The organism is Streptomyces sp. NPDC048441 (assembly GCF_043200235.1).
Taxonomy (GTDB): Bacteria; Actinomycetota; Actinomycetes; order Streptomycetales; family Streptomycetaceae; genus Streptomyces.
In genome coordinates this window covers 407,985-518,779 of record NZ_JBICXM010000006.1, presented here as the reverse complement: position 1 = coordinate 518,779, position 110,795 = coordinate 407,985, and the positions used below count along the sequence as shown (strand labels likewise).

Sequence of the window (110,795 nt, the reverse complement as noted above, 5' to 3'; positions counted from 1 at the left end):
GGTTTCGGTGTATTCCGGCCGGTTTCCGGGGCGGGACAGGTCCCTGGGGGGCTTGTTTCGAACGTACGTCCTGGGCAAAATGTGCTGCCCGATCCTGACGATCCCGACGTATGGCCTGGTCTCGGCGTACGTCCCGGTCTGTACGTACGTGTGTGGCTGTCGTCACTTCCTGCATCAGGCGGTCATCACAGCGCAACATCGACCCGCTAGCGTGTGCCAGGAGAGAGAAATGACGGGGCGCGGCAGGACTTCGAGGGCTGGGGAAGGCAGGCGCTGATCTTGGGCAAGGTCGTGCTCGTGACCGGAGTGGCCCGACAACTGGGCGGGCGGTTCGTCCGACGCGCTTTGCGCGATCCCGAGGTCGACCGGGTGATTGCCGTGGACGCGGTTCCTCCCGAGCACCATCTGGGCGGCGCCGACTTCGTCAGGGCCGACATCCGGCAGCCCGCGATCGCCAAGGTGCTCGCCGAGTTCTCCGTCGACACGGTCGTGCACATGGACGTCACGGGCACCGCGCTCGCCGGCGGCAATCGCGGCTCGCTGAAGGAAACCAACGTCATCGGCACCATGCAGCTGCTCGGCGCCTGCCAGAAGTCGCCGACGGTCAAGCGGCTCGTGGTGAAGTCGAGCACCAATGTGTACGGCTCCGCGCCGCGCGACCCCGCGGTCTTCACCGAGACGACGCCGCCGAAGTCGCTGCCGAGCGGTGGCTTCGCCAAGGACACCGTCGAGGTCGAGGGGTACGTACGCGGATTCGCGCGCCGCCGCCCTGATGTGGCGGTGTGTGTGCTGAGGTTCGCCAACATCCTGGGCCCGGCCGCCGACTCGCCGCTCGCCGAGTACTTCTCGCTGCCGGTCCTGCCGACGGTCTTCGGCTACGACCCGCGCCTGCAGTTCGTGCACGAGGACGACGCGATCGAGGTCCTGCGCCTCGCCGCGCGCGACCCGGAGCGCGGGAGGCTCAACAGTGGCACGTTCAACATCGCGGGTGACGGCCTGCTGCTGCTCTCGCAGTGCTCGCGGCGCCTGGGGCGTCCGACGCTGCCGGTGTTCATGCCGGCGGTCACCTGGGTCGGCCAGGCGCTGCGGACGCTCGGCATGACGGACTTCTCGCCCGAGCAGATCAGGCTGCTCACCCATGGCCGGGTCGTGGCCACCCGGCAGATGCGCGAGACACTGGGCTTCAGGCCCAAGTACACGACCGCGGAGACCTTCGCGGATTTCGTACGCAGTCGGGGTCCGGGACTTCTGCCGCCGCAGGCTGTCGCGGGGGCCTTCGACCGGATCGCCACGCTGCCCTTCGTGGGCAACCAGAGCGCCAACTGAGGAGAGCGTCAACGATGGCGGACGCCAAGGTCATTCCGTTCGACGACGACCGGTCGCGCGGGGGTGTGCAGCGCCCGGCGCGGCGCAGGGGCGCGGCCCGGCGCCAAAACGATCCGGCAGCCGTGCGTGAGGTCACGGCCATGCCGGGCCAGCAGGACGGGGAGCGGCCGGGTGCGGAGCGGGCCGTTCCGGAGGCCTCGGGGGAGCCTGTGCCCGCGCCGGGGGCCGTTCCGGGGCCGCGGGGCGGTGGTGGTGGCCTGGAGCGGCGTGTCGCGGGCGGTCTTGCCTTCCTGCGGCGGCGGCTCACCGGGGACTACGAGGTCGATGACTTCGGGTACGACGAGGAGCTCACCGACCAGGTCCTGATGTCGCTGGTCCGGCCGCTGTACGAGAAGTACTTCCGCGTCGAGGTGAAGGGCATCGAGAACATCCCGTCGGACGGCGGGGCGCTGATCGTCGCCAACCACTCGGGGACGCTGCCGCTCGACGGCCTGATGATGCAGGTCGCCGTGCACGACAACCACCCCGAGGGGCGGCATCTGCGGCTGCTCGCGGCGGATCTCGTTTTCATGCTGCCCGTGGTCAACGAGCTTGCCCGCAAGGCGGGGCACACTCTCGCGTGCGCGGAGGATGCCGAGCGACTGCTCGAGCGGGGTGAGCTGGTCGGGGTGATGCCGGAGGGGTTCAAGGGCATCGGGAAGCCGTTCAGCGAGCGCTATAAATTGCAGCGGTTCGGGCGGGGCGGGTTCGTCTCCACCGCGCTGCGGACGGGGACGCCGATCGTTCCGTGCTCGATCGTGGGGGCGGAGGAGATCTATCCGATGATCGGGAACGCGAGGACGCTGGCGCGAGTCCTTGGTTTCCCCTACTTCCCGATCACGCCTACGTTCCCCTGGCTCGGGCCGCTGGGGGCGTTGCCCCTGCCGACGAAGTGGACGATTCAGTTCGGGGAGCCGATTCCTACGGACGGGTATCCGCCGGAGGCTGCCGAGGATCCGATGCTGATGTTCAATCTGACGGATCAGGTGCGGGAGCAGATTCAGCACACGTTGTACAAGCTGCTGGTGCAGCGGCGGTCCGTGTTCTTCTGACCGGTCGCTCATCGGAACACGTCGGAGGGCCGGATCCCATGGGATCCGGCCCTCCGACGTTCAGTGGTGCTACTTCATGTCCTCCTCGTCGATCCCCAGGCCAGGCAGCAAGCCCGGCAGGATCGGTGGCACCGTGACATCCGGCTTTGCCGTCGGGAAGTCCTTGTCGGGGTTGCCGTCCGAAGGGGTGGTGGGGGTCGTGTCGGACTTCGGGGGGTCCAGGAGGCCGCCCGTGTTGCCGCCCAGGAGGCCGTCGTTCTCGCTGTCGCCGTCCGGTGTGGACGGATGCGGCCTGCTGCCCTTGCTCGAGCCGTCCCGGGGGGAGCTCGTGGGGGACGAGGGGCGGTCCGGGACGGTGGAGCCCGTGGAGCCGCCCTGGCTCGGTCGGCCGGGGGTGTTGTTCGTGTCCGGGGTGCGGGGGAACAGGGAGCGGAGCGGGTCGACCTCCTGGTCCATCGCGTCGAAGACCGAGCTCACCTCCTGACCCACGTCGCCCAGCTGGACGGGCAGTCGGCTCTGCAGGTCGCTCCAGCTTCTGCGGTGCGACTCGGAGAAGGCGGACAGGGCCTGGATGGGGCCGAGCGAGCCGTCTCGTTCGTACGCCTCGTGCAGCAGGCGGTGGCCTTCCGTGGCGTCGTACCGCATACCGGAGAGCGCTCGCCTGACCTCGCCGAGGGATTCGTGGTCGAGGTCGCCGCTGCGGCCCCGCTCCATCAGGCGGCGGGCTTCGTTCAGACGGTTCGACGCGTGGTCGAGGTAGATCTGGCCACGGTCGTTGTCGCCGTCGGCCATACCGAGTTTGAGGTCCTCCATGCCGCGCTTCAGGCCGTACAGCGAATCGCCCGGCAGCGCGTCGGAGCTGGCCGCGGCCACTCCGCTGAACGCCCCCGCGGCGACGCCGACGGTGAGCCCGCCCGCGGCGATGCCTTTCGACAGCCGGGAGCGTGGCTTCAGCTTGTGCAGTCCCGTGGCCCGGTGGGCGCCCTTACGGGACCGCTGTTCGGGCACCGAAGTGCCGATGGTCCCGACGCCCGCGGCCGTGCCCTCGAGGAGCATGGCTTCCATGGCGGCTACGAGCTGGGCCCGATGGACCACTTTGACCTCGGGATCCAGCTCCGGTTTCGGCAGCTCGCCGAGGCCGGTCGCAAGGGCCAACATCCGGTCCGGGGCCGTCTGTTCGGACGGTCCGGAATCGGGCGTGACGGAATCTTCGGTCTGCTCGGCCGCCGGGTCCTGGTCGGAATGCTCCTCCAGGGCCTGGGCGAAGGCGTTCGCCCGCCGGTGTGCCGATACGTTCGCGATCACTGGCGGCACCTCCTCTCGTCATGACGGTCGACTCCCCAGGGGGTCCTGAGGGTTGCCCGACCTGACCAATCCCACACGATCGAGTGAGCGAATGGGATCTCCCCTTGCCCTTTAAGGGCTCGGGGAAGGTCAGAGAGCGACCACAGGGAGCCTGCATCCCGCACAACGAGCGTCGCGGCACTTGGGTTACGGACGGAGGATGATCGGACCGCCAAGAATCCGTGGCGGCCATCTGGCCGCCACGGATGGTGAGTTGAGCGCCACCCACGGCTACTGAGTGCTATCGGTCGGAAGCCCGGACGAGCCCGGACGCGGTGCTAGCGCACGTCGTCGGGCAGGAGTCGGGCAAGCGTACGGACCGCGCGGTACTGGAGGGTCTTGATCGCGCCCTCGTTCTTGCCCATCACCCGAGCGGTCTCGGCGACCGAGAGGCCTTGCAGGAAGCGCAGGGTCACGCACTCCTGCTGCTGGGGGTTGAGGCGGCGCACCGCGTCGAGCAGTGCGGCGTTGGAGAGGGACTCCAGGACGGAGTCCTCGGGGCTGCGCTCGACCTCATTGGCGTCGAGCATTTCGCCGGTGGTCACTTCGAGGCGGAAACGGCTCGATTTGAAGTGGTCGGCGACCAGGTTGCGGGCGATCGTGACCAGCCAGGCACCGAAGTCACGGCCCTGCCAGGTGAACGTACTGATGCGGCGCAGGGCGCGCAGAAAGGTCTCGCTCGTGAGGTCCTCGGCGGTGGCTTTGCCGCCGACGCGGTAATAGATGTAGCGGTAGACCGTGTCGCTGTACTGGTCGTAGAGACGGCCGAAGGCGTCGGACTCGCCGGCTTGCGCGCGTTCGACGAGGTCCATCATGCGGGCGCTGTCGCTGTCCGCGGCGGGACGGCGTGGGGTGGGGGTTGAGGTGGCGGCAGCGGCGGAACGAGTCCGTCTGCTGACCGCCGCGCCGCTGTCCGCCAGGGCGTACAGGGGCCCGGCGGGTGTGGGGACGGCAAATGCGGGGACGGCGGGGCCGGCGTACGCGGTGGGGACGAAGCCGCGCAAGCGGTCGGCGACCGTTGCGCGCAGCGTAGCCAGGCCCGAGGCGTCAACCCCGACGTGTGGGTACACGGGACTCCCAGAGGCAGAGCTTCCATCACGTTCAGTGCGGGACCGTTCACCCGTCGTAGCGACTGGTGAGGTCCGTTATGCGTCTGAGGAGAATAACGCTTCGTACAGGCGGCGCTACACCCAGTTGCTTAAATCACCGGTTACGTCGCTTCTGTTGCCGATCGGTGCACGTTCAAGCAGCAGAGAGTGACCGGTTGTTGATCGAAATGGTTCACATTCCGTCAATCCACGGGGCGTGTTGTGGCCGAGTGCTACCAACGTGACTGGCGAGAGCCTGAGCGGGGTAAGGCCGAGAGAATGGTCAGTGGCGGCGGCGGTGCAGGGCGATCGCCGCGGCCGTGCCGCCCGCGATCGCGCCGACGCCCGCGGCGGCCGGGATGCCGACCTTGGCGGCCTTGCGGCCCGTTCGGTAGTCCCGCAGGCGCCAGTCCCGCTCGCGCGCGTGCTTGCGCAGCTTGGCGTCGGGATTGATCGCGTACGGATGCCCGACGAGCGAGAGCATCGGGATGTCGTTGTGCGAATCGCTGTACGCGGCACAGCGGGCCAGGTCGAGGCCCTCGCCCGAGGCGAGCGCGCGGACGGCCTCGGCCTTCGCGGGGCCGTGCAGGGGTTCGCCGACGAGCTTTCCCGTATAGACGCCGTCCACGGACTCGGCGACCGTGCCGAGCGCGCCGGTCAGGCCCAGGCGGCGGGCGATGATCGTCGCCGTCTCCACCGGGGCGGCCGTGACCAGCCAGACCTTCTGGCCCGCGTCGAGGTGGGCCTGGGCCAGGGCGCGGGTGCCGGGCCAGATGCGCTCGGCCATGTACTCGTCGTAGATCTCCTCGCCGATGGACATCAGCTCGGCGACGCGATGGCCCTTGACGATGGACAGGGCGCTGTCGCGGGCGTCCTGCATGTGCTCGGGGTCCTCGACGCCCGCGAGCCTGAACCACGCCTGCTGCCAGGCGAATCGGGCCAGCTCCTGACGCTCGAAGAACTTCCGCTTGTAGAGGCCGCGGCCGAAGTGGAAGATCGCGGCGCCCTGCATCACGGTGTTGTCGAGGTCGAAGAAGGCGGCGGCCTTGTCGTCGCCGACGACGGGGAACTCGGGTTCTTGCTCCGGCTCCTCGGGCGCGGCCTCCGTCGCGAGGGCCGCGGCGGCCGCGGCGGCATCGAGTTCCTCCAACTCCTGGGAGGACTTGCGCGCTGCCTCAGCCGAGGCCTCGCCTGCCAACACGCTCCGCGCCGTGGCGGAGCGCCTACGGGGGGTGAGCCATCCGAGAGCGGCCATGTCGTGAGCATAGCTAGTTCGTTCGGTGGTTCCGGAGTCGGTGGGATTCGGTGCTGTGAACTCTTCGCGTCCGCGCCGTTAAACAGACGGGCCGCGCGGCGCGTCGGCGGGGTGAGAATGGGGTCATGAGCCCGATTTTTCGCCGTACGGAGAAGAAGAAGCCCCAGGACCGGACGGTCACCCTGATCGGCAAGCCCGGCTGCCATCTGTGCGATGACGCACAGCTGGTGATCGAGAAGGTCTGCGGCGAGCTTGGAGTCGTATGGGAGAAGAAGGACATCACGGAGGACGAAGAGCTCAACCGGGCCTACTGGGAACAGATTCCGGTGGTTCTGGTGGACGGTGAGCAGCACACCTTCTGGCGGGTGAACGAAGATCGACTTCGCCGGGAGCTCGCTCCGTAGTCCGAATCGAGACCGATCGAGACTGACTGAGTAGTCCAAGTGGCCCGAAAGGTCCCTTAGGATCGTGGGCGGTTTGGTCTCGGGGGCGATGATCGTGAGGAGAGTGTGCGGTTTTGCCCCCATCAATTGAGCAATGCCGCCGTCCGCACGCCGGTTCCCGGAGTGCGTGCCGGGCGCGCGTGACCCCGGTCACGTTGGCCGGGCAAATCGGACACCATCTTTGTGCACGCGTTCACAAAGACATAGCCTGCATTGGACGGGGCGGTCTGGGGACGTGTGACCGCCTGCAGCCCCGCTCTACCCGCAGGAGCACCGTGGCAACTGGCCGAACTCACCGACCGGCGACCCGCAGCCGAGGGATTCCCGAGGCCACCGTCGCCAGGCTTCCGCTGTACCTCCGTGCCCTCACCGCACTCTCCGAGCGCTCGGTACCCACGGTCTCCTCCGAGGAGCTCGCGGCCGCGGCGGGGGTCAACTCCGCGAAGCTGCGCAAGGACTTCTCCTACCTCGGTTCCTACGGGACGCGCGGTGTGGGCTACGACGTCGAGTACCTCGTCTACCAGATCTCCCGCGAGCTCGGTCTGACGCAGGACTGGCCCGTCGTGATCGTCGGTATCGGTAACCTCGGTGCGGCTCTTGCCAATTACGGCGGATTCGCCTCGCGCGGATTCCGCGTCGCCGCGCTCATCGACGCCGATCCGGCGATGGCCGGCACGCCCGTCGCGGGGATGCCGGTGCAGCACACGGACGACCTCGAGAAGATCATCAGTGACAACGGCGTCTCCATCGGCGTCATCTCCACCCCGGCGGGCGCCGCCCAGCAGGTCTGCGAGCGGCTCGTCGCCGCCGGTGTTACCTCGATCCTGAACTTCGCGCCCACCGTTCTCTCCGTGCCCGAAGGCGTCGACGTACGCAAGGTGGACCTCTCCATCGAGCTGCAGATCCTCGCCTTCCACGAGCAGCGCAAGGCAGGCGAGGAAGCGGCGGCCGAGAGCGCGCCCGCGCCCGCCGCCGCCAAGCAGCAGCGGAAGGGACCCGACGGGGAAGTCCCCGCCGTGATGCCGGCATGAGTCTCCTCGTCGTAGGCCTGAGCCACCGCAGCGCGCCGGTGAGCGTGCTCGAGCGGGCCGCGCTCGCCGCTGATACGCAGGCCAAGCTCCTCCAGGACGCGCTCGCCGCCGAGCCCGCGGCCGAGGCCGCCGTGCTCGCCACCTGCAACCGCATCGAGCTCTACGCCGACGTGGACAAGTTCCACGCGGGCGTCGCCGAGCTGTCCACGCTGCTCGCCCAGCACAGCGGTGTGGGCCTCGAGGAGCTCACCCCTTATCTGTACGTCCACTACGAGGACCGAGCCGTCCACCACCTGTTCTCGGTGGCCTGCGGTCTGGACTCGATGGTCGTCGGTGAGGGGCAGATCCTCGGGCAGATCAAGGACGCCCTCGCGCGCTCCCAGGAGCTGCACACCGCGGGGCGCCTCCTCAACGACCTCTTCCAGCAGGCCCTGCGGGTCGGCAAGCGCGCCCACTCGGAGACCGGCATCGACCGGGCCGGGCAGTCGCTCGTGACCTTCGGCCTCGAACAGCTCGCCGGACGCGAGCCGGTCGAGGCGTGGGCCAAGGGCAAGCGCGCCCTGGTCATCGGTGCGGGCTCTATGTCCTCGCTCGCCGCGGCGACGCTCGCGCGGGCCGGGGTCGCCGAGGTCGTCGTCGCCAACCGCACCCTTGACCGGGCGCACCGCCTCGCCGAGATCTTGTCGGAGGGCGGCACCGGCACCATCGCGCGCGCCGTGCCGATGGACCAGGTGATGGCCGAACTGACACGTGCAGATGTCGCGGTGTCCTGCACCGGCGCCACGGGTCTCGTCCTCACCGCTGAGGCTGTCGCGGCCGGGGTCGCGGACCGTGCGGGCGTGGCTGTCGCGGTGGGCGCACCGCGCGTACCGGCGGCAGGCCCTACGTCTGACTCCACTCCGTACGACACCGCCCCCGATACCGCCCCCGACACCGACGAGGCGTGCCCGCTCGGGCTCTCCGGCGACGGTGCGGCCGTGCCCCGCGGGGTCGGGTTCTCCGTCATGGGCGAGGACGCCGTCGCCGGGATGGACGCCGCCACCCTCGAACAGCACGCGGCCTGGGTGGACAACGCGCCCGCCGAGCGCCGTGACGACCCGCAGAACGAGGCCGACACGATCACCGCGCTCGCCGCGGCCGTGACCGCCACCGGCCGTGTGCCCGAGCGCCGTCGCCGCCCCTCGATGGTCGAGACCGGCAACGTCCTGCTCGCCCTGCTCGACCTGGCCATGCCCCGCGACATCGACGGCGCCGTGCACCGCATCGACGGCGTACGCCTCGTCGACATCGAGTCGCTCGCCGACGCCTCCGCCGACGCCCCGATGGCCGACGACGTCGAGCAGGTCCGCGCCATCGTCTCCGACGAGGTCGCCGCCTTCGGTGCCGCCCAGCGGGCCGCTCACATCACGCCGACCGTGGTCGCCCTGCGCACCATGGCCGCCGACGTCGTCGCCGGCGAGATCGCGCGGCTCGACGGACGGCTCCCCGGACTTGCCGAGAAGGAGCGCGCGGAGATCACCCAGACCGTCCGCCGCGTCGTCGACAAGCTCCTTCACGCGCCCACCGTGCGGGTGAAGGAGCTGGCGGGCGAGCCCGGCGGCGCCGGGTACGCGGACGCGCTCCGCACCCTCTTCGACCTCGACCCGCAGACGGTCGCCGCCGTCAGCAGGGCCGACAAGCTCAATGACTCCACCGATCAGAACGTTCAGCACACAGACCCGAATCGAGGCCGGGCATGACCGAGAGGGCACTCAGACTCGGGACACGGCGCAGCAAGCTGGCCATGGCCCAGTCCGGGCAAGTGGCCGACACCGTACGCCAGTTGACCGGCCGCCCCGTAGAGCTCGTGGAGATCACGACGTACGGCGATACGTCCCGTGAGCAGCTGGCGCAGATCGGCGGCACCGGCGTCTTCGTGACCGCCCTGCGCGACGCGCTGCTCAGCGGCGACGTCGACTTCGCCGTGCATTCGCTGAAGGACCTGCCGACCGCGCAGCCGGACGACCTGGTACTCGCCGCGGTGCCGCTGCGCGCGGACCCCCGTGACGTGCTCATCGCGCGCGACGGCCTGACCTTCACGGAGCTGCCGAGCGGTGCGCGCATCGGCACCGGGTCGCCCCGCCGCATGGCGCAGCTCAACGCCTACGCCCGCAACCACGGCATGGCGATAGAGGCCGTGCCGATCCGCGGGAACATCGACACCCGTATCGGATTCGTGCACAAGGGAGAGCTCGACGCAGTCGTGCTCGCCGCCGCCGGACTCCACCGCGTCGGCAGGATCGACGAGGTGACCGACTTCCTGTCGGCCGACACAGTTCTGCCCGCCCCCGGCCAGGGGGCACTGGCGATCGAATGTGCCGCGTCCAACGCGTCACTGATCGCCGCGCTCGCCGAGCTCGACGACCCGTACACCCGGGTCGCCGTGACCGCCGAGCGATCTCTGCTCGCCGCCCTGGAAGCCGGTTGCAGCGCACCTGTGGGTGCACTGGCCGACTTGCTGGCCGACGGGCAGATTGTCAAGGAGATGCGCCTGCGCGGCGTCGTCGGGGCAACCGACGGCTCGACGCTGGTGCAGCTGTCCACCACCGGTCCCGTGCCCGAGACGCATGACCAAGCCTTGGCGCTCGGCCGCGAACTCGCTGCCGAGATGCTTGCCAAGGGCGCGGCCGGTCTGATGGGGGAGCGAGCACTTTGAGCCCCACCTCGAACCTTGCCGGCCTTCCCGCACACGGGCACGTCACCTTTCTCGGTGCCGGACCCGGAGATCCGGGACTACTCACGCTGCGCGCCGTGGAGGCGCTGGCCCGAGCGGACGTACTGATCGCCGAGCCTGATGTGCTCGACGTCGTTCGCGCGCATGCCCGGGGAGGTGTGGACACACCTCACCCAAAGGCAGTTGACGACGCGTCAGCGATCGCCGAAGCGCCCTCTCTGCGGGCTGCGACCAATCTTGTCATGGAGGCAGCGAAGGGCGGCAGGCGGGTCGTGCGTGCCGTCACGGGCGATCCGGGCCTCGACGCGTACGCCGCCGAGGAGATGCTCGCCTGCGCCACCGAGGGCATTCCCTTCGAAGTCGTGCCCGGCATCGCGGCGGCGGTCGGTGTACCCGCCTACGCGGGTGTTCCGCTGCGGGACGCGCAGGGCACGGACGTACGTTTCATCGACGCGCGCACGGCATCCGACCGTTGCTGGAGCGAGGTGGGGGCGTCCGACGGGACCGTGGTCATCTCCACCGCTCTGGACTCGGTCGCCGCGGCCGCCGGTGAGCTGGTGTCGTCCGGGCGCAAGCCGGACACCCCGATGACGGTCACCGTCGCCGGTACGACCACGCGCCAGCGCACGTGGAACGCCACGCTCGGCACGATCGCGCAGGTACTCAAGCAGGCGAAGGTGCTGCCGTCGCCCGACGGCGGGCAGCCCGTCATAGCCGTCGTGGGCGAGCGCTCCGCCGCCGCCCAGCGCGACCAGCTTTCGTGGTTCGAGTCGAAGCCGCTCTTCGGGTGGCGGGTGCTCGTGCCGCGTACGAAGGAGCAGGCGGCTTCGCTCTCCGACCAGCTGCGGTCCTATGGGGCGGTGCCTCATGAGGTGCCGACCATCGCGGTCGAGCCGCCCCGCACGCCCCAGCAGATGGAGCGCGCGGTCAAGGGGCTCGTCACGGGTCGCTACGAGTGGATCGCCTTCACCAGCGTGAACGCCGTCAAGGCGGTGCGCGAGAAGTTCGAGGAGTACGGGCTCGACGCTCGGGCCTTCGCCGGGATCAAGGTCGCGGCCGTGGGCGAGCAGACCGCCGCCGCGCTCGTCGCCTTCGGCGTGAAGCCCGACCTGGTGCCCAGCGGTGAGCAGTCGGCCGCGGGTCTCCTCGATGACTGGCCTCCGTACGACCCCGTCTTCGACCCGATCGACCGGGTCTTCCTGCCGCGGGCCGACATCGCCACGGAGACGCTGGTCGCCGGGCTCATCGATCTCGGGTGGGAGGTCGACGACGTCACGGCCTACCGGACCGTGCGCGCGTCGCCGCCCCCGGCGGACACGCGTGAGGCGATCAAGGGCGGCGGCTTCGACGCCGTGCTCTTCACGTCGTCGAGCACCGTGCGGAACCTGGTCGGCATCGCGGGCAAGCCGCACAACGTGACCGTCATCGCCTGTATCGGACCCGCCACCGCGAAGACCGCGGAGGAGCACGGGCTCCGGGTGGACGTGATGGCTCCGGAGCCGTCCGTCCACAAGCTGGCCGAGGCGTTGGCCGAGTTCGGCCTCCGGCGGCGGGCTGCCGCGCTCGACGCGGGGGATCCTGTCACCCGGCCGAGCGAGCGGCGGCCCGGATCCCGTAGGCGGCGTACGGCGCCGTAGCCTTCGGCGGCGGGCGGGGATGCGGCGTACCGTTGATCACCGGCTTCGCCGAGTTCGTCCTCAATCGCCGGACGGGCTAATTATTTCCCCGGCCCCAGCTGAGATCCTCAGCCGGGGCCGGAGTCTTTTCGTGAGGGTGAGTGAGAACAGTGACCAAGTACGGATCCTTCCCCGGAGCACGCCCCCGTCGGCTGCGGACCACGCCCGCCATGCGGCGCATGGTCGCCGAGACGCGTCTGCACCCGGCCGATCTGATCCTCCCCGCGTTCGTGCGCGAGGGGATCAGTGCCCCGGTGGAGATCGGCGCCATGCCCGGCGTCGTCCAGCACACCCGCGACAGTCTGCGGAAGGCCGCCGTCGAGGCGGTGGAGGCCGGGGTCTCCGGGATCATGCTCTTCGGGGTGCCCGAGGAGGAGAAGAAGGACGCCGCGGGGACCGTGGGCACCGACCCGGACGGGATCCTCCAGGTCGCCCTGCGCGACGTGCGCGGCGAGGTCGGTGACGATCTCATCGTCATGTCCGACCTGTGTCTCGACGAGTTCACCGATCACGGGCACTGCGGTGTCCTCGACGGCGAGGGGCGCGTCGACAACGACGCCACCCTTGAGCGGTACGCCGAGATGGCGCAGGTCCAGGCCGACGCGGGCGCCCACGTCGTGGGGCCGAGCGGCATGATGGACGGTCAAGTGGGTGTCATCCGGGACGCGTTGGACCAGGTCGGGCACGAGGACGTCTCCATCCTCGCCTACGCCGTCAAGTATTCGTCCGCGTTCTTCGGCCCCTTCCGGGAGGCCGTCGGGTCGTCGCTGAAGGGCGACCGCAAGACGTACCAGCAGGACCCGGCCAACACCCGTGAATCCCTGCGGGAGTTGGCGCTGGACCTCGAAGAGGGCGCCGACATGGTGATGGTGAAGCCCGCCGGGCCCTACCTCGACATCCTCGCGAAGGTCGCGGAGTCGGTCGACGTGCCGGTCGCCGCGTACCAGATCAGTGGCGAGTACGCGATGATCGAGGCCGCCGCCGAGCGCGGCATGATCGACCGGGACCGCGCGATCATGGAGTCGCTCACGGGCATCAAGCGGGCCGGCGCCAACATGATCCTCACGTACTGGGCCACCGAGGTCGCCAAGCAGCTCTGAGGGCACCCTGAAGATGCTCTGAGGACATGGATCGGTTGACCTCAAGTTAGCTCGAGGTTGCAGGGTGGTGCGCATAGACGTTCTGTCGACGTTCTGAGGAGGACGTTATGCGCGCCATCGTTCTGCATGAGTTCGGGCCTGCCGGGAATCTGACGTACGAGACCTGGCCCGACCCCGTCGCGGGTCCCGGCCAGGTGCGGATCGCCGTACGGGCGGCGGGAGTTCACTTCGTCGAGACCGTCATGCGGCGGGGCGACGCGAGCGACATGGCGCCGCCGCTGCCCGAGTTGCCCTCCGTGTTCGGCGGGGAGGTCGCGGGGGTCGTCGACGCGGTCGGGCCCGGCGTGGACCCCGCGTGGATCGGGCGGCCCGTCGTGACCCCGCGCAGCGAGCCCGGCGGTTACGCCGAACTGGCCGTGGCCGAGCTCGCGAAGCTGCACGAGGTGCCTGACGGACTCGGGTTCGAGGCCGCCGTCACCATGGTGATGACCGGGGCGACGGCCATGGGGCTGTTGGACGTCGCTCGACTCACCGCTGATGACGTGGTGTTGGTGACCTCCGCCGCCGGTGGGATCGGGCGGCTCGTCGTGCAGTACGCGACCGGGCTCGGGGCGACCGTGATCGGTGCCGCCGGTGGGGACGGCAAGGTCGAGGACGTCTGGGCCCTCGGCGCCGATCTCGCCGTCGACTACAACAAGCCCGGCTGGACGGATCTCGTGCGGGAGCGCCTCGACGGGCGCCGCGTCACCGTCGTACTCGATGGAGTGGGCGGTGAAAAGTCGGCTGCCGCGTTCGAGTTGATCGGCGAGGGCGGGCGTTACGTGGTCATCGGGTGGTCTTCGCAGGAAGGGTTCGAGCCGGACGCCGGGCTCGTCGAGGAGCGGGGGATCACCGTCGCCAACGCCCTGTTGGAGCTGATCGGGCAGCCGGAGGACGGGCCCGGTCGTGAGCGGCGGGCCCTGGAGGCCGCTACCAAGGGGGAGTTGGTGCCGGCCGTGCAGACGTTTCCGCTGGCGGACGCGGCTCGGGCGCACGCGGCCATGGAGCGCCGTGAGACCACGGGGAAGGTTGTACTCGTACCCGAGAGGCCCTAGCTCCTGTGATCAAGTGGTCGACATCGCGCCGTCGTTCACGCCGTCGTTCGCGCTGTCGTGTGCGCTCCGCCCACCGGGTGGCCTCCGTGATTTCGTATCGAGCGCTGTGGGCGTTGTGCGACGATCCGGGGACCATCCGATGGTCGCTGGGGAAGGCGAAATCATGGCGGTCACGGCACAGCCATGGAGTGGGCGTTCAGCCGCCGACAACGAATCCGCGGCGGTCCGGAAGTGGGCGCAGCCGTCGGTACTGCTCATCGAGGACGACCCCGGTGACGCGGTCCTGGTCGAGGAACTGGTCGCCGACAGCGCGTTGGAGATGCGCCTGCACTGGGTGCGCTCCATGGCCGAGGCACGTGAGGCACTGGCCTCCGGGGTGCCGGACTGCGTACTGCTCGACCTGCATCTGCCCGACGCCCAGGGCCTCGAAGCCGTATCCATGCTCCGGTCCCATGCCGGCCAGGTCGCCGTCGTCGTGCTCACGGGCCTCGCCGAGGAGGAGACCGGCCTCGCCGCCGTGGCCGCGGGAGCCCAGGACTACCTCGTCAAGGGCCGCGTGGAACCGGAGCTGTTCGGCAGGGCCGTGCGCTACGCGATCCAGCGCAAGCAGGCCGAGCAGGCGGCGGTGGCCCTGCGCGCCAGCCAGATGCAGGCGCAGGAGAACGCGCGGCTGGAGCGCGGCCTGCTGCCCACACCGCTGCTCAACAGGTCGGACGTGGACGTCGTCGCCCGCTACCGGCCAGGCCGTGCCCAAGCCCTCCTCGGCGGCGACTTCTACGACATCGTCGAGAGCGCCGACGGCACCGTGCACGCCCTCATAGGGGACGTCTCGGGCCACGGCCCCGACGAAGCCGCACTCGGCGTGGCCCTGCGCATCGCCTGGCGCACGCTGGTGCTCAGCGGTGTCACAGGACCCGAACAGATCGCCCGCCTCGAGGAGATCATGCTGGCGGAGCGGGGTAAGCCGTACGTCTTCGCCACGCTGACGACCCTCTCCGTCCCGCCGGGCGCCCAGCGGGTGCGGCTGACGCGCGCGGGCCACCCCGGGATGCTGCTGCGCACCCCGGACGGCCGTGTCGAGTGGGTGGAGGTCGCCGGGGGCCCCGCCCTGGGCGTCGCGCCCGGCGTTCCGCTCTGGCCGGTCGTCGAGCTCGACCTGCGTGCGGGATCGGCCCTGGTGCTGTTCACCGACGGCCTCTACGAAGGGCACATCGGCAACGGCCGGGAGCGCCTCGGCGAAGAGGGACTCCTGGCCATCGCACGGGAGTTGGCCGCTCTGCCACCGGAGGAATTCGTCGACACGCTGATCCAGCGGGCCGAGTTCCTCGCCGAGGGGCAGGGCGGTCTGGCCGACGACGTGGCCGTGGTGCATCTGCAATGGAACCGGAACGGGGGCCGTATCGGAGAGCAGCGTCGTGGGTGAGACGACGAGCAGGGCGTGGATCGGCCGTCGGCTCTCCGTACGGGGCTGGTTCCACCTGGTCCTGGCTCTGCTGGCGCTCCTGGTGATGGTCGGCACGGTGGTCGGCGCCCAACTCCTCGGGCGGACCGACGACGTGACCGACCGCCTCGCCGAGCGCCTCCAGCCCGCCAGGACACAGGCGTACCGACTGCAAGCCGCCCTGGTGAACCAGGAGAGCGGCGTCCGGGGCTACACCCTCACGGCCGACCGCCGGTTCCTGACCCCCTACACCCAGGGCAAGCGGGACGAGGCCCGCGCCGCCGCCCGCCTCCGCCACCTCATCGGGGACAAGACCCGGCTGACGGCGGACCTCAAGGCGGTCCAGCGGGAGGCGGCCGACTGGCGGCGCGCCTACGCCGAGCCGCAGGTGTCCGAGGTGACTCCCGGCGAGCCACGCACCGGCGACGAAACGCCCACCGGGCGCGGCGAGGAGGCCTTCGACCGAATCCGCGCGGTGTGGGCCACGCAGAACGCCGATCTGAACCGGGCCGTCGAGGACGGCAAGGACGAGCTCGAGCACGTCCGGACGGTGCGCTCCGTGGTCCTCGGCTCCATGGTGGTGGCCTTCCTGCTGGCCGGGGTGGCCCTGGCGTTCCTGGTGCGCACCCTGGTGACCCGCCCCTTGAAGGCGCTTCGTGTCTCCTCCCGGCGGGTGGCGGGCGGCGACTTCGACCACGCCATCACCGTCGAAGGGCCCTCGGACATCAGGGAGGTGGCAGGCGACGTCGAGGGCATGAGGCAGCGGATCGTGGAGGAGCTGGCCGCCTCGCGCCGCCAGCAGGTCGCGCTGACCCGACAGGCGGCCGACCTGGACGCCCAGGCCGTGGAGCTGCGCCGCTCCAACACCGAACTGGAGCAGTTCGCCTACGTCGCATCCCACGACCTCCAGGAGCCGCTGCGCAAGATCGCTTCCTTCTGCCAGCTCCTGGAGAAGCGGTACGGCGACCAGCTGGACGCCCGCGGCAAGCAGTACATCGACTTCGCCGTCGACGGCGCCAAGCGTATGCAGGTCCTCATCAACGACCTGCTCACCTTCTCCCGCGTCGGCCGCGTCAACGACGCCCGCGTCCTCGTGGACCTCGGCGAGACCCTCACCAAGGCGCTGGCCAACCTGGACATCTCCGTACGGGAATCGGGCGCGCTCATCGAACGCCCCCGGAAGCTGCCCTCGATCGTCGGCGACCCGACGCTCCTGACGATGCTCTGGCAGAACGTCGTCGGAAACGCCGTCAAGTTCCGCCACCCCGACCGCAGTCCACGGATCCGGATCACCTGCGAAGAGGGCCGGAGCTCCGGCACCTGGAAGGTGTGCGTCGCCGACAACGGCATCGGTGTCCCCGAGGAGTTCGCGGAGAAGGTCTTCGTGATCTTCCAGCGGCTGCACGGCCGCGACGCCTACGGGGGGAGCGGTATCGGTCTGGCGCTGAGCAAGAAGATCGTCGAGCAGCATGGCGGCCACATCTGGATCGACAGCGGTTACGGCGACCGCGCCGAGGGTGCCAAGGGTGCCGAGGGGACTCGCTTCTGTTTCACTCTGCCGTCCGATGCTGCCCGTTCAGAGGAGAGGGCCCTGCCATGACCACCCCCGTTATGCCGATCGTCGTGCTCCTCGTGGAGGACGACGCGGGCGACGAGCTGATGACGCGCGAGGCGTTCGAGGACAACAAGATCCGCAACACCCTGTACGTGGTCAGGGACGGCGAGGAAGCGCTCGACTTCCTCTACCGGCGCGGTCAGCACGCGAAGGCCACGCGCCCCGATCTCATCCTGCTCGACCTCAACCTCCCCAAGTACGACGGGCGGCAGGTACTGGAAAAGATCAAGTCGGACGCGGACCTCAAGGACATCCCGGTGGTGGTGCTCACGACGTCGGCGGCGGAGGAGGACATCCTGCGCAGCTACAAGCTGCACGCGAACGCCTACGTCACCAAGCCGGTCGACCTGGATCAGTTCATCGCCGCGGTGCGGCAGATCGACGACTTCTTCGTCCAGGTGGTGCGGCTGCCTCGGCGCAGGGGGCGAGGGGCTGAGGAGTTGAGGGGCTGAGGGGGTGAGGGGGTGGTTCCGGCGTCCCAGGGTGTCGTTCCAGGGTAGTGGTATTTACGCAGGTCAGGCGGGTGGAAGCGTTCCAGCGTTCCAGATCGGCCGGGATTCCTTGTGCCGGTCGGAGCGGGGCTGTTTCGCTCTTGGCCGTGCCACAGCGGCACGCCGTTCGAACCACGGTCTTTCCTGACGCACGCTTTCCTGACACACCGGGGGCTCCCATGCATTTCACGCGCACCACGACCCGTTCCATCCTCACCGGCATCTCCCTCGTCGCCGCGCTCACGCTCACCGCCTGCAACGACGACGACGGCTCGGGGGTGAGGGAGTCCTCTTCCACGGCCGCGTCCGATGCGCCGTCGGGCGGGGGCTCGGACAAGGGCGCTGACCCTGGCTCGGGCTCGGAGGGCTCCGGCGGGCAGGGCACCACCGCGGGCACCACCGCGGGGGCCGGCTCCGACGAGAGCGGCAAGGTCGACAAGTGCCACACCGACGAGCTGGAGATCACCGCGACGGACGCCACCATCGACGGCGACACCGACGGCACCGTCGCGGTGACGTTCGAGAACGGCGGCGGCCATGGCTGCATCCTGTCCGGTTTCGCGGGCGTCGACCTGAAGACCAGCGAGGGCGATCTGTCCGCCGTGCGCACCGGCAAGGGGGCAAGCCCGATGACCCTCAAGGACGGCGAGGAGGTGTCCTTCGCCATCGGCTACCCGCTCAACGAGTCGGGCGGCTCCGGCGTCCGCGTCACCGGCCTGGTCGTGACCCCGCCCGGCGAGACGAAGTCGTCGACTCTCGAATGGCCTGGCGCGGGGACCCTGCCCGTCACCGATGGCTCCGGCTCCCCGGTCAAGGTCTACATGATCGGCAGCGCGGGCCAGGGCGGGGCGAGGTGACCCCGTCCTGAACCCAGCCTGACCCCACCAGCTGCCCCCGGCCTCGTTGTGCCCCCGCACGAGGCCGGGGGCTTTTGTCGTTCCCGGCCTCGTTCCCGGCCTCGTGCGGTGTCCTCTGCGGTGTCCGCGTGCGGTGTCAGGGCGTGCCGGTCGCGGCGCCGGTCACCACATCAGCGCGTCCGCCGCCGACGTCTGCCAGTACGTGACGTACGCCGAGCTGTCCACGTACACCCCGCCCCGCGGAAGCTTCGCCGCCGCCGGGCCGCCCACGCTGCCGTCCATCCCGCGGTTGGAGAAGTGGACGCCCAACTTGTGGGCCTGGGAGCCCTCCGAGCCCTCGGGTGAGGAGGTGCCGATGGCCGCGTACGCCGTCTGACCCGGCTCCAGCGCGACGACCGCCTGCGGCACGCTGTCCTCCAGCCACACCGTGGCGGACTGTGCCTCGTCGAATCGGAGGTACGGTGCGCCGTACGCGTAACACGTCTTCGTGCCCGTGTTCTTGGCCTTCAGGAGCAGGTGGTTGAGGGGGCGGTCGACCTGCTTGACGGTGACCTTGGTGGTGGCCGCGGTGCAGGTGACCGGCGCCGACTTGGCGGCGGGCGTCGCGGCCGACGCGGCGCCGCCGAGCGCGGTGAGCGAGAGGGCGGCGGTGAGGACCGCGGCAGCGGCGGCGGCTTTGGTGGCGGTCTTGGTGGCGGCCTTGGTGGTGAGTCGCATGGCTTGTCTCTTTCGGTGTGACGGGGGAGACATGAGTCGCGCCCAGAGGCTCCCGGACATGGCGTGCTTGGATGACCCACAGCTTGTGAAGGGTTCTGTCCCGGCGGCCAGCGCGGCACGGCAGTCGGGGACGCCGGGACATTCGTACGGCTGCGATCTGCGAGAACTCCGTTCCTCGGAACGGATGGATGGGATGGAATGGGAGCGAGCGTGGGGGCGGGCGATCTCGCGGAGTTGCTGCGGGAGTTGAAGGAGAGGGCGGGGCTCAGTTACGGGGCACTGTCCAAGCGGTTGCACATGTCGACGTCGACACTGCACCGCTATGTGAGCGGGTCGGCCGTACCGACGGAGTTCGCTCCGTTGGAGCGGTTGGCGCGGATGTGCGGGGCCTCGCGGGAGGAGATGGTCGAGGTCCACCGGCGGTGGATTCTGGCCGATGCGGCGAGAGGTGACCGCAAGGAGGGGGAGGCTTCGCCCGTGGGGGCAGCCGGTGCGGGGGCAGCCGGTGCGGGGGCTGACCCGGCCCTCGGTGTACCGGACTCGGGTGGCTCGGGCTCCGATGAGCCGGCCGCTGTGGACTCCGTCAGCTCGGGGAACTCGGCGAACTCGGCGAACTCGGGGAACTCGGCGAACTCCGGTGACGAGGGGCCCGACATCGTCATCGGCCCGACCCCCACGGCGGTGGGGCGGCGCGACGGGAGGCGGCTGTCCAGGGCGCGTGTTCTCGTCGCCGCCGGTGTCGTACTCGCGCTCGGTGCCACCGCCGTCGCCGTACAGGCCGCTTCCGGCGGCGGTGACAGCGACCGCGTGGCCAGTGACTCCCCGAGCGCTCACGACGGGGAGCCGGAGCGGAACAACCCGGACGGCGCCGGGTCCGCTTCGCCCTCCGGGAAGGAGTCCGGCAAGGGCAAGCCCGGCAAGGCGGCGAAGCCCTCCGACAAGCCGGAGGGCGACGGCAAGGGCGAGGGCTCCGGGGGCGAGGCAGGGTCGCCCGCCACCGGGGGCGGCGGCGAGGGCGCCCCCGGCAAGGGCGGCGTCCCGGTGACCGTCTCCACCCAGGCCCAGCACTGGGAGGACCCCTGCGGCCACCCTTACCTCGTCGACAAGGCCCCTGGCGATCTCTCCCCGCCCCCCAACGAGCAGGACGCCCCCGGCTGGGTGTCCGCGAACGGCGCGGTCTCCGCACGGGACCAGACCGTGAAGCTGACCGTCCAGGGCACGGGCGATGACACCGTCGTACTGGAGTCCCTGAACGTCCGCGTCGCCGGAACGAGCGCGCCGCTCGCGTGGAACAACTACAAGATGGGGTACCTCGGCGTCGGCTGCGGAGGCAGAGTTCCGCAGCATTCCTTCGGCGTCAACCTTGACGCGTCGGTGCCCCGCCCGACTCCCCAGGGCGGCGGCGACAACTTCCCCTACACGGTGAGCGCGAGCGACCCGGAGGCGTTCTACATCAACGCGACCGCCAACACCCGCTATGTGCGGTGGTACTTGGAGCTGGAGTGGTCGAGCGGCGCCCGGCACGGCACGGTGCGCATCGACGACACGGGCAAGCCGTTCGCCACGAGCGGTGACCAGGGCCGTTCCGTCTACGGGTTCTCGCTCGACAGCAAGAAGTGGACGAAGACGCAGCGCGACAGCGACGACGGGGCGGAGCCAGCGGCATAGCGGCCAGGGCCTGTCCGGCGGATCAGGCCCTGGGGCGAAGGCGGGGCGGGGGCGGTGCGGCGGCGTTCGCGTACGTCCGCATCCCGGAATGGTGCTTGTAAGCGGCACGCAGGTGCTTACGCTGCCGGGAAAACAAAGGAGCAGCAGATGACCGTCACCGTCGCCGCCACCAGCACCCCCGCCGCCCCCACGCCGCCGCTCGCCGCGCGTGTCGCCGCCGTCGGGGGCTCTCCGGTACGGGACATCCTGGCCGTCACCGCGCGGCCCGAGGTCATCAACTTCGCGGGCGGGCTCCCCGCCCCCGGGCTCTTCGACAAGGCCGGTATCGCCGCCGCCTTCCAGGCCGTCCTCACCGAGCAGCCCGAGCGTGCGCTCCAGTACGCCACGACCGAGGGCGAGCCCGCCCTGCGTACCGCCGTCGCCGCGCGCATCGCCGCGCGCGGCCTCGACACCGGGGCCGACGACCTCGTCATCACCACCGGCTCGCAGCAGGCGCTCTCGCTGCTCGCCACCGCCCTCATAGAGCCCGGCGAGACCATCCTCGTCGAGAGCCCCTGCTATCTGGCCGCGCTCCAGGCCTTCGGCTTCGCGGGTGCGCACATCGTGCCCGTGCCCTGCGACGAGGCCGGGATCGACCCGAGCGCCCTTGACGAACTGGTCGCCCTGCACCGGCCCAAGCTGCTCTACACCGTCCCCACCTTCCAGAACCCCACCGGCCGCACCATGCCCGGCGAGCGGCGCGCCGCGATCGCGGAGATCGCCGCGAGGCGCGGTCTCTGGGTCATCGAGGACGACCCGTACGGAGAGCTGCGCTTCGAGGGCGAGCGTGCGCCGTGGATCGCCCAGTACCCCGGCGCCGAGGACCGCACCGTTCTGCTCGGCAGCTTCTCCAAGGTCATGGCCCCGGGCCTGCGCCTCGGCTGGCTGCGAGGGCCCGCCGCACTCCTTCGCGCCTGCGCCATCGCCAAGCAGTCCGCCGACCTGCACACCCCGACCGTCAACCAGCTCGCCGCGGCACGGTACTTGGCGGACAACGACCTGGACGCGCACGTGGCCCGCGTCGCGGGCGAGTACCGCGTGCACCGCGACGCGATGCTCGCGGGGCTCGGGGACGCGCTTCCCGAGGGGTCGACGTGGATCCGTCCCGAGGGCGGCATGTTCGTATGGGCGCGGCTGCCCGACGGCTACGACACCGCCGCCCTGCTGCCGGAGGTCGTCGAGCACGACGTGGCGTACGTCCCCGGAGCGCCGTTCTACGCCGGGGAACCGGACCCCGCGACCCTGCGGATGTGCTTCGTGACGCAGACGCCGGACGAGATCGCGGAGGGGCTGCGGCGGCTGGGCGGGGCGCTGCGCGGCTGACCGGGCGGGTGTGACAGGTGGGGGCTCCCCTGCGCTGGAGAGATGTTGACGATCTTTCTTCACAGGGGAGGACCCATGTCCGAGTCCAGCACGTCCGAGTCCAGCACGTCCGAGTCCGGTATGCGCGGCGGCCGTTGGAGAACCGCCGCCGCGCTCGCGGCCTTCGCCATCACCGCATCGGCCTTCGCCGCCGCTCCCGCGCAGGCCGCTCCTCCCGCGCCGGTGGGTTCGTTCTCGTACACCGGAAACGCCGACGACGCCGTCGCGCCCAACAGCAGCGGCAGCCTCACCAGTCCCACCAGCTCCTTCACGCTCAACGGCACGAACCGGTACCTCACCTTCACCGCCACGGGCGGCGGCGAGCACTGGGAGGTGCGCCTGGAGCCCGAGGACGGGCAGGACATGGTGGTCGGGCAGACCTACGTCGACAGCCTCGACTCGGACTCGGCGTTCGTCGACGTCTCCGGCAACGGCCGTGGCTGCTACGACTCTTACGCCGCCATCGGAGCCTTCACCGTCACCGAGCTCAAGACCGACCGGCGCACCGGCGCGGTGACCGACTTCGCGGCCACGTACGAGCAGAGCTGCGTCGACGGCCCGATGACACTGCGCGGCAGCGTCTCCTACTCGTCCTAGCACCCGGCGTACGCGAGAGGCCCCGCACCCGGAAGGGGCGGGGCCTCATCGGCGTCGGCGTACGGACGTCAGAGACGCTCAGGCGTCCTGATGCCGAGCAGCGCCATGCCCTGGTGCAGCGTCTTCGCCGTGATGTCGCACAGGAACAGGCGGTTCTCGATCTGGGCCGGGGTGTCCGCCTTGAGGACCGGGCACTTGTCGTAGAACGTCGTGTAGAACGACGCCAGTTGGTAGAGGTACGCGGCCAGCTTGTGCGGCGCGTACTCCTCGGCGACCTCCGCGACCGTCTCCGCGAACTGGTCCAGGTGCAGGCCCAACGCCCGCTCCGCGTCGGCCAGTTCGAGCTCCGGGTGCGCCTGCGGCCGTACGTCGCCCGCCTTGCGCAGGATCGACTGGATACGGGCGTACGCGTACTGGAGGTACACCGACGTGTCGCCGTTCAGCGACACCATCTGGTCCAGGTCGAACTTGTAGTCGCGCACCGCCGACGTCGACAGGTCCGCGTACTTCACCGCGCCGATGCCCACCTGGGTGCCGCGCTCGGCGATCTCCTCGGCGGAGAGGTCCTGGGCCTTCTCGCGGACGATGGCCGACGCCCGGTCGATCGCCTCGTCGAGGAGGTCGATGAGGCGTACGGTCTCGCCCTCACGCGTCTTGAACGGCTTGCCGTCCTTGCCGAGGACCGTGCCGAAGCCGAGCTGCACCGCCTTGACGTTCTCGGTCAGCCACCCCGCCCTGCGGGCCGTCTCGAAGACCATCTTGAAGTGCAGCGACTGCCGCGCGTCCACGACGTAGAGAAGCGTGTCCGCCTTCAGGTTGAAGACGCGGTCGCGGATCGCTGAGAGGTCGGTGGCCGCGTACCCGAAGCCGCCGTCCGACTTCTGGACGATCAGCGGGGACGGGTTGCCGTCCGGGCCCTTCACGTCGTCGAAGAAGACACACAGCGCGCCGTTCGACCGGACCGCGACGCCGGACTCCTCCAGCATGGCGCACGTCTCCGCCAGCATGTCGTTGTAACCGGACTCGCCGACGATGTCCTCGTCGTGGATCTCCACGTCCAGCTTGTTGAAGACCGAGTAGAAGTAGACCTTCGACTCGTCCACGAACCGCTGCCAGATGGCGAGCGTCTCGGGGTCGCCCGCCTGGAGGTCCACCACCCGGCGCCGGGCCCGCGTCTTGAACTCCTCGTCGGCGTCGAAGAGCACCTTCGACGCCTTGTAGACGCGGTTGAGGCTGGACATGGCCTCTTCGCCCGCCTCCTCGCCCTCGGCGTGCTCGTGGCCCAGCTCGTCCGGGTGCTCGATCAGGTACTGCACGAGCATCCCGAACTGGGTGCCCCAGTCGCCGATGTGGTGACGCCGTACGACCTTCTCGCCGGTGAACTCCAGGATCTGGACCACCGAGTCGCCGATGACCGAGTTGCGGAGGTGGCCGACGTGCATCTCCTTGGCCACGTTCGGCTGGGCGTAGTCGATGACCGTCGTGCCCGGCTGCTCCGCGAACGGCACGCCGAGGCGGTCGCCGTCGGCGGCGCGCGCGGCGAGGTTCTCGGTGATCGCCTTGTCGGTGACCGTGATGTTCAGGAAGCCGGGGCCCGAGACCTCGACGTCCTTGATCGTGCCGTCGTCCGCGGGGAGGGCGTCCACGACCTTCGTCGCGAGCTCGCGCGGGTTCGCCTTCGCCTTCTTGGCGAGGGCCAGAATCCCGTTGGCCTGGTAGTCGGCCCGGTCGCTTCGGCGCAGCAGCGGGTCGGCGGTGCCGGCCTCCGGCAGGGCAGCCGAGAGGGCGTCCGCGAGGCGCTGGTGGACGGAAGCGGTGAGGGACGTGACCGAGGCCATGGAGTGGATGCCGTTCTCCTCGAGGTGCAGATAGACCCGGCAAGTATCCCACGGGGGGAAAAGCGGTTTTCGCGGTTGCGGGTGGAACTGGGAGAATGGGTCGGTCAAGCGGTACTCACGTGAAGAAGAAAGGCGTGCCGATCGTGGCTCAGAGCACCGATACCACCGACTGGGTCTCCCGCTACGCGGACGAGGTCATCTCCGAGTCGGAGCGTCGTGCCCCGGGCGCGAAACATGCCGGCGCTGCCGCGCCGGGAATCGTCATCGCCTCCGGGCTCTCCCCGTCCGGCCCCATCCACCTGGGCAATCTCCGCGAGGTCATGACCCCGCACCTCGTCGCGGACGAGATCCGGCGCCGTGGGTACGAGGTCAGGCACCTGATCTCCTGGGACGACTACGACCGCTACCGCAAGGTCCCGGCTGGCGTCCCCGGCATCGACGAGTCCTGGGCCCAGCACATCGGCAAGCCCCTCACCTCCGTGCCCGCCCCGGCAGGGTCCGCGTACGCGAACTGGGCCGAGCACTTCAAGGCGGCCATGACCGGGGCGCTCGACGAGCTGGGTGTCGAGTACGACGGGATCAGCCAGACCGAGCAGTACACCTCCGGCGTCTACCGCGAGCAGATCCTGCACGCGATGAAGCACCGCGGTGACATCGACGCGATCCTCGACCAGTACCGGACCAAGAAGGACCCCGGGAAGGGCGGCAAGAAGCAGTCGCAGAAGCCGGTCGACGAGGCCGAGATCGAGGCCGCCGAAGGGTCGGGCGCCGCGAGCGAGGACGACGGCAGCGGCGGCGCGAGCGGGTACTTCCCGTACAAGCCGTACTGCGGCGCGTGCGAGAAGGACCTGACGACGGTCACGTCGTACGACGACGAGAGCACCGAGCTTTCGTACGTGTGCGCGGAGTGCGGGCACACCGAGAGCGTCCTGCTCAGCGAGTTCAACCGCGGCAAGCTGGTCTGGAAGGTCGACTGGCCCATGCGCTGGGCGTACGAGGGCGTCATCTTCGAGCCGAGCGGCGTGGACCACTCGTCGCCGGGGTCCTCGTTCGTCGTCGGCGGGCAGATCGTGCGCGACATCTTCGACGGCGTGCAGCCGATCGGCCCGATGTACGCCTTCGTCGGCATCTCGGGCATGGCGAAGATGTCGTCCTCCAAGGGCGGCGTGCCGACCCCGGCCGACGCGCTGAAGATCATGGAGGCGCCGCTGCTCCGGTGGCTCTACGCCCGGCGCAGGCCCAACCAGTCCTTCAAGATCGCCTTCGACCAGGAGATCCAGCGGCTCTACGACGAGTGGGACAAGCTGGACGCGAAGGTGGCGGACGGCTCCGTGCTGCCCGCCGACGCGGCGGCGCACTCGCGTGCGGTGCGGACGGCGGCCGGTGAGCTGCCGTCCACGCCGCGGCCTCTTCCCTACCGGACGCTCGCGTCCGTCGCGGACATCACCGCCGGGGCCGAGGACCAGACGCTGCGGATCCTGCGGGACCTGGACCCGTCCGACCCGATCGCCTCCCTGGACGAGGCGCGCCCGCGGCTCGACCGCGCCGAGAACTGGATCACCACCCAGGTCCCGGCGGAGGCACGCACGATCGTCCGCTCGGAGCCCGACGCGGAACTGCTCTCGTCCCTGGATGACGAGGGCCGCGAATCGCTGCGGCTGCTGCTCGACGGCCTCGACTCGCACTGGTCCCTCGACGGGCTCACGCACCTGGTGTACGGCGTGCCGAAGATGCAGGCCGGGTTCTCGGTGGACGCGACAGCGAAGGAACTCCCCCCGGAGATCAAGGTCGCGCAGCGGTCCTTCTTCGCCCTGCTGTACCGGCTCCTCGTGACCAGGGAGACGGGGCCGCGACTGCCCACGCTGCTGCTCGCCGTGGGCGCGGAGCGGGTGCGGAAGCTGCTGGGCGCCTAGGGTCTCTCGTTTGGATCAGGCCGGGCTCGCGCGCTCGCCTTTGCCTGTACGTGATCGGGGGCGCCGTTCCTTTCGAGGAACGGCGCCCCCTTCGCGTGGGCGGAGTCGCGTCACGCGCTGAACTCGGAGTCCAGCTCCTCCTGGTAGCGGCCACGGAAGTCACGCAGGTACGGGCGCAGCGTGCTCTCCGCCGGAGGGCCGCCCGCCTGGCCCGTGACGCCGTACAGGTCCATCAAGTACAGGCCGAACTGGCGGGCGTTGGGGTAGTCCCCGCGCTCGCTCACGTACTTGCGGAACGCGGTGAAGTACGCCTCCTCGCGCGACACGTCGTCGGGCAGCCCGGCAGTGTTGTCGGTGTCGATCTCAGCGCCGGTGTCGCCCGGCATCTCCTCCGACGCGTCCATCAGCTCCGCCGCCTCGGCCTCCCCGCGCGGGCCCGGGATCAGATGCGAGCCGCTGAGGGGGCGCGTGCGGCCCGGCGCGCCCGAGGGGATCTGGAAACCCGGGTCGGAGGCATCCGGCTGCTGACCCGGCGACATGCCCTGCTCGTCGAAGTACGCCTGCTGCTGCTCGAGATACGCCTGCTGCTCCGCGTATGCCTGCTGGTCGGCGTACCACTGGTCGTGCGGCTCTTCAGGAACGTACGCGGGCTGCTGAGCCGCGAACCACGGGCTCCCGTGCACGACCTCGGGCTGAGGCGCGGGCTCGGGCTCGGGCTGAGGAGTGGACGGTGCGACCAGCTCCGGCTGTTGCGGCTGCGGTGCCGGAGGCAACAGCGCCGGCTCGATGCCCGCCGCCGCGAGCCCCGCGGGCGCGGTCTCCGCCAGCGGTACGCCGAACCGCGCCAGGCGCAGCGGCATCAGGGACTCGATGGGGGCCTTGCGGCGCCAGCCGCGGCCGAAGCGGGCCTGGAGGCGCGCCTGGTAGATGAGGCGGTCCTGCTCCAGCTTGATGACCTGCTCGTACGAGCGCAGCTCCCACAGCTTCATCCGGCGCCACAGCTTGAAGGTGGGGACGGGGGAAAGGAGCCAGCGGGTGAGGCGTACGCCTTCCATGTGCTTGTCGGCCGTGATGTCCGCGATCCGCCCGACCGCGTGCCGGGCCGCTTCCACCGCGACCACGAACAGGATCGGGATGACGGCGTGCATACCCACGCCCAGCGGGTCCGGCCAGGCCGTCGCGCCGTTGAAGGCGATCGTCGCCGCCGTCAGGAGCCACGCCGTCTGACGAAGCAGCGGGAAGGGGATACGGATCCACGTCAACAGCAGATCCAGCGCCAGCAGGACGCAGATACCCGCGTCGATGCCGATCGGGAAGACCACCGAGAAGCTGCCGAAGCCCTTCTTCTCGGCGAGCTCGCGCACGGCCGCGTACGACCCCGCGAAGCCGATACCGGCGATGACGACCGCACCGGCTACGACCACGCCGATGAGTATTCGGTGCGTGCGTGTCAGCTGCATCGCGGCCACCCGCGAACCCCTCCCTGTTCGGTTTGTTGCGAGCGACAGCCTGGCACACGCATGTGGAAGCCGGTGTGCCGGTACGGCAGGAGCCCGGCCACGAGGGGGCCGGGCTCCACAACTCCTTTGACTGTGCCGCGAGTTGCACGCGTGACGCGTGCCGCGCTCTGAGCGCCCTGCGTCAGCTCTTGGGCTTGCTGCTGGACTTGGAGCCCGACTTCGAGCCGGACTTGGGGCTGTCCGAACCCTTCGAGGAGCTGCCGGACTTGTCGCCGGAGCCACTGCCCGAGCCATCGCTCGCGCCGCTGTCCGCGCCGCCGCCCGCCTTGTTCGCGGAGACGACCGCGTCCGAGGCCTCCTTCGCCGCCTTCTCCGCGGCCTTGGACAGATCCTTGGCGCTCGGCGACTTGTCGCCCGCCAGGCCCGCTCCGTTGTAGTCGATCGTGACGACCGCGTTCTCCACACGCGTCACGACCGTCTGCTGCTTGAAGTTTTCCTTGTCCTTCTTCAGGTCGTAGTGCACGACCGTCGTCTGGTCGCCCATCCCAGGCACCGGCTCCGTCTTGACGCTCTTCGCGCCGTCCGTCGCCTGCGCGTCCGCGACCTGCTTGGCGAAGCTCGTCTGCGCGCGCTTGGCACCACTGCCGAGGGACGCGTCCGAGTCGAAGCGCATCAGCGAGACGCGGAGCCAGCGGAACTGCGAGCCGTCGACGCCGTTGTTGTCGAGGCTGTCCCAGGAGCAGGTGCCGCGCGCCGTCGTGTCATCGGACGTGCCCGCCTTGCCCGACTTGTCCTTGGCCTTCGGGACGAGATCACCGAGGGTCTTCTTCGACAGGACCTCGCAGGGCTCGGGCAGCTTGCTGAACGCCGCCTTCTCCACGCTCGCGGCCTTGTCCTTGCCCTTGCCCGAGGCCGGGGCGGAAGCCTTCGAGCCCGAGTCCTTCTTGTCCCCGTCCGACCCCGAGTCGGAGGAGCAGCCGGAGGCAATGAGGATCACCGGTACGGCGGCTGCGCAGGTGAGTATGCGGGTGAGTCGCTGTGCTGGTCGGTGCATGGTTCCTTCACTCAAGTCACTCAGAACGGCTACATCATCGGTTCGCTGGGCCACGGTACGCCGTGCCCGACGCGGACGACTCCGCTTCCGGGGAGCCGATCACCCGCCCGAACCGTCGCTATTCGCTGAACCCGTCGGCCAGGCTTCCGGCCAGTTCCTGCGCCGTGTCCTGCATTTCCTTGCTGTCAGGGATGTCCGTACGACGCCCCGGCTGCTCGTCGTACTCGACGGTCACAATGACGTTCGACGTGCGGAACACCACAGTCACCGTGCGGTGCCGGGTCGCGGACGCGGACGTGGTGAGCGCGTCGTCGAGGAAGGCCTCGTCGCCGAGGTCGTCCAGGGTGCGGGGCTCAAGGCCGGGGGGCGTGACGGCGTCGGAGGGGGAGCCGGAGCTGGCGGCCTCGCCGCCATCCGCGTCCCCCTTGCCCTTCTCGCCCTTGCCCTTCTCGTCACCCTTTTCATCACTCTTGCCGGACTCGCCCGCATCTGTACTGTCTGTGCTGTCTGTACTGGCACCGTCGGACGGCTCACCCTCCGACTCGCCCCCGACGGACGAGGTGTCGGACGGCTCGGGCAGATCGGCCTTCTGCACCTTCTTCGCGTAGACCTCCGTGGCGCGGGTGTCATCGCTGACCTCGTTGTCGTACGAGACGACGCGCTCGAAGTCGACGAGCAGATGGTGCGTGGCGTCCGACGACTCCACCTTCCAGCGGCAGCCCACATGGCGGTCGGTGTCGTACGTGACGGTCGGTGCACCCTCGTACACCTTCTCCCGCTGCTCCTCGTCCGGCATCTCCTTGATGCCGGGCAGCATCGAGTCGAGCGTGCCGCGGTCGACCTCGCCGCAGGGCTCGGGGAGCGTGCGGTACTTGCCGGGCTCGGCGGCAGCGGTGGAGCTGCCGGTGTCGCCGGGCTTCGAGTCGTCGGGCTCACCGCCGAGCGCGCCCCCGCCGGTGCAGCCGGCGAGCAGCGCCGCCATGAGGGCTGCGACGCCGGGTACATAGGCCTTCCGCTGCACCGTGTGGGCTCCTTCTCGCCGGGGATATTCGGTTGCCGCTGGTGGGCGACCGGTGGACACAATGTGTATCGCACGCAATGCCGTGGACGCCGGTCCGTCGTCGCTTTCGTTGACCTTGGCGCCGGTATTTGCGTTTCAAGTTCTACGAGGCTTGCGAGAGCTTGCGGGTCTTATTTTCAACTACGGGGGATTGAGGGCGTTATGTCGTATGTAGAGGTTCCGGGGGCGAAGGTACCGATCCGGATGTGGACGGACCCGGCCTCGGTCGAGGATGTCGCACTCCAGCAGCTCCAGAACGTGGCGACACTGCCCTGGATCAAGGGCCTCGCCGTCATGCCGGACGTCCACTACGGCAAGGGCGCGACGGTCGGCTCGGTGATCGCCATGCAGGGGGCGGTGTGTCCTGCGGCGGTGGGCGTGGACATCGGCTGCGGGATGTCCGCGGTCAAGACGTCCCTGACGGCCAATGACCTGCCGGGGGATCTGTCGCGGCTGCGGTCGAAGATCGAGCAGGCGATTCCGGTGGGGCGGGGGATGCATGTGGATCCGGTTGATCCGGGGAGGTTGCATGGGTTCGCCGCCAGTGGGTGGGAGGACTTTTGGGGGCGGTTCGATGGGGTGGCCGATGCGGTGAAGTTCCGCCGGGAGCGGGCCGTTTCACAAGTCGGGACACTTGGGTCGGGCAACCACTTCTGGGAGTTTTGCCTCGATTCGGACAACTCGGTCTGGATCATGCTGCACTCCGGCTCTCGGAACATCGGCAAGGAGCTGGCTGACCACCACATGGGCGTAGCTCAGAAGCTGGCGCACAACCAGGGCCTGGTCGACCGTGACCTCGCGGTCTTCATCGCGGACACACCGCAGATGGCGGCGTACCGGAACGACCTCTTCTGGGCTCAGGAGTATGCGAAGTACAACCGGGCCATCATGATGGCGCTGTCCCGAGAGGTGATCCGCCGGGAATTCAGGAAGGCGAAGGTCACCTTCGAGCCGGAGATCAGCTGCCACCACAACTACGTTCAGGACGAGCGCTACGACGGAATGGATCTGCTCGTCACCCGAAAGGGCGCGATCCGTGCCGGTTCCGGCGAGTACGGCATCATCCCGGGATCAATGGGCGCGGGCTCGTACATCGTGAAGGGCCTGGGCAACGAGAAGGCCTTCAACTCGGCCTCGCACGGAGCCGGTCGGCGGATGAGCCGCAACGCGGCGAAGAAGCGCTTCACGGTGCGGGATCTGGAAGAGCAGACGCAGGGCGTCGAGTGCCGTAAGGACTCCGGCGTCGTGGATGAGATCCCGGGTGCGTACAAGCCGATCGAGAAGGTCATGGACCAGCAGAGCGATCTGGTCCAGGTCGTGACCAAGCTGAAGCAGGTCGTCTGCGTCAAGGGCTGAACTGCGAGTGGGGCCCAGGCTGCTGTCGGCCTGGGCCTTCCCGCGCTGCCCTGCGCTACTTCGCGTGCTTGACGGCGAAGATCATGACGAACGCGATGATGTGGATGCCGAAGAGGAAGTACGCCAGGTACCACCACATCAGCTTTTCGTTCTTCGTCTCCTGGGTCAGGCGTCTCTGCTCGGCCGCCGACGCGTCGTCGGGGTCCGGCATCACAGCTCCCTGTGGATCTTCGTGTTCGAGGCCTGGGCGCGCGGGCGGACCACCAGGAGGTCGATGTTGACGTGGGGCGGGCGGGTCACCGCCCAGGTGATCGTGTCCGCCACGTCGTCCGCCGTGAGGGGTGCGGCCACGCCCGCGTAGACCTTCTCCGCCTTCTTCGTGTCGCCGCCGAAGCGGGTCGTGGCGAACTCCTCCGTCTTGACCATGCCGGGGGCGACCTCGATGACGCGGACCGGGGTGCCGACGATCTCCAGGCGGAGGGTCTCGGCGAGTACGTGCTCGGCGTGCTTGGCGGCGACGTAGCCACCGCCGCCTTCGTAGGTTCCGTGCCCGGCGGTCGAGGAGAGGACGACCACCGTGCCGTCGCCGCTCGCGGTGAGGGCGGGGAGCAGGGCCTGGGTGACGTTCAGGGTGCCGATGACGTTCGTCTCGTACATCTGGCGCCAGTCGTCGGGGTCGCCGGTGGCGATGGTGTCGGCGCCGAGCGCGCCGCCCGCGTTGTTGACCAGGACCGCGATCTTGCGGAAGGCGGTGGCGAACTCGTCGACGGCCGTGCGGTCGGTGATGTCGAGCGCGTACGCCATCGCGTCGTGGCCCGCGGCCGTCAGCTCGGCGGCGAGGGCCTCGATGCGGTCCTTGCGGCGGGCGGTGAGGACGACGCGGTAGCCGGCGGCCGCGAGTCCGCGCGCGGTGGCGGCGCCGATGCCGCTGCTCGCGCCGGTGACGATCGCGATGCGGGTGGCGGCGGGCGCGGCGTTCGCGGCGGTCATGGCTGCTCCTTGGGCGTGCGTGTCTGCGTACGTATGTTCCTGTGTGCGTACGTTCATGGCGGTCCTGGTTCGTCCCGCCAGGATAGGTCGCGTCATCGGTCGGCCGCCTTTCAGGTCTCTGCGCCGTACGCACTCTTCCGCGGTTCGCACCGGGGGATAGCCCTACCTGGAGCTGGGCGGCTAGCGGGATCGTCCCGGGTGGTCGCATCCGGACATGCTGATTCCGGAAGTGAGAACGAAGTTCCGGGAGTTCCGGAAGTTCCGGCGGGCCGGTATGTGTGCCGCTGGATGTCTGGTATGTCCCAACGATTCCCCAGGAGTTGACCGACTAGTGCGTGAGCAGGCATGGCAGAGGTTGCGTTCCCCCGGGCGGCGGGGCGGTCGGCGCGGAGCCGTGTCCGCCACGATCGCGGTGGCCGTCGGTGTCATCGCGATGGGCGCGCTGGCGCCGTCCGCGGCGTCCGCGGCCGTCAGGCCGGACGACACCGTCCAGCGGGGGCTGAACGCGCTGCTGCACTCCGACGGTCTGCCCGCCGCGTTGGCCGGCGTCAAGGACCGCGACGGCCGCACCCGCTCCTACACCGCGGGGGTGGGCGACGTGGCCACCGGCGCCAAGGTGCCCGAGGACGGGCAGGTGCGGATCGGCAGCAACACCAAGTCGTTCACGGCGGTGCTCGTGCTGCAACTGGTCGGCGAGGGGAAGATCCGCCTCGACGACCCGGTCGACACCTACCTGCCTGGCCTCGTACGCGGGGAGGGCATCGACGGGAGTCGCATCACCGTCCGCCATCTCCTCCAGCAGACCAGCGGACTTCCCAACTACAGCAATTACCTCGGGGAGGAAGTCCGCTACTTCGCACCCCGCGAGCTCGTCGACATCGCGCTCCGGCACAAGGCCCGCTTCGACCCCGGGAAGAAGTGGGAGTACAGCAACACGAACTACGTACTGGCGGGCCTGATCGTCGAGAAGGTCACAAAGCACTCCCTCGCCAAGGAGATGGACCGGCGCATCATCAAGCGCATCGGGCTGCGCCACACCTACTTCCCCGCCCCCGGCGACGCGACCATCAAGGGCCCGCACCCCAAGGGCTACTACCGGGACTCGGCGGGCGCGCCCCTGACCGACGTCACGGAGATCGACCCCTCCTGGGGCTGGTCGGCAGGGCAGTTGATCTCCACCAACTCCGACGTCAACCGGTTCTTCAGCGCGCTCCTGACCCCCGGCCGCCTCCTCCCGGCCGCCCAGCTCGCCGAGATGCGCGGCAACACGCTCCCCGCTGACGACACCTTCGGCCCCGGCGCCCGCTACGGCCTGGGGCTCGTGAGCAAGCCGCTGCCGTGCGGCGACGACATCTACTGGGGCCACGGCGGCAGCTTCCCGGGATACGAGACCCGGGGCGGTGCCACCGACGACGGCCGCGCCGCCAACGTCGCGGTGACCATGCAGCTGAACGACGAAGCGGCCAGGAAGCGGGTCGACCGCGTCGTGGAAACGGCCTTGTGCCGCCGCTGAGCTAGGGAGTGCCGGCGTCGAGGTCGATGCTCCAGTCGTTGCCCCGCATCCATCGGCCCTTCGGGTACTCGAAGTCGCACTCGCCCCGGAGCGTGAAACCGGCCTTTCGGCATACGCCGTTGGATGCGGGGTGATCCTGGGACGGGAAGGCGTGGAGGTGGCGATGCCGGTCGGTGGAGCGGGCCTCCGCGATGACGAGGCGGGCGGCTGTCGCCGCGATACCGCGGCCTTGGAACTCGGGCAGCACGCCCCAGCCGGTCTCCCAAGCGGGCCTGCCCTGCCAGGTGATCTCCCAGTAGCCGATGGAGCCGACGGCCTCCTCCGCTTCCTCCGCTTCCTCCGCTTCCTCCGCCGCCAGGGCGATGCGGAACATGCGGCCGCGGTCGCTCTGCATCGCGAGGTAGCGGCGGTGCCGGGATGCCAGCTGCTCCTCCGTCTCCGGTCCGCCCAAGTGGGAGGTCATCTCGGGGGAGTTATTGGCGACCAGGAGCGCGAAGTCGGTCTCCGACCAGGGTTTCAGATGTACGGGGGCTGCCGCTGAGCTCTTCATGGGCGTCACGGTAGGGGGCGGGTCTGACATCCCCGGCCGGGGGCCGCACCCGATGTCGCGTTTCTTCAAGCAGCCCCGCCGCCCCCGCCGTACGGTCGCCGTATGACTGAGAACAGCATCGGAGATCTCCTCAGGGCGGCCACCGCACACGCCGTGCCGATCGTCCGCGCCATCCCGGACGACCGCGTCACCGGCCCCACCCCCTGCGCCGAGTACGACGTAAAAGCCCTGGTCAATCACCTCATCCAGGTCGTCGTCCAGTTCCAGGCGCTGGCCGCCAAGCAGAACTCCGACTTCGGCGAGACCCCCGACTACGTAGCCGAGGCCGACGAGGCTGCCGAGGGCGCCGACTGGCGCGAGCGCTTCGCCGACGAGGCGGGAAAACTGGTCGCCGCCTGGTCCGCACCCGGCGCGGACGAGGGCACCACCGGCGCCATGGACATGCCCGCGAGGACCGTCGGCTGCATGGCGCTGCTCGACCTGACGGTGCACGCCTGGGACCTGGCCCGCGCCACGGGGCAGGAGTACGAGCCCGCCCCCGAGAGCAGCGGCGTCGTCGCCACGCTGCGGGAAGCGGTCGCGGGTCTGGGTCCGACAGCCCGGAAGATGGGCGTCTTCGGAGAGGCCGTGCCGGCGCCCGACGACGCCTCGGACCTGGACCTCCTCCTCGCCGAGACCGGCCGCGACCCCCACTGGACCCCCGCGGCGCCATAGCTGAAGCCCTCCCAGGAATGCCCCGGGAATGCCCCTGAAACACCTCGGGGAATACCCCCCCACCGAGCACGATGGGGTCTCCCCTGCTCCTTAAGAGCTTGGGGAAGCATCAAGGCATGGTGGTCATCGCGCCGAAGGCCGAGGAGCTGATCCCCTTCGAGCGGCAGCTGGCGGCACTGCGGCCGGAGTAGACCCGGCCTACGCGCAAGGGCGCGGGGGCGTCACGGCCACACCAGGCAGTACGCCTGATGCCCCGCGTCATGCAGCCGATGGCTGAAGTCCTGCCATTCGTGCAGCAGTTGATAGACGTTGAACGCGTCCCGAGGGCCGCCCCGGTCGGGGACCGTGGACCAGATGAACGCCGCCGCGCCGACCGACTCCTCGCCGATGCCGCGCAGGGGGTCGACGACGGTCATGGGGAGCTTCACCACGGCGTAGTCGGGATGCAGGACGACCAGTTCGAGCGGGGGGACCTTGTGCAGGGGTATGCCCTCTATACCGGTCAGGACCATCGCGGCCACCGTCTCCGGCTTGATCTTCGTGAACATGCCGCCCATACCGAGCTCGTCGCCGCCGAGCTCCTCCGGGCGCATCGAGATGGGCACGCGGGCGGCGGTCGCGCCGTCCGGGGCTCCGAAGTACTTGTAGGTCACCCCACCCACCCGGCCACTCCTGGTTCCCGCCCGGTCCCGCTCCGTCTCGCCCCGTGCCAAGGCCTCTGCCTCGGCCGCTTCCGCCTCGCGCCGGTGCTTGCCGATCCGCCGGGCACGCCGCGGACCCAGGTCGTCGGTCCCCTCACCCAGTCCGCCACCGCGATGCATATCTCCACCCGACTGCTTTTCCAGGGCGCCCGCCCCTGCTTTTCTAGGCCCCGTGGCCCCCGCCGCGCAACCCGATCATCGTGTCAGTGACCTCCCCCACGGTCACCGGCTAAAACGTGGAGTGAAACACCTGTCCGCAGGATGTCCGAAGCCTCTGACACCATGGTTCATGTGAGCTTCCCGTATAGCGCCCCAGTTTCGCAGACTCTCTTCGACCGTGCGGCGGCCGTGACGCCCGGCGGTGTGAACTCTCCCGTGCGCGCATTCCGCGCTGTGGGCGGTACGCCCCGCTTCATGGTGTCCGGTACCGGTCCGTACCTGACGGATGCCGACGGCCGTGAGTATGTAGACCTCGTCTGCTCGTGGGGGCCGATGATCCTCGGCCACTCCCACCCCGATGTGATCGCAGCCGTCCAGGAGGCCGTCGCCCGCGGCACGTCGTTCGGTACGCCGGGCGAGGGCGAGGTCGCGCTCGCCGAGGAGATCGTCGCGCGCGTCGAGCCCGTCGAGCAGGTGCGTCTCGTCTCCAGCGGCACGGAGGCGACGATGTCCGCGATCCGCCTCGCGCGCGGGTTCACCGGCCGCGCCAAGATCATCAAGTTCGCCGGGTGTTACCACGGCCACGTGGACGCCCTGCTCGCCGCGGCAGGATCCGGTCTCGCCACCTTCGGCCTGCCGGACACGCCGGGCGTCACCGGCGCGCAGGCGGGCGACACGATCGTCGTTCCGTACAACGACATCGAGGCCGTGCACGAGGCCTTCCACCGTTTCCCCGGTGAGATCGCCTGCGTGATCACCGAGGCGTCGCCGGGCAACATGGGCGTGGTGCCGCCGCGGCCGGGCTTCAACGAGGGGCTGAAGGCCGCCTGCGCCAAGAACGGCGCGCTGTACATCTCGGACGAGGTGATGACCGGCTTCCGTACGTCGAAGGCGGGCTGGTTCGGCGTCGACGGTGTGCGGCCCGATCTGATGACCTTCGGCAAGGTCATGGGCGGCGGCTTCCCGGCCGCCGCTTTCGGCGGGCGCGCGGACATCATGGAGCACCTCGCCCCGGTCGGTCCCGTCTACCAGGCGGGCACGCTGTCCGGGAACCCGGTCGCGACGGCCGCGGGTCTCGCGCAGCTGCGGCTGCTCGACGACGCGGCGTACGACAAGGTGGACGCCGTGTCGGAGCAGCTGCGCGGGCTCGTCACGGAGGCGCTCTCCAAGGAGGGTGTCGCGCACCGGCTACAGAACGCGTCGAACATGTTCTCCGTCTTCTTCACCGACGGTGACGTGCGGAACTACGAGGACGCGAAGGCCCAGGAGTCGTTCCGCTTCACCCCGTTCTTCCACTCGATGCTGTCGCAGGGCGTGTATCTGCCGCCGTCGGCCTTCGAGTCCTGGTTCGTTTCCACCGCCCATGACGAGCGGGCGATCGAGCGGATCGCCGCGGCCCTGCCCGCGGCGGCGCGCGCGGCAGCCGAAGCCACCGAACCCACCCCTGAACCCACCACGGAGGCCACCGCATGAGCGCGGGCAGCGAGATCACCGTCGTCCATGTGATGCGCCACGGCGAGGTGCACAACCCGGAGGGGATCCTGTACGGGCGCCTGCCCGACTATCACCTCTCCGATCTTGGGCGGCAGATGGCCGACCGGGTCGCCGAGCACCTCGCCCCGCGCGACGTCACGCATGTCGTGGCCTCGCCGCTGGACCGCGCGCAGGAGACGGCGACGCCGATCGCCAAGGAGCACGGTCTCGAGCTGGCGACGGACGGGCGGCTCATCGAGGCGGGCAACGTCTTCGAGGGCAAGACCTTCGGCGTCGGCGACGGCGCGCTGAAGAACCCTGAGAACTGGAAGCACCTGGTCAACCCCTTCAAGCCGTCCTGGGGCGAGCCGTACGTCGAGCAGGTCGTGCGGATGATGGGCGCCCTGGACGCGGCGCGGGACGCGGCCCGCGGGCATGAAGCGGTGTGCGTCAGCCATCAGTTGCCGATCTGGATCGTGCGGAGTTTCGTGGAGAAGCGCCGCCTGTGGCACGACCCACGCAAGCGGCAGTGCACGCTCGCCTCCCTCACGACGTTCACGTACCGCGGCGACAAGATCGTGTCGGTGGGGTACAGCGAGCCCGCGCGGGATCTCGTGCCCGCGCATCTCCTCGCGGGCGCCAAGCCGGTGAAGGGGAAGAGCAAGGCGTTCGGCGCCTAGAACCTCTCGCCTGGAACCTCCAGGACCTCTCGGTCAGTCTTCCGGCCAGTCTTTCGGGCAGCCTTTCGGTCCGCCTAGGGTCCGCCTTCGATTCGTTGTCGACGTCGAGTAATTGACTGGCGACTGTATGTCCATTCTTGGCAAAAGGCACTAAATATGTGCTTGTTGCAGGAACCCTCTTGTTCGTCGCGCCCTCTAACGGGGCGTCCATCGTGCATGGACGCAGGGCGCGACGAATGGGGATGGAATGCGCGACATCAGTCGCAGGGGAATGCTCGGCCTCGGAGTCGGTACGGCGGCAGCTTTGGGACTCGCGGGCTGCGGCACGGGCGGCGGCAGTCATTCGGCCGGTTCCGCGGGGGCGGGCAAGGACGGCCAGGGCGGCGACAAGCACCCGGCGAAGCCGATCGGCGACGGTTCGACGGCGTATTCGGGGAAGCAGCCGAATCAGCCGGGCAAGCCGGTCCCCCTCCAGCCGGGTGAGACGCCCCCGCAGTTCGTGATCTTTTCCTGGGACGGCGCGGGCGAGGTCGGCAACGGCCTCTTCCCGCGTTTTCTGAAGCTGGCCGAGGATCACGACGCCCGTATGACGTTCTTCCTCTCCGGGCTCTATCTGCTCCCCGAGTCCAAGAAGCGTCTTTACAAGCCGCCGAACAACGGGGTCGGCGCCTCCGACATCGGCTATCTCACCGACGGTCACATCAAGGAGACCCTCAAGTACGTCCGCCAGGCCTGGCTCGAAGGCCATGAGATCGGCACGCACTTCAACGGGCACTTCTGCGCGGGCAGCGGCACGGTCGCCAACTGGACGCCCGCGCAATGGCAGGACGAGATCGACCAGGCCACCTCCTTCGTCAAGGAATGGCGGACGAACACCGGCTGGACCGATCTGCCCTCGCTGCCTTTCGACTATGACAAGGAACTCGTCGGCGGCCGTACGCCCTGTCTGCTCGGCCAGGACAATCTGCTGCCGACGGCGAAGAAGCTCGGCTGGCGCTATGACGCGTCTTCGCCCGGCGGCCGTCAGCGCTGGCCCGAGAAGAAGATGGGCGTCTGGGATCTGCCGCTCCAGGCCATGCCGTTCCCGGGCCATTCCTTCGAGGTCCTGTCGATGGACTACAACATCCTGGCCAACCAGTCCAAGAACTCCACGAAGGCTCCGCCGGCCAACTACCCGGGCTGGCGCAAGCAGGCCACCGAGTCCTACATCGCCGGATTCAAGCGCGCCTACGAGACGAACCGCGCGCCGTTCTTCATCGGCAACCACTTCGAGGAGTGGAACGGCGGCATTTACATGGACGCCGTCGAGGAAGCCTTCAAGCACATCGCGGGGAAGAAGGACGTACGCCTCGTCTCCTTCCGGCAGTTCGTCGACTGGCTCGACGTGCAGGACCCCGAGGTCCTCTCCCAGCTTCAGGGACTCGACGTCGGACAGGAGCCCGCGGGCGGCTGGAAGGGGCTCGGGAAGGCCGCCTGAAATGGGACTTTCCGCAAACCGCACGCCGACCTCGGGGGGTGCGGAAGATCCCCGAAACAGACATGCGAAACTTTTCACATGAGTGCCGCCTGCCGCGCCCCCCACAGCACGAACCGCAGCCGTAGCCGCAGCCGCGCCGCCCTGCTGGGCGCTGGGGCCGCGGTCGCGGCACTGACCCTGTCGGCGTGCGGCTCCGGCGGTACGTCGGGCGGCTCGGGGAACACCAACTTCGTCACCGGCTCCGACGGCATCGCCACGGCCGGCAAGGGCGAGCGCCAGGACGGGCCGAAGCTCGAGGGGAAGACCCTTGAGGGCAAGCATCTCGACGTCGCCGACTACAAGGGCAAGATCGTCGTACTGAACGTGTGGGGTTCCTGGTGTTCGCCCTGCCGGGCCGAGGCGCCGAACTTCGCGAAGGTCTCGAAGGACCTCGAGGGCAAGGACGTGCAGTTCGTCGGGATCAACACCCGCGATCCGCAGAAGGGCCCGGCGCTCACGTTCGAGAAGGACTGGAAGATCTCCTACCCGAGCCTGCACGATCCGATGGGCAAGCTGATGCTGCGCTTCCCCAAGGGCACGATGAACCCGAAGTTCATCCCCTCCACGATCGTCCTCGACCGGGAGGGGAAGATCGCGGCCCGCTCGCAGCAGGCGCTCAACGAAGAGAAGCTGCGCAAGATGATCGACCCGCTCATCGCGGAGAAGTGATCTCCTCGTGATGTCCACTCTCGCCGCCGTCGGCGAAGCGAACCAGACCGTCATGAACGGCGCACTCCTCCTCGCGCTGCCCGTGGCCGTGCTCGGCGGGCTCGTCTCCTTCTTCTCCCCGTGCGTGCTGCCGCTCGTGCCGGGCTATCTGTCGTACGTCACGGGAGTCGGCGGCACCGATCTGGCCGAGGCCAAGCGAGGGCGGATGGCCGCCGGGGCCGGGCTCTTCGTGCTCGGCTTCACCGCCGTCTTCGTCTCCACCGGCGCGCTCTTCGGGTACGCCGGGCAGAACCTTCAGGAGTACCAGGACGTCATCACCAAGGTGCTCGGCGGGCTGATGATCGCTCTCGGCATCTTCTTCATGGGGCTCATGCCCTGGCTGTCCCAGCGGGAATTCCGCTTCCACAAGAAGCCCGCCGCGGGACTCGCGGGCGCTCCGGTGCTCGGCGCGCTGTTCGCCGTGGGCTGGGCGCCCTGCGTGGGGCCCACGCTCACCTCCGTCAACTCCCTGGCCCTCGACCAGGGGAGCGCGGGGCGCGGGGCGATACTGAGCGTCGCGTACTGCCTGGGCCTCGGGCTGCCGTTCATCCTCGCGGCGATCGCCTTCCGTAAGGCGCTCGGCGCGTTCAGCTGGGTGAAGAAGCACTACGTCTGGGTGATGCGCATCGGCGGCATCATGATGATCGCGACCGGGCTGCTCCTCGTCACCGGCGTATGGGACAGCATCGTGCAGCAGATGCAGGTCTGGTCCAACGGCTACACGGTGGGGATCTGATCCATGAGCAAGACCGAAGCCCCTCAGGACAAGACCGGAGCGCCTGAGGAGCAGAACGACCTGGGGGCCGCCGGTGCCCAGCTGTCCACCGCTCCGGTGGACCGGGCGATGCCCGGCTCCTTCGGGGGCAGGCGCGCTCCCGGCGCCGCCGGGTGGCTCGTCTGGACCGGCCGCGAGATCGTGGGCTGGGTGCGCTGGATGTGGCGGCAGCTGACCTCGATGCGGGTCGCGCTGCTCCTGCTGCTCCTGCTCTCGCTCGGCGCGATCCCGGGCTCGCTGATCCCGCAGACCGGCATCGACGAGCTGAAGGTCCAGGACTTCAAGAAGGCGCACACCACGCTCGGGCCGGTCTACGAGAAGTTCCAGCTGTTCGACGTCTACAGCTCCGTGTGGTTCTCGGCGATCTACATCCTTCTGTTCATCTCCCTCATCGGCTGCATCGTGCCCCGCACCTGGCAGTTCGTCGGCCAGCTGCGCGGGCGCCCGCCGGGCGCCCCCAAACGGTTCGACCGGCTGCCCGCGTACACCACGTGGCGCACCGAGGCCGAGCCCGAGCAGGTGCACGACGCCGCGCTCACCCTGCTCAAGGGGCGCCGCTTCCGCGCGGACCTCACGAGCCGCCAGGGCGGTGCGGGAACGCCGTCCGTCGCCGCGGAGAAGGGCTACCTGCGTGAGGCGGGCAACCTCTTCTTCCACATCTCGCTGATCGTGCTCCTGGTGGCCTTCGCCGTCGGCGCCCTGTTCAAGTCCGAGGGCGGCAAGCTCGTCGTCCAGGGGGACGGGTTCTCCAACACCCTCACCCAGTACGACAACTTCAAGTCCGGCAACCTCTTCAACACCGACGACCTGGCGCCGTTCAGCTTCAAGCTGGACAGCTTCGAGTCGTCGTTCGAGAGGAAGGGCCCCGAGAAGGGGACGGCCCGCACCTACCGGGCGAACGTCACCTACAGCGAGGGCGTCGACGGCCCCGAGAAGAAGAAGTCCATCGAGGTCAACAAGCCGCTCGAGGTCGACGGCTCGAAGGTCTACCTCATCGGCCAGGGCTACGCGCCGACCATCACCGTCCGCGACGGGAAGGGCAAGGTCGTCAGCACCCAGTCCGTTCCGCTGCTTCCGATCGACTCCAACGGCACGGCGACCGGCGCCATCAAGGTCCTCGACGGCTACCGCGACAAGAACGGCAAGAAGGAACAGCTCGGCTTCAACGCCTTCTTCGTGCCGACGTTCGCGGGCCACGGCCAGGGCAACATGTTCTCCCAGTTCCCCGCGCTCGACTATCCCGTGCTCGCGCTGTCCGCGTACCACGGAAGCCTCGGTGTGGACTCCGGTCTGCCGCAGAACGTGTACCAGCTGGACACCAGCAAGATGACCAAGTTCAAGGACTCCAAGGGCGAGCTCCTGAAGAAGCGGATGGTGCCCGGCGAGACCATGAAGCTGCCGAACGGCGCCGGCTCGATCACCTTCGACAAGGACATCAAGCGCTGGGCGACCTTCCAGATCTCCCAGCAGCCCGGCAGCATGTGGGCGCTCGTCGGGGCGATCTCCGCCATCGCGGGCCTCGCCGGATCGCTGTTCATCCAGCGCCGCCGCGTGTGGGTGCGGTCCTTCCGGGGCGCTGACGGCGTCACCGTCGTCGAGATGGCCGCTCTTGGCCGCAGCGAGTCCGCGAAGCTGTCCGAAGAACTGGGTGACCTCGCCGCACACCTTCACGAGGAGACGCCGAGCGCGCCCGATCCAGACCCTGCCGATCACGCCGACTCCACCCCCGATGTTGTTCCTGCCGAAGGGGCTGAGAAATGACTCTCGCCACCACCCTCGCCGCCGAACCGAACGAGAACCTCGCGAGCATCAGCAATGTGCTGATCTACTCCGCGATGGCCGTCTATCTCCTTGCCTTCTTCGCGCACATGGCAGAGTGGATTCTCGGCAGCCGCAGTAAGGTCGGCCGCACGGCCGCCGCGCTGACCGACAAGACCGAGGTCACCGCCAAGGCGCCCGCCGTCACCGTCAAGGCCAAGGGCGGCACCGCCGTCCTCGACCGGCCGAAGGCGGCCCCCAAGGTCGTCACCCGCTCCGTCACCGGCACCCGCGATGTGCCGGACGGTCCCGGCGCGGCGGCCGGGGACGAGAAGGGCGACCTCTACGGCCGGATCGCCGTGTCCCTCACCGTGCTCGCGTTCCTCGTCGAGGCCGGGGGCGTGCTCACCCGCGCGCTCTCGGTGCAGCGGGCGCCGTGGGGCAACATGTACGAGTTCAACCTGACCTTCTCCACCATGGCCGTGGGTGTGTACCTCGCGTTCATGGTGCTGAAGAAGAACGTCGGCTGGCTCGGCCTTCCGCTGGTCACCACGGTCCTCCTCGATCTCGGTCTCGCCGTCACCGTCCTGTACACCGCCAGCGACCAGTTGGTTCCCGCCCTTCACTCGTACTGGTTGTGGATCCACGTCTCCACCGCGATCTTCTGCGGTGCGGTGTTCTACGTCGGCGGCGTCTCGACGGTGCTCTACCTCTTCCGGGACAGCTACGAATCGAAGCTGGAACGCGGCGGACAGCCGGGCAACTTCGCCACGTCCGTCATGGAGCGGCTGCCCTCCGCGGCCTCGCTCGACAAGTTCGCCTACCGCGTGAACGCCGCCGTCTTCCCGCTGTGGACGTTCACGATCATCGCGGGCGCGATCTGGGCGGGCGACGCATGGGGCCGCTACTGGGGCTGGGACCCCAAGGAGGTCTGGTCCTTCATCACCTGGGTCGCCTACGCCTGCTACCTGCACGCGCGCGCCACCGCGGGCTGGAAGGGCCGCAAGGCCGCCTACCTGGCCCTGATCGCCTTCGGCTGCTGGCTGTTCAACTACTACGGAGTGAACATCTTCGTCACCGGCAAGCACTCGTACGCAGGGGTCTGAATCCTCGTACGGCAGTCACCGGGGGTGCGGAACGGGGCGTACCGGGCCAGGCTTGTGCCATGACCGCGATGATCGGGCAGGGCACGAGCCGGACGGAGGGCTCCACCGGGACCGGGGGGCCGACCCAGCACCTGCACTACGAGCTTCACCTTCCCCACCCTGTGGAGAAGGTCTGGGCGGCGGTGGCCACCCCGGAGGGTCTTCCGGGGTGGCTGGCCGCCGCCGACGTGTTCGAGCCGAGGCTCGGCGGCGCGGTCGTGCTGCGCTGGCTCAACGGGGGCGAGTCGGCCACCCACGCCGGGCACATCACCGCGTGGGACCCGGAGCGGGTCGCCGAGTACACGATCGACCTGCACGGGCGGTGCCGGTTCCATCTGGAGACGACCGACGGGAAGACCGGTACCGGTACGACCGTCCGTTTCACGAACGAGTTCGACGGCGACGACGAGCTGCGCCTCGACTGCCTCGCGGGCTGGCACAACCACTTCGAGTTCCTCGTCGACGCGCTCGACGGGCGGCCGAAGGACTGGTCGACGTGGAGCCTGGACCGCTGGCAGGAGCTGCGGGACGCGTACCGGAAGCCCTGATCTGATCAGCCCGCCACCCGCAGCAGCAGCTTCCCCGTGCTCGTGCGGGCGCCCATCAGGCGGTGCGCCTCGGACGCCTCCGTCAGCGCGAACTCCGCCGTCACCGGCAGCGTCACCGTCCCGTCGGCCACCTTCGCGAAGGCCCGCGCCGCGACCTCGCGCAAGGCCTCCGGGGCCGACTTGGCGAGGGACAGGATGGAGAAGCCAGAGACTCCGATCCCCGTCGGGTACAGCTCCGGCTGGCCCACCTGCCAGGGCTCCGCCGAGCTCGCGTTGCCGAAGGAGACGAGCCGCCCGAAGACGGCGAGGGCGTCGAGTCCGCCGCGCAAGGTGTCGCCGCCGACCGGGTCGAGGGCCAGGTCGACGCCGCGTCCGCCGGTGGCGGCGCGGACCTCGGCGGCGAGGCCGTCCCCGAAGTCCCCGATGAACACCTCGTCGTATCCGTGCTCAAGGGCGTACTTCGCCTTGGCCTCGCTCGACACGACGCCGTACACCGCGCCCGCGCCGCCTGCCTTCGCCAACTGGCCCACCACCGTGCCGACTCCGCCCGCGGCGCCCTGCACGAGGACGCTCTCGCCCGCGCGCAGCCGTCCCACTTCGTGGAGGAGGGCGTGTGCGGTGGGCAGGACCGTGGGCAGGGTGGCGGCCGTGCGGAGGTCCACGCCGGACGGCAGGGGGAAGGTCGTAGCCGCTTCGGCGACGACGACTTCCGCGTACGCGCCGCCCTCGGTGAGGGCGACGACTTCCTGGCCCACCTCGAATCCCCGGACGCCCGCGCCGAGTTCGCGTACGCGTCCGGAGACTTCGAGGCCCGGTACGAAGGGCAGCGAGGGCACGCGGTAGCCCTCGCTGCGGGCCTTCAGGTCGGCGAAGTTCACTCCGGTGTAGGCGACGTCGATGCCGACCTGGCCGGGGGCGGGGCGGGGTGTGTCGGTGTCCACCGCCTTCAGGACGTCGGGGCCGCCGTACTCCTGGAGCTGGATCGCGCGCATGGTGGACATAGGGCAGCACCCTCCGGGTGTTGAGTGTTCAACGGGAAGCGAACACTCAGGAGTGTATGGTTTTCATCGAACACTCGGCAAGTGGTTGTGGGATGAGAGGAGCGGTCCTTGTGGCGAACAGTCACCACCGCGCGGCACCGGTGCACGTCCACCCGGACGACGTGCCCCTGCTGACCGCGCTCACCGCGCTCGCCGACCCCGTACGCCTCGAACTGGTACGGGAGTTGGAGCCGTCGCCCGACTGGACGCGGTCTTGCGGCAGCTTCGACGTACCCATCGGCAAGGCGGCTCTCAGCCATCACTTCGGGGTGCTGCGGGGAGCGGGGCTCGTCGAGCAGCGGGACGAGGGGCCGAAGCGGGTCAACCGGCTCCGCCGGGAGGAGTTCGACGCGCGCTTCCCCGGGCTGCTCGCGCTGGTCCTGCGGGCCTAGGGCTCCAGGGGCCGGCCCGCAGGCTTTCACGGCACTTCACCCCTGGGCGGCGGCCGTCTCCCGGATCAGCGGCTCGAACTCCCGCTGCACATAGGTGTCGAACGGTTCCGTCAGGGCGCCGTCGATCACCCGCCGCACCCGGTGCTCCGCCGCGAACTCCTTCAATGCCGCGCGGGAGTCCGGCTCCACACCTCCGCCGATGATCAGCACCCCGAACTCCTCGGCCTCCAACAGCTTCCGGGCCTCGTCGTCGGTGCTCACTCCCTCCGCGTCGAAGCCGTCCGCGCGCAGTGTGGCCAGCACCTCCGTCACCCTGGCGGGCGTCCTTCCCAGTACCAGCGTCCTCATGGCCGTTCCTCTCAGATACGTCGACATCGGCGTGCCCGAACCTAGAAGCTCAACCCGGCTTGAGGTCAACCCCGGCTTGCGTCCGACCGCGACTCCGGCGTCGGACGCCCCCGCCGATCGCCCCCGCCGATGCCCCCATCGGCAGGACGCCCCACTGGCCCGTGGACCAGTGCATACGTCCGCTCGTAGCTTCTTGGCATGACCTCAGAGAACAAGGGCACAGCCCAGCTGACCGCCGCGATGATGCTCTCCGGCACCCTCGGGATCTTCGTCGTGGAGTCGGGCGCGTCGGCCTTCAACGTCGTGTTCTTCCGGGTGCTTTTCGGCGCCATCGCCCTGGGCGCCTACGCCTTCGTCCGCGGCTACTTCCGCGACCACGGCCTCACCCCGAAGAAGCTCGGACTCGCCGCACTCGGCGGGGCGTTCATCGTCTTCAACTGGGTGTTCCTCTTCAAGGCGTACGAGGCGACCTCGATCTCGCTCGCCACCGTCGTCTACCACACACAGCCGTTCCTGCTCGTGCTGCTCAGCGCGGTCATCTTCCGCGAGCGGCTCACCAAGGCCCAACTCATGTGGCTCGCCACCGCGTTCGCGGGACTCGTGCTCGTCTCCGGGGTGCGCCCCGGCGACCTCGGCTCACTCACGGGCATCGGCTTCGCGCTGCTCGCCGCGCTCCTCTACGGGCTCTCCACGCTCGTCACCAAGCGCATCACCGGCGTACGGCCGCACCTCATCGCCCTCGTCCAAGTCCTCGTCGGCATCCCGCTCTTGCTCCCCTTCGCCGACTTCGGCGCGATGAGCGGCACGGGTGGCAAGTGGGGCTGGCTCGTGGGTCTCGGTGTCATCCACACCGGTCTGATGTACGTCCTGATGTACGCGGCGTACGCGAAGCTGCCCACCGCCAAGATCGCCGTACTCGCCTTCACCTACCCGGCGGTCGCGATGGTTGCCGACTGGGCTGTCTACGGACACCACATCGGGCTCGTCCAGGCGCTGGGCGTGCCGCTGATCGTCCTCGCCAGCCTGAAGGTCAACCGGGCCAAGTCGCCCCGGGCGGTGGCTAGTTCGCAGGCTCCTGCGTCTCCGCTGCCTGCTCCCGCACCAGCCGTACCGTCTGGTCGATGAAGAGCCGCACATGCGCCGGCAGCCGCTTCCCCGTCCGCCACGCGAGCTGCGTGTGCAGGACGAAGGGCGGCTCCCACGGCAGCGGGACGAGCACTCCCGAAGCCAGTTCGTCCCGCACCGCCATCCGCGGCAGCAGCGCCACCCCGAGGCCACCGGCGACACCCCGCTTGGTGGCCTCGATCGTGCCGAACTCCATGAAGGGCGGCGGGGAGCCGTTCCGCTCGCGCAGCTCGTACTCGAACAGGTCGCGGTACGGGCAGCCCGGCTCCGTGCCGACGAGCTGCACTGCCGCCAGGTCACCCGTGGCGAGCGAGTCCGCCCCGTGCGCGGCGAGCGGATGCGTCGGCGCGCAGACGAGGACGAGGGGCTCCTCGGCGAGGACCGCGGTCTCCAGGCCCTGGTGCTCGGTCTCCCGCTCCATCAGGAACCCGACGTCGTACGTCCCCTGCCGCAGCGCGAGGCGCGTCTCGTCGCCCAGGGTGGGCCGCAGGGTGAGCTGCACCTTCGGGTAGCGGTGGTGGAAGAGTTCGAGCAGCGGGGGCAGGCGGTAGGAGGTCAGCGACTCCATCGTGCCGACCGCGATCGCGCCGGTCGGTTCCTCGGCGTCGACGACCGCGGCCCGCGCCTCGTCCGTCAGCTCGATGATCTGCCGGGCATAGGGGAGCAGGCGCTCACCGGCCTCCGTCAGCCGGATGCGGCTGCCGAGCCGGTCGAAGAGCTCGGTGCCGAGCGAGGACTCCAGGGAGCGGATCTGGCTGGTGACGCTGGACTGGGCGTACTTCAGCTCGGCCGCGGCCTGCGTGAAACTGAGTACGGTCGCGACTTTTTCGAAGGTGACGAGCAGCCGCAGTTCCATCATCAGCCCTCGCTTCCCCTGTCCCGCTTTTCCTCGTCGGGGTCCTCGTCCCTGAGCGACTTCAGGAACTCGGGGTTGTCGTCCGGCGCCACCCACTGTCCGCCGCGCCCGGCGCGCGGGCCGCTCCCGGGGGTCGTCCTGCGCGCCTTGCCCGTGACGAACCAGGCGATCGGTCCGAGCAGGACCTCGCCGAAGAGCAGCACGATGATGACCCAGACCACCTTCGGCAGATGCCTGATCTCCTTCTCCGGAGTGTTCAGGACATCGATGAAGGCGTAGATCCACACGGCCAGGACCAGCAGGAACGGCAGATACCTGAGCATGTTGCGCGATTCCCCAAGCGACGGAGGAGGGGCGGCGAGCGGGCCCCGCTGTCGGGGCCAGGGTAGCCGGTGACCGATACTTGAACGCATGGCTTATGACGATCTTCGCTCCCTGCTCCGTGCACTGGAGCGCGAGGGCGATCTCAAGCGCATCAAGGCCCAGGTCGACCCGTATCTGGAGGTCGGCGAGATCACCGACCGGGTGCAGAAGTCCGGCGGCCCCGCGCTCCTCTTCGAGAACGTCAAGGGCTCGGCGATGCCCCTCGCGATGAACGTGTACGGGACGGACCGCCGCCTCCTGAAGGCGCTCGGCCTGAAGTCGTACGGCGAGATCAGCGAGAAGATCGGCGGCCTCCTCAAGCCGGAGCTGCCGCACGGCTTCGTCGGTGTGCGCGAGGCCTTCGGGAAGCTCGGCGCCATGACGCACGTACCGCCGAAGAAGGTGAAGTCCGACCACGCGCCCGTGCAGGAGGTCGTCCTCACCGGCGACGACGTCGACCTGGAGAAGCTGCCCGCGCTCTTCACCTGGCCCGAGGACGGCGGCTCCTTCTTCAACCTGGGCCTGACCCACACCAAGGACCCGGACACCGGCGTCCGCAATCTCGGTCTGTACCGCCTCCAGCGCCACGACAAGCGCACCATCGGCATGCACTGGCAGATCCACAAGGACAGCCGCAACCACTACCAGGTGGCCGCCCGCAGGGGCGAGAAACTGCCGGTCGCGATCGCCTTCGGCTGTCCGCCCGCGGTGACGTACGCGTCCACGGCCCCGCTCCCCGGCGACATGGACGAGTACATGCTGGCCGGGTTCATCCAGGGCAAGCGCGTCGAGATGGTCGACTGCAAGACGGTCCCGCTCCAGGTGCCTGCCCATGCCGAGGTCGTCATCGAGGGCTGGCTCGAGCCGGGCGAGATGCTGCCGGAGGGTCCTTTCGGCGACCACACGGGCTTCTACACGCCGCAGGAGGACTTCCCGGCGCTGAAGATCGACTGCGTGACCATGCGGAAGCGTCCGCTGCTCCAGTCGATCGTGGTGGGCCGCCCGCCGACGGAGGACGGCCCGCTCGGCCGCGCCACCGAGCGCTTCTTCCTCCCCCTCCTCAAGGTGATCGTCCCGGACATCGTGGACTACCACCTGCCCGAGTCCGGCGGCTTCCACAACTGCGCGATCGTCTCGATCGACAAGAAGTATCCGAAGCACGCGCAGAAGGTCATGCACGCCATCTGGGGCGCCCACATGATGTCGCTGACCAAACTGATCGTGGTCGTGGACAAGGATTGCGACGTCCATGATCTGCACGAAGTGTCCTGGCGCGCGCTCGGCAACACCGACTACGCGCGCGACCTGACGGTGGCCGAAGGTCCCGTCGACCATCTCGACCATGCCTCCTACCAGCAGTTCTGGGGCGGCAAGGCGGGTATCGACGCGACGAAGAAGCTGCCCGAAGAGGGATACACACGGGACGGAGGCTGGCCGAACATGGTCGAGTCCGACCCGGAGACGGCGTCGAAGGTCGACCGCCGCTGGAAGGAGTACGGGCTCTAAAGATGAGTGCTGATTCAGCGACTCCGGAACTCTTCGGACCCGAGCCCGCGCCGCCCGGCAAGGTCAAGGCGTTCCTGCGCCTCGTCATGATCGAGCACTCGGTCTTCGCGCTGCCCTTCGCCTACATCGCCGCGCTCACCGCGATGTTCCAGCTGGACGAGAACATCCACTGGGGACGGCTGCTCCTGGTCACCATCTGCATGGTCGGCCTGCGGACGTTCGCCATGGCGGCGAACCGGATCATCGACCGGGAGATCGACGCCCGTAACCCGAGGACCGCCCACCGCGAACTCGTCACGGGCGCGGTGTCGGTGAAGTCCGCGTGGACGGGCGCGCTCATCGCGGTCGTCGTCTTCCTCGGCTCGGCCGCCCTGCTCAACCCGCTGTGCCTGGCGCTCGCGCCCATCGCGGTGATCCCGATGGTGGTCTATCCGTACGGCAAGCGGTTCACGAACTTCCCGCAGGCGATCCTGGGCCTCGCCCAGGCGATGGGCCCTGTCGGTGCCTGGATCGCGATCACGGGGGAGTGGTCCTGGGACGCGGTGATCCTGGGGCTCGCGGTCGGCGTCTGGATCGGCGGCTTCGACCTGATCTACGCCTGCCAGGACGTGGAGACGGACCGCGAGGTCGGCGTGAAGTCGGTGCCCGCGCGGTTCGGCATCCCGGCCGCGATCCGGGGCGCCCGCGGCTGTCATCTGACGACCACGGCGCTGTTCGTCTGGTACGCCGCCGCGACCGACGCGGGCGCGTTCCTGTGGCTCGGTATCGCGGTCGTCGCCGGTGCGTTCGTGTACGAGCACTCCATCGTGAAGCCGCATGACCTCTCCCGCCTCAACCGTGCCTTCTTCCAGGTCAACGGCTTCATCGGCATCGCGCTCTTCGTCTGCGCGCTGCTCGATCTGCTGGTGCGCGGCCTTACCGTCTAGGCTCACAGCGTGAAGCCAGGAGATACGCAGCGTAAGCCTTGGATCGTGGGGGTGTCCGGTGCCTCGGGGACCCCGTACGCGGCGGCCGTGCTGCGTGCACTGCTCGCGGCCGGGGAGAGCGTGGACCTGGTGGTCTCGCGGGCCTCGCGCCTGACGGTCCTCGATGAGACGGGCATCGCCTTCCGGGACGCGCACTGGCAGGAGGACCTGCGGGAGTGGCTCGGACAGGGCGCCGACGGCAAGCCGGGGACCTTCGACGTGCCGGTGGACGACGTGCGGTACTGGGCGGCCGGGGATCTGGCCGCAGGGCCTTCGTCGGGGTCGTACGCGACGAAGGGGATGCTGATCGTGCCCGCGTCCACGGCGTGCGTGGCCGGGGTGGCGCTCGGGCTCTCGAAGGACCTGCTCCAGCGGTCGGCGAGCGTGACGCTCAAGGAAGGGCGCCGACTCGTCGTCTGCGTACGCGAGACACCGCTGAACGGGCAGACGCTGAAGCACATGGTGACGCTGGACGAGGCGGGCGCGATCGTGCTGCCCGCCTCTCCGGCGTTCTACGCGGGGGCGACGCACATCCAGGATCTGGTGGACTTCGTCGCGGGGCGGACGCTCGACGCGGCGGGGGTGCCGCATCAGCTGTACCGCCGTTGGGAGGGAGAGCTCGGCTCCAGCTCCCGGGGGGATTAGCGCTACTTGGCGCCGCGCTTCTTGCGGGCGGCGGCCTTGGGCGCGGTGGGCTTGTGGGCACGCGAGCGGTTGGCCAGGTCCTGCAGCTCGCGCATCCGGGCGTAGGCCATCTCGATCGAGTACACGGGTGACTCACTCCTGAAGGATCGTCAAGGGTTGATAAGGATCGTTGGATCGTTGTTGATCCGCTGAAATTTCGAAAGATTCACAGGGTGTTGACCCTGTTGCACCTTGGATTCTACACATAGACTCGCGGTATCGCTGAATAATGAAAGGCATCGCACCTATGGACGCCGTGGACAGGCAGCTCATCCAGGCCCTTCGGGAGAACGGCAGGGCCTCGTACGCCGAACTCGGCCGCCTCGTCGGCCTCTCGGGACCGAGCGTCACGGACCGGATCAACCGCCTCGAAGCGGCGGGCGTCATCACCGGCTACCGCGCGACGGTCGACTCGCCCTCGCTCGGTCTCGGCGTCATCGCCCTCATCGGCATCTCCCTCTCGGACGCCGCCGACCATGAGGACGTGGCACATCGCCTGAAGGACCTGCACGAGATCGAGGACTGCTGGTTCATCGCGGGCGACGACTCGTACATGCTCAAGGTGCGGGCCAGTGACGTGGACGGCCTGGAGAAGACGATCCGCAGGCTCAGTGGCACGAAGGGCGTCTCCAGGACGCGTACGACGATCGTGCTCTCCACGAAGTGGGAGAACCGGGTCGGGGAGCTGCCCGAAGAGTCCTAGGCGTGGAGCGCCATTTGGGGGCACCTCCCGCCCGAAGGGTGGGGGAGTACGGTTGGCGGGACTTTGTCGTAGTGAAGAGGTAAGGGCGAAGGCATGGACGCAGGTCTCAAGCGCGAACTTGAGCAGAAGGTCCGGGACGGTGAGCGGCTGTCCCGCGAGGACGGCATCGCGCTCTACGAGTCGGACGATCTCGCCTGGCTCGGCGGTCTCGCCCACGAGGTGCGCACGCGCAAGAACGGCGACGTCGTGCACTTCAACGTCAACCGTCACCTCAACATGACGAACGTGTGCACCGCGTCCTGCGCGTACTGCTCGTTCCAGCGGAAGCCGGGCGAGAAGGACGCGTACACGATGCGCATCGAGGAGGCCGTCCGCCTCGCCAAGGCGATGGAGGGCGAGAACCTCACCGAGCTGCACATCGTCAACGGCCTGCACCCGAACCTGCCGTGGCGCTACTACCCGCGTTCGCTGAGCGAGCTCAAGAAGGCGCTCCCGAACGTCTCCCTGAAGGCGTTCACGGCCACGGAGATCCACCACTTCGAGACGATCTCCGGCATGTCGGCATCCGACATCCTCGACGAGCTGATCGAGGCGGGCCTGGAGTCGCTCACAGGTGGTGGCGCCGAGATCTTCGACTGGGAGGTCCGGCAGCACATCGTCGACCACGCCACCCATTGGGAGGACTGGTCGCGCATCCACCGGCTCGCGCACGAGAAGGGTCTGAAGACCCCGAGCACGATGCTGTACGGCCACATCGAGGAGCCCCGTCACCGGGTCGACCACGTGCTGCGCCTGCGCGAACTCCAGGACGAGACCGGCGGTTTCCAGGTCTTCATCCCGCTGCGTTACCAGCACGACTTCGTGGACATGAAGGACGGCAAGGTCAGGAACCGCCTCCAGGCGCGGACGACCATGGCGTCGGGCGCGGAGGCGCTGAAGACGTTCGCGGTGTCGCGGCTGCTCTTCGACAACGTCCCGCACGTCAAGGTCTTCTGGGTCATGCACGGCCTGCAGACGACGCAGCTCGCGTTGCAGCACGGCGCGGACGACATGGACGGCTCGGTCGTCGAGTACAAGATCACGCATGACGCGGACAACTTCGGTACGCCGAACAAGCTGACGCGGGAGGACCTCCTCGACCTCATCCGCGAGGCGGGCTTCCGGCCCATCGAGCGGAACACGCGGTACGAGTCGATCCGTGAGTACGACGGTCCTGACCTGTCGCTGCGGGATACGCCGCAGGCGATGCGGGTCTGATCCGTCAGTTGTGAACCACGCGCGAGCCCCGGCCGTTTCGGCCGGGGCTCGTCGCGTTGTCCGGCATGTTGTCCGGCATACGAAATGTGGTTGAGGCGCGGCGTGAGTAATGGTTAATCTATCCCTATGACACTTACCTTCCGGCTGGATCCGGAGATCGACCCCGCCCTCCGCGACGGCGTCCTCGCCCTCTGGGCCGACGTGTCCAACGCCGGCGGGGCCGTCGGTTTCGTACCGCCCGTGACGGTCGAGGACATACGCCCCGAGTGGCTGAAGCGCCTGACCCAGCTGAGCGAGGGGCACACCCGGCTGCTCGTCGGGTACGACGAGGACGGTGCCGTCGCCGCGACCGCCTTCCTCACGTACAACACGCACCGGCTGATGGAGCACTGGATCTGGCTGTACGTGGTGATGGTGCATCCGCGGCACCAGGGCAAGGGATACGGGCGCGACCTGATGGCCGCCGCGGCCGACGCCGCCCGCGATATCGACGGGATCCAGGCGATCCGGCTGACCTGCCGGGGCGGCACGGGAGTCGACCGGTTCTACGAGTCCTGCGGATACAAGGAGGTCGGGCGGGTGCCCGGCGCGATCCGGGTCGCCCCCGGCGACGACCGCGACGACATCACGATGCTGCTTCCGCTCGGCTGACGCTTCGCGAGATGGTTCACCCCCCTGCTGGGCGCGAGCCCTCCCGTGCTTCACTGGAGGGGCTCGTCCTACTCGGGCCCATTTCGGAACGGAAGAGTGGATTGACATGCTCCGCTACACGCTGATGCGCCTCGGGATCTTCGTGGGCTGCTTTTTCGCGGTCTGGGGACTTGTCTATGCCGAGATCCTGCCCAAGGGACTCGGGGACTCCAACCTCCTCTGGGTGCTGCTGCTCGCCCTCGTCATCTCCGCGCCCATCAGCTTCGTGGTGCTGCGGGGGGAGCGGGACCGGGCGTCGGTCCAGGTCGTCGAGCGCGTGGAGCGGACCAAGGCCAACCTGGAGGCGAACCGCACCCAGGAGGACGTCGCCGACGACTCGGCTCGCGCGCAGTCGTAAGGTTCGTCACAGAGACCTCAGCCCCGGTACTGGAGCAGCCGCTCCGGACCGGGGTTTCTTGCGTCCCAGGGGTGCCCTCGCCTCTGATCGGCCTCGTCTACCTCAAACAAGACCTTTGATGTTCTCAAAGTTCAAGTGTTAACGTGTTCGACATGAAGACAGCAGTGGCGCCCCGCATCCCCATGAGCGTTCCGCTCGTGGCGCGCCTGCATGTCGATCTCTGCCGCTGCATGTCCGCGGCCTGTCGTCGCCGCCTCTGAGCCCTCGCTGAGCCTCTCCGAACAGCGCGAGCGAACGACAAGCACCAAGTGACATCTGCATTGCAGCGGCGCCGTCAAGGCCGTTCCGTCCGATCCCCTCGCGGTCGCCGCTCCCTCACGTCCCCCGCCATCACCCGGAGTGTGTCCGTGTCCGCGAACTCCCCCGTATCCCCGGCCGACTCGGCCGAGCAGCCGAAGTCAGGCTCCCGGATACCCCAGTTCCTCAAGCTGCCCTTCTGGGCCCAGATCCTCGGCGGTCTGGTCCTCGGTGTCCTGCTCGGCTGGCTGGCCCGCAGCCAGGACGTGTCCTGGCTCGTCACCACCCTGGACAAGGTCGGAACCACCTTCATCGGGCTGTTGAAGCTCGCGGTCGCCCCGCTGGTCTTCTTCGCCATCCTGATCTCGATCACCAACCTGCGTAAGGTCAACAACGCGGCGCGCCTCGCCACGCAGACGCTGGTCTGGTTCATGATCACGTCGCTGATCGCGGTCGTCATCGGCCTCGCCATCGGCCTCATCACGAACCCGGGCGCAGGCACCGGCCTCACCCCGAAGGACGGCGCCAAGCCGGACCACGCGGGCTCGTGGCTCGACTTCCTCACCGGGACCATCCCGACGGACGTCGTCACGCCGTTCACCGAGCTCAACGTCCTGCAGATCGTCTTCATGGCCGCCGTCGCCGGTATCGCCGTACTGAAGATCGGTGACAAGGCGCAGCCGATCCTGGACCTGAGCGAGTCGGTCCTCGCCCTGCTCCAGAAGGCCCTGTGGTGGGTCATCAAGCTCTCGCCGATCGGCACCATCGGCCTCATCGGCTTCGCTATCGCGGACTACGGCTGGGACCTGATCAGCCAGTACGCGACGTTCACCGCCGACATCTACGTCGGCTGCGCCCTGGTGATGTTCGGCGTCTACCCGCTGCTGCTCTCCACGGTCGCCAAGGTCAACCCGCTGCAGTTCTTCAAGGGCGCCTGGCCCGCGATCCAGCTGGCCTTCGTCTCGCGCTCCTCGGTCGGCACGATGCCGGTCACCCAGAAGGTCACCGAGCGGCTCGGTGTGCCGAAGGAGTACACGTCCTTCGCGGTGCCGTTCGGCGCCACGACCAAGATGGACGGCTGCGCCGCGATCTACCCGGCGATCGCCGCGATCTTCGTCGCGCAGATCTTCGATGTGCAGATGGGCATCAAGGAGTACGTCCTCATCGCCTTCGTGTCGGTGGTGGGTTCCGCCGCGACCGCCGGTCTGACGGGCGCCACGGTCATGCTCACCCTGACCCTGTCCACGCTGGGCCTGCCGATGGAGGGCGTGGGTCTGCTGCTCGCCATCGACCCGGTCCTGGACATGATGCGCACCGCCACGAACGTGGCCGGGCAGGCTGCCATTCCGGTGATCGTCGCCGCCCGCGAGAAGATCCTCGACCGTGAGGCCTACGAGAACGCGTCGGCTTCGCCGCTGGACGAGTTCGACGGGTCCGCCGACGAGTCGCAGGCGGTGCCTGTGCCTGCTGCCGCCTGACGTCCCCCGGCTCGCGCGACGTGCCCCCGTACCCAGACCTGGGTACGGGGGCACGTCGCGTGTGCGGGGTCGTGCCGGTTGCTTCGGGGCGCGGCTGCTTCTGGTCGCGGTTACTTCGGGTCGCGGTTGAACTGTGCGGTGGCCCAGCGGTAGCCGAGTGCGGTGAGGGCGATGCACCAGGCGAGGGCGATCCAGCCGTTGTTGCCGATCTCGGTACCGAGGAGCAGGCCGCGCAGGGTTTCGATGGCGGGGGTGAAGGGCTGGTATTCGGCGATGGGCTGGAACCAGCCGGGCATGGTGTCGGCGGGGATGAAGGCGCTGGAGATGAGGGGCAGGAGGATCAGCGGCATGGCCATGTTGCCGGCCGCTTCCGGGTTCGGGCTTGCCATGCCCATCCCGACCGCGATCCAGGTCAGGGCCAGGGCGAACAGTGCGAGCAGGCCGAGGGCGGCGAGCCATTCCAGGGCGGTGGCATCCGTGGAGCGGAAGCCGATGGCCACGGCGACGGCGCCGACGAGGACCAGGCTGGCCAGGACTTGCAGCACGCTTCCCAGGACGTGTCCGATGAGCAGGGAGCCGCGGTAGACCGCCATGGTGCGGAAGCGGGCGATGAGGCCTTCGGTCATGTCCGTGCAGACGGAGATCGCGGCGCCGATGACGGTGGAGCCGATGGTCATCATCAGCAGGCCGGGGACGATGTAGGCGATGTAGTCGGCGCGGTCGGCGCCGGTGCCGCCGATGCCTGTGCTCATTACGTCGCCGAAGATGTAGACGAAGAGCAGCAGGAGCATGATCGGGGTGAGCAGCAGGTTCAGGGTCATCGACGGGTAGCGCTTGGCGTGCAGCAGGTTGCGGCGCAGCATCGTGGACGAGTCTCGGACGGCGAGGGTGAGGGCGGGGGCGCTCATCGGACGGTCTCCTTGGACTGGGCGGGAACGCTGGTGCCGGTAGTGGTGGGGCCGGTGAGGGCGAAGAACACGTCGTCGAGGTCGGGGGTGTGCACGGTCAGTTCGTCCGCCTCGATACCGGCCGAGTCGAGCCAGTCGAGGATGGAGCGCAGCTCGCGCTGGGTGCCGTCGCTGGGGATGTGGAGGGACTGCGCGTCGTCGTCCCTGGTGACCTCGCGCAGGGCGACAGCGGCGCTCTGGTACGCGGCCGGGTCGGTGAAGCGGAGGCGGATGTGTCCGCCGGGGATGAGGCGCTTCAGCTCTTCGGCGCTGCCCTCTGCGACGATCTTGCCGTCGTTGAGGACGGCGATGCGGTCGGCGAGTTCGTCGGCCTCGTCGAGGTACTGGGTGGTGAGGAAGACGGTGACGCCGTCGGAGACGAGCTCGCGGATGATCTGCCACATGTTGTGGCGGGAGCGTGGGTCCAGGCCGGTGGTCGGCTCGTCGAGGAAGATGATGCGCGGATCGCCTACGAGGGTCATGGCGAGGTCGAGGCGGCGCTTCATGCCACCGGAGTAGGTGGAGGCGGGCTTCCTCGCGGCCTCGGTGAGGTCGAAGCGCTCCAGGAGCTCGGCGGCTGTGCGGCGGCCCTCGCTGCGGGAGAGGTGGTGGAGGTCCGCCATCAGGAGCATGTTCTCCTCGCCGGTGATCAGGCCGTCGACCGCGGAGAACTGCCCGGTGACGCCGATCGCGGCGCGTACTCCGTCCGGTGACGTGGCGATGTCGTGACCCGCGACCTGGGCCTGGCCGCCGTCCGCGGTGATGAGGGTGGAGAGGATCTTGACGGCGGTGGTCTTGCCCGCGCCGTTCGGGCCGAGGAGGGCGAACACGGAGCCGGCCGGGATGCGGAGATCGATGCCGTCGAGGACGGTCTTGTCGCCGTACGACTTGCGTAGGGCGACGGTGGAGACCGCGGCGGTGTCCGACGACGGTTGAGCATCGGGCTGACTGGACGTGGGCATGACAGATGAAGGCATGGGGCCCTCCCGATCGAAGGCTGAGGTGGTTGGGGGTGAGCGGGGTGAGCGGGGTGAGCGGGGTGAGCGGGGTGAGCGGGGTGGAGTGGTGGAGTGCTCGGGGAGCGAGGGCGGTTCTTGGCGGGTCAGGCCTTCGCGCGGAGGATGTCGATGTTGCCGTGCCGGGTGCGGGCGCGGATCTTGACGGTGTCCTCGGTCTCCTCCGGGCTCTCGGACGCGGTGAGCCTGTTGCGTACCTGCCCCTTGTCGGAGCTGACGTCGAGCCAGGCGGCCGTGCCCTCGCGGATACCGACCTCGATGGCGCCGTAGTTGGTCTCCAACTGGACGGTGCCGCGGGCGGCTTCGGCGATGCGCAGGGCGCCGTGGGTGTTGGTCGCGGTGACCGAGCCCTCGGCGCGCGCGATGTCGATGGCGCCGTTGGCGCCGCTCACCCGCAGGTCGCCGGTCGCGGCGCCGACGGTCGTGTTGCCGTGCGAGTTCTTCAGTACGGCGGGTCCGTCGATGAGGCCGACGCGGATGCTGCCGGAGCTGGTGGTGATCTCGGCCGCGCCCTCGGCCCGGTCGACGGTGATCGAGCCGTGGGAGGCGGTCAGCTGGAGCGGACCGGTCGTGTCGAGGCGGATGTCACCGACGGAGGCCTTCACGCGGACCTCGCCGAGCCGGCCCTCGCCGAGCACCTGGGTCCAGGAGCCGGTCACCTCGACGTGCGATCCCGTGGGCAGCTCGACCCTCACGTCGACGGCGCCGGTGGGGCCAATAAGGTAGCGCTGCTTCGTCCTGATGGTCAGGACGCCGCCCGTGTAAGTGACTTCGGTCTGCTCTGCGGCCCGTACGTCCTTGTCCTTCTTCGGGTCGAGGGGCGTCACCTCGACGACGGTGTCAGGTCGGTCGCTCGCGGCGAACAGGATGGAACCGGCGCCCACATGCGCCGTGGCCGAGATCGGTTCGGGAGTGTCGAAAGAAGGCATGGCTGTCCCGTCCTCTTGGGTCATCAGGGCGTCCCCGCTGGTGGGACGTGGTGTGGGTGAAGTGGGAAGGGGTGGCGCGGGGGTCGTGGTTAGCGCGGGGGCCAGCGCCGTGGCGAGCGCCGTGGTTAGCGCACCCAGCCGGTGAAGTTCTGGCCGATGGTCTGGGTCTTCTCCGGCGTACGCGGTCGGGTGCCGCCGTCGACCGCGGCCGACACGGCGCGGACCAGCCACGCGTTGACCGAGAGACCCTCGCGGCTCGCGGCCTCTTCGGCGCGGGTCTTGAGGTGGGCGGGCAGGCGGAGGTTCACACGGGCGGTGCCGCCCTCGTCGCCGTCGGCGGGCGTCTGCGGCTTGAGCGGTTCGGCGAATGCGGGTGCGAATGCGTGTGCGTGTGCGGGGCCGGGTGTGGTCGGCTCGGTGGCGCCGTCGTCCGTGGGCGGCAGCGTCACCACGAAGTCGGGGTCGAGGCCTCGTAGCCGTACGTCTACCGAGCCGGGGGCGAGTTCGAGGGTGATCTCGTCCATCGCTGCGGAGAGCACGTTGAGCATGGTCAGGCGGGTCGCCGACTCCAGGGGAGCGGTGAGCCGCTCTGCCAGCTCGCGGGCTTCGTCGCCGCCGGCTTCGGCGGCCACCGCGAGTTCGCGGCGGAGGGTGTCGACGTACGGGGTGAGGTCCATGACGCCATCATGGCACCATCGTGGTGCCATACGCAAGAGGGGGTGGCGCGGAGTGGTGTCATGTGGCGCCGACCTTAGGCTGGTCCTTCTGTGCACAGGTTGTGTGCGAGGCGGGCGGGGTGGGGTGGGCGATGTGAAGGCCGGGAAGGCCGGGACGGCCGGAAAGCGGCAGAAGCGGATGCCGCGGGCCGTGCGGGAGCAGCAGATGCTGGATGCCGCCGTGCGGATCTTCGGGCAGCGGGGGTACCGGGCCGCTTCGATGGACGAGATCGCGGAGGTCGCGGGGGTCTCGAAGCCGCTGGTGTATCTGTACTTGAACTCCAAGGAAGACCTGTTCACCGCGTGTATCCGGCGGGAGGCCGCGGCGTTGGTGGCGGCGGTGCGGGGTGGAGTGAGTGGGGGAGCGAGCGGGGGAGTGAGCGGGGCGGGAGGTGCCGACCGGCAGTTGTGGGCCGGGTTGCAGGCCTTCTTCACGCATACCGCTGAGCGGCCCGACGCGTGGGTGGTCCTGCACAGTCAGGCGCGGACGCACGGGGAGCCGTTCGCGGCCGAAGTCGCCGTGATGCGCGAGGAGATCGTGGCGTTCGTGACGTCCCTGATCGCGGAGGCGGCGCGGGAGGCGCACCGCAATCCGGAGCTGGCCGAGCGTGAAGTGGCCGGTCTCGCCCAGGCGTTGGTGGGGGCGGCGGAGTCGCTCGCCGGGTGGGCGAACGGTGATGTGTCGGTGTCCGCGAAGGAGGCTGCCGCGACGCTGATGAACTTCGCGTGGGCGGGGCTCGGGGAGTTGATGGAGGGGCGGCGGTGGGCTCCCGCCCCTTAGCGGAGGGTTCCGCTGAGGTGGATCGTGCCGCCGGTGCCGCCGGTGCCGCCGGTGTTGCGGAGTTGGAAGGCGGGGCCTTCGGCTGCGTAGGTGACTGTGCTGGGGAGTAGGACGGGGGCCTTGAACTCGGCGTGTACGTAGGAGGGTTCGGGGGCGTCGTACTCGGCGAGGCAGCGGGCCACGGTCCACATGCCGTGGGCGATGGCTCGGGGGAAGCCGAAGGCGCGTGCGGTGAGGGGGTGCAGGTGGATGGGGTTGCGGTCGCCTGAGACGGAGGCGTAGCGGCGGCCGAGGTCTGGGGGGAGCGGCCACTCGGCGCGGGCGGGGAGCGGGGGGTTGTCGTGCTCGCGGGGTGTCTGAGGTGCCTCGGTGGTGGTGCGATGCCGGGCCAGGTATGTGCTGCTGGATGTCCATACGGCGGTGCCGTCGACGCGGGCTTCGGTGACGAGGGTGGCTTCGGTGCCGCGGCGGTGGGGGGTCAAATGGCTGGCGTGTACGGATAGTTCAAGGGTGTCCGTGGTGGTCAGTGCGCGCTGCTGGGTGATCTCGATGGACGTGTGGACGAGGCCCAGCACGGGGAGCGGGAAGGCGCGGGTGGTCATGAGACGCATGGCCAGGGGGAAGCTGAGGATGTGGGGGTAGGTGAGGGGGAGGGTGTCGGTGTTGTAGCCGCAGATGCGGGAGTAGGCGGCGAGGTGGTGGGTGTCGGGGCGGATGCCGCGGAGGGTCAGGGGGGTGCGGGGGAGCGGGGCGTCGGGGTGGGGCCGCTTGAAGGGGGAGAGGATCGCTCCGCGGAGGAGCAGGGGGGTGAGCATGAGGGGTCCTTCTTTCGGTCCGTGGGTGGGGATGCCTGCGGCGCCTGTGGCGGGTGGGGTGGGGGTTGGCGACGCGGCATCGGTTCGTCGGTGGCAGCGGGGCCGCGCCGGTATGTCCGTCCTCGCCATCACGGTCTGGGCGTGCTGCTACTTCGGTTCTGGAGTTCTGGGAACCGTGCTCCGGGCGGAAATACCGACACGACCCCGCGGGTCCGCTGCCGACAGCAGGTGCATCGCGGCCAAGCCCTCGTCGGCAGGGGCGTGTTCGCTCCTCTGCCGACGAGTTCACCGCCCCACCCACACAGCCCTGCCCGCTGCCGACCCACCCGGTGCACGGGCCACCCACCCACCCCTCAATCACTGCGGGGCAATCGGGCGGGTGGGCGGGAAAGGCTTGTTCGGTACAGGCAAAGCTGCGGGGGGAGCCCGGTACGACGAGGGCTACGCCCCGAGCAGGCTTTGGCCGCAGACCCGGATCACCTGGCCGTTCACCCCGCTGGAGGCCCCCGCGAGCCACGCCGTGGTTTCCGCGACGTCCACCGGTAGGCCGCCCTGCGCAAGGGAGTTCATCCTGCGGCCCGCCTCCCGGATGAGGAGCGGCACCGCCGCCGTCATCTTCGTTTCGATGAAGCCCGGGGCCACCGCATTCACCGTGACCCCGTACTCCGCGAGGGCCACCGGGGCCAGCGCACGCACCATGCCGATGATGCCCGCCTTGCTGGCCGCGTAGTTCGTCTGGCCGACGTTGCCCGCGATCCCGGCGATCGACGCGGTGGCCACGATGCTGCCGCCCCGGTTCAGCGCCCCGGACTTGAGCAGCGCGTCCGTCGTGCGCAGCACGCTCGTCAGGTTCACGTCCAGGACCGGGCTCCAGCGGTCCGCCGGCATGTTGGCCAGCTTGCGGTCCCTCGTGATGCCCGCGTTGTGGATGAGGATGTCGAGGCCGCCGGGGGCGAGCGCCGACGCGATGTGCTCGCCCGCGTCGTCCGCCGTGATGTCCAGGGGCAGTGCTGTGCCGCCCAGGCGGTCCGCCACCCGTACCAACTCGGCCTGGGCGGCGGGGACATCGAGTACGACCACGTGCGCCCCGTCCCGTGCCAGGACCTCCGCCACCGCCTCGCCGATCCCCCGCGCGGCCCCGGTGACGAGCGCCGTACGGCCGGAGAGGGGGCGGTCCCAGTCGCGCGGGGACGGGTCGGCTTCGGCTTCCCCTACCTCGATCACCTGGCCGCTGACATACGCCGACCTCGGTGAGAGAAGGAATCGCAGCGTCGACTCCGCCGCTCCCGCCGAGCACATGCGGACCAGGGTTGCCGTGCGGCCCTTGCCCAGCTCCTTGCCCAGGGAACGTACGAAACCCTCCAGCGCTTGCTGTGCCGCCGCCTGATGGTGATCGGTGAGTGAGAGCGGGGTGCCGAGGATCACCACGCGGCCGTTCTCCGCCACCGAGCGCACCACGGGGTGCAGCAGCGCGTGCAGCTGGGCGAGGTCAGGGGTGTCGCCAATGCCCGTTGCGTCCACTACTACCGCTGTGGGGTGGGGGGAGTCGGGGGTCGTCGTCGCGTTGAGGTTCGTTCTGGTCAGGATGTCCGTTAGGTCGCCCTTGTGTGGAGAGTCTCCTCCCACCGTCAAGTGCAGCAGATCGCCCTGGAGCGTGGGGTGTTCCGGCGCCCAGCGGCGCAGCGTGGCCGGTTGCGGCAGGCCGAGCCTTCGGGCGAGGAAGCGGCCGGGTGTGGTGCCCGTGAAGTTCAGATAGCGGTCGGCCATTGTCCAACTCCCAGCTCGGTCGTAAATTTACTTCAGAGTAAGGTTACTCAAGGGTCAGGAGTTGGTCGAGACATGAATCTGCCCACTACCCGCCGCGTGGCGGTCATCGGCGGCAGCCGCATCCCCTTCGCGCGCTCCGACGGCCCGTATGCCACCGCGTCCAATCAGGAGATGCTGACGGCCGCCGTTGACGGGCTTGTGGCTCGGTTCGGGCTTGAAGGGGAGGGTGATGTGGGGGAGTTCGTCGCTGGTGCCGTGCTCAAGCACAGCCGGGACTTCAATCTCGCCCGCGAAACCGTCCTCGGTTCGCGTCTCGCGGCGACCACACCCGCGTACGACATCCAGCAGGCCTGCGGGACGGGGTTGCAGGGCGTGATCGCCGCCGCCAACAAGATCATGCTGGGGCAGACGGAGTCCGCGGTGGCCGGTGGGGCCGATACCGCGAGCGATGCCCCGCTCGGCGTCAATGACTCGTTGCGGAAGATCCTGTTGGCCGCGCGGCGCGCCAAGTCCGTGGGCGGGCGGGTCAAGGCTCTCGCTCGTGTGCGGCCCTCGCATCTCGTACCCGATATTCCGCGCAACTCGGAGCCCCGCACCGGGCTTTCGATGGGCGAGCACGCCGCCGTGACCGCCCAGGCCTGGGGCATCACGCGGGAGGCGCAGGACCAGCTCGCCGTCACCAGTCATCAGCGGCTCGCTGCCGCGTACGACAGGGGATTGTTCGATGGGCTCGTGGTGCCCTTCCGCGGGCTTGAGCGGGATCAGAATCTGCGGCCCGGGTCGACCGTCGAGAAGCTGGGCGCGCTGAAGCCCGTCTTCGGCGTCTCGGGGCCCGATCCGACCATGACCGCGGGCAATTCCACCCCCTTGACGGACGGTGCCGCTGTCGCCCTGCTCGCGAGTGAGGGGTGGGCCGAGGAGCGCGGGCTCGAACCGCAGGCCTGGCTGACCTCGTACGAGACCGCCGCCGTGGACTTTGTCGGGGGTGATGTCGTCGGTGGTGAGGACGGGCTTTTGATGGCGCCCGCCTACGCCGTGCCGCGGATGCTCGAGCGGGCGGGGCTCACGCTCGCGGACTTCGACTTCGTCGAGGTCCATGAGGCCTTCGCCTCGCAGGTGCTCGCCACGCTGGCCGCCTGGGAGAAGCAAGGGCTCGGCGTCGTGGACCGGGACCGGCTGAACGTCGCCGGGTCCTCGCTCGCCACGGGCCATCCCTTCGCCGCCACCGGTGCGCGGATCATCGCCACGCTTGCCGCGCTGCTCGCGGAGCGGGGCACTTCCGGGCGCGGGCTGATCTCGATCTGCGCGGCGGGCGGCCAGGGGGTGACGGCGATTCTCGAACGGTAGCGGCCGCCGCCGGGCGAGGGGCACGTCGCCTCGTTCATTCTCACCTGCCGTACGGAGCAGGCGTACGCGCTGGAAACACGCATCTCACCACCGCCCCCGACAAGGAGCCGCCACTCATGTCACCCGACCCCGCCACTCCCCGACCCGACCTGGTCGAGCCTCATGTGCGGCACCTCGACGGTGTCGTACGCGAAGTCTCCGTGCCAGCCTTCGCCGCCGCCGTCAGGCGTGGGTCCCTTGCCGACATCCCCTTCGACAACGCACGTGAGGCCCCCGCCGAAGCCGTGCTCTCCCGGAAGGGCGGCGACGGGAAGTGGCGGGACGTCACGGCGGCCGACTTCGCCGATGAAGTGCTCGCCGTGGCCAAGGGGTTGATCGCCGAAGGGCTCGCTCCGGGCGACCGGCTCGCCATCATGGCGCGTACGACGTACGAATGGACGCTGCTCGACTTCGCGGGCTGGGCCGCCGGGCTTGTCACCGTGCCCGTCTATCCGACGTCCTCCGCCTATCAGACCCGGTGGATCCTTCAGGACTCGGGCGCCGTCGCCCTCGCTGTCGAGACCGCCGAGCTGGCATCGTCACTCGGCCCCGAGCGGGACCGGATGCCTGATCTGGAGCATCTGTGGTCCTTCGAGAAGGGGGATGTGCGGCGGCTCGCCGAGCTGGGGCGGCAGGCGGAGATCTCCGATGCGGAAGTGGAGGGGAGGCGGGGTGAGTTGGGCCCGGATTCCGTCGCCACCCTCATCTATACCTCCGGCACCACCGGGCGGCCCAAGGGCTGTGTGCTGACCCATGGCAACTTCTTCGCCGAAGTCGACAATGCGATCGAGTTGCTTCATCCCGTCTTCAAGTCGGTCAGTGAAGAGCCTGCCTCCACCTTGCTCTTTCTGCCGCTGTCCCATGTGTTCGGGCGCATGGTCGCCGTCGGGTGCCTGCGTGCGCGGGTGCGGCTCGGGCACGCGCCGAGCATTCAGACCGAGGAGCTGCTGGGGGATCTGGGGGGCTTCCGGCCCACCTTTCTGCTCGCCATTCCGTATGTCCTGGAGAAGGTCTTCAATACGGGGCGCGCGACGGCGGAGAAGATGGGGCGCGCCTCCTCCTTCGACCGAGCCGCCCGCATCGCCGTCCGTTACGGCGAGGCGGTCGAGGCGCGGCAGCACGGCACGGGTCCTGGCCCGGCGTTCGGCCTTCGGCTGGCCCGTGCGCTGTACGACCCCCTCGTCTACCGGCGGATCCGCGCCGCCCTCGGCGGCAAGGTGCGGTACGCGATCTGCGGCGGCTCACCGCTCGGGCGTCGTCTCGCCGCGTTCTACGCGGGGGCGGGCATCGAGATCTTCGAGGGGTACGGGCTGACCGAGACCACGGCCGCGGCGACCGTGACCCCGCCGTTGAAGCCACGGCTCGGCACGGTCGGCTGGCCGCTGCCCGGTACGCGGGTGCGGATCGCGGACGACGGGGAGGTGCTGCTCGCCGGGGGGCAGATCTTCGCCGGGTACTGGGACGGGCAGGCGGGGCGGGCCGTGCCTGCCGAGGGGGAGTGGTTCGCGACGGGGGACATCGGAGCGCTCGATGGGGATGGCTATCTCTCCATCACCGGGCGCAAGAAGGACATCCTCATCACCACCGGCGGCAAGAATGTCGCCCCCGCCCCGCTGGAGGACTGGCTGCGTGCCCATCCGCTGGTCGGCCAGTGCATGGTCGTCGGCGACGAACGGCCCTACATCACCGCCCTGCTCACGCTGGAGGCGGACGGCATCACGCACTGGTGCCGGATGAAGAAGAAGGAGGGCATGGCGGCGGCCGACCTTGTGGACGACGCCGAGCTGCGCGCGACCTTGCAGCGTGCCGTCGACGAGGCCAACAAGCTCGTGTCGCGGGCCGAGTCCATCCGGCGGTTTGCCGTGCTTCCGGCGGATTTCACGGAGGCGAGCGGTCATCTGACCCCGTCCCTGAAGCTGAAGCGGGACGCCATCGGGCGGGACTTCGCCGAGGAGATCGAGGGTCTTTACGGACACGGACGGTAGCGGTTGTCACCCATTGTCACCTGGGCGGGCGGGGTCGCGGCGCCGCGCTTAGGGTGATCGAGGGGCAGACCCCAGACCCTGGGAGGTTGCCGTGCGCAGAGCTGTTGCGCTCGCCGGTGCTACCGCGCTGGCCGTCATGGGGACAGGTGCGCCCGATGCCTCGCCCGACGCTTCGCCCGATCTCTCCCGGTACTACACGCAGAAGATCAAGTGGGGTGCCTGTGAGGGAGACGCCGCGGGTCTCGTCTCCGAGTCCGACGCCACCGCTGTGCCCAAGGACAAGAACATCCAGTGCGGCAAGATCACCGTCCCACTCGACTACGCGAAGCCGGGGCGCGGCAAGGTCGATGTGGCGATGATCCGCATCAAGTCCAGCGGGAAATCCCGGGGTTCGCTGCTTCTGAACTTCGGGGGGCCGGGCGGCGCCGGTGTCTCCGGACTCCTCGCCTCGCAGAAGGAGTTCGAGTATCTCGGCAAGGGGTACGACGTCGTCTCCTTCGATCCGCGCGGCGTGGGCGAGAGTTCGCCCGTCAGCTGCGGGGACGCGGGCGCAGATGATCCGGGGGCGGGAGAGGACACCGACGACCCCCGTGCCGTACTCGACGAGATGAGGAAGATCTCCGAGCAGTGCAAGAAGAAGTCGGGGGACGTTCTTCCCTACGTCGGGACCGTCAACGTCTCGCGTGACATGGACGTCATGCGGCAGGCGCTCGGCGACAGGAAGCTGAATTTTCTGGGCTTCTCGTACGGGACGCGGCTCGGCGCCGTGTACACCGCCCAGTTCCCGAAGAACGTCGGGCGGATGGTCCTTGACGGTGTGGACACACTGCGGGAAGACGTCGCCGAACAGGCGCTGGTCAGTGCGGAAGGGCGCCAGACCGCCCTCGACAACTTCCTCAACTGGTGCACGGACAACGCGGGGTGTGTCTTCGGGACCGACTCGCGTGCCGCGCGCGGCAATATGGCCGAGTTGATCAAGGGGCTCGACCGATATCCGCTGCAGTCCTCGGACGGTACGGATTTCACCGGACAGGACGTCGTGGACGTACTCGGCCAGGCGCTCTACAGCAGGCAGTCGTGGCCCGCTCTGTCGCAGGCGCTGGGTGCGCTGATGGCGGACGGGGACCCCCGGGCGCTGCTGCGGATGGGCGGGTCGTTGGCCCAGCAGGCTTCCGGCGGCGGCGTGGCGGGCTTGGCTGCGGGGAGCCGTGCGGCGGGCTTGGCTGCCGGGGACGTTCCCGCCGACAACATGGCTGCCGCGCTCATGGCCGTGAACTGCGCGGACGACCCCGACCGGCCCGACGCGGACAGCCTCGAGAAGGAAGTCACCAAACTCCAGAAGGAGTTCGAGTCGACGTCCGCCATCTTCGGGAAGTCGATGATGATGCCGGTGCTGTTCTGCTTCGGCAGGCCCGCCGGTACGGACTACATCCGCGACGACGTACGTGACGTGAAGAGCCCCGACTTCCTCCTCGTCGGCACGCGGGGCGACCCGGCCACGCCGTACCGCTGGACCGAGGAGACCGCCGAGCGGCTCGGGTCCGCCGCCGTCGTCCTGGACAACAAGGGGGACGGGCACACCGGTTACGCCGGGTCGAAGTGCGTGCGGGACAAGGTGGACGGGTTCCTGCTGTACGGGGAGATGCCGAGGACGGGAAGTTCTTGCGGGGTGGAAGAGGAGGGCTAGCCGTTCGTGGCTAGCCGTTAGTGGCCAGTGGCCAGTGGCTGGTGGGAGGCTCGGGGCGGCGGGTCCAGGCGCAGCATCGCTTCCTCGTCAGGGGTGCCGGGCTCGGCCTGGTAGACCACCAGGCGCTGGCCGTCCGTCCTTGCCAGCTTCATGACCTCGTACGTGAGTGTCATCGCGCCCACCTTCGGATGGTCGAAGGACTTCGTGCCGCCGCCGCGCTCCTTGACTTCGTAGCGCTCCCAGAGGCGGGCGAAGTCCGGTGACTTGAGAAGGAGTTCGCCGACCAGGGCGGCCAGCTCGGGAGAGTCCAGGTCGACGCCGCCCACCGCGCGCAGATGCGCGACGGACTTGGCGACGGTCTCCTCCCAGGGCCGGTAGAGCACGCGGCCCACGGGGTGCAGGAACAGATAGCGCGTGACGTTGCGCTTCTCCGCGGGCCAGTCCCAGAGGCCGGGCAGGAGGCGGCGTCCCGCCGGGTTCGCGGCCAGCATGTAGCTGTGGCGGCTGACCACGTACGCGGGCAACGGGCTCAGGCTCTCCAGCATCCGCTGGACGCTGGGGCGGACCGTGTCCCCGGCGGTGGGGTGCGGCTCCGTGAGGCGGCCCGAAGCGAGCTCCGCCAGGTCGTGCAGGCGCTCATGGGCGTCGCCGCTGAGGCGCAGGGCGCGGGCCAGGGCGTCCATGACGGAGGTGGAGGGGTTCGTCTCGCGGCCCCGCTCCAGGCGGGTGTAGTAGTCGACGCTCACTCCCGCGAGGGTGGCGAGCTCCTCCCGGCGGAGGCCGGGGGTGCGGCGGAGGCCTGTCCCTGGCGGGAGGCCTGCGTCGGCGGGGCTGATCTGCGCGCGCCTCGCGCGGAGATATCTGCCCAGCTCTGTTCCCTCTGCTGACTTCGCCATCCGTCCATTGTCCCCGGTGGGGGGCGTTTGTGGGGGGCCGTGTCAGGACCAGGAACGCTGCGGTCTGCCTGGGCGGCGGGCTTTGGCGGAGTCTTTGTCTGCCGCCCGGTTGATGGGTGCCCCAAGCTCTCAAGGAGCAGGGGCCTCCATCCCGATCACCCCGCAGCACAGGAGTCTCCGTCCATGCCGCCCTCCGTCGTCGCCCCCGCCGCTGTCTCCACCACTCCCCTCACCACCGCACCCCTCACCACCGCACCCCCCACCCCCCGCTCCCCGACCCTCGCCCCCCTCCTCGCCTCCCTTCTCGGGTTCACCGTCATCACCGTCGACGTGTCCGCCGTGAACATCGCGCTGCCCGCCATCCGCACCTCCCTGCACGGCGGTATGGCCGGGCTCCAGTGGGTCGTGGACGCGTACACGCTGATGTTCGCCGCCCTCATGCTCTCCGCGGGGGCGCTCGCCGACCGGGCAGGAGCGCGCCGTGCCTACGCCTGGGGAGTGGGCCTCTTCACCCTCGCCTCGCTCGCCTGCGCCCTCGCGCCCGGCATCGGTGCACTCATCGCGGCCCGCATCGCGCAGGGCGGGGCCGCCGCCATCGTCATGCCCGCCTCGCTCGCCCTGATCCGGCAGGCTTACGACGACCCGCGCCGCCGTGCCCGCGCCATCGCGCTGTGGACGGTGGGCGGTTCCGTGGCCATGGCCGCGGGGCCCGTACTCGGCGGCGTACTCACCGAGATGGCGGGCTGGCGTGCCGTCTTCCTCCTCAATCTGCCCATCGGGGCCGTGATCCTCGCCCTCCTCGCCCGCACAGCGCCGTCTCCCCGGCGCCCCGCGCCCATCGACCTCGCAGGTCAGGCCACCGCCGTACTCGCCCTGGCGGGGCTCGCGTTCGCCGTCATCGAGGGCGGGCACCTGGGGTGGACCAGCGCGCCGGTGCTCGGCGCCGCCGCCCTCGCCGTCGCGGCCGGGTTCGGCTTCTACGCCGCCGAGAAGCGGCACCGCGCGCCCATGGTCCCGCTCGGCCTGCTGCGTGAGCGCAAGGTCAGTGTGTCCCTCGCCATCGGCTTCGCCGTCAACGCGGGCTTCTACGGGATCGTCTTCCTGCTCGGGCTCTACTTCCAGCAGCTGCGCGGGATGTCGGCGATCGCGGCGGGCCTGATGTTCGTGCCGCTTGCCGTCATCATCACGTCGACGAACCTCGTCTCGCCGCGCATGGCCGAGCGGATCGGCCGCCGCCGGGTCATCGTGGCGGGCCAGGCGGTACTCGCTCTCGCGATGTTCGTGCTGCTCCCGCTGGCCGCTGACACCCCCCTCTGGCTGGTGCTCGTCCTGCTCATCCCCACCGGCACGGGCGGCGCGTTCGCGGTCCCCGCGCTGACGGCCCTGCTGATGGACGCCGTACCCGCCGACCGCGCGGGAACGGCGTCCGGCCTGCTCAACGCCCTGCGTCAGACGGGCGGCGCGATGGCGGTGGCGCTTTTCGGCGCGCTCCTGGTATCCGACAACGCGACGGGCTTCTCGCTCGCCGGAATGCGGGAAGCGCTCCTGGCGGTGGGACTCCTGCTGTGCGCCACGACGGCCCTCGCGGCCTGGCTGCTGCCGAGGGACGGCGCCCGCCGCTGAGCAGCGGCACCACCACGTCAGCCGGCCGCGAGCCGGGCCAGCTCCGTACCCGCGAGCAGGAACCCGCCCACACCGAAGTCCGCGGTGCTCTCGTACGTGACGGGCTGGCTGGACTCGGGGCGGTCGCCGACCTTCTGGACGTACCCGAGGAAGCCGTCGGGGTGGACGGCGGTGGCGACGAGCCCGTTCCAGGCCCGCGCCGCCACGGGCAGGAAGGCGGCCCGGTCGACGAGGCCCGCAGCCACGGCGTACGCGGTGCCGTACACGAAGAAGGACGTGCCGCTGGTCTCGGGCCCCGGCAGATGCCCGGCATCAGCGAGGTTCACGTTCCAGAAGCCGTCGGAACGCTGGACGGGCCGCAGGGCGGTGACCAGGGCGGTCAAGGTCTCGCGATATTCGGGTACGTGACGTCCACCGCCCCCGAGCGCCTTGAGCGTCTTGACGTGCCCGGCGGCGACCCACCCGTTGCCGCGCGACCACAGCACGGGCTTGCCGCCCGGCGAGAGGATCCCACCGGGCAGGAACCGGTCGTCGCGATACCAGAGCCCGAGGCCGGGGGAGTAGAGACCGGGCCCGCCCTGAGCACGCTTGGTGTGCCGGTACAACGCGTACAACTTGTCAGCGAAGGCGGGGTCTTGCCTCAACTCACCGAAGCGGGCGAAAGGCGGCATGGCCATGTGCAGCGCGTCGTCCCACCACCAGTCGTCGGCCTTGTCCGGCTGGTCGGTGAGCATGTGGCGGAGTGTGGCTTCGGAGGCGGTGAGCTTCGCGGGCTCCGGCTCGGTCTCGTAGAGGTCGAGGTAGGCCTGTATCGCTGTGTGGTTGTCGGCGTGCCGGGTCCCGGTGCCCCCGCGTATTCCGTAGGAGTGCTTCTCCGCCCAGGCGCGGGCGTAGTTCAGATAGCGGACTTCGCGGGTGTGGCGGTGCAGGGCCATGAGGCCGCTGTAGAAGGTGGCGTTGGCCCATCCGTTGTCGCCGGGGTCGGTGTGCGTGCTGATCCAGTGGTCGGCCACGCGGCGCAGTACGGCGGTGATTTCGGGGCGGCTTGGCAGGCGGGGCGAGAGGCGGTAGAGGTGAGCGGCATGGGCGGTGGGGGCGGGCAGTAACGGGGCGGCGACGGCCAGGGCGGCACCGCGCAGCAACAACTGTCGTCTATCCATGTGAACACCCTTCACGAATATGGGAGTTCACATGGTGATGCCGCCGAACTGGCACTGTCCATAGGCTGGTTGGGCTGGTTGGGCTGGTTGCGCTGGTTGCGCTGGTTGGGCTGGTTGAGACGACGCCGCTGAAGCCGATACGGCAGCGGCTCCCGCGCGGCTACCGTTCCCGTATGCGCCGACAAGCCGAACAAGATCCCGCCACTCCTGGTCCCGTCACGGCCGACGACCTCGACCAGGTGGTCCAGCTCGCCCTCACCAGCCTGCGCGAAGCACCCGCGACGGCCTGGGACGGCAAGGCGGGATCGCTGGAGTGGGACTGCTGGGAAACGGTGGAGCACCTCGCCGACGACCTCTTCGCATACGCGGCCCAACTCGGCCCGCGACAGCCGCCCTTGGGCGATGAGGTCCCCTTCATCTGGGAGCCGCGCAGGCCCGGCGGCCCGTCGAACGCCATCCACGCGAACCGCGCGGCGGGCCCGGCGGGGCTCCTCCAGGTCCTGGAGTCGAGCGGCGCCCTGCTGATCGCCATGGTGCGCACGACCCCGCCGACGACCCGGGCCTACCACGGCTTCGGCATCTCGGACCCGGAGGGGTTCGCGGCGATGGGGGTCGTGGAAACCGTGGTCCACACGTACGACTTGGCGGAGGGCCTGGGGCTGGAGTGGACCCCGCCCGCCGACGTGTGCGCCCGGACCCTCCACCGCCTGTTCCCGGATGCCCCCTCGGGCGAGGAACCCTGGCCGACGCTGCTGTGGGCGACGGGGCGCGGAGAGCTGCCGGGGCAGGAGCGGCGTACGTCGTGGCGGTGGTACGGGGAGCCTCGCGGATAGCGGATAGCGGGTGTCGTCCGGCGTGTTGGGGAAATGTTGGGGAAACGTTGGGCGGCCGCGTCAAGATCCTTTGGCGGGCGGCGACATCGCCGGACCGCGAGGTTTCAAGCGACACGAGGTGTACACCTGATGCGACTGAAGAGGACTCTCCCCACCCTGGCAGCGGCCACGGCTGTCACCGTTGCCGGTCTGGTCGGCCTGTCCGCCACCCCTGCCGCCGCGGCCGGTGTGGACTTCGACTACGGGCGCAACTCCCAAGCCGCCGGGATCGACGCGTGGAAGGACAGCCGGATGCTCGGCAACACGACGTGGCAGATCGATGGCCTGTCGGACGGCAGCAAGGGCGACACGCTGTGCGTCATCGACAACAAGAAGGACGGGCGGTGGCTCGTAGCCACCACCAGCAAGGGCCACAAGGTGAGCACCAGGTACGCCCACGGTCGCGTCAAGTGCATGACGAAGAACGTGGCCGAGGGGAAGCGCCTCACCATGAAGTTGGCCGTGTCCGGTGGCGGCACGTCGAAGGCGTACAAGACCCACGGCTGAGCGGTGCCCTAGCGGGCTGCGTGCGTGATGAAGGCGGCGCAAGCGGACGGCTCGACCCCGAAGTTGGGGCCTTCGGGGTTCTTTGAGTCGCGTACGTGGATGGCGTGGTGGCAGGGGGAGACCTCCACGCATTCGCCGCCTTCGCCGCTGCTGTGGCTGGACTTGGCCCAGGTTTGGGCGACTTCTAGGCGCGCCGCGGCGTCGTGCCTGGTCAGCGTAGAGCGCACCGACCACGTACCCGGAAGGGACTTCGAACTCCGCCTCGTCTAGGCGGAGTCGGCGTACACGCTGCGTATCGAGGTGTCGGACGCGCGGGGCGACCGCGTCCCGGAGCTGCGCCCGACGGACCCCGGGGCGGAGACGGGCCGGGGGCTGCGAATCGTCGAAGCGACCGCCGCGACCTGGGGCGTCACGGAGCGCCGCATCGGCAAGACGGTCTGGGCGGAGCTCCGAGCCCCGAACTCCGAACTCCGAGCCCCGAACTCCGAGCTCTCGTAACGATCACTCCGCCGGTCTGAGGCCCTTGCGCTGGTTGGCATTGAAGCGCGCCTTCTTCTGGCGATTCCCGCACGTGTTCATGTCACACCATTTGCGGGTGCGGCTCTGGCTGGTGTCGAAGAAGGCGGCTTGGCAGGTCGGTGATGCGCACAAGGCCAGTTTTCCGTCCCGTTCGCCCGCGATGATGCTGATCGCGTCGGCGGCGATCACGCCGAGGGCGTCTTCCACGGAGGAAGTCGAGCTGAGCCGCCATCGCCGCTCGCCCTCGGGTGTCAGGACAGCCGCGGCCCGGCTCTGAGCGCTGAAGTCATTGATGACTTGGACGGCGGACGCGGGGAGGGTGTCCTGGATCGCGGCCGCTGTCGCGGCGGCGTGAATCGACTCCCTCAGTTCTCGGGCGAGGTCGAGCTGGGCAGTGGTGCAGGCGTCCACGGCGAGACCGTTCACCGCCAGCCAGTCGACGAGTCGGTGCGGCACGGGAATGCGCTCCACGGCGTCGCCATGACGCTCCGACAGCGTCCCCGTGAAGCTGGTCGCCAGCACGCTACCGAGGCGGAAGTCAGGGAATCCAGCAGACATGGAACCACCTTAGCCGGTTGCGGGGTGGCCCGGAGAGGTGTTAGAACCGTCTTAGACGGTTCGCAGCAGGATATAGCCGGTTCCTCGACGGCCAAGGAGGTCTCATGCCCCGTACGACCAGCGACGTACAAGCATTTGAAGCCCACGCAAGCGACGCTGACCTCGACGATCTGCGCGCGCGACTGGCCGCGGCGCGACTGCCGGAAGCTGAGACGGTCCATCGCGCCGCGCCCGGCCCTCGCCGATGGGAACAGGGCGTTCCGCTCGCCGACCTCGTCGATGTCGTGAACTACTGGCGCACCGGATACAACTGGCGGTCGTTCGAAGAGCGCCTCAACGAGATCGGCCAGTTCCGCACGACCATCGATGGTCTGGGAATCCACTTCCTGCACCGCCGGTCCGCGCGCGCGGACGCCATCCCTCTGATCTTGACGCACGGCTGGCCGGACAGCATTGCCCGGTTCGTCGACGTAGTGGACGAGCTGGCGGATCCGAAAGATGCGGACGCGCCCGCGTTCCACGTCGTGGTCCCGTCGCTACCGGGCTTCGGCTACAGCGACAGGCCGGCCACCACCGGGTGGGGAACCGAAAAGATCGCGGCCGCCTGGGTGGAACTGATGGGGAGGCTCGGCTACAGCAAGTTCGCAGCCCACGGCGGCGACTGGGGAGGCAATATCACCACGGTTCTCGGCGGCAGATTCCCGGCGCATGTTCTCGGCATCCACACCACGTTCGCGGAGGGACCGCCCGGTCTGACAACGGACGGACTGACGGCGGTCGAGCGCGAGTGGGCCGAGGAGACCCGCGATTTCTGGCGCCACCGCGCGGCGTACGCGAAGCAGCAGGCGACCCGACCGCAGACCATCGGCTACTCGCTCGTCGACTCACCGGTCGGGCTTCTCGCCTGGATCCTCGACAAGTTCGCCGAGTGGTCAGACACCGAAGACAGCCCGTTCGAGACGATTTCCATGGACCGCGTTCTTGACGACGTCACCCTGTACTGGCTGACGCGGACCGGCGCGTCGGCGGCCCGCATCTACTGCGAAAGCCACAACTCGCTGGACCCCGAACTCAGGGTCGACGTCCCGTCAGCACTCACGATGTATCCCCGCGACGTCGAGAAGTGCCCGCGCCCCTGGGCTCAGGAGCGGTACCGACAGATCGTCCGTTGGAGGTTGCCCGAAAACGGGGGGCATTTCCCGGCGCTGGAGGTTCCCGAGTATTTCGTCAAAGATCTACAAGAGGGCCTCGCGGCAGTGCTGGCCGCCCATCGGTGAGCCCATCGGTGAGCCAACCGGTGAGCCAACCGGTGAGCCGACCGGTGAGCCAACCGGTGAGCCGATCGGTGAGCCGACCTTCCTCACCGCAGCGTGTGCGACGTCCTGCCCGAAGCCTCGTCGATCTCGTCGTGCGCCTTCGTCAGCAACTCCATCGCCAGTTCGTTCAGCGCCCGTGCCCCCGCGATCTCCTCGCCGACCCTCGGCTGACCGGAGTCGGCGGGGTGTCGGCTCGCGTATCCGTGGGCCCGCACCTCGGTCCCGTCAGCGAGTCGTACGAGGGCTGCCGCGCGGGTGCGGTGCGCGTCCTCCTGGAATTCCAGCTCGACATGCCATCCGACAGCGGTCTCCATCACCATCACCGTCACCTCCGGAGCGCCTGCTTCCAGGGTGCGCCCGGCCGCCCGCCGTGGTCCAGCGGGCGGCCGGGGTGACTACGGACAGTTGCCGCTCACTCGTTTTCCCGCGAAGCGGTCCGCCAGCCAGTTCGTCGCCAGGGGTGACTGCGTGATCACCCCGGAGACGTGCTCGCCGAGCGGCACCGTGTGCCACTCCACGTTCGCCCCCTTCGCGCACCAGTCCTTGCGGACCTGCTTGCCGACGGCGTACGGGATCAGCTCATCGGTGATCACGTGGTACTGGTACACCGGCGCGTCCGGCGCCCGCGTGCCGACCGCCGAATCGCGCAGTCGTTGCTGCCAGTCCGGCTGGTCGAGGGGGTTCTTCACCGTCATGTCGTCGATCTTCTTGAAGGCGCCGAGCACCGCGCCGTCCGCCACGCAGCTGTTCCGCAGCGCGCCGACCAGCTGCTTGCCCGCCGGGTTCAGATACGACTCCAGGTTCAGTTCGGGGTAGGCCGCGTTCTGGCCGATCGCGGCCATGAAGATCAGGCCCGAGCCGTACGAGCCGTCGTTGAAGTCCGCCGCCTTCATCAGATCGCCGGGGATGCCGCCGGCCGCCGTGCCCTTGACCAACAGGTCGGGGGCGTACGAACCGTGCAGTTCAGCCGCCCAGCCTGCGGCCTGGCCGCCCTGCGAGTAGCCCATGATGCCGACCGGGGTGTCCTCGCCGAGCCCGGCCTCCGGGAGGCGGATCGCGGCGCGGGCCGCGTCGAGCATGGCCTGGCCCTCGGCCCTGCCGACGGTGTACGTGTGGTCGCCGGGGGTGCCGAGGCCCTCGTAGTCCGTCACGGCCACCGCCCAGCCGCGCAGGGTGAGCTGCTGGATGAGGTTGGCTTCGGCGGTCGTGCCCTTGGGGAATCCCGCGCTCGGTGCGCAGTGGTCGCCCATGCCGATCGTTCCGACGGCGTACGTGATGAGGGGGCGGGGGCCCTTCCTGCCGTCCTGCGGCACGATGACCGTGCCGGAGACGGTGTTCGGCTCGCCCTTCGCCGTCGTCGAGCGGTAGTCGACCTTCCAGGCCTTGGTGTTGGTCGGCTGGCCGGGCAGGGGGTGGAAGCTGCTGGGCGCGGAGCTCACGATGTCGCCGGGGGCGGCGGTCTGTGCCGCGGGGGCCGGGGCGGCGTGCGCCGTGACCGGGCTGATGGCCGACAGGCCGAGCGCGGCCACCACGGCGAGGGCGCTTGCACTGGTGCGTCGTCCGTTCATACGGGTCATACGGGTCATACGGGGCTCTCCCAACTGTCCTCAGTGGCAAGTGGCTGGGATGTTCAGGCGACGACACCGTAGTGACTGGTGAGTAAGTCCGGCGCTGACGGGAGAGCTCAGCTTTGTTGACTTGGGTGTTGGTGACCCCGGTTCTCATAGCGGTACGCGCCCGGCGTCGTCCCCGTCCACCGCCGGAACGCCCGGTGGAACGCGGTGTCCTCGGAGAACCCGAGCCGCGCGGCGAGCTCGGCGATCGGCTCCGGGCCCTCCGCGAGCCCGGCGATCGCCGCGTCACGCCGTACGGCGTCCTTCAACTGCTGGTACGAGGTGGACTCCTGGGCGAGCCGCCGCCGCAGCGTCGCGGGGCTCACCGCGAGGCGGGCGGCGATCTCGCCGAGGGAGGGAAGGCGGGGGGAGGTGCGCAGCGCGCGAGCCAGGGCGCGCCGCACCTGTTCGGCGACCGTCGTCCCGTACTCCCGCCGGGAGAGGAGATCGAACGGCGCCCGGCCGAGCATCTTCTCCAGCGCCGCCTCGTCCCGGATCAGCGGGGCGGTCAGCCAGTGCTCGTCGAACCCGGCGCCGGTGCGGGCCGCGCCGAAACGCACCGGGCAGCCGAAGAGGACGCCGTACTCGCCCTGGTGCGGGGGCGGTGGATGCCCGAACTCGGCCCAGTGGAGCGGAATCCGGCGCCCGATCAGCCAGCTGCACAGCCGGTGCCAGATGATGACGAGGCACTCGGCGAGGAAGTAGTCGCGTTCGAGGTCGTTGCGTACGGCGAAGACGGCGCTGCCGGTCTCGCGGTGCTCGAGGGTGAGGTCCGGGCCGCCCGGAAAGAGCCCGTAGAAGGTCATGCCGCGGTCGAGAGCCGCGCCGAGATCGCGGCAGCCGAGGGACGCGTGGCACATCATCGCGAAGGTGCCCGGCCTGCTGACGGCGGCCTCGAGGCCGAGGAACTCGTCGCCGGTGGCGCGGTACAGCTCACGGAAGAGGCGGGCGAACTGGACCTCGGTGATGCGGGCCCGGTCGTCGCCGAGGAGGAGCGGGGGGATCTGGGCGGTGCGGAGCAGCGGGACGGTGTCGATTCCGTGGCGGTCGGCGCCGTGCAGCATGGCGCGGACGTGGTGGACGGTGATGGTCCGGCTGGGCATGGGGGATCCTTCCCCCGTACCGTCGCTTCCCGAACTCGGCATGGGCGCGGAAGTGCACCTCCGCGCCCACCCCTTACGGCTGTCAGACGCCGGACAGACCCGCGAGCACCCCGAAGCCGAGGGGCAGCAGGAAGGCGATGCGCCCGTACTCGGGCCGCCCCTTGTCCGCCCCGCGCAGGAACTTCGCGAAACCGGCGGTGACGATGCCGAACGTCGCCGCGTACAGCAGGATGTCCGTGGTCGACATCCCGCCCCAGCCGTCGGAGAGCACCACGGTGAGCGTCATCGCGCCTCCGAACAGTGAGGCACCGGCAAGCGCGTCATCGCCGGTGAACACCAGCGGCGCCGTGCTGCCGTGCCGCTCCCTGCGCCACACCTGGAAGACCAGGACGGCGACCAGGACGATCTCGGCGGCCACGGCCAGCATGAACGATGCCTTGAAAGTCGTCTCCATGGTCAAGGCCTCCTCTCGTAAATTGCCTCGCGTGTCGGCATCGGGCTCAGCCGCAGGCGGTGGCGATGGTGGAGATGCCGGTGACCTCGCCGAAGACGCCGATCAGCAGCTTGATCCGCTCTTCCTTGTTGCCGGCCTGCACGATGAGCTTCGCACCCTTGAGCACGCCGCCGAACTTGGTGGCCTTGGTGACGAGGAGAGCGTTGCCCGCGATGAAGGCGCCGATCGCGCCCACGCACTTGGTCACCTTCCAGGCGGTGTCCCAGCCGCGCAGCTGCACGCCCTGCGGCGCGAGCTGGGCGAGTGCCGCCTTCTGGGCAGCCTCGTCGCCCGGGTACATCGCCTCGACGAGCTGCTGGGTCGTCGGGTTCTGCGGAAGCGCCCCCAGTCGCTCCTCCAGCCCCTCTTCGACGATCGCCGGAACGCCCGCGTCCTCCTCGGCGACGGAGGCACGGGTGTTGGCGGCCTCGGTGGCAGAGGCGATCGGTCCGGTCGCGGCGAGAGCGAGGGCCGCGGTGACGGACAGCGCGGAGGCGCGCAGGACGGTTCTCGATCTCGATATGGATCTCGACATGGATATGGATATGGACATGTGTGTTCCCCTTTTTGTTCATCGCGATGATGCGATGCGATGAGCCGATGCCGGATGATTCCGCCCTGGTCAGGGGCGGTTGAGGCGTCGGCCTTGGGAGGGATGATGGTGCCGGGGCCCATGGGGCGACAAGGGTTTTGAGGATCTTCTGAGTCTCATGGCCAGTCAGTCGGAAGGTCGATGGCAAGCCGATGGCAAGTCGATGGCAGGCCGATGGGTCATGAGGCGAGTTGCCCCAATTCGTGCTGAACGTCCGACTGAGGGTCCTGCCCAGGGTCTTACCGAGCTCCCCGCTGAGTTTCTCGCTGAGCTCCCCGGCCAACCCGGGTGACGCTTCCCGTCATCCCGCGAGACGCAGCAACGCCGTAGTTGCTGCCGCCCCCACCACGACCACGGCGAAGGGCGCCTTCCGCCAGGCGAGCACCCCGCCCGCAAGGACTCCGAGGGGCCGCGCCCACCCGGCGAAACCGTGCCCCTCGGTGAGCGCGCCGGTGGCGAGCAGGGCGACCAGCAGGACGGTGGCGCCAACGGTCAGCAACTCCTGGACTCGGGCGGGCAGTTCGATCCGCCCGTGCAGCAGAGGGCCCGCGAGGCGGAAGGCGTACGTTCCTGCGGCGAGGACAAGGACGCAGGCGAGGTAGGCGTTCACGAGGCGTCCTCCGGGTCGGTGGAGCAGGTGGGGCGAGCCGCGAGCAGGCCGAGCAGCGCGAGCAGCACCGGCACCCCGGCGGGCAGCACCGGTGCGGCGGCGACCGCGATCACGGCACCGGTGGCAGCGGCCCGCCGCGTCATGCTGTCGCCGCGCAGGGCGGGCAGCACCAGGGCGAGAAGCACCGCGGGGAACGCGGCGTCGAGCCCGAACCGAGCGGTGTCGCCGATCGCGGAGCCGGCGAGCGCGCCCCCGAGAACGCTGACGTTCCATACGGCGAACAGGCCGAGCCCGGATATCCAGAACGCGGCCTTGCGCCGCTTCTGGTCGGGCTGCGCGAGGACGAAGGCCGCCGTCTCGTCGGTGATCAGGTGCGCGCCGATGAGCCGCGCGGCCCAGGTCCGGCCCAGGCTGTCGGCGACGGCCAGACTGAACGCGGCCGTACGGGAGTTGAGCAGCAGGCCGGTTGCCGCCGCGGCCACCGGACCGCCGCCCGCGACGAGGATGCCGACCGCGCTGAACTGGGCGGAGCCCGCGTACACGAGCAGCGACATCAGGACAGGCACCCAGACGGGCAGGCCGCCCGCGACGGCGATGGCGCCGAACGAGACGCCGACGACGGCATCGGCGAGCCAGACGAGGGCGATGTCGCGCAGGACGCCACGGGGGAGATGGGAGAGGCGGACGAAACCGTCGTCGATACCGGCGTCGTTCGTTCGCTCTGACGGGCTATCTGTTCGGTGTGACGAACGCATACGTCGTAGGATGGGCAGAATGGGCGTCGTTCGTCAAGTCGAACGATCGTTCCGCTATAGCGAACGATCCCAGAGGTTCCGAGGTCCAGAGGTGAGGGAGCGATACGGCATGACTGACGGCATGACTGACGGCAAGGGTGGCGGTACCGCCCGATCCCGCCTGCCCCGCGAATGGGTCGCGGCCGCGTTGCGCAGGGAACGGGCCAAGGCGGGGCTCTCCCTCTCCGAGCTGGCCAAGCGGGCGGGGATCGCGAAGTCGACGCTCTCCCAGCTGGAGGCGGCGACCGGGAATCCCGGGATCGAGACGCTGTGGGCCCTCGCCGTGGCTCTCGGGGTGCCGTTCAGTGTTCTCGTGGAGTCACCCGCGCCCGCCGTGACGGTGATCCGGGCGGGGGAGGGCCCGACCATGCATGCCGAACAGGCTTCGTACGCGGGGACGTTGCTCTCCGCGGGCCCGCCCGGCGTGCGGCGGGACATCTACCACGGTGCGTTGGAGCCGGGCTCCGTACGGGACTCGGATCCGCACATTCCCGGGTCCATGGAGCATCTGGTGGTCTCCACGGGGCGGCTGATCGCGGGCCCACGCGACGAGACGGTGGAGCTGGCTGCCGGGGACTACATGTCGTACCGGGGAGACGTCCCCCACCTGTACGAGGCACTGGAGCCGGGCACGACGTTCGTACTGGTCATGCAACACAACTAGGCCGCGCCCCGAAGGGGGCGCGGGGAACTGCGCGATCAGCCACGACGGCGCCGCGGTCGAGGAGGTGGCCTGTGTTCCCTTGCGGGGTTTGGTCGTGCCCTGAAGGGGCGCGGGGAACTGCGCGATCAGCCACGACGGCGCCGCGCTCGAGCAGGCGGCCCGCGTTTACTTGCGAGGCCTAGGGGCCAGCAACTGCTCCCGCAGTGCAGTCAGTTGATGTGACGTCTCCACCGCCCGCCCCTCGTCGAGCGTCGCCAGGGCAAGGAGCAGCGCGTCGGCTACGACAAGGGCGGTCAAGGCCTCGGTGGTGATGCCGGTAGGCGTATGCGGTGCCGTCAGGACCGCGTCCACCCGTGGTCCGTACAGCTCCGCCAGCTCATCCGTGACAAGGACGACCCGCGCCCCCACCGCCCGTGCCCGCTCTATCAGGACCGTCAGCTCGGTCAACGCACGCCCCGGCTGGAAGATCACGACCGCGTCGCCCTGCCGCACGGCGAGCAGGCGGTCGGCGAGCGCGAACCCCGTATCCCCGAAGTAGCGGGCCCGGCGGCCGATCCTGCCGAGGGCCAACGCCAGGTGACGCGCGGCAAGTTCGGATGCCGCGATGCCGTAGCAGTGGATCTCGGGGGCCTCGGCCAGGAAGCCCACCGCGTCCCGCAGCGCCTCGCCCGGCGTCAGGCGCCGCGCGTGCTCGATGCGCTCCTGGGCCTCGTCGAACACCTCGCCCCAGATGCCGTCCAGGTCCCGGCCCACGTGCGCGATGCGCTGCTGGAGGCGCACCTCGGGCGGCACGGCCGACGTGAAGTCCGACGCCAGCTCCCTCTTGAGCGCGGGCAGGCCCGCATAACCGAGGCGCTGCATGGCGCGGACGACGGTCGCGTTGCTGGTGCCGCTCGCCGAGCCCAGCTCCTGGGCGCTGGCGAAGAGCAGCGACTCCGCGGGGGCGCTGACCACGTACTGGGCGACGGCCCGCTCGGAGGTCGAGAGCGTCTCCCACTGATCGCGCACGGCAGCCCGCAGTCGAGCGAGCCCCGCCCCACCGGGAGCACCGGACCCCGATGCTCCCGCCCCCGTCTGATCCTCTGAAATTTCCATTACGGCTATTGACTCTCGTGTGATGACCGTTACTGTCCTGGGCAACGCATTCCAGAAGGATAGCTTCCCGTAATCAACGTTACAGGACAGTGACGGTCACCGGAAGCTCTCCGTCGCGAGGAGAAGAATGGCACCCCGCACCGCCCCTGACGCCCCCGCCGCCGCCCCTGAACGCTCCCTCCCGCTCATCGAGATATCCGGCACTCCCCTCGAACGCGGCCACCAGTACGGCGAAGCCGTCCGCCCCCAGCTGCACGCCGCCCTCGCCTATTACGAGGAGGCGTTCGGCCAGTCGTCGGGCCTGACCTGGGACCAGGTCGCCACCCGCGCCGCCCGCTGGCTGGAGCCGGTCCGCGACTACGCGCCCCACCTCGCCGAGGAGATGCGCGGCATCGCGGAGGGCGCCGGAGTCGGCCTCAACGACATCCTCGCCCTCAACGCCCGAGGCGAGGTCATCTACGACCGCTCGTTCGCGTCCATGGAGGCCGAGAAGGCCACGGAGGCCACGGAGGCCACGGAGGAGGAGCCCGCCGACGGCTGCACTTCCTTCGCCGCGTACGGAGAGGCCAGCGGGGACGGTCACGTCTGGGCCGGGCAGAACTGGGACTGGCGGGCCGGGGTCGCCGACACCGTCGTCATGCTGCGCATCGTCCAGCCCCCGCACCCGACCCTGATCATGCAGGTCGAGGCGGGCCAGATCGGGCGCCAGGGCGCCAACTCGGCGGGCATCGCCCTCAACGCGAACGGCCTCGGCGGCCGCTTCAGCGACGCGATCGGCCTCCCCCAGACCGTCGTACGCCGCAGCGTGCTCGACCAGCCCAGCATCACCGACGCCCTGGACGTCCTCTGCCGCACCCGCGCCCACATCGCGTCCAACGCGCTGCTGACCTGCCGCGAGGGCTTCGCCGTAGACCTGGAGACGACGCCCGCCGGGCACGGCTGGATGTATCCCACGGACGGCCTCCTCGTGCACGGCAACCACTACCAGGCGGGCATCCCGGCCGCGATCGCCGCGAACTACCGCCCCATGTCGTCGGACTCGCTCGTCCGCGTCCCCCGTGCCGAACAGGGCCTCAAGTCCCTGCGCTCCTCAACCGGTGCCGACGAGTCCCGCAAGCTGATCAAGCAGGCGATGTCCGACCACCTGGGCCACCCCGAGTCGCTCTGCACCCACCCCGACCCGCGCAGGCCCGAGGTCAAGCACTGGGCCACGCTCGTCTCCTCCTGCGTCGACCTGACCAGCGGCGACTACCACGTCACCGCGGGCACTCCGTGCGACCGCGACTACCAGCACATGCCCTGGAACCTCTACGACGGCCCGTACGGAGACAACAGATGACGATCCCGAGTACGACCAGGACCACGACCAGGACCAGGACCAGGACCACGACCAGGACTCTGAAGCGGCCGGTGGCAGCAGGGCTGGCCGCAGTGGGCCTCCTCGTCACCGTCGCCGGATGCAGCGGCGCCGACACGGCAGCCACCGGCGGGAAGCCCGCCGACGCCGCGAAGCTGAAGCTGGACGCGACGACCGCAGCCGCCAAGGGGACGCTGGACAAGGCGAACTGGCTCCTGGAGGACGAGCCCGACTCGCTCGACCTCGACACCCAGGGCTCCAGCGCGGGCCGCGTAGTCCTCACGAACGTCTGCGAGCGCCTCTACCAACTCCAGCCCGACATGACGACGAAGCCCTTCCTCGCCGAGAGGACGAGCACGCCCGACGACAAGACCCTCGTCCTGAGCGTCCGGGACGGCGTCACCTTCCACGACGGTTCGAAGCTGACCGCCGACGACGTGCTGTGGTCGCTGAAGCGGCACGCCGATCCGGACATGGAGCAGGCCGACGAGTTCGGCAACGTCAAGTCCATGAAGAAGACAGGCGATCGCGAGATCACCATCCGCTTCAAGTCGCCCGACGCCCTCTTTACGAAGGCGCTCGCAGGCGACGCGGGAATCGTCTGGAACAAGGAGCAGGTAACCGCCGCGGGCAAGGACTTCGGCACTCCGGGCCAGGGCGACGCGTGCAGCGGCCCGTACGAGCTGAAGAGCTGGAAGTCCGGCGACTCGATCACCATCGAGGCGTACGACGACTACTGGGGCAAGAAGCCGCTGACCCGGCAGGTCGTCTTCCGCTGGGCCTCCGACAGCGCACTGGTCAACGCCCTGAAGACGGGCGCCGCCGACGGAACGTACGCGGAGTCCCCGAACACCGCGTCGGCCCTGCGCACCAGCAAGGGCCTCGACCAGCACTACGGCCCCTCCACGGCCTCGCTGGTCCTCATCCCGACGGCCCGCGGCGGCCTCAAAGACCCGCAGATCCGACGGGCCCTGTCCCTCGCGATCGACCGGACGGGCATCGCCAAGTCCGGCTACGGCGGGCTCGTCCAGCCGTGGGCCACGCCCGTCGGATCAGGCGCCTGGGGCTACGAGAAGTCCGAATTCGCGGCAGCCCAGAAGAAGTTGGAGGCAGCCGCACCCGCCACCCCCTCCGCCGCGGACCTGGCGAAGGCCAAGGAGCTCGTGAAGGAGGCAGGGGAGCCGACCGACCCCATCGTGATCGGTACGGACAGCAGCCAGGGCAGGACGGTCGTCGCGAACGCGGTGCGCTCCGCGCTCCAGCGGATCGGCCTCAAGGGGCAGATCAAGACCGTCCCCACGGCCCAGTTCGAGGAGTTCTACAGCGATCCGGCCGCCCGCGCGGACATCGATGTGCTGGTGGGCGACTGGTACATCTCCAAGGCCGACCCCATGGGCTTCTACGACAACGGCCTCTCCGACTCCTCCAACAACTGGGTCGGCTTCAAGGACGCGACGTACGACAAGAAGGTACGGCAGGCGCTGAGCACGCTCGACGACACGAAGCGGGCCGAGCTCGCCATCGACGTACAGCAGAGGTTCGTGGACGCGGGTGTCTGGATCCCGGTCGCGCAGGTCCCGTCGGCGCTGGTCATCAGCAACAAGCTGACAGGCCCGCCCGCTTCGCAGGCCTACCTCTACTACCCGTGGGCGGCCGAACTCGGCACCAAGGCGAACCCGACGACGAAGGCGAAGAAGGGCTAGGTGAACCGGACCATGCTCGCTCGAATTTCGCGACGCCTCGCCGGGCTCGTCGCCACCCTCTTCGCCGCCTCGTTCGTCATTTTCGCCGCCGTGTACGCGGCTCCGGGCGACCCGGCGGTGTTCCTCGCGGGCGGCCGGGACAAACTGACGCCCGAGCGCCTCGCCCAGGTCCGCTCCCAGTACCACCTGGACGAGCCGCTGGTGGTCCAGTACGGCAGGTGGCTGTGGGACTGCGTCCACTTCGACCTGGGGCGGTCCTTCAAGTACAGCGACCAGGTGGCGGACCTGGTGACGGCACGCTTCCCCACCACGCTCCAACTGGTCGCCTACGCAACCGTCCTGTTCGTCGTACTCGGCGTCGGCGCGGGAATCCTGGCCGCCGTCAAACGGTCCACGTGGGTGGACTCGGCGGTGGTCGGGGGCACGACGCTCGCGGCCTCGGTGCCGTCGTTCGTGGCGGCGATCGCACTCGTCTCGCTCTTCGGGGTCCAGCTGGGGTGGTTCCCGGTCTCGGGCTCGGGGGAGGGCTTCGGGGGCACACTGCACCATCTGACGCTGCCCGCCCTGTCGTTGGCCCTCGGCGCGCTCGCCATCATCAGCCGGGTCACCCGGCAGGCGATGGCGGACGCGGCGGCATCGGACCACGTGGAGGTGGCGCGGGCGTCCGGAGTGCCCGAGCGCGACATCATCCGACGCCACGTCCTGCGGAACGCGCTGGGTCCGATCATCACGATGTGCGGCCTCGTCATGGCGGGAATGCTGGCGGGCACGGTGGTCGTGGAGACGGCGTTCGGCATCAGCGGCATCGGTTCGCTCCTCGTGGGCGCGATCAATACGCACGACTTCCCGGTGGCACAGGCGGTCCTGCTGCTCATGGTCACCGGCTACATCGTGGTGACGACGCTGGTGGATGTGGTGCATCCGATGCTGGATCCCCGCGTGAAGGAGGCAACGTCATGAGCTCCACCTCTGCGTCCAGCTCCACCCCCGCCTCCACCCCTGCCTCCCCCCTGGCTCTCGCCCCTCTGAGGATGCCCCGCCGCAGGCGCCCGGTGGGAGTCCTCGTCGCCGCCGGTCTCCTCGCCCTGGTCGTCCTGGCCGCAGCCTTCGCACCGCTGCTCGCGCCCTACGCCCCCGACGCCATCGACCTCTCGGCATCGCTCGTCGGCACCTCGGGCGATCACCTCCTGGGCACCGACTCGTCCGGACAGGACCTGCTGTCGCGGGCCCTCTACGGAACCCGTACGAGCCTGCTGGCACCGATCCTGCTGCTCGCGGTCGCGGCCTTCCTCGGCGTCACGCTGGGTGTGCTCGCGGCGTGGCGCGGAGGCTGGGTGGACGCACTGGTCTCGCGCGTCACGGACGTGATGTACGCGTTCCCGGGCCTGCTGTTCACGGTCCTGATCATCGCGGTCTTCGGCGCGGGAATGACGACATCGGTCCTGGCCCTGGGTCTCGCTTTCACCCCGACCATCGCCAAGTACGTACGCTCACTGGCTCTCTCCGAAGCACGCAAGCCGTACGTCGACGCCTACCGGGTGCAGGGAATGGCAGGCGCCCGGATCTGTGTCGCGCACCTGGTGCCGAACCTGGGCCGCGCGATCCTCGGCTACTTGGTAGTGCTGTTCGGAGAGGCGCTGATGTCACTGGCAACGCTCTCCTACCTGGGCTTCGGCGCACAACCACCGTCATCGGACTGGGGCTTGATGGTCCAGGAAGGCCAGGCGGCGGTAGTCCAGGGCGCACTGCTCCCGGCCCTAGTCCCCGGCACGGCCATCGCCCTGGTCGTCGTGTCCTTCAACGTGGTCGGGGTCTGGGCCGCCGACCGGCTAGGGAGGCAGTGACTCATGCTGCTTGACATCGAAGACCTGACCCTGCGGATTCCGGGCGCAGCCCGACCACTCCTCGATTCGGTGTCGCTCACCGTACGGCCGGGCGAAGTGGTCGGCCTGGTGGGCGAGTCGGGCTCGGGCAAGTCGACCACGGCGAAGGCGGCGCTGGGCCTCCTTCCGGCGGGGGCGGTGACATCGGGTTCGGTCCGCGTGAACGGCACCGAAGTCCTCACCCTCACCGGCGAAGCCCTGCGCACCCACCGGGCGCGGACGGTGGCCATGGTCCACCAGGACCCGCGCGCCGCCCTCAACCCGGTGCGCCGCATAGGCGACTTCCTGACCGAGCGGGGAGCGACGCGCGAGCAGGCGGTCGAACTCCTCGACGCGGTAGGCCTGTCCGCCCCCGAACACCGCGTACGCCAACGCCCGCACGAACTCTCGGGCGGCATGTTGCAACGAGTGGTGATCGCGGGCGCGCTGGCGGCTGAACCGAGTCTGCTTCTTGCGGACGAGGCGACCAGCGCACTGGACGTCACGACGCAGGCAGAGATCCTGGCCCTCCTCCGCCGGCTCCGCTCCACCCGGGACCTGGGCCTCCTCTTCATCACCCATGACCTGCACCTGGCGGCCGCGTACTGCGATCGCGTGTACGTCATGTACGCGGGCCGAGTGGTGGAAGAGCGTTCGGCAAAGGCCCTGTTCGACACCCCGGCACACCCCTACACACGGGGCCTGCTCTCCTGCTCCCCCACCCTGGGCGACACTCCTCGCCCCCTCCATCCGATCCCGGGCCGCCCTCCGTCCCTCGCGGACACGTTCTCGGGGTGCCCGTTCGTGTCGCGGTGTCCGGAGTCGGAGGAGGGGTGCGAGACGTGGACGCCGGAGCGGCTGAAGCTGGACGACGGCGGCACCGTGGCTTGCGCTGTGGTGTCCAAGATGCCGAGTAGTACCGATGCGACAGAGGTGAGCCACTGATGCCCCAGGACCTGCTGACGGTGGTCGGCCTGAGCAAGAGCTACCCCTTGCCCGGCGGTGGCGGCCGCCACCAGGCCGCCGCCGACGTGACGTTCACGGTGAAGAAGGGCGGCTCCATCGGCATAGTGGGTGAATCCGGGTCGGGAAAGACCACCGTCGCCCGCATGTTGGTGGGCCTGGTCCGCCAGGACAGCGGCACGGTGACCGTAAAAGACCGCCCCCGAGAGACCCGCCCCCCACGAACGCGCCCCGCACGCCTGGCCAGAGCCAGGGAGATCCAGATGGTCTTCCAGGACCCCTACCTCTCCCTCGACCCCCGCCTGACCTCCGCCCAGTGCCTCCGCACAGCCCTGCGGCTGCACGGCAGGGACGAGGAGTTGGTGACCGGGCTCCTGGACCAGGTGGGCCTCGGCACCCGCGAGGCCGGCGCACGCCCCCGCGAACTCTCGGGCGGCCAGCGCCAGCGCCTGGCCATAGCAAGGGCGCTGGCGGTGGACCCCGAAGTCCTTGTCCTCGACGAGGCGGTGGCGGCACTGGACGTATCGATCCAGGCGCAGATCCTCCAACTCCTGGGAGAGATCCGCCGGGAGACGGGAGTGGCCCTGGTCTTCGTCAGCCACGACTTGGCGGTGGTCCAGCACATCACGGAGGAGGTCCTGGTGATGCGGGAGGGCAAGGTGGTGGAACAGGGCGCAACAGCACAGGTCCTGACGACCCCCCAGGACCCGTACACGCACCTACTCCTGGCCTCGGTCCCAAGAGAGGGCTGGAACCCAACCCCATAGAGCGCCGACACCCCGAAGGGGCGCGGGGAACTGCGCGCTTAGCCCCAACGCACCCGCAGAGAAGCAGAGAGGGGGCCACCCCAAGGCCCGTAGAAGGCCCCCAGGCCAGAAAAAGGCAGGAGCCCCGCCTCAACCGCTCACGCGGGGAGGTAGGGCTCCTTGGGTACTGCTATCCGTGTCCGGATCAAGTCACCGGAACTCTCACACGTCCCACTCACATGGGACGCCCCACTACTGGGGGGTGACGTTCTCCGCCTGCGGACCCTTCGGGCCCTGCGTGACATCGAAGCTCACGGCCTGGTTCTCCTCAAGGGAGCGGAAGCCGTTTGCGTTGATCGCGGAGTAGTGGACGAAGACGTCGGGGCCTCCGCCTTCCTGGGCGATGAATCCAAAGCCCTTTTCGGCGTTGAACCACTTCACGGTTCCGGTAGCCATAAGCCCTCCTTGGGCCAAAGGGTTGCCCTGCTCCAGAACCTGCGATTGTTGAAACAACTGCATAAGTCTGAAAACGACGAGAGCCTGCGGGTTACATGCTCCGCAGGCTCTGTACTGCAAGGGAAACCAAACTGCAACTTGCGGTGAGCTTAGCACGCAGGCACCCGAAAGCAATAGGGGGCAAGATCACGTCACCCCCAGGTTTGACGCACTCCCCAGAAGGGTTGACGGACCAGGTCCGGAGGGGTTGACAAGCGCTCCACGGGCCCCCGCTTTCCGCACGGTACCGCGCGGGGGCTAGCCTCCCCGATGTGGACAATTCTCCCGTTGGCACCCTTGCGGGGGCAGGCGCCGAACAGCTGCCCAGCCCTCTCTGCACGCCCCGGCCGCGCGTCGGTCACATTCAGTTCCTGAACTGCATGCCCCTGTACTGGGGACTCGCGCGAACCGGAACGCTGCTCGACTTCGAGCTCACGAAGGACACCCCCGAGAAGCTCAGTGAGCAGCTGGTGCGCGGTGATCTCGATATCGCTCCCGTCACTCTCGTCGAGTTCCTGCGGAACGCCGACGATCTTGTCGCTTTCCCCGATCTGGCGGTCGGCTGCGACGGCCCGGTGATGTCCTGCGTGATCGTCTCGCAGGTACCGCTCGACCAGCTGGACGGCGCGAGGGTCGCGCTCGGCTCGACCTCGCGCACCTCCGTGCGCCTTGCGCAGCTGCTGCTCGCCGAGCGGCACGGCGTACGGCCCGACTACTACACGTGTCCGCCCGACCTCGGTCTGATGATGCAGGAAGCGGACGCCGCCGTACTCATCGGGGACGCGGCGCTGCGGGCGAACCTGATCGACGGGCCGCGGCTCGGCCTCGATGTATACGACTTGGGCCAGATGTGGAAGGACTGGACGGGCCTGCCGTTCGTCTTCGCGGTCTGGGCGGCCCGGCGCGACTACGCGGAGCGCGAGCCGGCGGTCGTGCGCGAGGTGCACAAGGCGTTCCTCGCCTCGCGTGACCTCTCCCTGGAGGAGGTCGGCAAGGTCTCCGAGCAGGCCGCGCGCTGGGAGGCCTTCGACGCGACGGTCCTGGAGAAGTACTTCACGACGCTCGACTTCCGGTTCGGGAGCGAGCAGTTGGAGGGCGTCGAGGAGTTCGCGCGCCGGGTGGGGGAGACGACGGGCTTCCCGTCGGACGTACGGGTGGAACTGCTCAAGCCCTAGAGCAGACCCTGGAGCAGGCCCTGGCCGGGCATAGGCCCCGCCCCCGCCGCCTCCCCGCCGACTACGCTGAGCCGCAGACAATGCCCGCGGCCCGGGTGGCCGCGGCCGTGGCTGTGCGACGCGTCCTGGGGGAGGCCTTCGTCATGCACCCGCTCGATCCCGGCGAACCGACCGTCATCGGGCCCTACCGGCTGCTCGGCCGTCTTGGCTCGGGCGGTATGGGCCGGGTCTATTTGGGGCGCAGTTCGGGCGGTCGTACGGTCGCGGTGAAGGTCGTCCATCCGCACTTCGCGCTCGACGAGGAGTTCCGCGCCCGTTTCCGGCGCGAGGTGGACGCGGCGCGGCGGGTGGGCGGCGACTGGACGGCGCCGGTCCTCGACGCCGACCCGGAGGCGGCCGTCCCGTGGGTGGCCACGGGGTACGCGGCGGGTCCTTCGCTGGCGGAGGCGGTACGCGACCTGTCCCCTCTCCCCGCCCATTCCGTACGCGTACTTGTGGCGGGCCTGGCCGAGGCACTGGCGCACGTACACGAACTGGGCCTCGTCCACCGTGACGTGAAGCCGTCGAACGTCCTGCTCACGATGGACGGCCCCCGCCTGATCGACTTCGGCATCGCACGGGCCACGGACGGCACCGCCTCGCTCACATCGACCGGCGTCTCCATCGGCTCACCCGGCTACATGTCGCCCGAGCAGATCCTGGGGAAGGGGATCACCGGGGCGGCGGACGTCTTCTCGCTGGGCGCGGTCCTGGTGTACGCGGCGACGGGGACGTCGCCGTTCCCGGGCGACTCGTCGGCCTCGCTGCTCTACAAGGTCGTACACGAGGAACCGGAACTCGGCGGTCTCGACGGCGACTTGCGCGACCTCGCCCGGGAGTGCCTGTCAAAGGAAGCGAGCACACGCCCCGCTCCGGGGGAGATCGCACGACGTCTCGCCCCCGGCGGCGCGAACGGCCTGGTGGCGGCCGGTTGGCTGCCGGGACCGCTGGTGGAACGGGTCAGCCGGAGCGCGGTGCGGATCCTGGACCTGGACACGGCCGGGATCGCGGAACAGCCGTCGGGCCCAGTGCCGTTCGGCGACTCATTCGGCAACTCGATGGCGGGCGGCTCCTTCGGCCCTCCGGACGCTTCGTACGAGCCGCCTCCTGCCGCATACGTCCCTACGCAAACCACACCCCCGTCGTCACCCCCGCCGTCATCCCTGTCGTCAGGCCCACAGCCAGGCGGCACACCCGGCCGCGTAAGCGTGTCCGTAGCCGCGACGTCCACGCCGAGCGGGGCCGACGGCCGGGGCCGCAAGGTCAGTTGCACGCTGGTACTCGGAGTCGCGGGCGCGCTCGCCGCGGCGACGATCGGCTCCGTCTTCGTGTTCGGGCTGCTCCCGGGAGAGAACGACAAGGGCAGCGACGCCGGAGCCCAGCCCCCACAGGCAACGGCAAGCGACAAGCCGGGCAACGGCAAGGTCCCGAAGTCCTACCTCGGCACGTGGGAAGGCCGGGCGACAGCAGCCAACGGCGCGGTCCCGATGGGCACGTTCAGGCTCAAGGTCGAGCAGGAGAAGGTGGGCGAACGCTTCGCGGTCATGACGCAGACGGACCAGCTGGGCGGCACCTGCGCGGTGGACCTCGTCCTGAAGTCGGTCTCCGCCAAGGAGATCGTGGCGCGGGGCAAGGGGCAGGCGGCCGGTGCGGCCCAGTGCACGAAGAACAGCCACACTGTGCGGCTGCGCCCGGCGGGCGATGACCTTCGCTACCTCTCGCAGAACGCGAAGTCCGGTAACCCGGAGGCGCGGATGTCACGCGTGACCTGACGGGGCTCAGGCTGACGGGGCTCAGGCTGATGGGGTGCCGGCTGCGCTCGCGGGTTTCGTCGTTCGGCGGCCGTCGTAGACGGAGTGCAACCACAGTCCCATCCCTGCCGCGAGCACTGTGGCCGTCAGGCCCACCGCCCACACATAGGGATAGTTCTGGCTGACCCAGCAGTACTCACCGGAGGCACTGCAGTAGCCGTTCCGGTGGCTTCGCTTGGGGCGGGCAGTGTGCATCGCGATGGCGAGGGTCATTACGGCAGCACTCGCACCGGGAAGCGCCGCCGCCGTCCAGAGCGCCGAGCGGACCTTGTCCCGCTTCCAGTTGACGCGCAGGAACGGGCGGAATGCGAGTACTCCCGCCACCGGGAGGAGTACCCCGGCGGTGATAGCGAAGCCGTAGCCCTTGCCCGGCCATCCCGGCGCGAGCGCACGCCACATCTCGCCGGCCCACGTGTAGGGGCCGAGGGCGAGGGCGGCTGAGACCAGGATCGCGATGACCAGGACGAGACAGGCGAAGCCTGCCGCCCGCAGACGACGACCGCTGTGGCGCACCTGCTTGCCGCCACGGGGATTGCCGTTTGTCATCTGGACACCTCTGAATGAAAGCCGGATGACTCAGGCGTCGGGAGGGCCTTCTGACGGGACCGAGACCGTAGCAGCGCTGCTGGAGCAGGCTTGCGCAGGTCCAGTGTGGGTGCTGCGGCCTCAGAGGGAAGGCACTGAGGGCTGTCGTTACTGTATCCGTCAGCAACGATCACACCTGCCCAGTCATTGTTAAGGATTACGATCCGCCTATGCCTGCAGATCACTCCACGGCGTACGAAGCCCAATACACCTGGACGCCGATCCAGCTTCTGAGCGGCGCTGCGACGCGCCGCCTTGTCGCGTTTCGAGTCGACGATCAAGGAGTAACCCTGGGCGGTGCACCTGCGAAGTACGCGCGGCAGACCGCTTTTGTGCCTTGGCGGGACATTGAGGCAGTGGTCTTGTGGCAGCAGAGCACTACAGGGCTCTCCCCGATGAACTATGTGGGCCTGCGCCGCAGGGCAGGCGCACCGCAGCTTCCCGGGGCCAACGCCGGACTGAGCCGGGAGCGGACTGGTCATCTCGCACCCCACATCGACCACGAGGTCTTCTTGGCGAGCAGGCACATCAATCTGTGGACGCTGGACCGCAGACGTCTTGCCGAAGCCGTGGGTGTGTTTGCCCCTGGGGTCTCGGTCGAGGAAGTATCGAACACCTGACGACACGCAAGAGCTGAACGGGAGGGGCACGTACTGATGCGAGTACGGGCGACCGTGGTCCGGGAGGGAGCCGCGCCACGGGAAGCGTTGATCAACATTGACGACGGTACGACCGCGGCGGAAGTGGCCGCGGCGGTGGAGCGGTTGAACGGGCCGGACAGCGCCCTGCCGTTCCAGGTCCCAGGCGTAGTGACGCCGTCACCTGGACGTGTCCCCGGGTGGCACCAGCCGACGGCAGCAGGGTCTGGACGGCTGTGGGTCGACGGCACGCCCTGTGAACCGGAGGCGCCAGTCGGCAACACGCTACGGGACGGCGTGCGCCTCACAACCGACGACTCATTGGGACCGTTCATGATGAACGGCGAGCCCGCAGGGCGGTACGAGGTCACGGTCAGCGGCGGCGCGGGGGCCGGCCGGGTGGCCAGACTCTCGACCGGCGTCAGCACGATCGGCTCCGCGCCCACAGCCACGCTCGCCGTCGAGGATCCCTACCTGGCCCAGATGGCCGCGCGAGTCACCGTCGACATCAAGGGCCGGATCGAGATCGCCCCCTTCGATGGGGTCGTCCTCGCGCTCGACGATCAGCAAATGGCCCGGCCGCAGGAGTGGGAGCCCGGCATGCTCCTGAAGTCCGGCGAATCTCTGTTCAGCCTCTCGGAGGTCGGGGCGCCCGACGCCCACCTTTCACCTGCCGGCGAAGGCGGCCTCGCCTACAACCGGCCGCCCCGGCTGACCTCGCCGCGTGCCAACCCCCGCCTGCTCGTGCCCGTGGAGCCGAAGAAGGACGAGGCGCACCGCTTCCAGCTGCTCTCGATGCTCCTGCCGCTCTTCTTCGGCGTGGGCATGTACTTCATGATGGACTCGATCTACTTCCTCCTCTTCTGTCTGATGTCGCCGGTCATGATGCTGGGCCAGTGGCTGAGCGACCGGCGGCACGGCAAGAAGAAGTACGGCGCCGCGCTCAAGGAGTACAGGAAGGCCCTGGCTGACCACGAGGCTGAGGTGGAGCGGCTTGCCGAGGTCGACCAGCGCCGCCGCCGCGAGGCTTTCCCGGACGCCGGTCAGTTGCTCCTGTTCGCCACCGGACCGAGGCGCCGGCTGTGGGAGCGGCGGATCACCGACCCGGACGCGATGCAGCTACGGGTGGGCTTCGGTGACCTGTCCGCCGAGATCGACCTGGCCTTCGGCCGCGGCGCCACCGTGGAGGAGGGGGAGGAGCCGAAGCCCCCGGTCGTCACCAACGTCCCGCTGACGTTGCCCTTCGCCGAGCTCGGCGTCGTCGGTATCGCGGGCGACCGGCCGCGCGCGGTCTCCACCACCCGGTGGATGGCCGCCCAGGCCGCAGTCCTGCACAGTCCGCGCGACCTCTCCCTGGTGGTCCTCTCCTCCGCGCAGGACGCGGCGGAACAGTGGAGCTGGACCCAGTGGCTCCCGCACACCAGCCCCCAACAGGGACAGAACTGCGTCGCGTTGATGGGCACGGACGCTGAGTCCATCTCCCGCCGCGTCACCGAGCTCCTCAACGAACTCCAGCGCCGCCAGGCGATAGCCAAGGACCACGGCGGCGTCAACGCGCTGCGCCCCGACTCCCAGGTGCTGCTCATCCTCGACGGCGCGCGGCTCCTGCGCCGGGTGCCCGGCGTCCCGCAACTGCTCCAGGAAGGACCGGCGGTCGGGATCTTCGCGCTGTGCGTGGACGACGACGAGCGGCTTCTTCCCGAGGAGTGCCGCACCGCCGTCTGCTGGACCCCGGACTCACCGACCCGCGTTCACCTGCGCGGATACGGATACGAGGCGGTCGGTCAGATCCTCGCCGACCAGGTCTCCACCGCCTGGTGCGAGCGCGTGGCCCGCGCCCTCGCCCCCGTACGCGATGTGAGCCGTGACGACGCCGACAGCGCGCTGCCCACGGCCGCCCGGCTGCTCAACCTCATCGAGATGCCGAACCCGGCCGGCGCGGACATCGCCCGGATCTGGCAGCGCGGCGGATCGACCACGGTGGCGCCGATCGGCATTGCCGCCGACGGTCCGTTCGTCCTGGACATCCGGCGCGACGGACCGCACGCCCTCATTGCCGGTACCACCGGTGCCGGCAAGTCGGAGCTGCTGCAGACGATCATCACCTCGCTCGCGGTCGGCAACACACCGGACGCCCTGAACTTCGTCCTCATCGACTACAAGGGCGGCTCCGCCTTCCTGGACTGCTCGCGGCTCCCGCACACCGTCGGCATGGTCAGCGACCTCGACGCCCACCTCACGGAGCGCGCGCTCGCCTCGCTCGCCGCCGAGCTGAGGCGGCGCGAGGAGATCCTGTTCAAGGCCGAGACCAAGGACATCGAGGACTACAACGACGCCCGCAGACTGCGCCCCGAACTGGAGCCCATGCCGCGGCTCATGCTCGTCATCGACGAGTTCGCCTCGCTGGTCGCCGAGCTCCCCGACTTCATCGCGGGCCTCGTCGACATCGCCCGCCGAGGCCGCTCCCTCGGCGTGCACCTGATGCTCGCCACCCAGCGCCCCGCGGGCGTCGTCAGCGCGGACATCCGCGCCAACACCAACCTCCGCATCGCGCTGCGTGTCACCAACGGTGAGGAGTCCCGGGACGTCATCGACGCCGGCGACTCCGGGAACATTTCCAAGGCCACACCGGGTCGTTGCTACGTCCGCTCCGGTGCGCAATCCCTCGTCGGCGTGCAGACCGCCCGGATCGGTGGCCGCCGCCCCGGGCTCGACGCGGCACCGCAGGTCACCGTGAACCTCCTGAACTGGACGTCGTACGGGCATCCGCCGCCGCGCGCGGCGGCGGACGACGCCGACGACGGCACGCTGGTCACCGACCTCGCCGTGCTGGTCGACGCGATCGCCGACGGCGCGAAGCAGCTGGGCTGCGCCACCCCCCGCAGCCCTTGGCTGCCGCCCATCCCCAACCTGGTGCAGCTCGCCGAACTCCCCGAACTGCCGGCGACACCCGTCGGCGCCGACACGGTCCGGCCGATCGCCTTCGGCCTCACCGACCTCCCGGCCGAACAGGCGCGCGCCTCGCTCGCGCTCGACCTGGCCGACGGCGAGCACCTGATGATCGCGGGAGGCCCCCGTTCCGGCCGCTCGACGGCCCTGCGTACGATCGCGGGCGCTGTCGCACAGACCTGCAGCCCCAGCGACGTCCACATCTACGGCATCGACTGCGGCGCCAACGCGCTGCTGCCGCTGACCACTCTTCCGCACTGCGGCGCCGTGGTGACCCGCGAGCAGATGGCGCGCGTCGACCGGCTCCTCGGCAGGCTCCTCGACGAGGTCGGACGACGCCAGCTCCTGCTCGCCGAGAAGGGGCAGTCCAGCGCGGCCGAGCAGCGTGCGGCGGCCGACCCGGCGGACCGGTTGCCGTGGATGGTGGTCGTCTTCGACGGGTGGGACGCGTTCCGTCTCGCCTTCGAGAACTACGACTACGGCCGTCTCGTCGAGTCGGCGAAGCGGATCTTCCGTGAGGGTGCCGCGGTCGGAGTCAAGGTGGTCCTCGGCGTGGACCGCAGCGGCCTCATGGGTGAGGTCGCCAGCTCCTTCTCCGAGCGGCTCGTGCTGCGGCTCGCGGACCCGCAGGACTACTCGTTCGCGGGCATCATGCCGAAGGACGTACCCAAGGAAGTCCCGTCGGGCCGTGCCCTCAAGGGCACCGACGAGGGCGTCCAGGAGAGCCAGATCGCGCTCCTCGCCGAGAACCCCAACGGCCAGGCGCAGGTGGCCGCGCTCCAGGAGATCGCCCGGACGGCGGCCCAGACCTGGCCCCGCCCGCCTGTCGAGCAGCGCCCGATCCGTGTCGACGTGCTCCCGGCCCGCATCAAGGCTTCGGAGGCCATGGCACTCCAGCCCGACTTCACCCCGCCCTCGGAGCTGTGGGCCCTTTTCGCGGCGGGCGGCGATGAACTCTCACCGCTCGGCATGGACCTGGAGGAGTCAGGCCCCGGCTTCGTCATCTCAGGACCGCCGAAGTCCGGCCGCTCCAGCTCGCTGGTAGCGGCGACGATGTCGCTGCTGCGACGCGGCACGGAGGTCATCCTGGTGACTCCGCGTCGCTCGCCACTACGTGAATTCGCCTCGGAGGACGGAGTGTTGGGCTCCCTCAACGCGGATAGTTCGAGCGAGGAACTGGAAGCGCTGACGCAGAGCGCACGCGGTCCGTACGTGATCGTGGTGGACGACGCCGAGTTGATCTACGACACCACGCTGGACGAAGCCCTGGAGGAGGAGATCCGCCGCGGCATGGACGGCGGCCTCGGCGTGATCATGGCAGGTGCCGTGGACACGCTGTCCTCGCAATACCGCGGCTCAGTGGTGCAGGCGCGGAAGTCGAGGAACGGTCTGCTTCTGTCGCCGCAGGGGTCGGCGGACGGCGAGATGTTCAACATCCGCATCACGTCGAACAGCGCGACCGGGGGACCGACGGGGCGCGGGCTCTTTGTGCGGGGCGGGGAAGCGATGCCGGCTCAGGCGGTCATGCCGGACTGAGGGGTGTGGGACGGGGAGTTCCGGGACTGTTCCGGGCCATCCGAGGTCGCGCACAGACTTTCCGCACATTTCCTGCACAGCAAATACATTCGGGCCGGACAGCGTGGAAGCTGTCCGGCCCGAATGTATTTGCTCGACTGCAACCAGACCTTGACTAGTCGTTGGCCGTGTCGTTCGCCTGGGCAGCGTCGTGCGTCTCCTTGCGAGCATTCTCAAGAGACGTCACGAAGTTCTTCAGCTGCGGCTTCAGCTTGTCCCATTCCTCCCGGAATCGGTTGGCTCGGCCGCCCTTCCAGAACTCTTCGCTGTGGCTCGTGCCCGTCGAGATGGCGCGGATCAGGTCGTCAAGGTTGCCGTGCTGAGTCTTGAAGGTGCCGGAAAGAGTCCGGAGTCGCGTTGTGTCCGCGCCCTTCATGCCTGCATTACCGCTCATGGCGTTCCTCCCCGTGTTTCGAAAGCGAGACGAACCGTCCGTCCGCCGGGGCCCGATGCTATCGCAACGGGTGGACCCGCGTCATCCGTCCTGCGCCTTCCCGGAGTTGCCTTGCTCGGGGGGTTGGGTGCTCCGTATTCTTTGCTTGGATCAACCTGAGAAATCTCGTCAACAGTCGCCGGGCGACAACAGCTTGGCTCAACCCTGGAGGGGTAATGGGGGCCGACGACAAGGGCAAGGACAAGGGTGCGGACGAAGAGCCGCAGGTCGATAACCCTTATGTGACTCGCCTTGAGACATTGAAGACCAATCTCGTAGATGAGCTCAAAGAGCTCAAAAAGTGCCTGAAGACGGCGACTCAGGACGTGGGTGGCGATGGCAAGACGGGTAAGTCTTGGGTCGGCAAGACGGCCAACAAATGGCACGACGAGGTCCAGGGCAACCGCGGCCGCATGATCAGGGAGCTCGACAAGCTCATTCCGGCCGTAGATGCGCAGATCAAGGAGCTGCCCCCCAAGGTCTCCGCATCCACGGCGAGGATGATGAACAAGGATATGCAGTACATGTAGCCAAGCGCACTGTCACAACCGGTCGTTGTTGAGCTGAGTAAGAGTCAAGTCTAAACGGGGAGACATTCATGGGTGAGCCTGCGGAACGTGGCGGCAGCAGTGGCGGTGACGGATTCTCCGGCATTGACCCGGAGAATTTGGCCAAGACGATCAGCTCGCTCAACAGGGACCAGGAGAAACTCAAGTCGAGTGCGACCTGGATCAAGTCGAGCTTCGAGAGGTACGGCGTCAAGACCACGATGCTGACCGAACTGTTCGCCATCTCGGCCTGGGCCGAAAAGCAGCTCCCCATGCTCCGGCGGCGCCACCACCTCTCCATCGCCGAGGACACGAAGTACGGCCACGGCTACCCGGGCATGGTTCAGATCAAGGACAGCATGGTCGGTCAGACCAAACAGTCCATGGCCGACGGCAAGAAGCTGGGCGACAAATTCAAGGACAAGCTGAATGACGGGGACGATCCCAGCCCCGAGATGTTCGCCGACTTGCGCGCTCACAAAGAAGACGCGGACTATGTGAAATCCTTTTATAACGCGCTCGGTTCGCAGCGAGTACTGTGGCTTTCCAATCAAATGGGAGACCGCAACAGTGATCGCTACAAGGATCATCCGGACGAGCGGGAGAAGGACCGTTCGGTCATCGCCGACACCTTCGGTACGTTCACCAAGGTGGCCTTCGAAGGCAAGTCGCCCAAGCAGAAGCAGCAGGAGTGGAACAAGTGGTTCAGCGATTCGGCGCTGGACGAGTACGACGGCTTCAGGCCGGACCGTCTGACCCCCTTCCTCAAGGGCGGCTCACACGACAAGGACTTCCTCGTCGCTTTCAGTGACCGTGTGCTCGACAAGAAGAAGCAGGGAAAGGTCGACGAGACCCGGTTCTTCGGCAACAACGGCATGGGTGAAGGAGAGTGGGGCAAGGACAATTACCAGCAGCTCTTCGACGCCGTTTCGGAGAATCCGCAGGCCTCCGGCGAAGTTATGGACCACAACTACGACTTCGTACAGCATTCCCTCTATGACACAGGTCCCTGGAAGGTGGACGAGCCGAAGGAGCGCGGCAAGGCCTTCTTCAACATGGTCAACTCCGCGACGGTGACGCTCAAGCAGACCAACCCGTCCCTGGCGGAGAAGAATACGGGCCGGATCCTCTTCGACAACTACCAGCACCGCAACGGCAAAGACACCAAGGGTATGCACCCCATCGAGGGGACCCAGGCCCTCTACGCGAGCATCCTCACTGCGTACTGGAAGGACCTTGAGCACGGAGTCACGTCCCCGGCCGGTAACGCACTCTGGGGAAGCGACGTCAAGGCCAAGGGCGAGGAAAAGTACGCGAACACCACCAAGTGGAGCCTCCAGGACTTTATGAAGGGCCAGGACAAGGGCCGTCCTGGCCTTGAGGCGTCCGACAGCCTGTGGCGATCCCTCATGGAGGAATCGGCACGCGACCCCAAGGCGGCGGGCACGCTCAGCGCCCTGTTCCAGAGGTACGACGAGAAGGCACTCGACCACTCGTACTCGACGACGGAGAGCAACAAGGACGCCGGCGCCTTCTCCTCCATGAAGCGCGGAATGATGCAGGAGTTCTACCAGGAGTCCATGAAAAAGGCGTCCGGTGAGATCGAGGGCGACATTGACAAGTGGGTCACGGACACCAATAACTTCCGTGCGAAGATTATCGACACCGCCGGTGCAGTGGCCACTGGTGCAACCGCCGGAGGGGGAGTTGCCGGTATGAAGGGCGCGGCTGTGGGTGTCGCGTGGGGCCTGGGGGCGGAAACCGCCACCGGCTTGCTCAAGGATCTTGTGAAGGCCGATGAGAACGACGCACCCAAGGGTCTCAAAGAGGCTTTCAAGGGAGTCAAGGAGAACACAGCGGACTTCTCCTGGCAGACGGACTACCAGAACAACGCGGACGCGGCACGTGAGCACGACAGAATCAAGCCTGTCACGATCGAAACCGATGGCAAGGACGGAAGTCCCAAGGGCACCAAGGAGTACACGGGTGACGTCAAGGACTACGCAAGGGGAGATGGCAACTTCCTGGACAAGAAGGGCGGTATCAAGGACATCGAGTCCATGAGTACGGCCGAGCGCACGGCCTATAACAAATGGCTCCAGGACCCCGCCGTCGTCGCAGCGATCTGGCCGGAATACTCGACGGGGAGGAACGCTCGGGACTATCCCGGGCAGGACTCGTAGGGAATTACTGAGTCAGTGAAAGATGAGTCAGTGAAAGATGATTCGGTGAAGCACTGAGCGCGGCGGCCACGGCAACTGTGACTGATACTGATTGGTGTGTGAGCGATGAGAAACGCAGGCAGGGGTAGGAAAGCCGCGGTGGCGGTCTCGGTCGGCGTGCTGTTGATGGCCGCTGCTGGATGCGGCGACGACAAAGGGTCGGACTCTGGTGGCTCCGGGGGGTCGGTGGGCGACAAGCCGCTGAGCCGGTCGCAGCTCACAAGTGCCGTGCTGGCGCAGGGAGATGTACCGGGCTACACGATTCGCGCGGTGTCGGGCACCGGTTCCGACGCCGGTGGGTCGGCGCGCACGGCCGACAAGGAGTCCTGCCAGCCGATCGTCGACGCGATGGCGCCCGAAGCCTCCGCCTATGACAAGCGGTTGGCGGCACGGAGCATCGTCAAGACCCCCGAGGGCTCCGACAAACCCACCGCGGCCTACCGGCTCGTGCTGTCGAGTGCCAAGTCCGGGGCGGCGGCGAAGCAGTCGGTGCAGGACCTCAAAAAGGCGATCTCCGCCTGTGGTTCGGGCTTCGGGACCAAGCCTTCCGGGCTGGCCTCGAAGATTCGCACCGTGTCTGAGAACAAGTCCAGCCTCGGTGACGACGGCGCCGACTTCTCAGTCGAGTACCAGATGGGCCGGAAGGTCCGCTACGTGGTGACACAGGAGGGGGCGTCGCTGACCAGCGTTGCCGCCGAGGACGAGTTCGCGCACACGTTTGTCGCTGTGCCGAAGGAGGTCCTGGACGCGCAGGGGCGGAAGTTGGACAAAGCGGGTAAGTGAACTGTCTGAACTGACTGTCTGACCTGACTGTCTGAACTGACCTCTGCTGGGTGCAATTCAGTCGTCAGGCGTCAGTTCACTTGGGAAGGCGAACCCGGAGCACTGCGGTGTCCCAGTCCTCCGGGCCGCTTCTGTCCCCACCGTCAGTGGTGACGGCGACGTACAGACTGTCCTTCGAGGCTGTGATGGCCTGCACGCCGGCGATGACCGGGGCCAGCTTGCCGTCCTTCACGCGATAGACGATGCCCCCGGCCTCCGACGATTCCAGGAGCTCCTTCTGCGAGTCGGACGTGACTCCATGCCAGCGGAAGTCGCCTTCGAGGGTGGGATGGGCCTTCTCGCCGCCGTCGACGTAATAGACCTCGCCCGGTTTCGGGATGGCGGCCAGGTCTCCTGCGTGGTTCAGGACACCGCGCGGAATCTTCGCGTCCAGAGCTCGGCCGATGTCGGCGAAGGGGCTCTCCGCCTTGCCGACCTTGTCCGGCGCCTTTGCTGCCACGAACGGACTCAGCGTGCTGTCCTTGTTGATGCGGACGATCCCGGGGCCGGTCTTCCAGTAGAGACCGTCCTTCGTGGATACGAGGTCTCCGGAGTTGCCGGGATCCGAAACGAAGACGTCCGTCGCCTTTGTTCCCGCAGGTGGATTGAACCCGTTCCGCACAGCCGGATTGGAGGGTTTGTAAGACTCGTGGGCCTTGGGCGGGCGGCCCGCCACGAGCTGAATCGAATCGCCCTTGATCCGGTGGACGTAAGAGCCGTACGGCGGCGTCACGGTGAGGCCGTCACCGATGTAGACGGTTCCGTCCTTGGAGACTGAGACCCCCGACACCTTTTCTGTGCAGAACTTACTGATCGACGTGGTGCGAGGGTCAGCCTTCTTGCAGTGGCGCGTGCTGATGACCTCGGCCGCTTTGCCGTCCGGCCGGACCTTCCACAGACCGTCGTCGCCACCCGCGAGATACACCGATCCATCGGGCGCGGCAGCTGCCTGTTCGGCCCTGACCCCGTCCATCCCGGAAACGGTGATGCGCTCAGCGGCGCCGGAGCCCTTCTTGCGCCACATCACCATTCCGTTGTCCGATTTATCGTCTTCCTGTGTGAACAGAGAGACGGTGCCATCGGGGGCGGCGGCGAGTCCACTGAAGTTGCCTGCGATCGCCAACTGGTCGCCCTCCCCTGTGGCGTCCCCGCCACCACCCAGGACGAAGTCGACGTTCAGCGGCGTCTTGTCATCGGACGTGGAGTAATAGAGCGTGACCCCGGCGACAGCCGCAATCGCCACTCCGGCACCCACGATGGCCTGACGCTGCCGGGACCAGGAACTCAAGCCGCGCACCTGCCGCCACCTTTCATCGGACGTCTTCAACGGGCCGACGCTATCCGCGTGGTTGTCGGTTGCACCAGGCGTGATAGTGGGGCAAGCCAGTCCATCTCGCTGGACTGTCACCGTGTCGTGACGCGTGAGGAGGCGTGAAGCCTCCCGTTGCCGAGCCAAGAGACAGGGCATGCACATGTTCGGTCTCTGCACGTGGCCGTCACCCGTGGCCGTGACCCGTGGCCGTCACTCGTGGCCGTGACCCGTGGCCCGTGGCCGTACAGAGTTCGGGTCAGGAGAGAGTTGCGCCCCGCCCCACCACCCGCAGCCCCACCGCGTCCTGCTGTTCCACGTCGCTGTCCGTGGCTACGTGGATGGGGACGAACACCACCATCCAGTAGAAGCCGAACAGCCAGCGGCCAAGCAGGCGGAGAAGGGTGGGGCGGCCGCCGTCGGACATGCGGACGACCCGTATGCCCGTGAGGAGCTTTCCGATGCTTGCGCGGGTCGCGAAGGTGAGCAGGACGTGATTGAGAAAGGAGAGCCCGAACGCCGCGCCCAGGGCCGCGGCCCAGACCACGGGGGACTGGGGGCGGATTTCGACGACCCCGTTGAGCACGCTGACACCCGCTGTGGCTCCGGCCGCGAGGGCGGAGAGGAGGGCCAGGAGGGCGTCCACGCAGGAAGCGGTGACCCGGCGGGTTTGTGTAGGGGCCGGGGGCTGGGCGGGGGTGCGTTGCTGGCTGGCCACGGTGTTGTCTACTTTCCGGCTCCGGACTTCTTCTTCTCTTCCTCTTCCTTCTCCACGCGCTTGAGGGCCTTGTCTATTGCGGCACGCGCGTTCGCCACGGCATCCTTGATCTGCTTCTTGTGGCCGGAGAACTCACTCCGGAACCGCTCACTCTTCGGCCCCTTCCACGTGGCAGTGCCGCAGAGGCCCTGGACGTTGTCTATGGAGCGTTCCAACTGGTCCGCGTACTCCTTGAGCTTGCGTACGTCCGCACGGCAGTCGCTCTCTCGTGACATCGTGCCGCCTCTCTCAGCTGGGGCTGATCAGCTTGGTGATCATCTTGCGCAGTGTGTTCTTGCCGACGGGGCGCGCTTCGATGCCACTGGCGGCGTTGGGCTTCGCGACGTACACCGTCCACAGAGCCTTCTCGGTGGCGTACGTGGTCAGGAGCGGACCCGGAGCGTCGGCGAGCACGACCGTCTGACCGACCACCAGGGCGTTGTTGATGGCGTTGCTCAGGGCGCGGCCGACGTTCTCCTGGCTGATCTGTTCAGGAGTGAGCTGCTGGACGGGACCGTCCTTGTCGGCGACCTCGAAGGGGTCCACGAAGAGCAGTGCCATGTCCGCCGCGTCCTTGGCGGAGCCGGCGAGGGTGAACATGTGGAGGCCACCGGAGGTGACGCGCTCCACGAGGTAGAGGTCCTCGGCGTGCACGTAGACGAGCAGGTGAGTGAGGCCGCTCGACGTGTGTTGCTCGACCGCCAGGGCTCGGGTGGCGGTGCGGCGGAGGGTGAGGGCGAGGCTCACCTCGGGGGTGATGCGCATGTCCAGGTCCACGCCGGACGGGGTGGAGCCCGAGTCCGTGCCGTCGCCCGAAGCTTCACCGGCTGCGGATTGCGCGGCCGATGCCCGGAGCACCGCATCGAGTTCGTCTACGTTCGCGACCTCCACCGCCTCGCGCGAGACGAGGGACCGCAGTGCGGTGGCGTACACCCACTCGCGTTCCTGACCGGAGAGTGTGGCGAGCCGCGGAGTCGGGGCGACACATTCCGTCAGCGAATCGGGATCGAGGATGGCGATCTCTTCGTCGGTGAGCCGCAGCAGAGGCTGCGTCCCTCCCTCGGCGAGCGCCTCGGCCAGAATTCCGCGGAACTCCTGGAGCTCCATGTCAATTTCAGGGCTTTGCATGATGGTGCGTCCGATTCTCGCTTACCAGAACTTGTATTTGCTGATGGTGTTGGGCACTAGGTTGGTGACCGCGCTCTTTGCCCCGTTGACGATCTCGGCGCCCTTGTCCTTGATTTTGCCGCCCCACTCCTTGGTGGACTTCCAGGCCTGTTTGGCGCCCGACTTGATGTCGTCCCCCCACTTGTCCCAGGCCCAACTGCCCAGGAAATAGGCACCGGCCACGCCGAGGGCGACCCAGCCCACAACCGGGACCGCGGCTGCGACGGCCGCCGAAGCGCCGAGGGCAGTGGCCGCGCTTGCGCCACCGAGGACGGCCACGGCGCCGCCCGCCTCCACGAGGCCCATCGTCCGGTCAGCTGCGCCGTACACACCCGTGTGGCTCGGCAGGAACATCTCCTTGACACCGTGCACCACGCTCAGCGGAAGGAGGACACGCTGCGCGAGCATTCCGGCGCCCGGTGCCTTGGCGAAGAGCTTCGCCGCGAAGGGGATCTTTAGGCGCATGGCGACGCGACGGACGCTCTGCTGCCACTTCCAGGGCTCCTTGTACCAGTTGCGAATCTTCTGGTCCTTGAGGAGCTCTGTCAGAAGTTCCCCTCGCTTCGCCGCGATCCGAGCGTCCGATGAACCGAAGTACTTGTTGAGCTCCCAGACGGCGCGGGCGCCGGCGACGTTCTGACCCTGCGCCCACCGTTGGTAGAGGTGCATCGAAGCTTCAATGGCCGTGGGGATCTTGAGGATCTTGAGGGGGGTCTTGATGTCCTTGAGGGTGCCGTCCTTGAACTCTTTCCACGTCTCAAGCGCACCGGCGAGACCGGCAAAGGTGAGGATCGCCTCGGGGTCATCCTTGGAGATACCGAGGCGGCGCCGGATGTCCTTGGCCTCATCCGTCGCCCAGGAGGCCTTCTTGGGGAAGTCGGAGACTCCTTCGGCCTTGGCTTCCCATTTGGAGAGAATCCCGCTGATCAGGCCGCCCTGGATGGTGAGTGTTCCACCCATCACGTCAACGGCGGCAGCCAGCTTCGGCGCCTGAACGTCGTTCATTCCCTTGAAGCCCATTATCGCGTTCCTTGGTAGGTCTTTGCCATGCGCGTATGGGCGTGACGTTCCATCGGGTTGTGCGCCCGGCGCGGGTTCCCCGTAAAGATGAACCCGCCCTCGTCCTCCAGGGTGCCCACGTCCATGGTGTGACGGTTCACGATCGGCTCCCGTGAGGCAAGGGTGGTCCAATAGGCCGACGCTACCTGGGGGGTTACTGGTTCCGCCAGCTTCAATACCGGGACAAGTGGTCCTATTCGGGATGGCTGGCATCGTGTCGTGACGCATGGCATACACATGCCGCCCGCGGTTGCCTGGCGGTGTGCCGCCTACTGCGAGGGGGTGCCGCGCGGAGCTGGTGCCGGATCCCCTCCCTGCCCCTGGGCGCCCCCTTGGGCGGTCCTGGTCGTGGCGCCGTGAGGGTCGGAAGCGACTCAGTCAGCCAGTGGGCCATTTCCAACCTGGACGATGAGGATTTGGGCTGGCCTCGGGGCGTTCCTCGGTGCCGAGGCTGCGTCAGAGGATTGTAGACAGGTAGGCGTTGCGGGACTTGATCAGCCTTGGCATGTACCAGCTCAGGACAGCGCGGTCTGCGATGCGCCCGAGGACTCCAAGTGGGGAGGCGAACTCGATGGCATCGGTCATAACGGTGCCGCCCCTGCCGTCCGGTTCGAAGGTGTGCGCATGGCGCCACTCTTTGAACGGGCCGGCCACTTGCTCGTCGACGAAGTGCCGCGATGGCTCCCAGGAGGTGATCCGGGCAGTAAGTCGCCATGTCACGCCGAAGTGGCGGGCTTGGAAGGTGACGGACTGGCCGAGCGTCAGAGAGCCCCGGGTAATGCCCGCTACGGCCCGTTCGGAGGAGGAGGCCATCGATCGGGTGTGCGCCTCCACATCGAGACAGGCATCAAACACCTGATCAGGAGGGGCCGACAGCGCCGTAATGATCTCGAAGCGCCGCACCGGCTCTCCTGGGTGTCGACAGGCACGGGGAGCACCTGTACCGGGGACTGCACGAAGGGTCGGAGCTCCTGGTAGACGGGTTCTCGACCAAGATCACCCATATCCGCCGGAGCTCCATGTGCTTGTCTACCGATCGGCGATCGATCTGTCCAGTTCGACCCTCGACTACCTCTCCCGTCGCCTGGCGGCGCATCGACGCACTCACGACAGCTGGCATCCGCACCTGGGCAGTCAAAGCTGTCCTCGCCCTCCACCTCGCAGCATCAGCATGAGGTTGGAAGAGGCTCAGTGTGTTGTCCGCTCACCGGTTGATGGACTGGATTTCCTCGACCTTGATGTTCTGGGTGGTGCCGAAGGTGCCCGCGGGGAGGTTTCCGCCGGGGACGCCTGTGCCCTTCCAGGTGACCTTCCACGTGATGGTGGCCTTGAGTTCGTACGTTCCGTCGCCGGACGAGCGGAGGTAGGTCACGCCGCACGGCGGGGTCTTCTTGGCGTTGCCGCGAACATACGGGGAGCCGATGCTGCCGTCCTTGTTGATGGCGCACTCCCCGGAAGCGGGGTGGCTCTGCGCGTCCTTCGTGCCGGGCTCGATCTTGAGGGACTGCGGTTCGGCGGTGGTCGTGGCCTCGATGTTCTGACCACCGGCGTTGAGCGAGGCGGTCACCGAGACGGGCTTGAATTCCGCCTTGTCCAGCCAGGCCCAGGTGTGGAGGTTCACCTTCGTGACGTTCTCCGGAGCGAGTGTGACCTTTGTGCCGGGAATCTTGATCTTCGCGTAGGCGAGTTCGGCGAGGACCTCGGGCGTGACCGCGTTCTCGACGTTCGGGGGCTCGCCGTTGTCGACCCAGAAGGGCGGCTTCTCGCAGGCGAAGATGTCGCCGCCCTCTTCGTAGGGAAGGGAGGCACGGTCCCAGAACATGCCCTTGCCCTTTTTGGCCATGTTGTAGTTCTTGTAGGGGTGGCCTTCGACGTAGTGCTTCTCGAAGGCGCGGACCGCTTCGCCGAGCCCACTGGCGTGGGGGAGGTTCTTCGTCTTCTGGTGGTCCGCCTTGAGCTGATCAGGCGTGTACTTGGGCTCGTACCAGCAAGGGGGCGGGGTCCAGTCGGAGGATGAGACCGCCATTGGGCCGCTGTCTTTGCCTGTGCCGTTGCGGGACAGGTCGAAGCGGACGACAGAGGCTATCTCTTCGTCGTTCTTCTCACCGGACTGCTCGACATTGCCCTCTGATCCGCCACCGGGCCCGTCGGCAAAGGCGTTGCTGGGGATGATCGAGATGCCAATGACGGCACATACAAGTGCGGTAGCCCTCAAGGGCCGTTCTACGGCTGGCACTGACTGGCTCCCCGTTCCGACGTGACGGCGGTGGTCTTCCACACACCCTTGGCGCTGAGCTTGAGGCTGGCGTCGTAGAAGACATAGGACTTCTTCGTCACCGGAGTCTTGTCGGTCTTGTTGGTCTCCCGGTCCTTGCCGAACCACTTGCTCTCGTCGCCGCAGTACGTGAGACGTGCGGATCCGTCCTCGCGGAGCGCCACGGCGCGGTCGAAGAACCGGACTGTTCCAGTGACGGAGTAGCCGTCGTCCACAACCGACTTGATCCACGCGACAGCGCTGGTCGCGCCGTCGCCCTCCGAGTAGAACTGGACGGCCTCGGAGCTCGGATCACCCTTGATGATGGCGGCGTCGATGGCGCGGTGGCGCGCGGCGTTGTCCGCGAGCACGGCATCCTTCTTCGCGTCGCCCGTCTTGCCGCCCTCAAAGACGAGTACGTCGTCCTTGGGCAGCGTCACCTTCGGGCGGTCGGCGCTGTCCTCAGCTGATGCGCTCGGTGAGGCGGACTTCTTCGCGTCGCCCTGGTCGGCTCCCGCGATGTTGTCCTTGTCCTTGGAATCGCCGTCGTCCCCGCTGCCACAGGCCGTCAGGAGCAGGGCTGCGGTCGCGGCGAGCGCGGCGGTGACGGGCATGGTGCGGCGGTTCACAGTCGGCTCCCGGTGGGGCGAGGGGGTCTCCAAAGGCCCGACGTTATCTGTGGGGTTGTTGGTTCCGCCAGGGTTGATAGCGGGGCAAGTCGACTCATCCCGTCGGACTGTCATAGTGTCGTGACGCAGAGGCTGAGGAACCGAAAACACCGGCTGCCTTCCCCCGCCGAGGACACGACCGCGGAGGAGTGGCGACGGGGCCTGGAGGTGAACCTCACGGGCCCGTTCCTGCTCTCGCGGGCGCTCGGCACGCTGATGGTTGAGGCGGGCAGCGGCTCGATCGTGAACGTCGCCACGATCGCGAGCCTCCACGGCGTCGCGGACCGCGCCGC

108 protein-coding genes and 1 pseudogene (1 of these 109 only partly in view) are annotated in these 110,795 nt (G+C 68.8%); 63 read left to right on the top strand and 46 right to left on the bottom strand.

Annotation, left to right across the window (positions count from 1 at the left end; genetic code table 11):
• Positions 1 to 279: 279 nt before the first annotated feature.
• Positions 280 to 1,326: an NAD-dependent epimerase/dehydratase family protein gene (locus ACGFSB_RS18705; RefSeq protein WP_393400206.1), complete on the top strand. Its 1,047-nt coding sequence runs from the start codon at positions 280 to 282 to the stop codon at positions 1,324 to 1,326.
• A gap of 14 nt (positions 1,327 to 1,340) precedes the next feature.
• Entirely contained in the window at positions 1,341 to 2,417 is a 1,077-nt protein-coding gene (locus ACGFSB_RS18700; protein ID WP_393400112.1) for a lysophospholipid acyltransferase family protein, read from the top strand.
• A 69-nt stretch (positions 2,418 to 2,486) separates the two neighbouring features.
• Here ACGFSB_RS18700 and ACGFSB_RS18695 read toward each other — a convergent pair whose 3' ends face one another.
• From ACGFSB_RS18695 to ACGFSB_RS18685, 3 genes are all read right to left on the bottom strand, one after another.
• Positions 2,487 to 3,722: a DUF5667 domain-containing protein gene (locus ACGFSB_RS18695; RefSeq protein WP_393400109.1), complete on the bottom strand. Its 1,236-nt coding sequence runs from the start codon at positions 3,720 to 3,722 to the stop codon at positions 2,487 to 2,489.
• Positions 3,723 to 4,039: 317 nt separating this feature from the next.
• Positions 4,040 to 4,831 carry an ECF subfamily RNA polymerase sigma factor, BldN family gene (locus ACGFSB_RS18690; RefSeq protein WP_393400107.1) on the bottom strand — a complete coding sequence of 264 codons (792 nt, stop codon included), beginning with the start codon at positions 4,829 to 4,831 and terminating at the stop codon, positions 4,040 to 4,042.
• A gap of 301 nt (positions 4,832 to 5,132) precedes the next feature.
• Entirely contained in the window at positions 5,133 to 6,104 is a 972-nt protein-coding gene (locus tag ACGFSB_RS18685; protein ID WP_393400104.1) for an HAD family hydrolase, read from the bottom strand.
• Between the two features lie 125 nt (positions 6,105 to 6,229).
• Here ACGFSB_RS18685 and ACGFSB_RS18680 point away from each other — a divergent pair, with 125 nt between their 5' ends.
• From ACGFSB_RS18680 to ACGFSB_RS18630, 11 genes are all read left to right on the top strand, one after another.
• Positions 6,230 to 6,508 (top strand): glutaredoxin family protein, encoded by a 279-nt coding sequence (locus tag ACGFSB_RS18680; RefSeq protein ID WP_393400102.1) that lies wholly within the window; start codon positions 6,230 to 6,232, stop codon positions 6,506 to 6,508.
• Between the two features lie 314 nt (positions 6,509 to 6,822).
• Positions 6,823 to 7,578: a redox-sensing transcriptional repressor Rex gene (locus tag ACGFSB_RS18675; protein ID WP_393400100.1), complete on the top strand. Its 756-nt coding sequence runs from the start codon at positions 6,823 to 6,825 to the stop codon at positions 7,576 to 7,578.
• The gene (locus ACGFSB_RS18670; RefSeq protein ID WP_393400097.1) at positions 7,575 to 9,317 is read left to right on the top strand and encodes a glutamyl-tRNA reductase; all 1,743 of its coding nucleotides are present in this window, start codon (positions 7,575 to 7,577) and stop codon (positions 9,315 to 9,317) included. Before ACGFSB_RS18675 ends, ACGFSB_RS18670 begins: the two co-directional genes overlap by 4 nt.
• Positions 9,314 to 10,273 (top strand): hydroxymethylbilane synthase, encoded by a 960-nt coding sequence (gene hemC, locus ACGFSB_RS18665; protein ID WP_393400094.1) that lies wholly within the window; start codon positions 9,314 to 9,316, stop codon positions 10,271 to 10,273. Before ACGFSB_RS18670 ends, hemC begins: the two co-directional genes overlap by 4 nt.
• On the top strand, positions 10,270 to 11,928 hold the full coding sequence (locus tag ACGFSB_RS18660; protein WP_393400091.1) for a uroporphyrinogen-III synthase: 1,659 nt from the start codon (positions 10,270 to 10,272) through the stop codon (positions 11,926 to 11,928). Before hemC ends, ACGFSB_RS18660 begins: the two co-directional genes overlap by 4 nt.
• A 149-nt stretch (positions 11,929 to 12,077) precedes the next feature.
• A complete protein-coding gene (gene hemB / locus ACGFSB_RS18655) occupies positions 12,078 to 13,067 on the top strand; it encodes a porphobilinogen synthase (protein ID WP_393400089.1) in 990 nt (329 codons plus the stop codon).
• A 107-nt stretch (positions 13,068 to 13,174) separates the two neighbouring features.
• On the top strand, positions 13,175 to 14,161 hold the full coding sequence (locus ACGFSB_RS18650) for a zinc-binding dehydrogenase (RefSeq protein ID WP_393400087.1): 987 nt from the start codon (positions 13,175 to 13,177) through the stop codon (positions 14,159 to 14,161).
• 163 nt (positions 14,162 to 14,324) lie between these two features.
• Positions 14,325 to 15,584, top strand: coding sequence for a PP2C family protein-serine/threonine phosphatase (locus ACGFSB_RS18645; RefSeq protein ID WP_393400084.1), 1,260 nt, complete (start codon positions 14,325 to 14,327; stop codon positions 15,582 to 15,584).
• On the top strand, positions 15,577 to 17,202 hold the full coding sequence (locus ACGFSB_RS18640) for a CHASE3 domain-containing protein (RefSeq protein WP_393400081.1): 1,626 nt from the start codon (positions 15,577 to 15,579) through the stop codon (positions 17,200 to 17,202). The genes ACGFSB_RS18645 and ACGFSB_RS18640 overlap by 8 nt, the downstream gene beginning before the upstream one ends.
• On the top strand, positions 17,199 to 17,669 hold the full coding sequence (locus ACGFSB_RS18635; RefSeq protein WP_393400078.1) for a response regulator: 471 nt from the start codon (positions 17,199 to 17,201) through the stop codon (positions 17,667 to 17,669). Before ACGFSB_RS18640 ends, ACGFSB_RS18635 begins: the two co-directional genes overlap by 4 nt.
• A gap of 218 nt (positions 17,670 to 17,887) precedes the next feature.
• Positions 17,888 to 18,565 carry a DUF4232 domain-containing protein gene (locus ACGFSB_RS18630; RefSeq protein WP_393400076.1) on the top strand — a complete coding sequence of 226 codons (678 nt, stop codon included), beginning with the start codon at positions 17,888 to 17,890 and terminating at the stop codon, positions 18,563 to 18,565.
• A 162-nt stretch (positions 18,566 to 18,727) separates the two neighbouring features.
• Here ACGFSB_RS18630 and ACGFSB_RS18625 read toward each other — a convergent pair whose 3' ends face one another.
• Positions 18,728 to 19,282 (bottom strand): DUF4232 domain-containing protein, encoded by a 555-nt coding sequence (locus ACGFSB_RS18625; protein ID WP_393400074.1) that lies wholly within the window; start codon positions 19,280 to 19,282, stop codon positions 18,728 to 18,730.
• Positions 19,283 to 19,480: 198 nt separating this feature from the next.
• Between ACGFSB_RS18625 and ACGFSB_RS18620 the strand changes: the two genes are divergently transcribed.
• The 3 genes from ACGFSB_RS18620 (at position 19,481) to ACGFSB_RS18610 (ending at position 22,948) form a co-directional block, all read left to right on the top strand.
• Complete coding sequence (locus tag ACGFSB_RS18620) at positions 19,481 to 20,950, top strand: helix-turn-helix domain-containing protein (RefSeq protein ID WP_393400072.1); 1,470 nt, start codon at positions 19,481 to 19,483, stop codon at positions 20,948 to 20,950.
• A 147-nt stretch (positions 20,951 to 21,097) separates the two neighbouring features.
• Positions 21,098 to 22,312 (top strand): PLP-dependent aminotransferase family protein, encoded by a 1,215-nt coding sequence (locus ACGFSB_RS18615; RefSeq protein WP_393400069.1) that lies wholly within the window; start codon positions 21,098 to 21,100, stop codon positions 22,310 to 22,312.
• A 75-nt stretch (positions 22,313 to 22,387) separates the two neighbouring features.
• Positions 22,388 to 22,948: a hypothetical protein gene (locus ACGFSB_RS18610; RefSeq protein ID WP_393400067.1), complete on the top strand. Its 561-nt coding sequence runs from the start codon at positions 22,388 to 22,390 to the stop codon at positions 22,946 to 22,948.
• Between the two features lie 68 nt (positions 22,949 to 23,016).
• On the opposite strand, the gene argS is transcribed toward ACGFSB_RS18610, so the two are convergent.
• The gene (gene argS / locus ACGFSB_RS18605; protein WP_393400064.1) at positions 23,017 to 24,786 is read right to left on the bottom strand and encodes an arginine--tRNA ligase; all 1,770 of its coding nucleotides are present in this window, start codon (positions 24,784 to 24,786) and stop codon (positions 23,017 to 23,019) included.
• Positions 24,787 to 24,920: 134 nt separating this feature from the next.
• Here argS and lysS point away from each other — a divergent pair, with 134 nt between their 5' ends.
• On the top strand, positions 24,921 to 26,699 hold the full coding sequence (gene lysS / locus ACGFSB_RS18600; RefSeq protein WP_393400061.1) for a lysine--tRNA ligase: 1,779 nt from the start codon (positions 24,921 to 24,923) through the stop codon (positions 26,697 to 26,699).
• Positions 26,700 to 26,809: 110 nt separating this feature from the next.
• Here lysS and ACGFSB_RS18595 read toward each other — a convergent pair whose 3' ends face one another.
• From ACGFSB_RS18595 to ACGFSB_RS18585, 3 genes are all read right to left on the bottom strand, one after another.
• Complete coding sequence (locus ACGFSB_RS18595) at positions 26,810 to 28,168, bottom strand: DUF2637 domain-containing protein (protein ID WP_393400058.1); 1,359 nt, start codon at positions 28,166 to 28,168, stop codon at positions 26,810 to 26,812.
• A 172-nt stretch (positions 28,169 to 28,340) separates the two neighbouring features.
• Complete coding sequence (locus tag ACGFSB_RS18590; protein ID WP_393400055.1) at positions 28,341 to 29,213, bottom strand: DUF3558 domain-containing protein; 873 nt, start codon at positions 29,211 to 29,213, stop codon at positions 28,341 to 28,343.
• 118 nt (positions 29,214 to 29,331) lie between these two features.
• Entirely contained in the window at positions 29,332 to 30,234 is a 903-nt protein-coding gene (locus tag ACGFSB_RS18585; RefSeq protein ID WP_393400053.1) for a DUF3558 domain-containing protein, read from the bottom strand.
• A 201-nt stretch (positions 30,235 to 30,435) separates the two neighbouring features.
• Here ACGFSB_RS18585 and ACGFSB_RS18580 point away from each other — a divergent pair, with 201 nt between their 5' ends.
• Positions 30,436 to 31,629, top strand: a complete 1,194-nt coding sequence (locus ACGFSB_RS18580; RefSeq protein WP_393400051.1) for an RtcB family protein — start codon at positions 30,436 to 30,438, stop codon at positions 31,627 to 31,629.
• Positions 31,630 to 31,684: 55 nt separating this feature from the next.
• On the opposite strand, the gene ACGFSB_RS18575 is transcribed toward ACGFSB_RS18580, so the two are convergent.
• Complete coding sequence (locus tag ACGFSB_RS18575) at positions 31,685 to 31,840, bottom strand: hypothetical protein (RefSeq protein ID WP_393400049.1); 156 nt, start codon at positions 31,838 to 31,840, stop codon at positions 31,685 to 31,687.
• A complete protein-coding gene (locus ACGFSB_RS18570; protein WP_393400046.1) occupies positions 31,840 to 32,619 on the bottom strand; it encodes an SDR family NAD(P)-dependent oxidoreductase in 780 nt (259 codons plus the stop codon). The genes ACGFSB_RS18575 and ACGFSB_RS18570 overlap by 1 nt, the downstream gene beginning before the upstream one ends.
• A 394-nt stretch (positions 32,620 to 33,013) precedes the next feature.
• On the opposite strand from ACGFSB_RS18570, the gene ACGFSB_RS18565 reads away from it, so the two are divergent.
• Complete coding sequence (locus ACGFSB_RS18565) at positions 33,014 to 34,132, top strand: serine hydrolase domain-containing protein (RefSeq protein WP_393400044.1); 1,119 nt, start codon at positions 33,014 to 33,016, stop codon at positions 34,130 to 34,132.
• A 1-nt stretch (position 34,133) separates the two neighbouring features.
• Here the strand turns inward: ACGFSB_RS18565 and ACGFSB_RS18560 are convergent, their stop codons facing one another.
• On the bottom strand, positions 34,134 to 34,682 hold the full coding sequence (locus ACGFSB_RS18560) for a GNAT family N-acetyltransferase (RefSeq protein ID WP_393400042.1): 549 nt from the start codon (positions 34,680 to 34,682) through the stop codon (positions 34,134 to 34,136).
• Positions 34,683 to 34,784: 102 nt separating this feature from the next.
• Between ACGFSB_RS18560 and ACGFSB_RS18555 the strand changes: the two genes are divergently transcribed.
• A complete protein-coding gene (locus tag ACGFSB_RS18555; protein WP_393400039.1) occupies positions 34,785 to 35,396 on the top strand; it encodes a TIGR03086 family metal-binding protein in 612 nt (203 codons plus the stop codon).
• Positions 35,397 to 35,617: 221 nt separating this feature from the next.
• On the opposite strand, the gene ACGFSB_RS18550 is transcribed toward ACGFSB_RS18555, so the two are convergent.
• Positions 35,618 to 36,217, bottom strand: coding sequence for a hypothetical protein (locus tag ACGFSB_RS18550; protein ID WP_393400036.1), 600 nt, complete (start codon positions 36,215 to 36,217; stop codon positions 35,618 to 35,620).
• 162 nt (positions 36,218 to 36,379) lie between these two features.
• Here ACGFSB_RS18550 and hemL point away from each other — a divergent pair, with 162 nt between their 5' ends.
• The 8 genes from hemL (at position 36,380) to ACGFSB_RS18510 (ending at position 44,859) form a co-directional block, all read left to right on the top strand.
• Positions 36,380 to 37,729, top strand: a complete 1,350-nt coding sequence (hemL, locus tag ACGFSB_RS18545) for a glutamate-1-semialdehyde 2,1-aminomutase (protein WP_393400033.1) — start codon at positions 36,380 to 36,382, stop codon at positions 37,727 to 37,729.
• Positions 37,726 to 38,409 carry a histidine phosphatase family protein gene (locus ACGFSB_RS18540; protein ID WP_393400030.1) on the top strand — a complete coding sequence of 228 codons (684 nt, stop codon included), beginning with the start codon at positions 37,726 to 37,728 and terminating at the stop codon, positions 38,407 to 38,409. The genes hemL and ACGFSB_RS18540 overlap by 4 nt, the downstream gene beginning before the upstream one ends.
• A 247-nt stretch (positions 38,410 to 38,656) precedes the next feature.
• Positions 38,657 to 39,886, top strand: coding sequence for a hypothetical protein (locus tag ACGFSB_RS18535; protein ID WP_393400027.1), 1,230 nt, complete (start codon positions 38,657 to 38,659; stop codon positions 39,884 to 39,886).
• Positions 39,887 to 39,964: 78 nt separating this feature from the next.
• Positions 39,965 to 40,594 (top strand): TlpA family protein disulfide reductase, encoded by a 630-nt coding sequence (locus ACGFSB_RS18530; RefSeq protein ID WP_393400024.1) that lies wholly within the window; start codon positions 39,965 to 39,967, stop codon positions 40,592 to 40,594.
• Positions 40,595 to 40,604: 10 nt separating this feature from the next.
• Positions 40,605 to 41,369, top strand: coding sequence for a cytochrome c biogenesis CcdA family protein (locus tag ACGFSB_RS18525; RefSeq protein ID WP_393400204.1), 765 nt, complete (start codon positions 40,605 to 40,607; stop codon positions 41,367 to 41,369).
• 3 nt (positions 41,370 to 41,372) lie between these two features.
• Positions 41,373 to 43,169, top strand: coding sequence for a cytochrome c biogenesis protein ResB (locus ACGFSB_RS18520; RefSeq protein WP_393400021.1), 1,797 nt, complete (start codon positions 41,373 to 41,375; stop codon positions 43,167 to 43,169).
• A complete protein-coding gene (gene ccsB, locus ACGFSB_RS18515; protein WP_393400019.1) occupies positions 43,166 to 44,272 on the top strand; it encodes a c-type cytochrome biogenesis protein CcsB in 1,107 nt (368 codons plus the stop codon). Before ACGFSB_RS18520 ends, ccsB begins: the two co-directional genes overlap by 4 nt.
• A gap of 59 nt (positions 44,273 to 44,331) precedes the next feature.
• Positions 44,332 to 44,859, top strand: a complete 528-nt coding sequence (locus tag ACGFSB_RS18510; RefSeq protein ID WP_393400016.1) for an SRPBCC domain-containing protein — start codon at positions 44,332 to 44,334, stop codon at positions 44,857 to 44,859.
• A gap of 5 nt (positions 44,860 to 44,864) precedes the next feature.
• Here ACGFSB_RS18510 and ACGFSB_RS18505 read toward each other — a convergent pair whose 3' ends face one another.
• Entirely contained in the window at positions 44,865 to 45,851 is a 987-nt protein-coding gene (locus ACGFSB_RS18505) for a zinc-binding alcohol dehydrogenase family protein (protein WP_393400202.1), read from the bottom strand.
• Positions 45,852 to 45,970: 119 nt separating this feature from the next.
• Between ACGFSB_RS18505 and ACGFSB_RS18500 the strand changes: the two genes are divergently transcribed.
• Entirely contained in the window at positions 45,971 to 46,291 is a 321-nt protein-coding gene (locus ACGFSB_RS18500) for an ArsR/SmtB family transcription factor (RefSeq protein ID WP_393400013.1), read from the top strand.
• Positions 46,292 to 46,327: 36 nt separating this feature from the next.
• Here the strand turns inward: ACGFSB_RS18500 and ACGFSB_RS18495 are convergent, their stop codons facing one another.
• Positions 46,328 to 46,639 carry a hypothetical protein gene (locus ACGFSB_RS18495; protein WP_393400010.1) on the bottom strand — a complete coding sequence of 104 codons (312 nt, stop codon included), beginning with the start codon at positions 46,637 to 46,639 and terminating at the stop codon, positions 46,328 to 46,330.
• 198 nt (positions 46,640 to 46,837) lie between these two features.
• Between ACGFSB_RS18495 and ACGFSB_RS18490 the strand changes: the two genes are divergently transcribed.
• Positions 46,838 to 47,764, top strand: coding sequence for a DMT family transporter (locus ACGFSB_RS18490; protein ID WP_393400007.1), 927 nt, complete (start codon positions 46,838 to 46,840; stop codon positions 47,762 to 47,764).
• Here ACGFSB_RS18490 and ACGFSB_RS18485 read toward each other — a convergent pair.
• Together ACGFSB_RS18485 and ACGFSB_RS18480 are read right to left on the bottom strand one after the other, a co-directional pair.
• Positions 47,700 to 48,620, bottom strand: a complete 921-nt coding sequence (locus ACGFSB_RS18485; RefSeq protein WP_393400200.1) for a LysR family transcriptional regulator — start codon at positions 48,618 to 48,620, stop codon at positions 47,700 to 47,702. The genes ACGFSB_RS18490 and ACGFSB_RS18485 overlap by 65 nt on opposite strands.
• Positions 48,621 to 48,622: 2 nt before the next feature.
• Positions 48,623 to 48,943, bottom strand: a complete 321-nt coding sequence (locus ACGFSB_RS18480; RefSeq protein ID WP_393400004.1) for a PLD nuclease N-terminal domain-containing protein — start codon at positions 48,941 to 48,943, stop codon at positions 48,623 to 48,625.
• A gap of 88 nt (positions 48,944 to 49,031) precedes the next feature.
• On the opposite strand from ACGFSB_RS18480, the gene ACGFSB_RS18475 reads away from it, so the two are divergent.
• From ACGFSB_RS18475 to ACGFSB_RS18465, 3 genes are read left to right on the top strand one after another with little or no spacing between them, the layout of a single operon-like run.
• Complete coding sequence (locus ACGFSB_RS18475; RefSeq protein ID WP_393400001.1) at positions 49,032 to 50,489, top strand: menaquinone biosynthesis decarboxylase; 1,458 nt, start codon at positions 49,032 to 49,034, stop codon at positions 50,487 to 50,489.
• A gap of 2 nt (positions 50,490 to 50,491) precedes the next feature.
• Complete coding sequence (gene mqnP / locus ACGFSB_RS18470; protein WP_393399998.1) at positions 50,492 to 51,415, top strand: menaquinone biosynthesis prenyltransferase MqnP; 924 nt, start codon at positions 50,492 to 50,494, stop codon at positions 51,413 to 51,415.
• Positions 51,416 to 51,424: 9 nt separating this feature from the next.
• Positions 51,425 to 52,099 (top strand): UbiX family flavin prenyltransferase, encoded by a 675-nt coding sequence (locus ACGFSB_RS18465; RefSeq protein WP_393399995.1) that lies wholly within the window; start codon positions 51,425 to 51,427, stop codon positions 52,097 to 52,099.
• A gap of 2 nt (positions 52,100 to 52,101) precedes the next feature.
• Here the strand turns inward: ACGFSB_RS18465 and ACGFSB_RS18460 are convergent, their stop codons facing one another.
• Positions 52,102 to 52,224: a hypothetical protein gene (locus ACGFSB_RS18460; RefSeq protein WP_393400211.1), complete on the bottom strand. Its 123-nt coding sequence runs from the start codon at positions 52,222 to 52,224 to the stop codon at positions 52,102 to 52,104.
• Between the two features lie 161 nt (positions 52,225 to 52,385).
• Between ACGFSB_RS18460 and ACGFSB_RS18455 the strand changes: the two genes are divergently transcribed.
• The 5 genes from ACGFSB_RS18455 (at position 52,386) to ACGFSB_RS18435 (ending at position 56,921) form a co-directional block, all read left to right on the top strand.
• The gene (locus ACGFSB_RS18455) at positions 52,386 to 52,841 is read left to right on the top strand and encodes an Lrp/AsnC family transcriptional regulator (protein ID WP_393400198.1); all 456 of its coding nucleotides are present in this window, start codon (positions 52,386 to 52,388) and stop codon (positions 52,839 to 52,841) included.
• A gap of 93 nt (positions 52,842 to 52,934) precedes the next feature.
• On the top strand, positions 52,935 to 54,098 hold the full coding sequence (mqnE, locus tag ACGFSB_RS18450; RefSeq protein ID WP_393399992.1) for an aminofutalosine synthase MqnE: 1,164 nt from the start codon (positions 52,935 to 52,937) through the stop codon (positions 54,096 to 54,098).
• 126 nt (positions 54,099 to 54,224) lie between these two features.
• Complete coding sequence (locus ACGFSB_RS18445) at positions 54,225 to 54,749, top strand: GNAT family N-acetyltransferase (RefSeq protein ID WP_393399989.1); 525 nt, start codon at positions 54,225 to 54,227, stop codon at positions 54,747 to 54,749.
• A 106-nt stretch (positions 54,750 to 54,855) separates the two neighbouring features.
• A complete protein-coding gene (locus tag ACGFSB_RS18440) occupies positions 54,856 to 55,146 on the top strand; it encodes a DUF4229 domain-containing protein (protein ID WP_393399986.1) in 291 nt (96 codons plus the stop codon).
• 407 nt (positions 55,147 to 55,553) lie between these two features.
• A complete protein-coding gene (locus tag ACGFSB_RS18435) occupies positions 55,554 to 56,921 on the top strand; it encodes a dicarboxylate/amino acid:cation symporter (protein WP_393399983.1) in 1,368 nt (455 codons plus the stop codon).
• 110 nt (positions 56,922 to 57,031) lie between these two features.
• On the opposite strand, the gene ACGFSB_RS18430 is transcribed toward ACGFSB_RS18435, so the two are convergent.
• The 4 genes from ACGFSB_RS18430 to ACGFSB_RS18415 form a co-directional block, all read right to left on the bottom strand.
• Positions 57,032 to 57,829, bottom strand: coding sequence for an ABC transporter permease (locus ACGFSB_RS18430; protein ID WP_393399980.1), 798 nt, complete (start codon positions 57,827 to 57,829; stop codon positions 57,032 to 57,034).
• Positions 57,826 to 58,845, bottom strand: a complete 1,020-nt coding sequence (locus ACGFSB_RS18425; protein WP_393399977.1) for an ATP-binding cassette domain-containing protein — start codon at positions 58,843 to 58,845, stop codon at positions 57,826 to 57,828. The genes ACGFSB_RS18430 and ACGFSB_RS18425 overlap by 4 nt, the downstream gene beginning before the upstream one ends.
• A 125-nt stretch (positions 58,846 to 58,970) precedes the next feature.
• Positions 58,971 to 59,813, bottom strand: a complete 843-nt coding sequence (locus ACGFSB_RS18420; RefSeq protein WP_393399974.1) for a DUF4097 domain-containing protein — start codon at positions 59,811 to 59,813, stop codon at positions 58,971 to 58,973.
• 125 nt (positions 59,814 to 59,938) lie between these two features.
• The gene (locus ACGFSB_RS18415; RefSeq protein WP_393399971.1) at positions 59,939 to 60,490 is read right to left on the bottom strand and encodes a hypothetical protein; all 552 of its coding nucleotides are present in this window, start codon (positions 60,488 to 60,490) and stop codon (positions 59,939 to 59,941) included.
• 178 nt (positions 60,491 to 60,668) lie between these two features.
• Here ACGFSB_RS18415 and ACGFSB_RS18410 point away from each other — a divergent pair, with 178 nt between their 5' ends.
• Positions 60,669 to 61,310 carry a TetR/AcrR family transcriptional regulator gene (locus ACGFSB_RS18410; protein ID WP_393400195.1) on the top strand — a complete coding sequence of 214 codons (642 nt, stop codon included), beginning with the start codon at positions 60,669 to 60,671 and terminating at the stop codon, positions 61,308 to 61,310.
• On the opposite strand, the gene ACGFSB_RS18405 is transcribed toward ACGFSB_RS18410, so the two are convergent.
• Positions 61,307 to 62,125 carry a MaoC family dehydratase gene (locus tag ACGFSB_RS18405; RefSeq protein WP_393399968.1) on the bottom strand — a complete coding sequence of 273 codons (819 nt, stop codon included), beginning with the start codon at positions 62,123 to 62,125 and terminating at the stop codon, positions 61,307 to 61,309. The two genes, ACGFSB_RS18410 and ACGFSB_RS18405, sit on opposite strands and share 4 nt — an antisense overlap.
• 441 nt (positions 62,126 to 62,566) lie before the next feature.
• Entirely contained in the window at positions 62,567 to 63,892 is a 1,326-nt protein-coding gene (locus ACGFSB_RS18400) for a 3-oxoacyl-ACP reductase (protein ID WP_393399965.1), read from the bottom strand.
• Positions 63,893 to 63,964: 72 nt separating this feature from the next.
• Here ACGFSB_RS18400 and ACGFSB_RS18395 point away from each other — a divergent pair, with 72 nt between their 5' ends.
• From ACGFSB_RS18395 to ACGFSB_RS18385, 3 genes are all read left to right on the top strand, one after another.
• On the top strand, positions 63,965 to 65,239 hold the full coding sequence (locus ACGFSB_RS18395) for an acetyl-CoA C-acetyltransferase (protein ID WP_393399962.1): 1,275 nt from the start codon (positions 63,965 to 63,967) through the stop codon (positions 65,237 to 65,239).
• Between the two features lie 116 nt (positions 65,240 to 65,355).
• Positions 65,356 to 67,263 carry an AMP-dependent synthetase/ligase gene (locus ACGFSB_RS18390; protein WP_393399959.1) on the top strand — a complete coding sequence of 636 codons (1,908 nt, stop codon included), beginning with the start codon at positions 65,356 to 65,358 and terminating at the stop codon, positions 67,261 to 67,263.
• A gap of 91 nt (positions 67,264 to 67,354) precedes the next feature.
• The gene (locus tag ACGFSB_RS18385) at positions 67,355 to 68,950 is read left to right on the top strand and encodes an alpha/beta hydrolase (RefSeq protein ID WP_393399956.1); all 1,596 of its coding nucleotides are present in this window, start codon (positions 67,355 to 67,357) and stop codon (positions 68,948 to 68,950) included.
• Between the two features lie 17 nt (positions 68,951 to 68,967).
• Here ACGFSB_RS18385 and ACGFSB_RS18380 read toward each other — a convergent pair whose 3' ends face one another.
• Positions 68,968 to 69,846, bottom strand: coding sequence for a helix-turn-helix transcriptional regulator (locus ACGFSB_RS18380; RefSeq protein WP_393399953.1), 879 nt, complete (start codon positions 69,844 to 69,846; stop codon positions 68,968 to 68,970).
• Between the two features lie 183 nt (positions 69,847 to 70,029).
• Here ACGFSB_RS18380 and ACGFSB_RS18375 point away from each other — a divergent pair, with 183 nt between their 5' ends.
• Positions 70,030 to 71,469, top strand: coding sequence for an MFS transporter (locus ACGFSB_RS18375; RefSeq protein WP_393399950.1), 1,440 nt, complete (start codon positions 70,030 to 70,032; stop codon positions 71,467 to 71,469).
• Between the two features lie 17 nt (positions 71,470 to 71,486).
• On the opposite strand, the gene ACGFSB_RS18370 is transcribed toward ACGFSB_RS18375, so the two are convergent.
• Positions 71,487 to 72,629 (bottom strand): glycoside hydrolase family 88 protein, encoded by a 1,143-nt coding sequence (locus tag ACGFSB_RS18370; RefSeq protein WP_393399947.1) that lies wholly within the window; start codon positions 72,627 to 72,629, stop codon positions 71,487 to 71,489.
• A 173-nt stretch (positions 72,630 to 72,802) separates the two neighbouring features.
• Here ACGFSB_RS18370 and ACGFSB_RS18365 point away from each other — a divergent pair, with 173 nt between their 5' ends.
• The gene (locus ACGFSB_RS18365; RefSeq protein WP_393399945.1) at positions 72,803 to 73,462 is read left to right on the top strand and encodes a maleylpyruvate isomerase N-terminal domain-containing protein; all 660 of its coding nucleotides are present in this window, start codon (positions 72,803 to 72,805) and stop codon (positions 73,460 to 73,462) included.
• 129 nt (positions 73,463 to 73,591) lie between these two features.
• Positions 73,592 to 74,008 carry a hypothetical protein gene (locus tag ACGFSB_RS18360; RefSeq protein ID WP_393399941.1) on the top strand — a complete coding sequence of 139 codons (417 nt, stop codon included), beginning with the start codon at positions 73,592 to 73,594 and terminating at the stop codon, positions 74,006 to 74,008.
• Between the two features lie 8 nt (positions 74,009 to 74,016).
• Here ACGFSB_RS18360 and ACGFSB_RS18355 read toward each other — a convergent pair whose 3' ends face one another.
• Complete coding sequence (locus ACGFSB_RS18355; protein WP_393399938.1) at positions 74,017 to 74,235, bottom strand: DUF397 domain-containing protein; 219 nt, start codon at positions 74,233 to 74,235, stop codon at positions 74,017 to 74,019.
• Positions 74,236 to 74,308: 73 nt separating this feature from the next.
• Here ACGFSB_RS18355 and ACGFSB_RS18350 point away from each other — a divergent pair, with 73 nt between their 5' ends.
• Entirely contained in the window at positions 74,309 to 74,506 is a 198-nt protein-coding gene (locus ACGFSB_RS18350) for an ATP-binding protein (RefSeq protein WP_393399936.1), read from the top strand.
• 3 nt (positions 74,507 to 74,509) lie between these two features.
• Here the strand turns inward: ACGFSB_RS18350 and ACGFSB_RS18345 are convergent, their stop codons facing one another.
• Positions 74,510 to 75,085 (bottom strand): CGNR zinc finger domain-containing protein, encoded by a 576-nt coding sequence (locus tag ACGFSB_RS18345; protein ID WP_393399934.1) that lies wholly within the window; start codon positions 75,083 to 75,085, stop codon positions 74,510 to 74,512.
• Positions 75,086 to 75,189: 104 nt separating this feature from the next.
• Here ACGFSB_RS18345 and ACGFSB_RS18340 point away from each other — a divergent pair, with 104 nt between their 5' ends.
• On the top strand, positions 75,190 to 76,362 hold the full coding sequence (locus ACGFSB_RS18340; protein ID WP_393399931.1) for an epoxide hydrolase: 1,173 nt from the start codon (positions 75,190 to 75,192) through the stop codon (positions 76,360 to 76,362).
• Positions 76,355 to 76,399: pseudogene (locus ACGFSB_RS18335) on the top strand (hypothetical protein); the annotation flags it as partial. The gene ACGFSB_RS18340 and the pseudogene ACGFSB_RS18335, both read left to right, overlap by 8 nt.
• Before the next feature lie 46 nt (positions 76,400 to 76,445).
• Here ACGFSB_RS18335 and ACGFSB_RS18330 read toward each other — a convergent pair.
• The 7 genes from ACGFSB_RS18330 to ACGFSB_RS18300 form a co-directional block, all read right to left on the bottom strand.
• On the bottom strand, positions 76,446 to 76,718 hold the full coding sequence (locus tag ACGFSB_RS18330) for a DUF1876 domain-containing protein (protein WP_393400193.1): 273 nt from the start codon (positions 76,716 to 76,718) through the stop codon (positions 76,446 to 76,448).
• A 78-nt stretch (positions 76,719 to 76,796) separates the two neighbouring features.
• Positions 76,797 to 77,987, bottom strand: coding sequence for a lipase family protein (locus ACGFSB_RS18325; protein WP_393399929.1), 1,191 nt, complete (start codon positions 77,985 to 77,987; stop codon positions 76,797 to 76,799).
• Between the two features lie 98 nt (positions 77,988 to 78,085).
• On the bottom strand, positions 78,086 to 79,117 hold the full coding sequence (locus ACGFSB_RS18320; RefSeq protein ID WP_393399926.1) for an AraC family transcriptional regulator: 1,032 nt from the start codon (positions 79,115 to 79,117) through the stop codon (positions 78,086 to 78,088).
• 82 nt (positions 79,118 to 79,199) lie between these two features.
• A complete protein-coding gene (locus tag ACGFSB_RS18315) occupies positions 79,200 to 79,571 on the bottom strand; it encodes a hypothetical protein (protein ID WP_393399923.1) in 372 nt (123 codons plus the stop codon).
• A 46-nt stretch (positions 79,572 to 79,617) separates the two neighbouring features.
• On the bottom strand, positions 79,618 to 80,163 hold the full coding sequence (locus tag ACGFSB_RS18310; RefSeq protein ID WP_393399921.1) for a hypothetical protein: 546 nt from the start codon (positions 80,161 to 80,163) through the stop codon (positions 79,618 to 79,620).
• Between the two features lie 340 nt (positions 80,164 to 80,503).
• Positions 80,504 to 80,812 carry an AzlD domain-containing protein gene (locus tag ACGFSB_RS18305; protein WP_393399918.1) on the bottom strand — a complete coding sequence of 103 codons (309 nt, stop codon included), beginning with the start codon at positions 80,810 to 80,812 and terminating at the stop codon, positions 80,504 to 80,506.
• Positions 80,809 to 81,567, bottom strand: a complete 759-nt coding sequence (locus ACGFSB_RS18300) for an AzlC family ABC transporter permease (RefSeq protein WP_393399916.1) — start codon at positions 81,565 to 81,567, stop codon at positions 80,809 to 80,811. The genes ACGFSB_RS18305 and ACGFSB_RS18300 overlap by 4 nt, the downstream gene beginning before the upstream one ends.
• 121 nt (positions 81,568 to 81,688) lie before the next feature.
• On the opposite strand from ACGFSB_RS18300, the gene ACGFSB_RS18295 reads away from it, so the two are divergent.
• Positions 81,689 to 82,270: a helix-turn-helix domain-containing protein gene (locus ACGFSB_RS18295; RefSeq protein ID WP_393400191.1), complete on the top strand. Its 582-nt coding sequence runs from the start codon at positions 81,689 to 81,691 to the stop codon at positions 82,268 to 82,270.
• Positions 82,271 to 82,435: 165 nt separating this feature from the next.
• Here ACGFSB_RS18295 and ACGFSB_RS18290 read toward each other — a convergent pair whose 3' ends face one another.
• Positions 82,436 to 83,365 carry a MurR/RpiR family transcriptional regulator gene (locus ACGFSB_RS18290; protein WP_393399913.1) on the bottom strand — a complete coding sequence of 310 codons (930 nt, stop codon included), beginning with the start codon at positions 83,363 to 83,365 and terminating at the stop codon, positions 82,436 to 82,438.
• A gap of 127 nt (positions 83,366 to 83,492) precedes the next feature.
• Between ACGFSB_RS18290 and ACGFSB_RS18285 the strand changes: the two genes are divergently transcribed.
• From ACGFSB_RS18285 to ACGFSB_RS18260, 6 genes are read left to right on the top strand one after another with little or no spacing between them, the layout of a single operon-like run.
• Positions 83,493 to 84,704: a C45 family autoproteolytic acyltransferase/hydolase gene (locus ACGFSB_RS18285; RefSeq protein ID WP_393399911.1), complete on the top strand. Its 1,212-nt coding sequence runs from the start codon at positions 83,493 to 83,495 to the stop codon at positions 84,702 to 84,704.
• Entirely contained in the window at positions 84,701 to 86,425 is a 1,725-nt protein-coding gene (locus ACGFSB_RS18280; protein WP_393399908.1) for an ABC transporter substrate-binding protein, read from the top strand. The genes ACGFSB_RS18285 and ACGFSB_RS18280 overlap by 4 nt, the downstream gene beginning before the upstream one ends.
• A 12-nt stretch (positions 86,426 to 86,437) precedes the next feature.
• Positions 86,438 to 87,385, top strand: coding sequence for an ABC transporter permease (locus ACGFSB_RS18275; protein ID WP_393399905.1), 948 nt, complete (start codon positions 86,438 to 86,440; stop codon positions 87,383 to 87,385).
• Positions 87,382 to 88,269 (top strand): ABC transporter permease, encoded by an 888-nt coding sequence (locus tag ACGFSB_RS18270; protein ID WP_393399902.1) that lies wholly within the window; start codon positions 87,382 to 87,384, stop codon positions 88,267 to 88,269. The genes ACGFSB_RS18275 and ACGFSB_RS18270 overlap by 4 nt, the downstream gene beginning before the upstream one ends.
• Positions 88,270 to 88,272: 3 nt before the next feature.
• Positions 88,273 to 89,232 carry an ABC transporter ATP-binding protein gene (locus tag ACGFSB_RS18265; RefSeq protein WP_393399900.1) on the top strand — a complete coding sequence of 320 codons (960 nt, stop codon included), beginning with the start codon at positions 88,273 to 88,275 and terminating at the stop codon, positions 89,230 to 89,232.
• A complete protein-coding gene (locus tag ACGFSB_RS18260) occupies positions 89,232 to 90,017 on the top strand; it encodes an ABC transporter ATP-binding protein (RefSeq protein WP_393399898.1) in 786 nt (261 codons plus the stop codon). Before ACGFSB_RS18265 ends, ACGFSB_RS18260 begins: the two co-directional genes overlap by 1 nt.
• Before the next feature lie 231 nt (positions 90,018 to 90,248).
• Here the strand turns inward: ACGFSB_RS18260 and ACGFSB_RS18255 are convergent, their stop codons facing one another.
• Positions 90,249 to 90,452 (bottom strand): cold-shock protein, encoded by a 204-nt coding sequence (locus ACGFSB_RS18255; protein WP_018528239.1) that lies wholly within the window; start codon positions 90,450 to 90,452, stop codon positions 90,249 to 90,251.
• A gap of 359 nt (positions 90,453 to 90,811) precedes the next feature.
• On the opposite strand from ACGFSB_RS18255, the gene ACGFSB_RS18250 reads away from it, so the two are divergent.
• Both ACGFSB_RS18250 and ACGFSB_RS18245 read left to right on the top strand, forming a co-directional pair.
• Positions 90,812 to 91,666, top strand: a complete 855-nt coding sequence (locus ACGFSB_RS18250) for a menaquinone biosynthetic enzyme MqnA/MqnD family protein (RefSeq protein ID WP_393400189.1) — start codon at positions 90,812 to 90,814, stop codon at positions 91,664 to 91,666.
• A 143-nt stretch (positions 91,667 to 91,809) separates the two neighbouring features.
• Positions 91,810 to 93,477 (top strand): serine/threonine-protein kinase, encoded by a 1,668-nt coding sequence (locus ACGFSB_RS18245; RefSeq protein WP_393400187.1) that lies wholly within the window; start codon positions 91,810 to 91,812, stop codon positions 93,475 to 93,477.
• Positions 93,478 to 93,498: 21 nt separating this feature from the next.
• Here ACGFSB_RS18245 and ACGFSB_RS18240 read toward each other — a convergent pair whose 3' ends face one another.
• Positions 93,499 to 94,062, bottom strand: coding sequence for a hypothetical protein (locus tag ACGFSB_RS18240; RefSeq protein ID WP_393399896.1), 564 nt, complete (start codon positions 94,060 to 94,062; stop codon positions 93,499 to 93,501).
• A 209-nt stretch (positions 94,063 to 94,271) separates the two neighbouring features.
• Between ACGFSB_RS18240 and ACGFSB_RS18235 the strand changes: the two genes are divergently transcribed.
• Both ACGFSB_RS18235 and ACGFSB_RS18230 read left to right on the top strand, forming a co-directional pair.
• Complete coding sequence (locus tag ACGFSB_RS18235; protein ID WP_393399894.1) at positions 94,272 to 94,721, top strand: hypothetical protein; 450 nt, start codon at positions 94,272 to 94,274, stop codon at positions 94,719 to 94,721.
• A gap of 36 nt (positions 94,722 to 94,757) precedes the next feature.
• The gene (locus ACGFSB_RS18230; RefSeq protein WP_393399892.1) at positions 94,758 to 99,224 is read left to right on the top strand and encodes an FtsK/SpoIIIE domain-containing protein; all 4,467 of its coding nucleotides are present in this window, start codon (positions 94,758 to 94,760) and stop codon (positions 99,222 to 99,224) included.
• Between the two features lie 154 nt (positions 99,225 to 99,378).
• Here the strand turns inward: ACGFSB_RS18230 and ACGFSB_RS18225 are convergent, their stop codons facing one another.
• On the bottom strand, positions 99,379 to 99,657 hold the full coding sequence (locus ACGFSB_RS18225; protein WP_393399890.1) for a WXG100 family type VII secretion target: 279 nt from the start codon (positions 99,655 to 99,657) through the stop codon (positions 99,379 to 99,381).
• A 215-nt stretch (positions 99,658 to 99,872) separates the two neighbouring features.
• Here ACGFSB_RS18225 and ACGFSB_RS18220 point away from each other — a divergent pair, with 215 nt between their 5' ends.
• The 3 genes from ACGFSB_RS18220 (at position 99,873) to ACGFSB_RS18210 (ending at position 103,249) form a co-directional block, all read left to right on the top strand.
• Positions 99,873 to 100,226 carry a hypothetical protein gene (locus ACGFSB_RS18220; protein ID WP_393399888.1) on the top strand — a complete coding sequence of 118 codons (354 nt, stop codon included), beginning with the start codon at positions 99,873 to 99,875 and terminating at the stop codon, positions 100,224 to 100,226.
• 68 nt (positions 100,227 to 100,294) lie between these two features.
• Complete coding sequence (locus ACGFSB_RS18215) at positions 100,295 to 102,427, top strand: hypothetical protein (RefSeq protein WP_393399886.1); 2,133 nt, start codon at positions 100,295 to 100,297, stop codon at positions 102,425 to 102,427.
• Positions 102,428 to 102,565: 138 nt separating this feature from the next.
• On the top strand, positions 102,566 to 103,249 hold the full coding sequence (locus tag ACGFSB_RS18210; RefSeq protein WP_393399884.1) for a hypothetical protein: 684 nt from the start codon (positions 102,566 to 102,568) through the stop codon (positions 103,247 to 103,249).
• Positions 103,250 to 103,325: 76 nt separating this feature from the next.
• Here ACGFSB_RS18210 and ACGFSB_RS18205 read toward each other — a convergent pair whose 3' ends face one another.
• The 8 genes from ACGFSB_RS18205 to ACGFSB_RS18170 form a co-directional block, all read right to left on the bottom strand.
• The gene (locus ACGFSB_RS18205; RefSeq protein ID WP_393399882.1) at positions 103,326 to 104,576 is read right to left on the bottom strand and encodes a hypothetical protein; all 1,251 of its coding nucleotides are present in this window, start codon (positions 104,574 to 104,576) and stop codon (positions 103,326 to 103,328) included.
• A gap of 280 nt (positions 104,577 to 104,856) precedes the next feature.
• On the bottom strand, positions 104,857 to 105,315 hold the full coding sequence (locus ACGFSB_RS18200) for an RDD family protein (protein WP_393399880.1): 459 nt from the start codon (positions 105,313 to 105,315) through the stop codon (positions 104,857 to 104,859).
• An 8-nt stretch (positions 105,316 to 105,323) separates the two neighbouring features.
• On the bottom strand, positions 105,324 to 105,590 hold the full coding sequence (locus tag ACGFSB_RS18195; RefSeq protein ID WP_393399878.1) for a hypothetical protein: 267 nt from the start codon (positions 105,588 to 105,590) through the stop codon (positions 105,324 to 105,326).
• A 13-nt stretch (positions 105,591 to 105,603) separates the two neighbouring features.
• A complete protein-coding gene (locus ACGFSB_RS18190) occupies positions 105,604 to 106,482 on the bottom strand; it encodes a hypothetical protein (protein ID WP_393399876.1) in 879 nt (292 codons plus the stop codon).
• A 21-nt stretch (positions 106,483 to 106,503) separates the two neighbouring features.
• Positions 106,504 to 107,541, bottom strand: a complete 1,038-nt coding sequence (locus tag ACGFSB_RS18185; protein WP_393399874.1) for a hypothetical protein — start codon at positions 107,539 to 107,541, stop codon at positions 106,504 to 106,506.
• A 495-nt stretch (positions 107,542 to 108,036) separates the two neighbouring features.
• Entirely contained in the window at positions 108,037 to 108,483 is a 447-nt protein-coding gene (locus tag ACGFSB_RS18180; RefSeq protein ID WP_393399872.1) for an SRPBCC family protein, read from the bottom strand.
• Positions 108,484 to 108,784: 301 nt separating this feature from the next.
• Complete coding sequence (locus tag ACGFSB_RS18175; protein ID WP_393399870.1) at positions 108,785 to 109,816, bottom strand: hypothetical protein; 1,032 nt, start codon at positions 109,814 to 109,816, stop codon at positions 108,785 to 108,787.
• Positions 109,804 to 110,463, bottom strand: coding sequence for a hypothetical protein (locus ACGFSB_RS18170; protein WP_393399867.1), 660 nt, complete (start codon positions 110,461 to 110,463; stop codon positions 109,804 to 109,806). Before ACGFSB_RS18170 ends, ACGFSB_RS18175 begins: the two co-directional genes overlap by 13 nt.
• Before the next feature lie 120 nt (positions 110,464 to 110,583).
• Here ACGFSB_RS18170 and ACGFSB_RS18165 point away from each other — a divergent pair, with 120 nt between their 5' ends.
• On the top strand, positions 110,584 to 110,795 hold the 5' end (the start) of the coding sequence (locus ACGFSB_RS18165; RefSeq protein ID WP_393399865.1) for an SDR family NAD(P)-dependent oxidoreductase. 463 nt of this gene lie beyond the right edge of the window; only the first 212 of its 675 coding nucleotides appear in the window; it begins with the start codon at positions 110,584 to 110,586; its stop codon lies beyond the right edge, outside the window.

Excerpts from the sequence above, each read along its gene's own strand:
- ccsB (WP_393400019.1), top strand. The coding sequence starts at position 43,166 with ATGACTCTCGCCACCACCCTCGCCGCCGAACCGAACGAGAACCTCGCG.
- ACGFSB_RS18685 (WP_393400104.1), bottom strand. The coding sequence starts at position 6,104 with ATGGCCGCTCTCGGATGGCTCACCCCCCGTAGGCGCTCCGCCACGGCG.
- ACGFSB_RS18225 (WP_393399890.1), bottom strand. The coding sequence starts at position 99,657 with ATGAGCGGTAATGCAGGCATGAAGGGCGCGGACACAACGCGACTCCGG.
- ACGFSB_RS18440 (WP_393399986.1), top strand. The coding sequence starts at position 54,856 with ATGCTCCGCTACACGCTGATGCGCCTCGGGATCTTCGTGGGCTGCTTT.
- ACGFSB_RS18215 (WP_393399886.1), top strand. The coding sequence starts at position 100,295 with ATGGGTGAGCCTGCGGAACGTGGCGGCAGCAGTGGCGGTGACGGATTC.
- hemC (WP_393400094.1), top strand. The coding sequence starts at position 9,314 with ATGACCGAGAGGGCACTCAGACTCGGGACACGGCGCAGCAAGCTGGCC.
- ACGFSB_RS18670 (WP_393400097.1), top strand. The coding sequence starts at position 7,575 with ATGAGTCTCCTCGTCGTAGGCCTGAGCCACCGCAGCGCGCCGGTGAGC.
- ACGFSB_RS18650 (WP_393400087.1), top strand. The coding sequence starts at position 13,175 with ATGCGCGCCATCGTTCTGCATGAGTTCGGGCCTGCCGGGAATCTGACG.
- ACGFSB_RS18555 (WP_393400039.1), top strand. The coding sequence starts at position 34,785 with ATGACTGAGAACAGCATCGGAGATCTCCTCAGGGCGGCCACCGCACAC.
- ACGFSB_RS18325 (WP_393399929.1), bottom strand. The coding sequence starts at position 77,987 with ATGACCCGTATGACCCGTATGAACGGACGACGCACCAGTGCAAGCGCC.
- ACGFSB_RS18610 (WP_393400067.1), top strand. The coding sequence starts at position 22,388 with ATGTCCGAGTCCAGCACGTCCGAGTCCAGCACGTCCGAGTCCGGTATG.
- ACGFSB_RS18520 (WP_393400021.1), top strand. The coding sequence starts at position 41,373 with ATGAGCAAGACCGAAGCCCCTCAGGACAAGACCGGAGCGCCTGAGGAG.
- ACGFSB_RS18505 (WP_393400202.1), bottom strand. The coding sequence starts at position 45,851 with ATGCGCGCGATCCAGCTCCAGGAGTACGGCGGCCCCGACGTCCTGAAG.
- ACGFSB_RS18280 (WP_393399908.1), top strand. The coding sequence starts at position 84,701 with ATGACGATCCCGAGTACGACCAGGACCACGACCAGGACCAGGACCAGG.
- ACGFSB_RS18235 (WP_393399894.1), top strand. The coding sequence starts at position 94,272 with ATGCCTGCAGATCACTCCACGGCGTACGAAGCCCAATACACCTGGACG.
- ACGFSB_RS18400 (WP_393399965.1), bottom strand. The coding sequence starts at position 63,892 with ATGGCCGACCGCTATCTGAACTTCACGGGCACCACACCCGGCCGCTTC.
- ACGFSB_RS18290 (WP_393399913.1), bottom strand. The coding sequence starts at position 83,365 with ATGGAAATTTCAGAGGATCAGACGGGGGCGGGAGCATCGGGGTCCGGT.
- ACGFSB_RS18525 (WP_393400204.1), top strand. The coding sequence starts at position 40,605 with ATGTCCACTCTCGCCGCCGTCGGCGAAGCGAACCAGACCGTCATGAAC.
- ACGFSB_RS18315 (WP_393399923.1), bottom strand. The coding sequence starts at position 79,571 with ATGGAGACGACTTTCAAGGCATCGTTCATGCTGGCCGTGGCCGCCGAG.
- ACGFSB_RS18220 (WP_393399888.1), top strand. The coding sequence starts at position 99,873 with ATGGGGGCCGACGACAAGGGCAAGGACAAGGGTGCGGACGAAGAGCCG.
- ACGFSB_RS18265 (WP_393399900.1), top strand. The coding sequence starts at position 88,273 with ATGCTGCTTGACATCGAAGACCTGACCCTGCGGATTCCGGGCGCAGCC.
- ACGFSB_RS18620 (WP_393400072.1), top strand. The coding sequence starts at position 19,481 with ATGGGAGCGAGCGTGGGGGCGGGCGATCTCGCGGAGTTGCTGCGGGAG.
- ACGFSB_RS18320 (WP_393399926.1), bottom strand. The coding sequence starts at position 79,117 with ATGCCCAGCCGGACCATCACCGTCCACCACGTCCGCGCCATGCTGCAC.
- ACGFSB_RS18700 (WP_393400112.1), top strand. The coding sequence starts at position 1,341 with ATGGCGGACGCCAAGGTCATTCCGTTCGACGACGACCGGTCGCGCGGG.
- ACGFSB_RS18370 (WP_393399947.1), bottom strand. The coding sequence starts at position 72,629 with ATGGATAGACGACAGTTGTTGCTGCGCGGTGCCGCCCTGGCCGTCGCC.
- ACGFSB_RS18590 (WP_393400055.1), bottom strand. The coding sequence starts at position 29,213 with ATGCACCGACCAGCACAGCGACTCACCCGCATACTCACCTGCGCAGCC.
- ACGFSB_RS18190 (WP_393399876.1), bottom strand. The coding sequence starts at position 106,482 with ATGCAAAGCCCTGAAATTGACATGGAGCTCCAGGAGTTCCGCGGAATT.
- ACGFSB_RS18275 (WP_393399905.1), top strand. The coding sequence starts at position 86,438 with ATGCTCGCTCGAATTTCGCGACGCCTCGCCGGGCTCGTCGCCACCCTC.
- ACGFSB_RS18430 (WP_393399980.1), bottom strand. The coding sequence starts at position 57,829 with ATGAGCGCCCCCGCCCTCACCCTCGCCGTCCGAGACTCGTCCACGATG.
- ACGFSB_RS18575 (WP_393400049.1), bottom strand. The coding sequence starts at position 31,840 with ATGCCGGACCCCGACGACGCGTCGGCGGCCGAGCAGAGACGCCTGACC.
- ACGFSB_RS18570 (WP_393400046.1), bottom strand. The coding sequence starts at position 32,619 with ATGACCGCCGCGAACGCCGCGCCCGCCGCCACCCGCATCGCGATCGTC.
- ACGFSB_RS18260 (WP_393399898.1), top strand. The coding sequence starts at position 89,232 with ATGCCCCAGGACCTGCTGACGGTGGTCGGCCTGAGCAAGAGCTACCCC.
- ACGFSB_RS18625 (WP_393400074.1), bottom strand. The coding sequence starts at position 19,282 with ATGCGACTCACCACCAAGGCCGCCACCAAGACCGCCACCAAAGCCGCC.
- ACGFSB_RS18535 (WP_393400027.1), top strand. The coding sequence starts at position 38,657 with ATGCGCGACATCAGTCGCAGGGGAATGCTCGGCCTCGGAGTCGGTACG.
- ACGFSB_RS18390 (WP_393399959.1), top strand. The coding sequence starts at position 65,356 with ATGTCACCCGACCCCGCCACTCCCCGACCCGACCTGGTCGAGCCTCAT.
- ACGFSB_RS18490 (WP_393400007.1), top strand. The coding sequence starts at position 46,838 with ATGACCTCAGAGAACAAGGGCACAGCCCAGCTGACCGCCGCGATGATG.
- ACGFSB_RS18185 (WP_393399874.1), bottom strand. The coding sequence starts at position 107,541 with ATGGGCTTCAAGGGAATGAACGACGTTCAGGCGCCGAAGCTGGCTGCC.
- ACGFSB_RS18340 (WP_393399931.1), top strand. The coding sequence starts at position 75,190 with ATGCCCCGTACGACCAGCGACGTACAAGCATTTGAAGCCCACGCAAGC.
- ACGFSB_RS18645 (WP_393400084.1), top strand. The coding sequence starts at position 14,325 with ATGGCGGTCACGGCACAGCCATGGAGTGGGCGTTCAGCCGCCGACAAC.
- argS (WP_393400064.1), bottom strand. The coding sequence starts at position 24,786 with ATGGCCTCGGTCACGTCCCTCACCGCTTCCGTCCACCAGCGCCTCGCG.
- ACGFSB_RS18485 (WP_393400200.1), bottom strand. The coding sequence starts at position 48,620 with ATGGAACTGCGGCTGCTCGTCACCTTCGAAAAAGTCGCGACCGTACTC.
- ACGFSB_RS18300 (WP_393399916.1), bottom strand. The coding sequence starts at position 81,567 with ATGCGTTCGTCACACCGAACAGATAGCCCGTCAGAGCGAACGAACGAC.
- ACGFSB_RS18480 (WP_393400004.1), bottom strand. The coding sequence starts at position 48,943 with ATGCTCAGGTATCTGCCGTTCCTGCTGGTCCTGGCCGTGTGGATCTAC.
- ACGFSB_RS18560 (WP_393400042.1), bottom strand. The coding sequence starts at position 34,682 with ATGAAGAGCTCAGCGGCAGCCCCCGTACATCTGAAACCCTGGTCGGAG.
- ACGFSB_RS18375 (WP_393399950.1), top strand. The coding sequence starts at position 70,030 with ATGCCGCCCTCCGTCGTCGCCCCCGCCGCTGTCTCCACCACTCCCCTC.
- ACGFSB_RS18425 (WP_393399977.1), bottom strand. The coding sequence starts at position 58,845 with ATGCCTTCATCTGTCATGCCCACGTCCAGTCAGCCCGATGCTCAACCG.
- ACGFSB_RS18270 (WP_393399902.1), top strand. The coding sequence starts at position 87,382 with ATGAGCTCCACCTCTGCGTCCAGCTCCACCCCCGCCTCCACCCCTGCC.
- mqnE (WP_393399992.1), top strand. The coding sequence starts at position 52,935 with ATGGACGCAGGTCTCAAGCGCGAACTTGAGCAGAAGGTCCGGGACGGT.
- ACGFSB_RS18345 (WP_393399934.1), bottom strand. The coding sequence starts at position 75,085 with ATGTCTGCTGGATTCCCTGACTTCCGCCTCGGTAGCGTGCTGGCGACC.
- ACGFSB_RS18635 (WP_393400078.1), top strand. The coding sequence starts at position 17,199 with ATGACCACCCCCGTTATGCCGATCGTCGTGCTCCTCGTGGAGGACGAC.
- ACGFSB_RS18630 (WP_393400076.1), top strand. The coding sequence starts at position 17,888 with ATGCATTTCACGCGCACCACGACCCGTTCCATCCTCACCGGCATCTCC.
- ACGFSB_RS18230 (WP_393399892.1), top strand. The coding sequence starts at position 94,758 with ATGCGAGTACGGGCGACCGTGGTCCGGGAGGGAGCCGCGCCACGGGAA.
- mqnP (WP_393399998.1), top strand. The coding sequence starts at position 50,492 with ATGAGTGCTGATTCAGCGACTCCGGAACTCTTCGGACCCGAGCCCGCG.
- ACGFSB_RS18580 (WP_393400051.1), top strand. The coding sequence starts at position 30,436 with ATGTCGTATGTAGAGGTTCCGGGGGCGAAGGTACCGATCCGGATGTGG.
- ACGFSB_RS18455 (WP_393400198.1), top strand. The coding sequence starts at position 52,386 with ATGGACGCCGTGGACAGGCAGCTCATCCAGGCCCTTCGGGAGAACGGC.
- ACGFSB_RS18405 (WP_393399968.1), bottom strand. The coding sequence starts at position 62,125 with ATGCTCACCCCCCTGCTCCTCCGCGGAGCGATCCTCTCCCCCTTCAAG.
- ACGFSB_RS18445 (WP_393399989.1), top strand. The coding sequence starts at position 54,225 with ATGACACTTACCTTCCGGCTGGATCCGGAGATCGACCCCGCCCTCCGC.
- ACGFSB_RS18680 (WP_393400102.1), top strand. The coding sequence starts at position 6,230 with ATGAGCCCGATTTTTCGCCGTACGGAGAAGAAGAAGCCCCAGGACCGG.
- ACGFSB_RS18415 (WP_393399971.1), bottom strand. The coding sequence starts at position 60,490 with ATGGACCTCACCCCGTACGTCGACACCCTCCGCCGCGAACTCGCGGTG.
- ACGFSB_RS18540 (WP_393400030.1), top strand. The coding sequence starts at position 37,726 with ATGAGCGCGGGCAGCGAGATCACCGTCGTCCATGTGATGCGCCACGGC.
- ACGFSB_RS18495 (WP_393400010.1), bottom strand. The coding sequence starts at position 46,639 with ATGAGGACGCTGGTACTGGGAAGGACGCCCGCCAGGGTGACGGAGGTG.
- ACGFSB_RS18310 (WP_393399921.1), bottom strand. The coding sequence starts at position 80,163 with ATGTCCATATCCATATCCATGTCGAGATCCATATCGAGATCGAGAACC.
- ACGFSB_RS18245 (WP_393400187.1), top strand. The coding sequence starts at position 91,810 with ATGCACCCGCTCGATCCCGGCGAACCGACCGTCATCGGGCCCTACCGG.
- ACGFSB_RS18420 (WP_393399974.1), bottom strand. The coding sequence starts at position 59,813 with ATGCCTTCTTTCGACACTCCCGAACCGATCTCGGCCACGGCGCATGTG.
- ACGFSB_RS18285 (WP_393399911.1), top strand. The coding sequence starts at position 83,493 with ATGGCACCCCGCACCGCCCCTGACGCCCCCGCCGCCGCCCCTGAACGC.
- ACGFSB_RS18510 (WP_393400016.1), top strand. The coding sequence starts at position 44,332 with ATGACCGCGATGATCGGGCAGGGCACGAGCCGGACGGAGGGCTCCACC.
- ACGFSB_RS18475 (WP_393400001.1), top strand. The coding sequence starts at position 49,032 with ATGGCTTATGACGATCTTCGCTCCCTGCTCCGTGCACTGGAGCGCGAG.
- ACGFSB_RS18410 (WP_393400195.1), top strand. The coding sequence starts at position 60,669 with ATGCCGCGGGCCGTGCGGGAGCAGCAGATGCTGGATGCCGCCGTGCGG.
- ACGFSB_RS18360 (WP_393399941.1), top strand. The coding sequence starts at position 73,592 with ATGCGACTGAAGAGGACTCTCCCCACCCTGGCAGCGGCCACGGCTGTC.
- ACGFSB_RS18530 (WP_393400024.1), top strand. The coding sequence starts at position 39,965 with ATGAGTGCCGCCTGCCGCGCCCCCCACAGCACGAACCGCAGCCGTAGC.
- ACGFSB_RS18395 (WP_393399962.1), top strand. The coding sequence starts at position 63,965 with ATGAATCTGCCCACTACCCGCCGCGTGGCGGTCATCGGCGGCAGCCGC.
- ACGFSB_RS18615 (WP_393400069.1), top strand. The coding sequence starts at position 21,098 with ATGACCGTCACCGTCGCCGCCACCAGCACCCCCGCCGCCCCCACGCCG.
- ACGFSB_RS18550 (WP_393400036.1), bottom strand. The coding sequence starts at position 36,217 with ATGCATCGCGGTGGCGGACTGGGTGAGGGGACCGACGACCTGGGTCCG.
- ACGFSB_RS18240 (WP_393399896.1), bottom strand. The coding sequence starts at position 94,062 with ATGACAAACGGCAATCCCCGTGGCGGCAAGCAGGTGCGCCACAGCGGT.
- hemL (WP_393400033.1), top strand. The coding sequence starts at position 36,380 with ATGGTTCATGTGAGCTTCCCGTATAGCGCCCCAGTTTCGCAGACTCTC.
- ACGFSB_RS18295 (WP_393400191.1), top strand. The coding sequence starts at position 81,689 with ATGACTGACGGCAAGGGTGGCGGTACCGCCCGATCCCGCCTGCCCCGC.
- ACGFSB_RS18380 (WP_393399953.1), bottom strand. The coding sequence starts at position 69,846 with ATGGCGAAGTCAGCAGAGGGAACAGAGCTGGGCAGATATCTCCGCGCG.
- ACGFSB_RS18365 (WP_393399945.1), top strand. The coding sequence starts at position 72,803 with ATGCGCCGACAAGCCGAACAAGATCCCGCCACTCCTGGTCCCGTCACG.
- ACGFSB_RS18255 (WP_018528239.1), bottom strand. The coding sequence starts at position 90,452 with ATGGCTACCGGAACCGTGAAGTGGTTCAACGCCGAAAAGGGCTTTGGA.
- ACGFSB_RS18195 (WP_393399878.1), bottom strand. The coding sequence starts at position 105,590 with ATGTCACGAGAGAGCGACTGCCGTGCGGACGTACGCAAGCTCAAGGAG.